Source organism: Nonomuraea mesophila, from assembly GCF_004352805.1.
In the GTDB taxonomy this organism is placed as follows: domain Bacteria; phylum Actinomycetota; class Actinomycetes; order Streptosporangiales; family Streptosporangiaceae; genus Nonomuraea; species Nonomuraea longispora.
In genome coordinates this window covers 1-84616 of sequence record NZ_SMLD01000020.1, presented here as the reverse complement: position 1 = coordinate 84616, position 84616 = coordinate 1, and the positions used below count along the sequence as shown (strand labels likewise).

Genomic DNA, 84616 nt, shown 5'->3' with positions numbered 1-84616 from the left:
GGTGTGCAGGGCCTGGGCGTCGTCGGGTGCGTCGACCTGCCAGGGCTGCGTCTGCGGCCAGTGGTCCTGGCGCCAGGGGTACTCGGGATCGGTGGGGGGTGCTGCGGAAGCAGGGGTCGCCATGAGGCTCACCGGGATCATCACGATGATCGCGGGTAAACCCGTCAGCAGCTTCTTCAGGGCGTTCACGGATTGACGGTATAGAGGGATTTGTCGGAGATCAACGATCAGACGACCCCCGACGTGCCGACTCACCCGAACCGGGCCTCCACCAGGCTCAGCAGTCCTCGCAACTGCTCGCGCTGCTCCTTCGACAACACCGCGAACAACTCCTCGCCCGCCTGCCCGCGCGCCTCGCGCGCGCGCTCGGCGAGGTCACGGCCCTCCTGCGTGATGACGACCAGGGTGGAGCGGCGGTTGGCCGGATCGACCTGCCTGAGCGCCAGGCCCGACTCCTCCAGGGCGTCGACGACGGGCGTGAGCGAACGCGGCACGATCCGCAGCTCGTCGGCGAGGTGCACCATCCGCAGCGGGCGTTCGGCGTCGGCCAGCACCCGCAGCGCCCGCGCCTGGCCGGGGCTGAGCCCGAGCGGCTCCAGCCGTCGCGCGTAGCCGTGGCGGAGCCGTCTGCCGACGAGCTGGAAGAGCTCCGCGAGCTCCGTGTCTGCCATACCGACAAGCTTAGCGGTAACAACTATGAGCTAACCTCTGTTTGAGCTGACATCAGAAAGGAGCCTCCCTTGGCGGACGAACCCCGCGCGCCGCTCGGGCGCATCGCCGCGCTGTTCGGCGCCTATCGCGGCCGCCTCGCCACGGTGGGCCTGTTCATCCTGCTGTCGTCCCTGGTGTCGCTGGCCTCGCCGTTCCTGCTGCGCGAAGTGCTCGACGTGGCCATCCCGTCGAGGGACACCGGGCTGCTCGCGCTGCTGGCGCTCGGCATGATCCTCGTGGCGGTCACGACCAGCGTCTTCGACGTGCTGCAGACGCTGATCTCGACCACGGTCGGCCAGCACGTCATGCACGACCTGCGCATCGCGGTCTACGGGCACCTGCAGCGCATGTCGCCGGCGTTCTTCACGCGTACGAGGACCGGCGAGGTGCAGTCGCGCATCGCCAACGACATCGGCGGCATGCAGGCGGTGGTCACCTCGACCGCCACCTCGATCATCTCCAACCTCACCACCGTGATCGCCACCGTCGCCGCGATGCTCGCGCTCGACTGGCGGCTGACGGCGATCTCGCTCCTGCTGCTGCCGGTGTTCGTGTGGATCAGCCGCAGGGTGGGCGCGGAGCGCAGGCGCATCACCGCCGAGCGGCAGCGCAAGCTGGCCGGCATCGCCTCCATGGTGCAGGAGTCGCTGTCGATCGGCGGCATCATGCTCGGCCGCACCATGGGCCGCTCGGACCAGCTCACCGAACGGTTCCGCAAGGCCTCCGGCGAGCTGGCCGACCTCGGCGTGCGGTCGGGCATGGCCGGGCGCTGGCGGCAGTCGTCGATCCAGATCGTCATGGCCGCCATGCCCGCGATGACCTACTGGGCCGTGGGTCACACCGGCGTCATCTCGGTGGGCACGCTGGTGGCGTTCACGACGTTGCAGACCCGCCTGTTCCGCCCGGCGGTGTCGCTGCTGCGGCTGGGCGTCGAGGTGCAGAGCTCGCTGGCGTTGTTCGGGCGGATCTTCGAGTATCTGGACCTGCCGGTGGACATCCATCCCGGCACGCGCACGCTCACCGGCGTACGCGGGGAGGTCCGCTTCGAGAACGTCGGCTTCTCCTACGGCGACGCGCCCACGCTCACCGACGTGAACATCACCGTCCCGGCCGGCTCGTCGCTGGCGATCGTGGGCGAGACGGGCTCGGGCAAGACCACCCTCAGCTATCTGCTGCCCAGGCTCTACGACGTGACCGGCGGGCGGGTCACGATCGACGGGGTGGACGTACGGGAGCTGACGTTCGAGACGCTGAGCGACGCGGTGGGCGTGGTGTCGCAGGACACGCACCTGTTCCACGCCACGGTCGCCGACAACCTGCGCTTCGCCCGGCCGTCCGCCACGGACGAGGAGCTGGAGGAGGCCGCGCGGGCCGCCCGCATCCACGACCACATCGCCGCGCTGCCCGACAATTACGACACGCTCGTCGGCGAGCGCGGCTACCGCTTCTCCGGCGGCGAGAAGCAGCGCCTGGCCATCGCCCGCACCTTGCTGCGCGACCCGCCGGTGCTCGTCCTCGACGAGGCGACGAGCGCGCTCGACACGCGGACGGAACGGGCCGTACAGGAGGCGCTCGACGCCCTCGCCCGGGGCCGCACCACGATCACGATCGCGCACCGCCTGTCCACCGTCCGTGACGCGGACCAGATCGTGGTGCTCGACCACGGCCGCGTCGTCGAGCGCGGCACCCACGAGGAGCTGGTGGCCCGCGCCGGCCACTACGCCGCCCTCGTCAGCCGGGAGCGCCCACTCGAACTCGCCTGAACGACCATAAACCGTGTCTTGCCTCACATTCCGGTCTGATCGGAATCCGCTTCCCGGAACGCCGTGTTCAATCCCCCGGATCATCGTCAAGGCAAGGATCGTCCGTGTCTCCCTCCTCCCCCACGTTCAGGGCCCTGCGTCACCACAATTACCGGCTCTGGGCGGGAGCCGACATCGTCTCCGTGACCGGCACGTGGATGCAGGTGCTCGGCGTCAACTGGCTCATCCTCACGCTGACGGGCTCGGCGACCAGCGTCGGGCTGAGCCTCGTCATGCAGGCGCTGCCGACCGTACTGCTCGGCATGTGGGGCGGGGCGCTGGCCGACCGCCTGCCGAGCAGGCCCGTGGTGATCGTCGCGCAGCTCGCGCACGCCGCGCTCGCCGCCGCGCTGGCCGTGATCGCCCTGACGGGTTCCGGGTCCGTACTGCCGATCACGGGGTGGCGCTGGCCGGAGGCGTGGTCACCGCGCTGGGCGGGCCCGCGCTGGGCCGGTTCGGCGCCCAGGTGGTGCCGCCCGACGACCTGCCCAACGCGATGGCGCTCGGTTCCATCCTCAGCTCCGCCGGCCGCATCCTGGGCATGAGCCTCGCGGGGGCACTGCTCCCGTTCACCGGCAACGGCGGGCTCTTCATGATCAACGCGGCCAGCTTCTTCGTGGTGATCGCGGCGGTGGCGGCCATGCGCCGCGCCGAGTTCCACCCGCTGGCCACCGCCGAGCGGCAGCCCGGCGCCGTGCGCGACGGCCTGCGGTACGTGCTGCGCACGCCGTGGCTGCTCGTGGTGCTGGCGCTCTGGTTCGTCTCGGGCAGCGTGGGCCGCAACTTCCAGGTCACCATGGCGGCCATGAGCGCCGGCCCTCTGGACGCGGGCGCCGGCGGCTACGGGCTGCTGTCCACCGTGTTCGCCGTCGGCACGGTGCTCGGCGGCTTCGTGGCCGCCTCCCGGCCCCACCTGACGATCCGGCTGCTGCTGGTCACGGCGTTCGTGACGGGGGTCGCACAGGCGGTGAGCGGCCTGATGCCGGAGTTGTGGACGTTCGCGGCCCTGATGTTGCCGATCGCGGCGGGAGCGGTGACCGTCGACACCACCGTCTCGGCGCGGGCGCAGCTCGACAGCCCCGAGCCGATGCGCGGCCGGATCATCGCGGCGCTGTCGATCGTCAGCGCGGGTGCGGGCGCGCTCGGCGGGCCGCTGCTCGGCCGGCTCAGCGACACCCTGGGGCCCAGGGTCGCCCTGGAGATCGGCGGGGTGGCCTGCGTGGTGGCGACGCTGCTCGCGGCCGCGGCGCTGGCCCGGCTGTCGGGCCGGACGATCAGGCAGGCCGCCGGGCTGCGACCGCGGCTGGAGAACGCCTGACCGTCCTGGCAAAATCCGGGTCCCTCCACTTGCCTACATCCTCTGGTGGAGTTAACTTATAACTGAAGTTGGAGGTTAGCTCCATCGAGAGAAGCAGCGAGGGGGTTCAGAACATGCTTTTGACCTCAATCGACCCGTTCTTCCAGGAGTTCGAGCGGCAGTTCAGCCGGCTGGCGCGGCAGACCTTCGACAACGGCAGCGCCGTGATGCCCATGGACGGGCTGCGCCGCGACGACGACGTGCTGCTCCGCTTCGACCTCCCCGGCATCGACCCCGACTCCATCGAGGTCACGGTCGACCGCGGAGTGCTGAGCGTGAGCGCCCGCCGCGAGGACGAGATCGGGGAGAACGAGCGGCAGTTCGTCCGCGAGCGCCCGATGGGCTCCTTCACCCGCCGCGTCTACCTGTCCGAGCACCTCGACAGCGAGAGGATCGACGCGGGCTACGCCAACGGCGTGCTGACCGTCCGCATCCCGGTGCTCGAGCGGGCCAGGCCGCGCAAGGTGGAGATCCAGCGAGGTGAGACGAAGGCCATCAAGGCCTGACACGCGGTCCGGGGCGGGCCCCGGCCCGCTCCCGGACCACGAGGAGGCCATGATGTCCGAATTCCCTTTCGACGACGAACACGCGCCGCTCTACTCCCTCGGGCAGGTGGCGGAGATGCTCCAGGTCCAGCACGCCTTCCTGCGGCGGCTCGACCAGCACGACGTCATCAGCCCGAGCCGTTCGAGCGGCGGGCAGCGGCGCTATTCCCGCCACGACATCATGATCGTCCAACATGTCACCCGCATGACGGAAGAGGGCATGACGCTCATCGCCATCCGCCGCATCCTGGAGCTCGAACGCGAGCTCGCCGACGTGCGCCGGCAGCTCGACGAGACCCGTTCCCGGCTGAACGGCGAACGGCGGTGACCTGACGCCCGCTCTCCCCGGGCGGTCCGGAAAGGAGCATTCCGGACCGCCTGCCGGGTAGGGGGCGGATATGACCGAACAACCTCCGGACCGATACGGCTACGCCGACGAGCAGGAGATCGAGGTCGAGGAGTGGACCGACGACCTCGGCCTGCACCACGAGGTCGTCGAGGACGACCCTCAGCACAGGGACACGCTCGACGAGCGACTGCGGCGGGAGGCGCCGTCACGACTCCACGGGCCCCGGCCCAAACATCGGCTGACCCAGCCGGATGAGGGGCTCGAACCCGACACGGACGACGAGGAACTCGGTGCGGACCGGAGCGGCGACACCGACGACCTCTCGGCGGAGGAACGCGCCGTCCGCATCGACCTCGACGAGGACCTCCCCTGAGGGGTAAGGCCGTGCCTGGGATCAGGCGAGAAGCCTCAGCGCGGGCAGCAGGGCGTGCAGGTCGCCGACGATCACGTCGGCGACGGCGGCCTGCGGGCGCTCGGCGTGCAGGTGGCCCCATGGGCCGCGCCTGAGCAGCGCGGTCCGCATGCCGGCCGCCCTGGCCGGCAGCACGTCGTTGTCGAGCCGGTCGCCGACGTAGAGGATCTCGGCGGGCTCGCGGCCCGCGACCGCGGCGACCTTGGCGAAGAAGCCGGGCTCCGGCTTGGCTACGCCCCACCCGTCGGAGGTGTGCACGGAGTCGGCCGGCAGGTCCATGGCGACGAGCGCGTCGTAGGCCCGCTCCGGCTGGTTGCCCGCGATGACCACCTGGTGTCCGGCCGCCCGGATGGCCGCCAGGGCCCCGCGCACGTCGGGGTAGAGGTCGTCGGCGTCGAAGGTGTTGCGCATGCCATGGGGATCGTCACGCTCCCACGCGGCTTCCTCCCTGGCGGGGTCGAAACCGGGGCGTACGAGCTCGAAGGCGTCACTGTGCGGACGGTCCAGCGCAGCCATCCCCCCGAGCGCGCCCATCAGCGTGAACGGGTCGACGCCCAGCCGCCCGGCCCAGCGCGACCAGATGCGCGCCTCGCTGATCAGCGTCTCGCCGACGTCGAACACCACAGCCTTGATCATCGAACCCCCCGTCGCGCCATGTAGGTCCCGGCGGACCACCTCACAAGGGATTTTTCCATGAGTACGTCGCGTGGCACATCCGTGATCATGGCGTGAGCTTCTCCATCGCCTTGGCGATGCGTTTCTCCGACACCGGGGTCGGCGTGCCCAGCGTCTGGGCGAAGAAGCTCACCCGCAGTTCCTCGATCATCCACCCGATCTCCACCACGTCGGGATCGTCGCTCCGGGCCGGACGGAGCTTCTGGCGCAGGTCGTGATAGTCGTCCTCGACCTTGTGCACGCGGTCCATCCACTCCTGGTCGCGCCACGGGTCCTCGGGGAGCTTCGTCAGCCGGCGGTCGATCGCGCGAAGGTAGCGCAGGACGTCGGACAGCCGCCGGTGACCCGTGGCGGTGACGAACCCCGGGTGCACGAGCCGGGCGAGCTGGTCGCGTACGTCGTCGGTCGCCGCGCTCTCCCGCAGCGAGCCCAGTCGGACGCCCGCCGCGTGCCAGACGCTGAGGATCTGCTCCACTTTCCCCAGCACGTCGGCCGAGGTGTCGTAGAGGTGGGCGCGTACGTGCTGGTAGAGGCGGTCGAAGCCGGCAGGGTCCCAGGCCGGGCCGCCCATGTCGCCCATGAGCTTGTCGACGGCCGCGTGGACCACGTCGTCGAACAACGCCACCGCCCCGCCGTGCGGGCTGCGCGAAAGGGCCAGCTTGGCCTGGTTGGACAGGCCGCCGAGCAGCGACTTGGCCGGGTTGGTGACGTTGAGCAGGAGCAGGCGACGCACGCCGGGCCAGTGGGAGCGGCGCTGCTCCGCCTCCGTGTCGAAGATCTTGATGGACACGGAGTCGCCCGCGTCGACCAGCGCCGGATAGCCCTTCATCCGGCCCTGCTCGAACACCTTGGGCAGCGTGCCGAAACTCCAGGTGTGCAGGCCCGTACGCTCCAGGTCGTCGCCCGCCTCCGACAACGTCCGGCGCAGGCGCGGCGCGAGGCGGCGCTTCAGCGCGTCGAGGTCTTTGTCCTCGGCCACCGTGCGCCTGCGCTCGTCGATCACCCGGTAGGTGATGCGCAGGTGGTCGGGCACCTGGTCGAGCTGCCAGGCGTCGCGCGGCACCCGGATGCCGGTCAGGCGCAGCAGTTCGCGCTCGACGGCCTCCAGCAGCGGCTCGCCACCCGGTGCGGCCCCCTCCAGCACCTGCTTGGCGTAGTTGGGGGCGGGCACGAAGTTGCGGCGCAGGCTTTTCGGCAGCGACCTGATCAGCGCGGTGATCAGGTCTTCGCGCAGGCCGGGGATCTGCCAGTCGAAGCCGTCGGAGCTGACCTGGTTGAGCACCTGGAGCGGCACGTGCACGGTCACGCCGTCGGCATCGGCTCCCGGCTCGAACTGGTAGGTCAGCTTCATGCGCTGGCCGAGCTGGCGCCAGGTGTCGGGATAGTCGCGGGTGCTGACGTCGGCGCCCTCGTTGACCAGCATCTCGGGCGAGAACGTGAGCAGGTCGGGCTGCTCGTGCCTGGCCTTCTTCCACCAGGAGTCGAAGTGGCGGGCCGAGACGACGTCGGCGGGCACCCGCTGGTCGTAGAAGTCGAACAGCGCCTCGTCGTCCACCATGATGTCGCGGCGCCTGGCGCGGTTCTCCAGCTCCTCGACCTCTTCGAGCAGCCGGCGGTTCTCCTTGAGGAACTTGTGGTGGGTGTCCCAGTCGCCCTCGACGAGCGCGTGCCTGATGAACAGCTCGCGCGACAGGTCGGGGTCGATGCGGCCGTAGTTGACCTTGCGCCCGACGACCAGCGGCACGCCGTACAGGGTGACCTTCTCCAGGGCGATGACGGCGCCCTGGTTCTTCTCCCAGTGGGGCTCGGAGTAGGTGCGCTTGACGAGGTGCTGGGCGAGCGGCTCGACCCAGTCCGGCTCGATCTTGGCGTTGACGCGCGCCCACAGGCGGGAGGTCTCGACCAGCTCGGCCGACATGAGCCACTGCGGCTGCTTCCTGGCCAGGGACGAGCCGGGGAAGATCGCGAAACGGGCGTTGCGGGCACCGAGGTATTCCTGGATCGGCCTGCGGCCGTCCTGGTTGCGCTTCTCCATGACGTCCTTGACGCCGATGTGCGACAGCAGCCCGACGAGCAGCGACGTGTGCACCTGCTGGGGGTCGGCCGGCCGGCTGCCGGGCTGGGCGCCCAGCGCCTGGCGGAGCTGGCTGTAGATGTCCTGCCACTCGCGGACCCGCAGGTAGTTGAGGAACTCCGCCTTGCACAACCGGCGGAACGCGCTGGACGACAGCTCCTTCTGCTTGTCGCGCAGGTAGTTCCACAAGTTGAGGTAGGCCATGAAGTCGGACTCGGGGTCGGCGAAGCGGCGGTGCTTCTCGTCGGCCTGCTGCTGCTTGTCGGAGGGCCGCTCGCGCGGGTCCTGGATGGACAGGGCGGCGGCGATCACCATGACCTCGCGCAGGCAGCCGTTCTTCTCCGCCTCCAGCACCATGCGGCCCAGGCGCGGGTCGACGGGCAGGCCGGCCAGCTTGCGGCCGACGGGCGTGAGCTTGCCGTGGGCGTCGAACGCGCCCAGCTCGTGCAGCAGGTTGACGCCGTCCTTCACCTGCCGGCGGTCGGGCGGCTCGACGAACGGGAACGCCTCGATGTCGCCCAGCCCGATGGAGGTCATCTGCAGAATGACCGAGGCGAGGTTGGTGCGCAGGATCTCGGGGTCGGTGAACTCGGGCCGGTTGAGGAAGTCCTCTTCCTCGTACAGGCGGATGCAGATGCCGTCGGAGGTGCGGCCCGAGCGGCCCTTGCGCTGGTTGGCGCTGGCCTGCGAGACGGCCTCGATCGGCAGGCGCTGCACCTTGGTGCGGTGGCTGTAGCGGGAGATGCGGGCGTAGCCGGGATCGACGACGTATTTGATGCCGGGGACCGTGAGCGAGGTCTCGGCCACGTTGGTCGCCAGCACGACACGGCGTCCGGTGTGGCGCTGGAAGACGCGGTGCTGCTCGGCGGCGCTCAGCCGGGCGTAGAGCGGCAGGATCTCGGTGTTACGGAACTCCGCCTTGGTCAGCGCGTCGGCGGCGTCGCGGATCTCCCGCTCGCCCGACAGGAACACCAGGATGTCGCCGGGCCCCTCGCCGATCAGCTCCCTGCAGGCGTCGACGATGCCCTGCGTCTGGTCGTCGTCATCGTCGAGCGGGCGGTAGCGCACCTCGACCGGGTAGGTGCGGCCGGAGACCTCGATGATCGGCGCGTCGTCGAAGTGACGGGAGAACCGCTCGGGGTCGATCGTCGCGCTGGTGATGACGACCTTGAGGTCGGGGCGCTTGGGCAGCAGCTGTTTCAGGTAGCCGAGGATGAAGTCGATGTTGAGGCTGCGCTCGTGGGCCTCGTCGATGATGAGGGTGTCGTACTGGTCGAGCATGCGGTCGTGCTGCAGCTCGGCCAGCAGGATGCCGTCGGTCATCAGCTTGACCAGCGTGCGGTCGCCGGCCTGGTCGGTGAAGCGCACTTTGTAGCCGACGACGCCGCCCACCTGGCCGTCGCCGGCGCCGAGCTCGTCGGCGATGCGCTCGGCGACCGTGCGGGCGGCGATGCGGCGGGGCTGGGTGTGGCCGATCAGCCCGCGCACCCCCCGGCCCAGCTCAAGGCAGATCTTGGGGATCTGGGTGGTCTTGCCGGAGCCCGTCTCGCCGGCGATGATCACGACCTGGTGGTCGCGGATGGCCTCGAGGATGTCGTCCTTGCGCTGCGAGACCGGCAGGTTCTGCGGATAGGTCACCTTCGGTACGGCTTCGCGGCGGCGTACCAGCCGCTGCTCGGCTCGCTCCACCTCGGCGAGGATGTCCGCGACGATCTTGTCGCGCGCGTCGCGTGAACGCACCCGGCGCATGCCGTCGAGCCTGCGCCGCAGCCGCCGCTCGTCGCGGGGCATGAGGCCGGGCAGGCGGGACTGGAGGTCGGCGAACGGAGTGGAGGACAACGAAGACGTTCCCATACTGCTTTCAGGATATTTGAGCCCCGCGTCCCCGGAGCCAACCGCCCATGGTGCCCGACCGCGCCCGCCCGCGCATCCCAATATCCCGGCGCGCCTCAGGACGGGAGGGGTGCGGCGGCGCAGGCCGCGCCGATGATGCCGGCCTCGTTGCGGAGGTCGGCGGGCACCACCGGAGTGTCGAGGGTGATGTGCGGCAGGAACTTGCCGGCCTTCTTGCTCACGCCGCCGCCGATCACGATCAGTGAGGGCGTGAAGAGCATCTCGACGTAGCGCAGATACTCCTCCACCCGCCCGGCCCACTCCTTCCAGCTGAGGTCCCGCTCCTCGCGGACCTGCGCCGACGCCCGGTGCTCGGCGTCCTTGCCGCGCACCTGCAGGTGCCCGAACTCGGTGTTGCGGACGAGCCGCCCGTCGGCGAACAGCGCGCTGCCGATGCCCGTGCCGAAGGTGAGCACGAGCACGGTCCCCTGCCGGCCCCTGCCCTGGCCGAACGTCATCTCCGCCATGCCGGCCGCGTCGGCGTCGTTGAGCACGGTGGCCCCGCCGAAGAGCGCGGCCGCGTCGACGCCCTCCCAGGAACGGTCGACGTTGGCGGCCGTCAGGACGACGCCGTCCACCACCACGCCGGGAAAGGTGATGCCGACGGGGCCGCTCCAGCCGAAGTGTTTGACGATCGACGCGACCACGTCGGCCACCTCGCCGGGGGTGGAGGGCTGGGGCGTCGGAATGCGCAGACGTTCTTCTGTCAGCCTTCCGGCTTCCGTGTCGACGGGCGCGCCCTTGATGCCGGAACCGCCGATATCGATGCCCAACACGTTCATGTTCGTTCTCTCCCCGCGTGTTGCGGGAAAACTCCCGCGTCGCCATTTTCCGGACCTGACTGAACCCGTTTACCGCCCCCCGCGTATCTCGCGTCACAAGCGCTAACTAGGAGGCAACGGATGCGGCCACGCATCATCACACTCTGCGCTGTTGCGGTCGTTCTGGGAGCGACTCTCACCACTCCCGCACACGCCACCACCAGGACGCGTTTCGACGTCATCAACCTTGTGTCGGACGTCAAGGGCAAAGCCCCTGTCACCGACCCCAAGGTCGTCAACCCGTGGGGCCTGGCCATGGGCAAAACTCTGTGGGTGTCCAACACCGGCACCGGTACGGCCACCGTCTACTCCGGCACGGGCAAGAAGGAGAAGACGGAGGTGGCCATCCCGGGCGGAGCCCCGACGGGTCAGGTGTTCAACCCCGGCGACGGCTTCACCGTGAAGGGCAAGCCGGCCACGTTCATCTTCTCCAGCCCGAGCGGCGCCATCACCGGCTGGAACGCGGAGGCCGACCCGGCCAACGCGATCATCGCGGCGTTCACCCGCGGCGCCGACTACAAGGGGCTGGAGCTGGCCGAGACCGACGACGGAGCCTTCCTGCTGGCCGCCGACTTCGCCGGTGGGCGCATCCACGCCTTCGACGAGGACTTCGAGCGCATCCGGCTGTCGCGCTGGCAGTTCAGGGACAAGGCGGTCCCCTCGACCTACAAGCCCTACAACGTCGCCGTCGTCAACGGCAACGTCTGGGTGGCCTACGCCCTGCGCGACAAGGCCACCGGCAAGCCCGTGTTCGGCAAGGGCAAGGGGTTCGTGAGCCGCTTCGACGGCAACGGGCGGCTCACCGGGCGCATCTCCAGAGTCGGGCTCAACGCCCCCTGGGGGCTGACCGCCGCGCCGAAGGGCTGGGGACAGTACGCCGGGGCGCTGCTGGTCGGCAACTTCGGCGACGGGACCGTGCACGCCTACAAGAGCGGCCGTCACCTGGGCGCCCTGCGCCAGTCGAACGGCAGGACGATCGTGCTGCCCGGCCTGTGGGACCTCGAACCCGGCACCGCCGCCACCGGCGGCGAGAAGGCCCTGTGGTTCTCCGCCGGCATCGACGGCGCCAAGCACGGCCTGATCGGCGTGATCGCGCCGCAGGGCACGAAGGTGTCCTCGTCGAACACGTCGAAGGGCTCGTCGGGCACTCCCGCCCCCCGGTCGTCCAAGAGCCCGTACGGAGGGTACTGACCGGGCGCACTCCCCCGCCCCCGCCTGACCGGTCGCGCAGGTCGCCGGCCTGGGCGGGGGCAGCCCCGTCCCAACCGGCCCCGCCTCAACCCAGTACGGCCGCAAGGTCCCGGTGACCGCGGTAGTGCACGGCGGTCATGCCGAGCGCCCTGGCGGCCTCCACGTTCTGCAGCCGGTCGTCGACGAACAGGCAGCGTCCGAGCTCTGCCCCGGCGCGCTCCGCGGCGATCTCGTAGATGCGCCGGTCGGGTTTGGCCACGCCGACCCTGGCGCTGCTGACCACGTCGTCGGCGAAGCCCGTGAGCCCCAGCTGGTCGAGGTGTTGTTCCAGGGTGTCCATCGCGTTGGTCACGATGACGACGGGCACCTGCTGCCGCGCCCTGGACAGCAGCGCCCTGACCTCCTCGTCCACCCAGAAGCGGATGCTCATGAACTCCCCGACGGCCTGGCGGGCCCGCTCGTCCCCGCCGAGCGCCACGGCGATCGACTCCGCCCACTGGGCCTCGGTGACGTGCCCGAGCGTCGGCGGCATGATCAGCTCGGGGTCGAAGGCCGTCTTCATCAGGGGCAGGCCGTAGCGGGCCTCGATGTCGGCCTGCGCGGCGTGGTCGAAGTGGCGCAGCACGCCGTCGAGGTCGGACAGGACAGCGTCAAAGGGGAACACAGTCCCTCATTGTGCCGTGTGCGCCGTCCTCGCCAGTAGCCATGACTTTTCCGGCGCCGCCGAAGGTGCTCGGGTAACGGTCGGCACTACCATCTCCGAGACAGGATTCGGTATCGGAACGGTAGGGCATGGACGATCTCCGGCTGCCACGCGAGCTGTGCGCACTGTTCGCCGACGGTGGCAGGGGGCGCGGGCTGCCCGCCGGGCTCCCGCCTGGCGACGTGGTCTGGCCCGATCCCGCCTACACCCGGCAGGGCGAGGCGGCGCGGCCGGCGTTCTGGATGAGCGACGACCCGGCGACGGGCGAGGACTGGGCGCTGCTGCGGGCCTGGCACGCGCACAGCGGCCTGTGGCCGGTGCTGCTGGACGAGTCGGCGCAGCCGTGGGCGGTGGGGCAGGTCGTGCCGGACGATCCCCGCCAGATCGATCACTTCACCGCCGAGGGGTTCATGACCGAGGTGTGGGAGGAGTGGGTGGCGCAGATGCCGAAGGAGGCGCTGGACGAGCTGGAGCCGTACGGCGCCATCTGCCCGGGCATCGCGGCGCCCGGGGTGCTGAAGGCCGATCCCGGGGCGGTGGCCGACTGGCTGGCGGGCGAGCTGGCGGCCAAGGGGATGCCGCTGGGCCTGGTCGCCGCCGGCCGGGGCGCGGACGCCCTGGCCGTCATGGGCTGGCAGGGCGCGCTGCACCACAACGAGTGGATGGTCCCGCTGGCGGCGGTCGTGCGCAGCTGGGAGGACCGGTTCGGGGCGCGCGTGGTCAGCGTCGGGTTCAACACGCTCGACCTGAGCGTGGCGGCGCCGCCGGACGACCCCGAGCACGCCCTGCACGTGGCGGCGGAGCACTGGGCCTTCTGCCCGGACAACGTCGTCCAGGGGCCGGGCGATCTGCAGGGCTATGCCGAGCAGATCATGGGGCGGCACGCGTGGTCCTTCTGGTGGGACTGAACCGGCGTCACGGTCGTTGCCGCACCGTCGGGTTCACGCGGTGGAGAAGCCGGCGCGGGGCCGGCCCAATCGTGGGTACGGCGGCATCGCCGCGGCACCCGTACCCGGGACGCGGCGGGCCACGGGTCCGGTGAGGCGGCGCGGCCCGTGCCGGCGCCTTCCGTGCCCTCGGCGCCGGGGTCCGGCGCCGCTCCGTCCAAGGGCCCGGCCGGCGGAGAAGCCGGGCCCTGTGTGGCCGCCTCCGTGCCGCCGTCGCCGCTCTCACGGCCGGCCTCACGGGATGCGCGCCACGGCGCCGTAGGTGCCGGACGAACTCGGTTGGTCGACACAGGCGCTCTCGTGGCCGTCGGGCCGCCATTCCGGGACCCACACCAATCCCGGATCCACCAGCACCAGACCTTCGAGCAGCGCCTCAACCTCCTCCCTCGTACGAATCGCGTGCCCGGGCAGCGTCATCGCCAACAGGTCGTGTATGGCGGGCAGCAGCTCCGGGGGGATCGCGTCGAACGTGGTCTGCAGCAGCGACAGGTAGCTCCGTTCGGGAACGGCCTGCCTGATCCGCTTGATCACGTAGTGGAAGAACTCGTCGTCGTTCAGGCTGTGGGTCGACAGCAGCAGCACGGCCATGGGCCGGTCCCAGTCGAGGAACGTCTGCATGACCCTGTCATCGAGGATGTCGTCGATCTCGCGTACGTCGCCCTCTACGACGCGTACGAGGTCGGTGACGGGCTCGATGGTCGCCCTCGCGCCGGCGAGCACCATCGGGTCGTTCTCGACGTACACCACGCGCGGCGCCGAGCCGTCCAGGGCGTCGCGGGCGATGTCGTGCAGTTGCCTGCCGGGCGGCAGGCCGCTGGGGACACCACTTCCGACGATCACGAACTGGTCCACACCCACGCTCGCCAGATGACGGACCACACGGCACAGATAGTGGAGCACGGCCCGTGCGGCCGTCGTCGTGATCGGGGCTGCCTGGTCGTACCGGCGTACCGCGTCACGGTCCGCCACGAAGTTGTTCTTTCCACCTGCGGCGGCGTCGAGAATACGGGTGATCCTTGCTTGGGTCGGCTCCAGCTTCGCCAGGTTTCGGATGGCACGCTGACGCATTGAGTGTTGCCCCTTTCCCCTCGCCCACTATCTCGGGAAAAGCTGTCCTTTCGGACCCCACTCGATGACCCACACCATATGATCCTCGCTACGGAGCAGATGACAACACGAAAAGCCATTAGTTTTCGGTATATATGCGTTACCCTGCCTCGCACATAATGATCATTTACGCGGGAAAGAGATCATTTTCCCAGTGAACGCGAAAGTCGTTCACGATGGGAATTCAGCACCTCGAAGGTCTCCTCGCGGGTGGTCGTCGTCACCGACAGCTTGGTGAAGGCCTGGTGGTACGACTCCACCGCGCCGGCCTCGGTGACCAGCTCGTCGGACTCGATGCCGTGGGCGCACGCGATGTCGGCCTCGAACTCCTCGGCGAAGCGCCAGATGGTGAACGGGCCGGTGCGCGGCACGTACGCGGGGTCCTCCATCGGCACGACGTGCAGCGAGACGTTGGGCCGCTTGGCGTGGTCGAGCAGCAGGTCGAGCTGGTGGAGCTGGACGTGCGGCCCCGCGATGGAGCGGGCCAGCACGCTCTCGTCGACGATCGCCCACACCACGGTGCCGCTCTGGTCGGCCATGGCCTCCTGGCGGGCCAGCACGAGGGCGAGCGCCTCGTCGACCGTCCGCTGCCCGAGGATCGCCGGCCCGGCCGCGGCGATGGAGGCCCGGGCGTAGTCGTCGGCCATCAGCAGCGGCGGGACGAACTGGTTGTGGTAGGTGCGGATCACCGTGGCGCGTTGTTCGAGCGCGTACGCGGCGGCCAGCCAGACGGGCACCGAGTGCGCGTCGTACCAGGCGGTCTCGCGCTCGCCCCTGGCCAGCGCCATCACGTAGTCGCGGACGGGCGGGGCGGTGACGCCGTAGACGGTGAGCAGGCGCTCGGCCGTGATGGGCGCCGGCGCGATGCGGCCCTCCTCGATGGCGGGGATCGCGGCCGCGCCCTTGCCGAGCGCGGTCTCCACCTGCTCGACGGAGAGCCCGGCGGCCCGGCGCAGGGCGTGCAGCCGCTTGCCGAGCGCCCTGCGCTGCGGATCGCTCAGCGGCGCCGCCGCGTCGGGGATGCCGGCGGCGGGCGCGGGCTCGTCGGACAGACCTTCGGCCCTGCGGGCGAGCTCGACCACGCCGTGCAGGACGGCGAGCGAGCCCTCCGACAGGCCGGAGACGGACCGGCCGAGGGTGGCCGCCCGCACCTGGAGCTCCCCCACGGTGCCGGACTCCAGGTAGTCGTCGCCCACCAGCCAGCCGACGCTCACCTGCAGGCAGGACGCCAGCGCCCTGAGCACCTGCAGCGTCGGGTTGGTCTGCTTGCCCGTGCGCAACTGGCTGACATAGGCACGCGTGATCGGAATGCCCGCCTCCGTCAGAGTGGAGGCGACCTGCGCGCCGGTGAAGCCGCGCTTGGTCAGCGCGAGATCGAGCCGTTCGGCGAAGTTCGCCACGGCACACCTCCTACCGCCCGTGAACTTTTCCAGCGTAAGGGACGGGAGCCCCACTGTCCCCTGCCACGCGGGCAAGCTCTGCCCAGCGAGCAGGTATCAACTTATGCGCAAACTGTCAGTTGACACAGCCCCCTCCGTCAGCAGACTATCGGAGCGAATGGAAAGTGAGACTTAACAGCCAGGTGGTTCTGGAAGAGAGTCCTCGACGAGGAGGTGGCCGGACGTGACCATGGATACCTCGGGCAGTTCCTGGTTCCAGGAGGATCCGGCCCCGAGCAGGCAGGAGCAGGTGGTCCAGCGCATCTGTGCACGCCTCGCCGGTTCCGGCGTGCACGTCGCGAGCCTGCCGCTCGGCGGTGTCCAGGTCTGGCTCGAAAGCCCTCGTCACCGCTGGCGCTTCTACCACCGGATGGCCCGCGAGCTGCGGCTGGCCGGCTGGCACACGGAGACGGGACCTGATCGGCTGCTGTTGCTCGGGTGGAGTGCGGTCTGCCTGAGCCACCGGGCCAGGATGCTGCGGGCGGCCCTGGCGGGACGGCTGGCCGACTTCGACAGGACGGCGTTCACCGCCGTCATGATCGCCACCAGGCTGAGCCACAGCGGTTTCCCCGCCAGGGACCTTCCCGGCGAGGTGGAGGCCCGCTGCGGCGACGCCCTGCGCTGGCCCGCCCGGCTGGCCGACCTCGACGGGCTCGAACGCGGGTCGTCGCTGGAGCCGCTGCGGCTCAGGCTGGCCCAGGTGGCCGGGCTGGAGGCCAAGGTGGCCCGGCGCTGCGGCGAACATCTCGCCCTCGCCTCGAAGGTCGCGCGCACGGTGGCCGGCGGTGCGGCGCCGGCCGGGTCGCACCCATGGGAGCCGGCCGACTCCGGCTCCTCCACGGCGGGGCTGACGGAGCGCATGGTCGGCGTCAGCGTCCCCAACAGCGTCCCCGACCGGGCTCTGAGCGCGGGAACGGCCCGATGAGGCGGGCCTTCCCTTCCGGCGGGCCGGGCGTCACGGCGCTCGGTACGCCCCGTCACTGCCAGGACGCGGCGGTGGTCGTCACGACCGCGTCCCGGCAGGCCTCGACCGGTGGGCGGCCGGTCAGAGGCACCTGTGCGCCGGCCCCGGCGCTTCCTCGCCCCTCCGGCATCGTGCGGCACGTGCCCGACCTAGTCGGCGCGGTGCTGTTGACCAGCGCGGTAGCGGCTGGCGTGCTGGTCAAATCGAGGGGTTGCGCCTGGGGTCGGTATACGTCGCGTCCGCCGTACCAGGCGGGCGCATCCGCGGGGCCGCGCGTGAGGTCGTCCACGACCTCACGCCGGCACCGCGCGAACGCGGCAGGCCCTCCGGCGAAGGCGGCGACCCCGGTCGCCCGTCCCCGCCGGCGAGCCACCGCGCTCGCCGCCACCGGCACGGAGGCGGTGCGGGGTGGGGAGATCGGCGTGACGGGCGCCACGGTACTGATCGACCGGCCGTTTCTGAGGCCGGCGCCCAGGCACGCCTCCGTGCGGGTGGCCGTTCCACCGGCCACCGTCCTGCTCGCCGCCACGGCGCTGGTGCGGGTCGCCGTGGCGTCGGGCCATGAGAGCGAACTCGATGTACAAGGTCAACGACCCGCCAACGACAGGAGCGATCATGCTCACCGATGAACTGCGCAGGCCGCAGCCGCACGAAGTGCACGCCCGGGGCGTACGGCCCGGCGCGCCGCCGCCGTCCTGGGGCGAGGACCAGGACGACGTTCCGCCGCCGCCGGAGCCGGCGCGCAGCGTGCACCGGCTGCGCCGCATCCGGCAGGTGTCCGTCCAGGCCATCACGGAGATCGACCAGGCCCTGAGGCACCGCGCCCAGTGACCTTCCCGCCTTCCCCTCGCAGGAGGAACCCCATGCGCACCGTCGTCGCCCCCGGACCCGCACGTCGCGGGGGGGTGCAGTGAGCCGCGGCAGGGTCGGGGTGATCGTGGCACCCGCGAACCCCTCCGCGGAGCCCGAGCTGACCCGTCTGCTCGGGTCGCGTGCCGACATGCACGTCACCCGCTTCCCCGTCCAGAACCCGATCCCGGCGGCCCGGCACCCGCTGTCCAACGGGCGCCCCAAGCCCGCGCTGGCCGAGCGGCTGGAGGGCTACAACAAGGCCCTGCCCGCCATGGTGCACGCGTTCGACGGCCTGCCGCTGAGCGCGATGGTCATGGCCTGCAGCGAGCCGCGGTACCTGCTCGACCCCGACCAGGACCGCGAGCAGTGCGACGAGCTGACGGCCAGGACCGGAGTTCCGTTCGCCTCCGCCACGCTGGCGGCGCGGGAGGCGATGGAGCACCTCATGGTGAGCGACATCGCCCTGGTCTCGCCGTACCAGCCGTGGTTGACGGAGCTGGCCGAGCGGTTCTGGAAGAAGGCCGGGATGACCGTCACCCAGGTGGTGCAGGTCCGCGCGGCGGGCGGCTACTCGCCGTACACGGTGACGCCGGCCGAGCTGATCAGGCAGGTCGAGCTGGCGGACCTGCCGGGCGACGCCGCGCTGCTGTTCACCGGCTCGGGAACGGCCACGCTGCCCGTGCTCGGGCCGCTCAGCACCGGGAACGACCGGGTCCTGCTGACCTCCAACCTCTGCACGGCCTGGTGGGCGCTGTCGCGGGCCATCGGCCGGCCGGTGACGCTCAGCCGCGTCCCCTACCGCCGCCACATGGCCGCCTCGCACGGGGCGCGCGTGGGAGGCGTGGCATGAACGGCGTCATCGTGGTCGGCGCGGGCCCCGCGGGGCTGACCGCGGCGCTCTCCCTGGCCAGGGCGGGCATCCCGGTCACCGTGCTGGAGAGCGGGAAGGAGCTCAACAGGCAACCGCGGGCGTGCACCTTCCATCCGGCCACGCTCGACCTGCTCGAAGGCCTCGGCGTCGCCTCCAGGCTCGTCGCGGAGGGCCGCGTCGTCGACCGCGTGCAGTGGCGCGACCGGTCCGGGATCGTGCTGGCCGAGATGGGCATGAACCGGCTGGACGGCCTGACCAGGCACCCGTTCAGGATCCACGCCGATCAGGCCTCGCTGACGCGGCTGCTGCTGTCCGCCCTCAGCGCCCACCCGGACGTGGACGTGCGGTTCGGCACCCACGTGGACGGTGTGGCGGAGGGCGGGACAGGGATCCGGGTCCGCGTCGGCCACACCTGGACGCGGGCCCGGTACATGATCGCCGCCGACGGCGCGCACAGCACCGTGCGCGGCTCGCTCGGGCTGCCGTTCCCCCGGTCCACCTATCCGACGCAGGCACTGCGGGTGTTCACCGACTCGCCGCTCGACCGGCTGCTGCCGAGCCTGGCGCCGCTGACGTACGTGCGCGATGTGCAGCAGTCGTGCACCCTGCTCGGGCTGCCCGACCACTGGCGGATCATCTTCAAGATCCCCTGTGACACGCACGAGCCGCTGTCGCAGGCCAACCTGTCCCTGCTGGTCCGGCGGGCGCTGCCGGGTGCCAGCGAGCCCATCCGCGTGACGGGTGCCGACCGGTTCGCCCTGTCGAGGGGGGTGCTGACCTCGTACCGGTGCGGGCGGGTGTTGTTCGTGGGCGACGCCGCGCACCTGACCTCGACGGTCGGCGGGCTCAACATGAACGCCGGCATCCACGACGCCGTCGAGCTCGGCCAGGTGGTCGCGGCGGTGATCCGCGGCTTCGCCCAGCCCGCCGCGCTGGAGGCGTGGGCGTGGCGGCGGCGCTCGGTGCTGCTGCAGCGCGTGGTGCCCCGCGGGCAGACGCGGCCGGCGGGCGTGCGGGAACACGACAGCGCCCGGCTGGAGGCGGCCATGGCGGGGCTGCGGGCCATCGCCGGCGACCCGGAGGCCACCCGCGCCTACCTGGCGCAGGCCTCCCTGCTGGACACGGTCCCCAACTCCGCCGGGAGGTCATGAGCGTGCCCCTGTGACCTCGTGCTCCCGCGTACCGACCGAGGAGGTGTGACACCCGATGTGGCGAACCCTGTCAGACGACGCGCGCCAGGCCGTACGCGACCTGTGTGACAAGCACGGAGCCCGTCTCTACGACTACTGCCGCACCGAGCTCGCCGCGGGCGACGCCGAGCAGGCGGTCGCGGGCGCGGCGCTGACGGCGCACCTGTACGCGGACCGGGTGGGGGATCCCGGCCTGCGCCGCCCCTGGTTGTACGCGGTGGCCCGCGCGCACCGCGCGGTGGTCGCCAAGCCGGCCAGCATCGGCTCGTGGTCGCGTCCCGGCCGCATGTCCGAACTGCTGCCCGAGGCGCTGCTGTCCCTGGAGCGGCCGCAGCGCGAGCTGCTCGACCTGTCCGTACGCCACGGCCTGTCGGACACCGAGCTGGCCGTGCTCTTCGAGATGGGCGAGAGCGAGGTCCGCGCCACCGTGGCGGAGGCCGGGGCCGGCCTGGAGGAGTGGTTCGCCGCGATCATCGCCGCGCGGGCTCCCGACGGCTGCCCCGATCTGACCTCGCGGGTGGCGGACTGGGTCAGCGCGCCCGGCCGCCGCGCCAGGGCCAGGATCGGCCGCCACATCCAGTCCTGTGCGACCTGCCGGGCCGCGCCCAGGACCGTGACGGCGGCGGCGCTGTTGCGCCGGCTGCCGATCGCGGCACTGCCCGGCACACTTCCCAGCCGGCTGGCGTCGGCGCAGCCACTGCCTGGCGAGGGGCCAATCTGGCGGGCGGACGGCTTTCCTGTGCAGGCCCGCACACTGGTGGAGTCCGGCTCCTCGCCGCCTCCCCCGGTCGCCGACGCCACGCCATCCGTCCCGGTCGCCGACCCCACGACGGCGACCTCGGGAAAGCCCTGGTCGGCGGCGGGCGCGGCCGCCGCCGACCAGGAGCCTCCCATGGACGGGCTGCCCCCCGCGCCGGCCGTGCGCGGGCGGCACCCGTTCACCCCGCCGAGCCGGACGCGGGCCTTCCGCGGCGGCGCGGGCAACGACAAGCTGGTCTACAGCGCCGTCATCAGGGGTGACGGCAACGGGGCGTCGCACGGTGACGGCGCGATCATCCGGTACGGCGGGATCCCCCTCAACGGCGCCGTGCACGGTCCTGCCAACGGGCGCGCGAACGGCCACACGAACGGTTCCTTGAACGACCCCTTGAACGGCCCCTTGAACGGCACTGTGAGCGGCCCCTTGAACGGCTTCGTGAACGGTTCCGGCGGGGACGGCGGCCAGGAGTTCTGGCGCGACCGGTCCGAGGACGACGATCCCGAGGCGGGAGCGCCGGTCAGGATCGTGGTCAGGCTCGCCCTGATGGCCGGTGTGGGGCTGCTGACGGTGGGGCTGATCTGGGCCCTCATGAACGTGGGCGGGCAGCAGCAGGCCGTGATCACCAAGGCCGCCGCGCAGCCGGACGTGCACCTCGCCGAGCCAGGCCACCCGGCCGCCGGCACGCAGCCGCGACCTTAGCCGGGACGCGGGGCCTCCGGTCGCAGCCGGCGAGCACGCACCGATCGTGGCCGGCGGGCCCCGGGTTCCCTGAGGAACCCGAGGCCGGCCGGAGGGCTAGAAGAAGTGGAAGCCGGGCTCGGGCTCCGGCAGGTCCACCCGCTCGGGGCCGCGGAACCTGGCCGTGTCCTTCGGTACGTCGGTCAGCGGCGTCCCCAGCACGAACGGCACGACGACGCGGCTGCCCGCCAGGTCGACGGTGACGTTGGCGCCGGTGCCGCTCTCGTCGCTGTAGGTCGCGTCGGTCCCGGCGATCACCAGGCCGATCCTGTGGCCCTTCCTGAACGTGTAGTCCTGCGGCAGCGTCAGCCACTTCACCGTGCCGTACGTGCCGACGGGCAGCGGCTTGGCGTGGCTGAGCGAGTGGCGGTTCTGCACGTCGATCCAGCCCCGGGCGACGATCTCGAGTGGCCGGGTGGCCACGTTGGTGACGGTCTTGCGGTAGCAGGCGTCGTCGGCCTCGGTGCTCTCGCCGTGGCAGTCCTCCTCGGTGAGCGTGGTGATGCCCTGGCCGCGCCGCCAGTCGACGCGGGGCTGCTCGCCGAAGTCCACCAGCAGGGCGGTGAGGTTGGAGGTGGGTTCGTCCAGCTTGACCCGCAGGTCGGCGGTGGGCGTACCGGACAGGCGCAGGTCGAGCGGGAGCGGCCCGGTGGTGAACGCGACCCGGCCGGGGTTCGCCGTGCCGATCTCGGCCACCATGTCGTTCTCGCTCATGGCGACGTCGGTGAAGGAGGCCGTGCTCTTCCTGGGGGCGCGCTTGAGCCCGAGCGTCCCGTCGGGGGCGGGCCGCAGCGAGGCGTTGAGCGCGAACGGCGCCGGCCAGTCGCGCTGGGTGATCCACCGCGCCGGGCCGATCTCGACGTCGGCGCGGGGCTCGCGGGTGATTCCGTTGCGCACGCCGTGCAGCCAGTGGTCGAACCAGCGGTGCAGCGTCTCCACCCACAACGTCCTGCGGCCCTCGAAGTCGAACGGGTCCACGTGCTGGGTCTGGCCGACCCAGATCTTGCGGGGCACGTTCCTGTCGGCCAGCGCCTTCCACCAGGTGGAGAAGTTGTCGGGCTTGACGTTGAGGTCGTTGACCGTGTGCACGACGAAGACGCTGGCCCTGACCTTGGACACGTCGCCGAGCAGGCCGTCGATGTAGTCGCGCTCGGCCCAGAACCGGTTGTGGTCGCCGGTGTCGTCGCCGTCCTCGGCGTCCATCCGGTCGCGCACGGCCTGGCACTTGGCGGCGGGGTCGGTGTCGATGTAGCCGGCCAGCCAGGAGGCGTAGTCGTGGTTGTAGATGACGCCGTTGGAGCGCTGGTACTTGTACCAGGAGCTGATCGCCGAGATGGGCACGATGGTCTCCAGGCCCTTCACGCCGGTGGCCGCGACGGCGTTGGCGAGGGTGCCGTCGTACGACTTGCCGATCATGGCGGCCTTGCCCGTCGTCCAGTCGGCCACGGCCGGGGTTCCGTCGGCCCTGAACGCCTTGGCGCGGCCGTTCAGCCAGTCGATGACGGCCTTGCCGCCCAGCACGTCGGCCTTGCCGCCGATGTCGGGGCAGCCCTCGGAGCGGGTGGTGCCCAGCATGTCGACGTTGAGCACGGCGTAGCCGCGGGGGACGAAGTAGTTGTCATAGAAGAGCGGAAATTTAGCGACATTTCCGGCTTCGTCGTATTCCTTGCGCTCCCCTTCGTTGCCACGGCCGGAGTTGTCGTAGTACGGGCTCTCGTCGATGACCACCGGCACCTTGAGCCGGGGGCCGGACTCCTTGGGCCTGATGATGTCCACACGGACCTTGTCGAGGGCGCCGTCCTGGTCACTGTCGACCGGGGACTCGACGTACACGTGCTCGCGGACGGCGTCCGCGTAGGAGAAGACCGGTTGCGTACGGCCGTTCTCGACGGTGATCGCGGGAGTGGCGGCCGCCTGGGCCGGGGTCGCGACCGCCAGGGTGAGGGCGACGGCGACGAGGGCCGGGCGTAATTGTGACACGCGTGACCTCCGGGGGAATTGACCAAATAACCTGCAATCTCGCAGACAGCGGGGAACCTGACAAGATCTCCGAGCATCGGGTGCGGATCCCGCCTGACAGGAGGGGCCGACGGCGGGTCGCCCGGCAGCGATCACATCGTTACCGGCCCGCTGGACGGCACACCGCCAGGCCCGGCGCGGGCAGCGTCTAGGGTGGATGGTCAACAGCCGGTGAGGAGAAGGTGCATGCGAAACGTCGCCCGGACCTCGCTCGTGGACTCCGCCATCGAGGAGCTGCGCCGCGAGATCGCCAGCGGGGTGTGGCCGGTCGGCACCAAGATCCCGTCCGAGAGCCAGCTCGCCCAGAGCCTGGGCATGAGCCGGCTGTCCGTACGCGAGGCGGTGCGCGTGCTGGCGCACGCGGGGCTGCTGCACACCCGGCAGGGTGACGGCACCTACGTGACGGCGACCGACGAGTCCAAGATCGCCCTGCGCCGCCGGCTCGACACCGCGGCCGCCATGGACATCATCGACGTACGCCGCGGGCTGGACCTCGTGGCCGCCAGGCTGGCCGCGGGCCGGCGGACCGAGCAGGACCTCGCCGCGATGCGGGAGGCGCTGGCCCGCAGGGACGCGTCCGGCAGGGAGGGCGACCTCGACGGGTTCGCCGACGCCGACGTCGACTTCCACCTGCGGGTGGCCGACGCCGCGCACAACGCGCTGCTCGGTGACCTCTACCGCAGTATGGGCGACGCGCTGCGCGACAGCGTCAGAGACCAGGAGCAGGCGGCGCTCGACCCCGACAGCTCCCATGCCGACCTGCTCCAGGCGATCGCCGACGGCGACGCGGCGCGCGCGGTCGCCGTCTGCGTCGCCATTCTCGACCGCCAGGAACGCGGCCTGTAGGTCACGGGCGCGGTGGGCGGTTACGGGAAGGTGACCGTGTCGGCCGACGTGCCGCCGGGCGGTGGTGAGGCGGGGTTCCGCCTGCGCCACGGGCCTGCCACGCGCGCGACCACCACCGCGCCCAGCGCCCCCACCGCCGCGGCGATGAGCAGCGTGTACGCCGGCACCCCGCCGCCGTCCTGCCCGGAGGCCGGCTCCCGCACCGCCGCCGCCTTGCCGGTCGGGCCGCCGGCCGGTGTGCCCGCGGCCGCCGCGTCGGACCCGCCGTCGCCGGACTTCGCCGCGTCGGACCCGCCGGGGGTCGCCGCGTCCGAACCGCCGTCACCGGACTTCGCCGGGGTCGTCTTCTCCGGTGTGCCGCCTGCCGGCAGGCCGGGCGGGTGGACGGCGCCCCAGGCGTCGGCCGGCGGGGTGCCCAGGACCAGGTGGGGCGGGACGGGACGTATGTCGAGCGCGCCGGGCACGGTGAGCGTGCCCACCTCGTACGGCGGGAAGAGGCCCTGCACGCCCTCCACCTTCCAGACGCCGTCCGGCAGCACCACCGAGGTCGCGTAGTGTCCGGCCTCCGGCAGGGCCGTGCCGTCGAAGCGCATGCTCGTGCCGTCGTCGCGGGTGAACCGCAGGCCGACGGGCTCCAAGTCGCCCTCGAAGGGGTGGGTGCCGTGCTGCAGCACCCAGAACCCCAGCGCGTACGGTGTGCCGCCGTCGAACCGGGACGGCGGCGGGTCGAGATAGGTCACCGCCCACGCGCCCGTCGCGGACGCCGGCACGCCCCCGGCCACCAGCAGCACCACCACGGCCGACAGCGCGGCCAGAACGGTCCTCATGGAACCACCTCCGCAGTGTCTACACCGCGGGCGCGGGCGAGGTTCCGGCGGCGGGCGTCACTCGTCCGGGTTGCGCGCGCGTCCGAGAATGTGCGGCAGGGCCGGTGTGGACGGCACCGGCCGGTGCGTGAAGCGGGTAAGGTCCTCGATCACCAGGCCGCTCGAGGTGATGGCCCGCGCGGTGTCGCGGTTGGGGCGGCAGCCGCCGGCCGCCAGGCGCCACAGCGGCGTGACGACGTCCTGCAGCACGCCGAGCGCCCGGCCGCTGGAGCGTACGTGTTCGTAGAAGCGCAGTTCCCCGCCCGGCCTGAGCACCCTGCGTACCTCGGCGAGGGCGGCGGCCTGGTCGGGAACCGAGCACAGCACCAGCGACACGACGGCCGCGTCGAACCCGTCGTCCTCGACCGGCAGCGCCCCGTCGTGCCCGGCGACCACGCGCACGGGCACCCTCACCCCACCCGCGGCCCGCTCCGCCGCCGAGCGCAGCAGGTCCTCCGGCTCGACCGCGACCACCTCGCGCACCTCGGGCGGGTAGTGGCGGAAGTTCAGCCCGTTGCCCGCGCCGATCTCCACCACCCGTCCGGACAGCCCGGCCAGGAGCCGCCGCCGGTGCCCGGCCGTGCCCGACTGTTCCGACTCGGCGCTCATCCGCTCGTACGCTCGTGCGAACCGCGGACGCTGGAACCTCGACAGATCCTGCATGCCTCCACGCTAGGTCCCGCATCCGCCGGAAGAGCGTGATCACCGTACGTAATGAACAGTGACCCCGTCACCCGTGGAGGCGGCCCCGCGCGGAGAGGTCGCGGCCAGGGGAAACTTCCTCGGAGAGAAATCGATTGACCACGGACGTCGCCACCCCCGTGCGCTACTCACCGTCACACTTCACTGATACGCATGAGACCGTTCAGAGCTTCGATCGTTGCGGCACCGAGACCAGCGCACGGGGCGGCGCCTATAGCGTCCCTCCAGTGCCGTTAGTTGACGAGAACCCCGAGCCCCTCCCGCAGCGCGAGGACGCGGAGCGCTGCGACCATGTCGAGTCAGGACGGCGTTGCGTGCTCCCGGTGATGCACCGGAGCCCGCACGTCTACGCGCCGGTGGACGCCGGCGTGTAGCCGCCCTGCCGGCGCCGCAGCCCGTACGCGAGCACAGCGGCGCCGAGCAGCACCCCCCACAACGGATACGGCCACAGCAGCAACGCCCACGGCTCCCCCCGTTCGACGGCGTTGACGGTCAGCCCCGGCGAGGCCAGGCAGCAGGCCCCCGCGACCGCTCCCCCGACGACGACGGGCAGCGCCACGGGCACGGGACGCCCGCGCAGCACGGGGACCCAGCGCGGGAACACCTCGCCCCATCTGCTGATGAGGCCCAGCGTGAGCACGGAGGCGGTCACGGCGGCGAAGGCGAGCATCAACCCCTGCAACCTGAGCGGCAGGTCGATCGGCCCGGACATGTCGGTCGGCCACGGCGTCAGCCAGGTCAGCCGGTAGCAGGCGTAGGGCAGCGGGCACAGGGCCGCCCCGACGGTGGCGACCCTGCCCCACCGCCGCGCCTGCTCGGGCCCGGCCCAGCGGGGCAGCGCGCCGCCGAACAGGCGGAAGGTGATCCACGCCCACGCGGCGAACGCCGCCAGGTCGGCGAGCGTCCAGGCCGTGCGCCCGGCGTACGAGCGCAGCCCGGCCGTGACGTTGCCCGCGTACGCCCACAGGGCGCCGCCGAGGAGCACGATTACGACGGCGCACACCACGGCGAGCGCGGCCAGCGCGACGTAGCCCCACACCCTGCCGCGCAGGCAGGCCCGGACCACGGGCACGACGACGACCGCGACGAGCGCCACCGGCAGGGACAACCCCGTCACGTAGCCCAGGACGGACATGACGCCGGCGTCGGACATGACGATGCCGAAGAACAGCAGTTGGACGATCGCGCCCGCCTTGACCAGCGGGCCCGGCCGGCCGTACCTCAGCGCGACGGCCAGCCCGGCCAGACCGGCGGCGACCGTCATCGCGCCTCCCACGTCGTGCTCGAACAGGTGCGAGAGCGAGACCGTGACCCGGTCGCGAGCACCGAAGGGGTACGACGCCGGAGTCGTCCACCACAGTGCGCCGACGGCGGTCACGATCAGTGACAGCAGTACTCCGAGTGGTTTCATGGCAGCTCACGCTAGGAATCCGGGCCGGTCGCCGCCTCCCCCGCGTGAGGGAGGTGCCGGCGCGGCCCGTCGGCTAGCTTCTGAAGCTGTGACCATTCACTGGAGGGCGGTGCTGTACCAGCTGCTCGGGGCGGCGCTGCTGACCCCGGTGGCGGCGGTCCTCGCGCTGCTCGTCGTGACGGAGGTCTCGCTGCCGCGGATGCTGCTGCTGTGGACGTTCTGCCTGCCCGCCTCGGCTCTGGTGGCCTGCCTGCCGCTGGTGGGCCGGCTGGAGGTGGTCGCGCTGCGTGAGCTGCTCGGCGTGGCGGTGCCCGAGCATCCTGACCGCGTCTACCTGCGGGTCCTGACGGCCCTGCACCTGTTCGTGGGGGCCACGCTGAGTGCGGGCGCGCTGGCGTTGTCGCCGGGGGTCCCCGTGCTGCTCTCGCCCGCCCGGTGGCGGGCGGAGCCGGGCCAGCTGGCACAGGTCCTCCTCCTGATCGTGGTGGTGGCGGCGGCGATGGCGGGCGCGGGGCTCGGGCAGCAGCGGGCGGCCCGCAGGCTGCTGCGGGCGGACCCGTCGCGGGTGATCGAGGAGCTCGGCCGGCGTCAGAGCCTGGCGCTGGAGTTGCACGACTCGGTGGGACACGCGCTGAGCGTCATCCTGGTGCAGGCCATGGCGGCGCAGGCGGCGCTGCGGCGGGCGGAGACGGTCCCGGTGGCGGCGCAGTCGCTCGATCACCTGCTGGGCGCCGCCCGCGACGCCCAGCAGGAGCTCGACGTGCTGCTCCGAGTGCTCGACGAGGGCAGCGAGGCGCAGGCGCCCACGCTCGGTTCCCTGGACGCACTCGTCCGCGGGCTGGCCGTCGAGTGCCGGGCCGACCCCGTGGACGATGTGCCGGAGCAGACGTCGCGGGCGGCGTACGCGATCGCCAGGGAGGCTGTCACCAACGCGCTCAGGCACGGGCGCGGCCCGGTCAGGCTGGACCTGGCGGTGGGCACGGACGTCGTCCTCACCGTGGACAACGACGTCGCCGGGCGGCCACCCTCGGGTGAGGGGCGCGGGCTCGTCGGCATGCGGATGCGGGCGCGCCTGGCCGGCGGCACGTTCGAGCAGGAGGAGGTGGACGGCAGGTGGCGGATCACGGCGAAGCTCCCGAGGTGAGCGGGCCTCAGGGGATCAGGGTGGTCCTGGCCGACGACGAGCCGCTCATCCGCTCGGGCTGGGCCACCATGCTCTCCGTGCACGACGACATCGTGGTGGTCGCCGAGGCGGCCGACGGCCACGCCGCCGTCGAGCACGGCCGCTCGGCCGACGTGGTGCTCATGGACATCCGCATGCCCGGCATGGACGGCCTGCGCGCCACCGCCGAACTGGCCCGCAGCGCGCCCGGCACCCGGGTCGTCGTGGTCACCACGTTCGAGAACGACCAGCTCGTCTGGGCCGCCCTGCGCGCGGGCGCGGCCGGCTACGTGCTCAAACGTTCGCCCGCCTCCGACCTGGTCACCGCCATCCGCGTGGTGCACGGCCGCGACGCCGTGCTGTTCCCCGACGCCCTGCGGCGCCTGGCCGCCCCGCGCCGCGCCGCGGCGCACGTGCCCGGCCTCACGCCGAGGGAGCTCGACGTCGTACGCCTGCTGGCCAGAGGGCTGAGCAACGCCGAGATCGCCGCCACCCTGTACGTGACCAGGGAGACGGTCAAGACGCACGTCGGCAACGTGCTGGACAAGCTCGGCGCCAGGGACCGCACGCAGGCCGTCGTCCGCGCCTACGACCTCGGGATCGTCGTCGCGGGTGAGAGCGCTCAGCCCTGGGGCAGGTGACCGGCATGCGAGATCCGGTCACCGTGACGACCTGCGCCGACGGCCCCCTGCTCATCAGGGGCGACTTCGCGCTGCTCACCCAGGACGGCGAGCCCATCGACGCCGGCCGGACGACGGTCGCCCTGTGCCGCTGCGGCCTGTCCTCGGTCAAGCCGTTCTGCGACGGCTCGCACAAGGCCGGCGGCTTCCGTGCCGCGAGCGAGCCCGACCCGCCGCCGTAGCGCGCGCACGGAGTGGGCGGCCCGCCTGATCCGGCCGCCCGCGTACGGCACGCCGCCGGTCAGCGCGGCCCCGAGCGCCAGCCAGCTGCACACGGCCCGCTCCAGCACCCACGCGGGCGCGGCCAGCGACGTCGTCGCGGGGAACACCCGCCGCCCGCCCGCGCGCCGCCGTCCCGCCTCGGCCACGACCACGGTCAGCACGGCCAGCGCCGCGCCCGCCGGCAGCCTGTGGGGGCGCCTGAGCGCGCCCAGCGCCGGCAGGACCGCCAGGAACGCGGCCATCCGTACGGGTTGTGCGAGGTCGTCGTAGGCCTGGCGGACGCGCTGCGACCAGAACCGGCGCGCGTCGCACGGGAGCCGGCGGACGTACAGGCCGGGTGCGCGCACCTCGCGGCCGCCATGGGCGCGCACGGTGCGGATGAGCTCCAGGTTCTCGAACAGGACATCGCCGTCGTAACCGCCCATCCGCATGAAAAGATCGCGCCGTACGCCGAACGTGCCCGGATAGTCGGCGCCGAAGGCGCGGTTGAGCAGCGTGCGGGCGGTGTCCCAGCGGGCGTGCCAGGGCAGCGGGTCGAAGTAGTTCTGCGGCCTCACCAGGTCGGCGCGGCCCAGCAGGTCGTGCACCGCGGCCAGGGCGGGCAGGTCGTAGCGCACGTCGTCGTCGGCGATCACCACGCGCTCCCCCTCGGCCAGCAGCAGCCCCGTCGTGACGCCCGTGACCTTGCCGTTGGCGAAGCGCGGCCCGGCCGCCGGGGGCACGTGCCGGGCCAGGCCGCGCCACCGGGCGGCGTGGCGGGCGAAGAGGTCGCCGGGGCTGCCGTCCACGACGATCACCCGCGCGTGCCGGGAGAGCCGGGCCAGGTAGCCGGTCAGCTCGTCGAGCCCGTCGTCGTCGTTCCAGCGCAGCGGGAGCACGTAGTCGAGGTCGAGATCGGTGCTCACGCCGGGACCCGCTCTCCGATCAGCGAACCCGTCCCGCCCCGCCAGCAGCCGAGGACGTGCTCGGCCCACCGTCGTTCGAGCTCCAGCGCGCACGCGGCGCCGTACAGGATGTCGCACGTCAGCTCCGGGTGGGCGGCCGCGAAGCCGCCGCACATCTCGTTGGCCGCGATCTGCTCGTGGACCGCGTCGGCCTGCACGTGCTCGTCGTAGAAGCGGGCGGTGTCCTCGTCGGCGCCGAGCCGGCGCAGGCCCGTGGAGCAGCGGCGGCTGGGCAGCGACGAGGTCATCTCGATCGCCGCCAGGTGGCCGAGCAGCGCCCCGCGCAGCCGCCTGTGCAGCCCGAACAGCGACATCACGTTGGACAGGGCCAGCGTGATGCCGGGCACGCGGTGCAGGTAGGCCCCGTAGGAGTCGTCCAGGCCGAGGCCGCGCATGGTGGCGCGGAACAGCTCGGCGTGCATGCGCTCGCGCCTGCCGCCGCCGTACTCGTCGGCCTGGATCTCCACCAGGGCCGCCTTGGGCCCGCCGCTGAGCCGCGGGATGGCCCAGGTGTGCGGGTCGGCCTCTTTCAGGTGGTAGATCGACCGGTGCACCACGAACTCCCGGAAGGTCGGCAGGTCCGCCTCACGCTGCAGGTACGCCGCCACGGACGGCCCTTCGGCGGCCGAGGTCAGCGCGAACAACGCCTCCCGCACCTCGCGCGGCGGCATCGGCTCCGGGCGCGGCACGGCGGCCCGCAACGCCTCCTCGAACCACCGTTCCAGCGTGGCCCTGAACCGCAGCAGCGCCGGATCCCACTCCCACCGGTCGTCCACCTCGTCGAACCCCTGGTAGTGCAGTTCGTAGCAGGTGAACAGGGCGAGCTGGAGATCGTCGTCGTCCAGGCCGCCCGCCACGCCCACGGCGGGGAACGGCGCCCCCGGAGCGCCGCAGAGCCGCTCGAACAGCAGCGACGTGACCGGACCACGAGCAGATGGCAGCCGCATCAGGCACCCCCGGAACAGCACTCGCCCAACAAGGAGTCGTCAGCAGTCAACCGGCACCCCCGCGTCCCCCGTGCTCCCCGCGATTCAAGCAGGAGGGCTGCCCGTGGCCGGATGCGCTAAACGCTGACCTCCACGCGGCCCCGGGCCACCCGTACGGGATAGACGGGCACCGTGACCGCGGCCTCCACCGCGCCTACTCCTGGGCTCTCGTCGAGGCACCTCCCGGACACCAGCGAGAACACCTGCTTGTGCAGCGGCGAGGAGACGGTCGGCTCGCCCTTCCTGGTGCCGACGATGCCGCGGGAGAGCACGTACGCCCCGCTGAACGGGTCGCGGTTGGCCAGCGCGTGCAGGGCGCCGTCGTGGGTGCGGAAGACCGCCACCTGCACGTTCCCGACGAGGGCGCAGACGCCGCGTTCCGGCTGCAGGGCGTCGTAGTCGCAGACCGGTGTCCAGCTCATCACGCCATCACCGGCCTGATCTGGCCGCGCTCGCTGTCGAAGACGATCGACGGGTCGGGCACGCCGGGCGCGTTCACGAAGCTGACGAACCTGCTGAGCTTGTCCGGGTCGTCGAGCGTGGCCTGCCATTCGTCGGCGTACGTGGCGATGTGGCGCTCCATCTGGGCGTCGAGGTCGGCGCAGAGGCCGAGCGAGTCTTCCATGATCACCTCGCGTAGGTGGTCGAGACCGCCGTCCAGCGACTCGATCCAGGCCGCGGTGCGCTGCAGCCGGTCGGCGGTGCGGATGTAGAACATGAGGTAACGGTCCACGGTCCTGATCAGCTCGTCCGTGCTCAGGTCCTTGGCGAGCAGGTCGGCGTGGCGGGGCCGGAATCCGCCGTTGCCGCCGACGTAGAGGTTCCAGCCCTGCTCGGTGGCGATGACGCCGAAGTCCTTCGACCTGGCCTCCGCGCACTCGCGGGCGCAGCCGGAGACGGCCGACTTGATCTTGTGCGGGGAGCGCAGCCCCCGGTAGCGCAGCTCCAGGGCGATGGCCATGCCCACGGAGTCCTGCACGCCGTAGCGGCACCAGGTCGAGCCGACGCACGACTTCACCGTGCGCAGCGCCTTGCCGTACGCGTGGCCCGACTCGAACCCGGCGTCGACCAGCCGCCGCCAGATCTCCGGCAGCTGCTCGATCCTGGCTCCGAGCAGGTCGATGCGCTGCCCGCCGGTGATCTTCGTGTAGAGGCCGAAGTCGCGGGCCACCTCGCCGATCACGATCAGCTTGTCCGGCGTGATCTCGCCGCCGGGGATGCGCGGCACGACCGAGTACGTGCCGTTCTTCTGGATGTTGGCGAGGAAGGCGTCGTTGGTGTCCTGCAGCGCGGCCCGCTCGCCCTCCAGCACGTGCCCGTTGTGCAGCGAGGCCAGGATCGAGGCCACGGCCGGCTTGCAGATGTCGCAGCCCCTGCCCTGCCCGTGCTCGGTGATGAGCTGGGAGAACGTGGTGATCCCGCGGACGCGTACGATGTCGAACAGCTCGGCCCGCGAGTACGTGAAGTGCTCGCACAGGCTCTTGCCGACCTCGACGCCCGACCTCTCCAGCAGCTGTTTGAGCATCGGCACGCAGCTGCCGCAGGTCGTGCCCGCCCTGGTGCAGGCCTTGAGGCCGGGCACGTCGGCGGCGTCACCCGAGGCGATGGCGGTGCGGATGTCGCCCGCGCACACGTTGTTGCACGAGCACACCTGCGCGTCGTCGGGCAGGTCGAGGTCCGCCGCCCCCGCCCCGGTGAACAGCAGGTCGGACGGCGGGGCGGGCAGCGGCCTGCCGACGTACGGCCGCAACGTCGTGTACGGCGAGGCGTCGCCCACGCAGATGCCGCCGAGCAGCGTCCGGGCGTCGTCGCTGACGAACAGCTTCTTGTAGACGCCGGCCACCGGGTCCATGTAGGTGACGTCGAGCGCGCCGTCCATCGCCCCGAACTGCGCCACCTCGACGCCCAGCAGCTTGAGCTTCGTCGACAGGTCGGCGCCCTCGAACTGCGCGCTGCCGCCCATGATCTGCTCGGCCGCCACCTCCGCCATCGTGTTGCACGGCCCGGCGAGCCCGTAGACCATGCCGCCGGCCAGCGCGCACTCGCCGACGGCGTAGATCGACGGGTCGGAGGTGCGCATGGAGGAGCCGACCACGATGCCGCCGCGCTCCCCCACCGCCAGCCCGGCCGCCCTGGCCAGTTCGTCGCGCGGCCTGATGCCCGCGGAGAACACCACGACCTGCGCGTCGAGCAGGCCGCCGTCGGGCGTGCGCAGCCCGGTGACCCGGCCCTGGCCGTCGGTGACGATCTCCTGGACGCCCGCGCCCGCGTGCACGCTCAGCCCGAGCCTCTCGATGTGGGACCTCAGCACCGAGCCGCCGCCCTCGTCGACCTGCCGGGGCATCAGCCAGGGGCTCATCTCGACGATGTGCGTCCTCAGCCCGAGCGAGCGCAGCGCGTCGGCGGCCTCGAGCCCGAGCAGGCCACCGCCGACGACGACGCCCTCGGCGGCGTCCTTGGCGGCCACCCTGATGGCGTCGAGGTCCTCGATGGTGCGGTAGACGAAGGCGTGCTCCGCCCCCGGCACCGGCGGCACGAACGGCGCGGAGCCGGTGGCCAGGACGAGCACGTCGTACGGCTCGGCGCCGCCGTCCTCGGTGACGACGTGCCCGGCTCCCCGGTCGATCACGGTGACCCGGGTGTTCAGCCTGGTCACGACCCCGCCGGGCACGGGGTAGGTGAGGTCCTCCGCGGTGGTGCCCGACAGGTACGAGGTCAGCGCCACCCGGTCGTAGGCCGGGCGCGGTTCCTCCCCGATCACGGTGATCCGGCCGTCGAAGCCCCTGGCCGTGAGCGTCTCCACGAACCGGTGCGCGGCCGGCCCGTACCCCACGACGACGATCCTGCTCATACCGAAACCCCTTCCTGCTCGCACAGCCAGCCGACGATGCCCTCCACGGCGTCGCGGCAGGTGCCGCATCCGGTGGTGGCCCGGGTCGCCGCCGTCACCGCGGCCACGTCCCGCGCTCCCGCCTCCCAGCACGCCCTGATCTGGCCCTTGGTCACGTTGTTGCACTGGCAGACCTTGGCCGCGTCCGGCATCAGCGTCGGGCTGTCGGCGACCGGCGCCGCCGACGTTCCCGGGAACAGCAGGCCGGCCCGGTCGCCGGGCACCTGCCCGCCGCGGTCGTAGAGCTGGGTGAGCGTGCCGACGGCGTCGCTCTCGCCCAGCAGGATCGCGCCGACCAGCCGGCCGTCGCGGATGACGAGCTTGCGGTAGGTGCCACGGGCCCGGTGGCTGAACCGCACCACCTCGGCGTGCTCCTCGCCGAGCTGGGTCTCGCCCATCGCCGCCAGCTCGACGCGGCTGGCCTTGAGCCGGGTGACCAGCCGGGAGCCGCGGTAGCGGGCCTTGCCGCCGGTGATGACGTCCGCGGCCACGGCGGCCTGCTCCCAGGCGGGAGCGACCAGGCCGTAGACGGTGCCGTCGTGCTCGGCGCATTCCCCGATCGCGAAGATCGACGGGTCGTCGGTACGCAGCTCGTCGTCCACGACCACTCCGCGCCGAACCCGCAGGCCTGCCTGCTCGGCCGGCCGGGTCACCGGGCGCACGCCGCAGGCCAGCACCACCAGGTCGGCCTCGACCAGCTCGCCGCCGGCCAGCCGGACGCCGTCCTCCAGCACCGCCTCGGCGCTGACCCCCGTGCGGATCTCCACACCCAGCCCGGCCAGCGTCTCGCCGAGCACCTCGCCGGCCTCCACGTCGAGCTGTCGCTCCATGAGGTGACCCGCCAGGTGCAGCAGCGTCACCGGCAGGCCCCGCCCGGCCAGCCCGCGGGCGGCCTCGACGCCGAGCAGGCCGCCGCCGATGACCACGGCCCTGCGGGCGTGCGCGGCGGCGGCCACGATGCGCTCGCAGTCGCCCAGCGTGCGGAACGGGACGGCCCGCTCCACGCCGGGGACCGGCGGCACGATCGCGTCGCTGCCGGTGGCCAGGACCAGCAGGTCGTAGGGCTCGCGCCGCCCGCAGGCGGTCACCACGTGCCCGCTGTGCCTGTCGATCCCGGTGACCGTGGCGCCGAGGACGGCCTCCACGTCGTGCGCCTCGTACCAGGAGGCGTCCACCAGCCGTACCTGTTCCGGCCGCGAGCTGCCGGCCAGCACGTTGGACAGCAGCACCCGGTTGTACGGCCGGCACGGCTCCGCGCCGAACACGGTGATCCTCATGTGGGGATCGCGGGCGCGTACCTCGCTGACCAGCCGCGACCCGGCCATCCCGTTGCCCACGACGACGAGTCTCATGAGTCCCTCTCCACTCTGACCGCGCAGACCTTGAACTCCGGCATCCTGGACACCGGGTCCAGGGCCGGGTTGGTGAGCCGGTTGGCGCCCTCCCAGTGGAAGGGCATGAACACGGTGTCGCGCCTGATGGCGTCGCTGATCCTGGCCACGGCCTTGGTCTCGCCCCGCCGGCTGCTGATCCGCACGACGTCCCCTGGAGCCACGCCGAGCTGTTCGGCCAGGTCGGGATGGAGCTCGGCGTACGGCTCGGGGGCGGCCCGCACGAGCGGCGCGATCCTGCGCGTCTGCGCGCCGCTCTGGTACTGCGCCAGGACCCGGCCGGTCGTCAGGTGCACGGGATAGTCGTCGTCAATCTCCTCGGCCGGCGGCCGGTGCTGGACGGGCACGAACCTGGCCCGGCCGTCCGGCGTGGCGAAGGAGTCGAGGAACGGCCGCGGCGTGCCGGGATGATCGGCCGACGGGCACGGCCAGAACACGCCGCTCTCCTCGGCGATGCGCTCGTACGTGATGCCGGAGTAGTCGGCCGGCCCGCCCGCGCCGGCCCGGCGCAGCTCGTCGAACACGGCGGCCGGCTCGCTGTCGAAGTGGTGGCCGAGCCGCGTGGCGAGCCCGGCGATGACGTCCAGGTCGCTGCGCACGCCCGGGGGCGGGTCGACGGCGCGGCGGCGCAGCAGGACGCGGCCTTCGAGGTTCGTCATGGTGCCGCTCTCCTCGGCCCACTGCGTGACCGGGAACACCACGTCGGCCAGCGCCGCCGTCTCCGACATGACGACATCGCAGGCCACGAGCAGGTCGAGGGCGCCGAGACGCTCGGCCACGTGCTCGGCCGCCGGCGCCGAGATGACCGGGTTGGAGCCGAACAGCAGCAGCGCGCGCGGCCCCCGCGGGGTGCCGAGCGCGTCCAGCAGCTCGTACGCCGACCGCCCCGGCCCCGGCAGGTCACCGGGGCGCACCCCCCACACGGCGGCGACGTGCTCGCGGGCCGCCGGGTCGTCGATCCTGCGGTAGCCGGGCAGCTGGTCGGCCTTCTGCCCGTGCTCGCGCCCGCCCTGCCCGTTGCCCTGCCCGGTCACGCACCCGTACCCGGAGCCGTGCCTGCCGGGCAGGCCCAGCGCCAGGGCCAGGTTGACGAACGCGCTCACCGTGTCGGTGCCCTTGGCGTGCTGCTCGACACCGCGCCCGGTCAGGACGTAGGCGCTGCCGGCGGCCGCCAGCGCCCTGGCCGCCTGCCGCATCTGGTGGACCGGCACGCCGGTGATCCGTTCGACCCGCTCGGGCCACCAGCCGGCCAGCGACGTGCGCAGGTCCTCGAACCCGGTGGTCCGCGCGGCGACGTACTCCTCGTCCACGAGCTCGTCGGCGAGGACGAGGTGCGTCAGCCCGAGGGCGAGCGCCAGGTCGGTGCCGGGCGCGGGCTGCAGGTGCAGCCAGGCTTCCCTGGCCGTCCTCGTGCGCCGCGGGTCGATGACGATCAGCCGTGCCCCTGTCAGGTGCCGCAGGAACGGCGGCATGGTCTCGGCCACGTTCAGCCCGGCGAGCAGCACCACGTCGGCACCGGCCAGGTCGGTGACCGGGAACGGCATCCCCCGGTCCATGCCGAACGCCCTGGTGGAGGCGGCCGCCGCCGACGACATGCAGAAGCGGCCGTTGTAGTCGATCTGGCTCGTCCCGAGCGCGACCCTGGCGAACTTGCCCAGCGCGTACGCCTTCTCGTTGGTCAGCCCTCCGCCGCCGAACACGGCCACGGCGTCGGGGCCGTGCTCGGCGCGCAGGGCGGACAGCCGGCCGGCCACGTGGTCGAGCGCGGTCTCCCACGCGACGGGCTCGCCGTGCAGGAGCGGGGTGGTCAGGCGTTCGCCGTTGGTGAGCAGCTCGGCCGCCGTCCACCCCTTCTGGCACAACGCCCCGGAGGCGTTGGCCGGGATGTCGGTCCTGGGAGTGACGGACAGGTCGCGGCCGAGCTCCATGCCGCACTGCAACGCGCAGTACGGGCAGTGCGTGCTCGTCACGTCAGACCCGGGCATGGGCGAGGCTCCCGATCACGGAGACGCCGACCTTGCGCATGTAGCACCACCAGGTCAACGCGGCGCAGCACACGTAGAAGGCGCCGAAGGCGAGGAACGCGGGGGCGGGGCCGCCGGCCGCGGCGAACGACATCCCGAACGCCCGGTTGATCAGGAACCCGCCGAGCGCGCCGACGGCCGAGATGATGCCGATGGCGGCCGAGGCCTGGCGTTTGCCGTACAGCAGGGCCTCCTCTCCCTCGCCGCGCTCGGCCACCGCCTTGGCCTGGAAGATGGCCGGGATCATGCGGTACGTGGAGCCGTTGCCGATGCCGGAGGTCAGGAACAACGTCTGGAAGGCCAGGAAGAACAGCCAGAAGCCGCCCGACGCGCCGGCCTGCCACACCAGCAGCACCCCGCCGCCCATCGCCGCGAAGTTCCACAACGTGACGGGTGCACCGCCGAACCGGTCGGCCAGCCAGCCGCCGACCGGCCTGACCAGCGAGCCGATCAGCGGCCCTACGAAGGCCACCGCGGCGTACGGGGCGTCGGCGAACAGGCTCGCGCTCAGCAGCGGGAAGGCCGTGGAGTAGCCGATGAACGAGCCGAACGTGCCGACGTACAGGAACGACATGATCCAGGTCTGGGCCCTGCCGGCGACGGCGAGCTGCTCGCGCGGTCTGGCCCTGGCGCTGGTGAGGTTGTCCATGAAGAACCAGGCGCAGGCGGCGGACACGACGATGAGCGGGATCCAGAACCATCCCGCGGCGGCCAGCCCGAACGAGCCGATCACCAGCGGCATGACGAGCTGGACGGAGCTGACGCCGATGTTGCCGCCCGCCGCGTTCAGTCCGAGCGCGACGCCCTGCTTGTCGCGGGGGTAGAAGTAGGTGATGTTGGCCATGCTGGAGGCGAAGTTCCCGCCGCCGACCCCGGCCAGGGCCGCGATGACCAGGAAGAGCCAGTACGGCGTGCCCGGGTCGCTGACCGCCACGCCGAGCAGCGCCGCGGGGATGAGCAGCAGCAGGGCGCTGACCACGGTGAATGTCCGCCCGCCGAACCTCGCGGGGCCGAACGTGTAGGGGACGCGCAACACCGAGCCGATCAGGTTGGGCAGCGCGACCAGCCAGAACAGCTGGTCGGTGGAGAACTCGTACGCGCCCATCCGGGTGGCGACGATGCTCCACAACGTCCACACGGTGAAGCCGAGGTGCTCGGCGACGATCGAGAAGATCAGGTTGCGCCGCGCGACCCGCCTGCCTGATCGCTCCCAGAAGGCTGGGTCATCGGGGTGCCAGTCGGCGATCCAGCGCGCCATCGACCTCTCCTACGCTCGGCGTCCGGGACCACCAAGCTAGGAAGGGCGCGTTACGCACGTTGACGGTCCGTCGCCGTGCGTTCGTTACGGGTGAATCACCGCGGTAACAAGCCACGCACATGTGTCACGGCGGAAACATGCTGGAAATGATCGCTTATCACGTCCCCCTCCGGGTAACAGCACTCCAGCAAGGGGGGAGAAACATGATCAAGAAGCTTCACCATATGGGGATCAGGTCAGGTCACATGTACACCGCGGGGGTGGCGTCGATCGCCATGTCCTTCGCGACCTGGCTCATGTCGAAGAAGATGGAGGCGGCGGGCATCGACCGGGCCGACCGCTGGGGGATCTTCATCGGCGAGTGGGCGCCGTCGTTCTTCGCGCTCGGTGTGGCGCTCCGCATCGAGGAGACGCACCGCGAGCTCGAAGGCCCGGAGTCCGAGATGTACGACCAGGCGGACACGCGCGCGAGGGCGCACGCCGGCGTGTGAGGCGGAGGTCACGCAGGTCACGTCACACTTCGTGACCTGCGTGGCCGCGCCAGGAGGGCCGCTCAGGAGGGCGGGTGCGCCAGGCGCCGCAGCGGGGCGTCGCTCAGGCGGTAGTGCGGCCACTCCTCCTGGCGCATGGCACCGAGGTTCTCGTAGAAGCCGATCGCCGGTTCGTTCCAGTCGAGCACCGCCCATTCGAGCCGCTCGTAGCCGCGCTCGGCACAGATCCTGGCCAGCTCTCCCATCAGTGCCCGGCCGTGGCCGCCGCCGCGGTGCTCGGGGCGTACGAACAGGTCCTCCACGTAGATGCCGTGCACGCCCTTCCACGTCGAGAAGGTCAGGAACCACAGGGCGAACCCGGCGACCTCGCCGTCGTGCTCGGCGATGTGCGCGAACACGGCGGGCGCGTCGCCGAACAGCGCCGTGCGCAGCTGCTCCTCGGTCACCCGGACCTCGTGCTCGGCCTTCTCGTACGTGGCCAGCTCACGGATCAGCGTGGCGATGACGGGCACGTCGGCGGGCGTGGCGGGGCGAATCATGCGGTTCAGCGTAGCGGGGTGTCACCGGTGGCCCATGCTCGCGTTCTGCCACGGAGCGCCGTACGGGACACTGGTTGGCCAGGCACCCGTAAACGGAGGACGGTTCATGGAACACCGCGTGTTGGGACGTACCGGCCGGCAGGTCGGCGTGGTCGGCCTCGGCGCATGGCAGCTCGGCGCCGACTGGGGCGAGGTCAGCGAGGAGGAGGCCCGCGCGACCCTCGAGGCGGCCGTGGACGGTGGTGTCACGTTCATCGACACCGCCGACGTCTACGGCGACGGGCGCAGCGAGCAGATCGTCGGCCGTTTCGTCAAGGATCGCCCCGGGCTGACCGTGGCCACCAAGATGGGGCGGCGGGTGGAGCAGATCCCCGCCAACTACGTGCTGTCCAACTTCCGCGCCTGGAACGACCGCTCCCGCCGCAACCTGGGCGTCGACACGCTCGACCTGGTGCAGCTGCACTGCCCGCCGACGCCCGTCTACTCGGCGGACGCCGTGTTCGACGCCCTCGACACGCTGGTGGCCGAGAAGAGGATCGCCGCGTACGGCGTGAGCGTCGAGACCTGCGAGGAGGCGCTGACCGCGATCGCCAGGCCGGGCGTGGCGACGGTGCAGATCATCCTCAACGCCTTCCGGCTCAAGCCGCTGGAGCGGGTGCTGCCGGCCGCGCGCGCCGCCGGGGTGGGCATCATCGCCCGCGTCCCGCTGGCCAGCGGCCTGCTGTCGGGCCGCTACGACGAGCACACCACCTTCTCCCCCGACGACCACCGCGCGTTCAACCGGCGCGGGGAGGCGTTCGACGTCGGCGAGACCTTCTCGGGCGTCGACTTCGCCACCGGCCTGGAGGCGGTCCGCCGCCTGGCTCCGCTGGTGCCGCCGGGGGCGAGCATGGCCCAGTTCGCGCTGCGCTGGATCCTCGACCAGGAGGGCGTCTCGGTGGTCATCCCCGGCGCCCGCAACCCGGGCCAGGCCACCGCGAACGCCGCCGCCGCGGCCCTGCCCCCGCTGGGCCCCGAGACGCTGGAGGCCGTGCGCGCCGTCTACGACGACCTGATCCGCCCCCAGGTGCACCACCGCTGGTAGGCGCCGTCCAGGACACTTCCAGGTGCACCGCCGCAACGGGCACCTGGAAGGACCCGGCCGGCGTCGTCGGGCACGGGGACACGGCCACGATGGCCGGGTTCGGCGTCGTCTGAGCCCGCGCCCCCGAAACTGTCGGTCGGATCGGACAGAATCGTGGGCATCATGATCTCTCCTTTCAACGCTGTGCGATCGCCCGCGGGCGACATCGTGGTCTTCTATGTCGGCGCCGAGCCGCGCCTGACGGCCGAGCAGGCCCTCGCCTTCGCCGACCAGCTCCGCGCCCTGGCCGCCGAGCCCCAGCCCGCGCCTGCCGGCCTCACCGGCCGGCGACACGCGGCCGCATGACGCCCCGGCGGCACGCGCGACCGTCCGCGACGCCCGGGGCGTCGCGGACGATTCACAGCCCTACGGCGAATGCGTCCGCCTTCTTCGCACGCTCGGTAAGAGTGCTTTCCACATCCGCTTGGGGCTCAGGCGGGCCCACCGGCTAACTTTTGTTCCGCGGGTCCGGGCTTTCCGGCGGTTCGTCGTGGATCTCTTCCAGCCGTTCCGCATTTCGCTCCGGCTCGGGGTCGCTATGAGCGGGCCGCCCGGCCTGCCTGACATGTTCGGCCAGTTCGCGGAACACGTGGCCGTTTTCCTTCCTGACGGCGTCCTGGGCGGCGGCCAGCCGCCTCGCCAGCTCCTCCTGAGCGACGGCCGTCTGCTCCGCCAGCTGTTCGTGCACGTTCTCCATGCGTCTGCCTGCCGCGTCGAGCAGTTCGGCGAAGCGCTCGAAGTCGAAGCCGGGTGTCACCGGTTTCGCCTGCTCCACCAGGGCCGGCAGCGACGACAGGCGCGCACTCCACTGTTCGACGCTGTCGTGATAGCCGTTGACGACGCCGGTCACGCTCTCGTCCCAGTCGCCGTCGATGAAGTGATCCCGCAGTTCTTTCGCCGCCTGCGTGCGAACTTCCAGAGCTTGTATTTCCGAATAAATCCTGTCCTTCAACTCCTCGTCATTGGGCATGGGCTTCCTTCCCCCTGTGTCCAGGAATCTATGACCGGATGCCGACTTCCCCACTATCGACGTGAACCGGTGCTTTCGAAAGCCTCCCCCTCGATGTTTTTCCGGCGGCTGCCCGGCTGGTTCACCAGTGGCCACACACGGCCTCAGGGTCCACATGCGCCGAGATAACGGGCCGCGTACATCCCGCCTTTCTGCGGCGGTCGCCTGAATTGGTGAGTGCCCTTTCCGGAGATAATGCTCAGCCGAGGGCGAGGGCGCGGCCGGTGGGGGTGGTCCGGTCGGTGTGGTCGGCGACGTGGCCTTCGAACAGGACGGTCCCGCCGTGCCTGCCGGGTCCCGGGCCGAGGTCGATGAGCCAGTCGGCCTGGCGGATGACGTCGAGGTTGTGCTCGATGACGACGACGGTGTGGGCGTGGTCGACGAGGTCGCCGAGAACGTGCAGGAGCGTGTCGATGTCGTCCATGTGCAACCCGGTGGTGGGCTCGTCGAGCACGTAGAGGGCGGGCTGCCCGGCCTCGCGCAGCTCCTTCGCGATCTTGACGCGCTGGCATTCCCCTCCCGACAGCGTGCTCAGCGACTGTCCCAGGCGCAGATACCCCAGGCCGACGACGGAGAGTTGCCGCAGGGCGCGGACGATGCCCGGATCGGGCAGCCGGGCGACGGCCTGGTCGACGGTGAGGTCGTCGACGTCGGCGATCGACAGTCCGTCCACCGTGTGGGCGAGGACCTCCGGGGTGAAGCGGCGGCCGCGGCAGGTCTCGCAGGAGACCTCCTGCCCGTCCATGAAGGCGAGGTCGGTGTAGATGACGCCGAGCCCGCCGCAGTCGGGGCAGGCCCCCTCGGAGTTGGCGCTGAACAGGGCGGCGGGAACGCCGTTGTGCCGGGCGAACAGCTTGCGGATGGCGGGCGCGACGCCGGTGTAGGTGATCGGGGTGGAGCGGCGGTTGGTGCTGACCGGCTTCTGGTCGATCACGGTCGCGTCATGCTGGGCCACCAGTTCCCCGGCGAGGCTCGACTTGCCGGATCCCGCGACGCCGGTGAGGACGGTCAGCACGCCCGTGGGGAAGCGCACGGTGAGGTCGCGCAGGTTGTTGCGGGTGGCGTCCGCGACGGTGACGTGGCCCGTGGCGGGCCGGGGCGTGCGCTTGAGCGGCCGGCGCGTGGCGAGGGCCCGGCCTGTCGGCGAGTCCGCGTTCCCGAGTTGCGCGAAGGTGCCCTGGAACACGAGCCGCCCGCCTCCTTCGCCGGCGCCGGGTCCCAGTTCGACGACCTGGTCCGCGTGGGCCATGACGACGGGGTCATGCTCGACGACGAGGACGGTGTTGCCGCTGTCGCGCAGCCGTACCAGGATTTTGATCATCGACTCCACGTCGGTGGGGTGCAGTCCCACGCTCGGTTCGTCGACGACGTAGGTCATCTCGGTGAGGCTGGAGCCGAGGTGCCTGACCATCTTGACGCGCTGCGACTCCCCGCCGGACAACGTCGTGGTCGCCCGGGAGAGGGTGAGATATCCCAGCCCGATCTTGTTCATGCCGTCCAGCCGGGCGGTCAGCGCCGCCACGGCGGGCGCGACGCGGGCGGAGTCGATCGTACGGATGAGCCCGGCCAGTGCGGTGATCTCCATGCGGGCCATCTCACCGATCGTGTGACCCAGCACGGTGGCCGTGCGCGCGGCCTTGTTCAGCCGGTCGCCGGCGCACTCCTGGCAGGTCTCGGCGCGGGTGAAGCGGCGGATGGTCTCCTGCTTGCGCTCCGACAGGTTGTCGGAGGTGTGCAGGTAGATCCGCTCGAACCGCTCGACGACGCCCTCGTAGCTTTTGGGGGGCTTACGTCCTAGTTGCGCCGCCGCCTGACCGCCGTACAGCAGCGCCTCGCGTTCGGCCGGGGTCCACTGCCGGAGGGGGGTCTCGGGGTCGAAGGTCCCGATGTCGGCGTACTGGGCGTACCAGTAGCCGCCGTCACCGAAGCCGGGCAGCAGGATCGCGCCCCCGGCGAGCGACTTGTCCAGGTCCAGGAACCGTTCGACGGCGGTGACCATGACCTCCCCGAGGCCGGAGCAGGCCGGGCACATGCCGGCGGGGTCGTTGAAGGAGAAGTGGTTCGACTCGCCCACGTAGGGACGGCTCAGGCGGGAGAACAGCAGCCGCAGGTAGGTCCAGGCGTCCGTGATCGTGCCGAGCGTCGAGCGCGCGTTGCCGCCGATCCGGCGCTGATCGACGACGATCACGGAGGTCAGCCCCTCGATGTGCTCGACGTCGGGGCGGGTCCACTTCGGCAACCGGTTACGCGCGAACGGCGGGAACGTCTCGTTGATCTGGTATCCCGCCTCGGCGGCGATCGTGTCGAACACCAGCGACGACTTTCCCGAACCTGACACGCCCGCGAAGACGACCAGCCGGTTACGCGGAATCTCGACGTCCACGTCGGCCAGGTTGTTGGTCCTGGCCCGGCGGATGATGATGCTGCGCTCACTCATGGGTGCGACGCTACGAGCAGATGTGGCCACATTCTGACCGCGACCGGTGGGAGGATGAGGGCATGGCGGACGTCACCCAGCGCATGCTGGACCTGCTGTCGACGTTGCAGACGGGCCGGGCGTTCACCGGCGACGAACTGGCCCGGCGGCTCGGCGTCAGCCCGCGCACCCTGCGGCGCGACATCGACCGGCTGCGCGGCTACGGCTACCCCGTCGACACCCAGCCCGGCCCCGGCGGCTACTACCGGCTCGCCTCCGGCCGTACGATGCCGCCGCTCGTCCTCGACGACGACGAGGCGGTGGCCACGCTGCTGGCCCTGGCCTCCCTGTCCGCCGCCGAACCACCCGCCGAGCCGTCAACCGGGCCATCCAGCAGGCCGTCCACCGCGCCATCCACCGCGCCATCCACTGCGCCATCCACTGCGCCATCCAACGGGGGAAGCATCGACGCGGCCGCGACCCGCGCGTACGGCAAGCTCGACCAGTTCCTCCCCGCCCGGCTCCGCCCGCAGGTCGCCTCCATCCGCGCCAGCCTGGAGACGAGCCCCCAACGCGCGCCGAGCGTCGCCGCCCGGCAACTGGGCATGGTCGGCGAAGCCATCGCGCACCGCGAGACGATGACGTTCTCCTACACCGACGCCCGCGGCGAACGCACGGAACGGCGCGTCGAGCCCTACCGGCAGGTTCACCACCTGCTGCGCTGGTATCTGCTGGCCTGGGACATCGACCGTGCCGACTGGCGCGTCTTCCGCCTCGACCGGGTCACCGGCCCCGCCAGGACCGGCCGCCGATACACGCCGCGCCCGCTGCCGGCCGACTCGGCCTCGGACCATCTGCGGCAGGGACTCAACAGGAACAAGGAACCCGTCACCGTCCTGGTCGGGGCCCCGGCCGCCGATGTCGTCGACGCCCTCAAGTTCCAGGACGCCGAGATCGACTCCGTGGACGACACGCACACCCGGATCACCCTCGCCCTGGACTCCTGGCAGTGGCTGATGCTCAACCTCGCGTTCCTGGACGCCGACTTCGAGATCGACGCGGCGCCGCACCTCCTGGCCGCCTGCCGCGCCTTCGGCGAACGGCTCCTGGCGTCCGTGCCCGGCCGCGGCGGGGAGACGGAACGGCTGTGACGGCTCGTCACACCGTCGCCCAGGTACCGTACAGGCAGCGGCCGACCACTACTCCGTGCTCGGCGTGGACCTCGTCCATGCTCATCTCCGGCTCGGGCAGTTCCGCGGCGTGGAACGTGGCGAACAACGACGGGCCCATCCGCAGGTCCGTACCGATGCGTACGAACGTGTCGAAGATCCAGGACCGCAGTTGCCGCCACGGCCCGCTGGTATTCCGTGAAGTACGCGCGCGGGGGGCTCGTGGGGTTCGACTCGCCTCGCCCGTTCAGGGTGGAGGTCAAGGCCGTCGAACGCCATTCCGCCCTCACCGCGCTGAAGCTGGTGATCACCACCACCGCGGACGAGCCGGTCTCCGGCGACTTCAGGTACGACGGCCTGCGCGGGCAGAGCGTGAGCTTCGGCAGGTTACGGCTGCTGGACCCGGTGGGCGGGAAGGTGTCCTTCGCCCTGCGGGAGAAGGACGCGGAAGGGCCGGCGTTCGGCACCCGTCACCCCATGGCCGGGGCGCGCCTGCCCGACGACTTCCGGCCAGGGGTGCGCTATCCGGTGGAGGTCTACTTCCCGTCTCTCCCCGCCGAGGTCAAGAGCGTGTCGCTGGTGCCCGACCTGCCCGTGGCGGCGATGACGGGCCTCCCGGTCACCGAGGGCTCCGCCGCGCCCGTCGCCAAGGAGCGCCAGGACGGCGACCCCGCACCGGGCGCGGAGTTCCAATGGGCCGTGGTGCCGCCGTCGGGCGAGATCTGGTCCGGGGTCTCCGGTGTGAACGAGCTGGTGGAGGCGCCTCAGAAGACGACGCTGAAGGAGGGCGGCAAGGAGACGGTGGGGCTCCGTACCGACGTGTTGTTCGCCTTCGACAAGGCCACGCTGTCGGACGACGCCGCCACCATCCTCGACGAAGCCGTACGGGAGACCCGCGAGCGGGCGGACCCGGCCAAACCGCCGATCACCATCGAGGGGCACACCGACAGCAAGGGTGACGACCCCTACAACCAGGACCTGTCGGTCAAGCGCGCAGAGGTGGTACGCGACTACCTCGCCGGCAAGCTGGGCACCGGCTACACGTACGAGGCCACCGGCAAGGGCGAGAGTGAGCCGATCGCCAAGAACGACAAGCCGGACGGAAGCGACAACCCCGAGGGCCGCGCACGGAACCGGCGAGTGGAGATCTCCTACCATATCAAGGAGGAGAAGCCGGACGTCACGGTCACCACAGGCCCGTCGGACGTCCTAGGCTCCATCCGCCCGCCGGCGCCGTTCCAGGCCGAGCCGGAGCCGGTGGCGGGCTCGCTCACCTGGCGCAGCGGCGATCAGCGGTTGCGGGTGGACTTCCACCCCTTCCACCGCGACGGCGCCTATCTGGTCGCCACGTTCGACGTGGTCATGGAAGGCGGCTCGGCGCTCACCGCCATCCCCGCCCCGTTCGACGGCTGGCCAGGTCGCCCGAGGTTATGTGTACTATCCGGCACCCGCCGACAACGTCACATCGGTCACGCTGGAGGCGGAGCGCCTCGGCCAGGTCGCCGGCATCCCCGTCCCCTGAGCGACGCCCGCTCCAAGATGGAGCGTCCACCGTCATGGGGCCGCCAGCCGAATCTCCCCCTCGCGAGTACTGTCGGCGACCGGCGATGCGCATAACGTGCGGGCAGAGGGGGTGCCGCGCGTTGTGGCGTCTCACCCGATGTCCGGCACCCCCTCGCGGCGCCGCCGGTTTCAGGATGGGGACGGCTGCTTGCGCACCTTGTAGCGCATTCTCCATCGATCACCGGGCAGGACGATGACCGCCAGGTCCACGACCTGGCCACGGTCGTTCTCCGCCACCCGGTACACGACGAAGACCGGCGTGTGCACCCCGATCCCCAGCTCGCGTGCTTCCTCCGGCGTGGGCATGCGGCAGTCGACGTATTCGTCGGCGTCGGTCACCTCGTGGCCGGCCTCGGCCAGCCTGGCCCAGATCCCGCCGGGCCCGGAGTCCTGTCGCTGGACCGCCTCGCCGCCGTCCGCGAACAGGTAGAGCGGCATGTAGTTGGTCGCCAGCGAGACCGGGCGAGGCGGGTCGGATGGTTCGGGGCCGACGACTTCGTACACGCGGCGCCGGTAGAGCAGGCGCATGTGGCTGCCGAAGCACTTGACCATCTCCTCCTCGTGCACCTGCGCCGTGCAGGTGCCCGCCGTGAAATGACGGACGCGCAGCTCACGGGTGTCGATGTCGGCGAGCATGAACCGATGCCCCGGGTCGCCCTCGAGGCGCTTGATGCCGTCGCGGAGGAACTTCTTCCGTACCTTGATGACCCGGCTTCCCCGCTTGGGGGTGCGATCGATAAGCCCTTCGTGTTTCAACAGATTCAGGGCATTCTGCGCCGTTCCCAAGGACACCCCGTACTGCTCGGCGAGAGCCACCTCTCCCGGCAGGCGATCAGTAGGTTGATTGGATTCGTCCCGAAGCGCATTGTTTCGAATCGCATCGCGCAGGTCGTCCGCGATGCGCTCATAAATTGCGCGTTTTGGGACAGGTGCACGGCTTGCCGTCACGGGTAGAGGCTCCATTTGCTGTACAGAAGTGGTGTGCTCCGATGGTAGACCTCTTGGCCGATTTCTCCAGTCGCTTGGACGACACCATCATGACCTGCTGGATATAGACCTTTGTGCGGTGGATGTGGTGCTCTGGACGTGCATCATTCCAACTTCTATATAGGAATAGCGGCGAACACGATGAGTAACCCGGCGCCTATCTCTCCCCTTCCGCCCGAACCGCCACAAGAGCGCAACAGCGTTTCCCAAATGGCGTTCACATTCGTGGTGATCGTCATTGTCGTGATCCGGCCGGACCTCATCCCCGTGGTGACCGTGATTCTCGCCGTGCTGAGCCTGCACCAGTCCACGAAATGACCACGACCTCTCCGCGAGGCCCCGTCGAATCCCGCCCAGACCTCGATGACCGTACGCCTGCTCAGCGCCACCGCGGCGGACTGCATCCATCTCCGCCGGTCGATGAGCGCCCCGTCCACCGATCGACGCCGAACCACATGGTCGGACGCCTGCGCACGGCCTCGTCCCAGCTCACCCCAGTGAGGTCCGCCGCGGAATAGGAGCGCCGTTCCGCCGTGCCCCGACCGCAGCAGGGCTCGAAGCGGTGCAAACGGTTGCCGCCCTCATCCTGGCCTGATGTGGCACACACCCCTGGATCACTGCAACGGGTTGGCCTAGCATCCGGGGTGTCCCGAGCAGGCAGGGAGCCGCCCCATGTTGAGCCGCCGCAACGCCATGCGCGCCATGGCCATGTCCGCCCTCGCCGTCCCGGTCCTCGACGCGCGTGGCGTCTTGGCCGCGTCCGATCCGTGGGCGCGGGCGAACCACATCGCGGCCAGGGTGCGCGGGCCGAAGTTCCCGCGACGCCGCTTCGACATCAGAGGTTTCGGCGCGGTCGGGGACGGGGTGACGGACTGCACGAAGGCCATCCGTGCCGCGATCAGGGCCTGCCACGCGGCCGGAGGCGGGCACGTGGACGTACCGGAGGGCCGGTTCCTCACCGGCGCCGTCCACCTGCTGAGCAACGTCGACCTGCACCTGGCCGCGGGCGCCAGGCTGCTGTTCAGCACCGAGCCGAAAGCGTACCTGCCGCTGGTGCTGACCAGGTTCGAGGGCGTCGAGCTCTACAACTACTCCCCTCTGATCTACGCGTACGGCCAGCGGAACATCGCCGTGACCGGGTCAGGCGTGCTCGACGGGCAGGCGGACCGGGATCACTGGTGGCCGTGGAAGGGCTCGGGCGACGACGGCTGGGAGCCGGGCGAGCCCCACCAGGCCGAGGCCAGGGCCGCGCTGTTCGCCCAGGCGGAGCAGGGCGTACCGGTCAGGCGGCGGCGATACGGCGAGGGCGGCTACCTGCGCCCGTCCTTCGTTCAGCCCTACCGGTGCGACAACGTCCTCATCGAGGGCGTCACCATCGTCAACTCACCGATGTGGGAGATCCATCCCACGCTGTCGCGGAACGTGCTCGTGCAGAACGTCACGGTCGAGTCGCACGGCCCCAACAACGACGGCTGCAACCCCGAGTCGAGCCGGATGGTGGTGATCCGCGGCTGCACGTTCGACACCGGCGACGACTGCATCGCGATCAAGTCGGGACGCAACGCCGACGGCCGCCGCGTGAACGTCCCCAGCGAGTCCATCGTCGTCGAGAACTGCACCTTCCGCGACGGGCACGGCGGCATGACGATCGGCAGCGAGATGTCGGGCGGCGTACGCGAGGTGTTCATCAGGGACTGCGCGATGTCCAGCCCCAACCTCGACATCGCGCTGCGCTTCAAGACCAACTCCGTGCGCGGCGGGTTCATCGAGGGGTTCCACGCCAGGGACCTTGAGATCGGCCAGGTGGGCGGCTCCGTCATCGACGTCAACTTCCACTACGAGGAGGGACCCGGCCACGGCTTCAACCCGCGGGTGGGCGGGATCGACGTGCGGGACGTGACCGTACGGACCGCCAACCGGGCGCTCAACCTGCGCGGTTACGCCGACGCCCCGATCCGCGGGGTCACGCTGACCGACGTGGACTTCGGCGCCACCGCGACGCCGGTCGTGGTCGAGCACGTCGAGGACCTCGTGCTCAAGAACGTCACCGCCAACGGCGAACCACTGGTCGTACCCTGACCACGGGCTGTGTCACCGGAACCCGCCCCGTACCGATGAGTTTTGCCCACGGAAACGGTCCACCTCCCGAGACGACCGAAAGGGGAGGTCCTCGTGGACCTGTACAGCGTCATACCGGTGAGTGACCTCACGAAGGCACTGGAGTGGTTCGGGGTGTTCTTCGGACGCCCGGCGGACGAGGTCATCGGCGAGGAGCACCTGTGGCAGGTGGGTGAGAACGCGTATGTCGTCGTCGACGACCAGGACGTACGGGCCGGGCGCGTGGGCGGCGCCATGATCACGCTCGGGGTGACCGACCTCGACGACGTCCTGGCCCGCCTGGCCGCCCGCGGCATCACCCACGAACCGGTGGAAACCTACAGCAACGGCGTACGCCATGTGGTCGTCCTGGACCCGGACGGGAACAGCCTCTCACTCGCCGAGGCACCCGCCCAGTAAGCGCGCCTCAGGCGTGAGCAGGCACGAAGAGGGCCGGCCGTGGCCCCCGCTCGAAGCGTTCGATGCGTGCGGAGGATGCGTACGGTGGCCTTCGACGCCGTTCTGCCGACACGGGAGCGTCCGCCGCCACCCGTACCATGGAGCGGCGCCCCACGGGACCGCGAGCCGTCCGAACCCGGAGCTGCCGTGCCTGACGACACCCTGAGCAACGAGACGCCGTACCTGCGGCTTCAGGCCGACTACGTCGGCCGGCTGGGGGTCGAGGTCGGCATCTTCGTCGCCGTCGACCACCTGCGACGCAAGCACCTGCTCACGCCGGAGGAGGAAGGCCGCTACTTCGACATCGACGACTGGTTCCGCGAGCACCTCCCCGAGCCGCCGTTCTATGCGGACGGAAACACCATCGGCGCGATCACCTGGTTCAAACACGCCACAACGGGTGCGATGCTCTCCCGTCTCAGGCCACTGCGGGACCTGCTGTCAGCGCATGATGTGCGGTGCGACCTCGTACGGGCGAGCGATCCGGGGACGCTCGTCTACGAGGACGACTACCAGGTCGGCGTGATCCCCAGGATCCGGAAGCGTCCCTCACCGCTGCCGCCTGGTGTGACGCTCGGACCGACCACCTCGGGTTCCAAGCGGCACCTCGCCCGCCGGCGATCGGAACCCGGATGACGTGACCCGCTCGCAGGTGTGGTGGCCGGCGTGGATGCCCGGTGGTCGCGTCAGGTGGACGGGGTTACGGGTGGGTGCTGGCCGGTGTACCGGAAACGCCCGCGAGCATGCCCTCTGACGACGCCGGCACCAAGGCCGAGGCCGTCGGAGAGGACATGCTCGTCGCCGCAGGCGAATGAGGGCTCAGCGCACGCGGAAGGCTCGCTCCACGGTCTGCTCGACCGTGTTACCCGCCGTGTCGCGCGCCGTGAGGCGGAGCGACGCGAACTCTCCCTTACGCGGGAGGACCGGAACGATCGCCTTCCAGGTGTCCTTGCCGGAGGGCACGACGACGGCCTTGACCCACCGGGAGCCGTCGCGCGACACCTCGACACCGATGCGGGACAGTTGCCGGGTCGCCCCCGTCATGCGCTCCAGCCGCAGGGGCAGCACGAGAACCCCGGGCCTGGACGCGTTGTCCAGGTCGAGCTGGGGATTGGCGCGTAGCACGAACAGCGGCACCGAACCGGCACCCGACGAGGTGAAGGACCACTCCGTCCTGACCTTGGTGGACAGCTCGCTGGCCTTGGGGTTGACCGTGCCGTCCAGGACGAGCTGGAAACGCCCGCGACCTGGCTCGACGGGGAAGGTCACCGTGCCGGGCAGCTTGTCGGCCGTACCCACGACCTTGCCGTCACGCAGGAGCGTCGTGGTGCCGCCGCCGTAGTCGCTGCTCATGAGGGAGCGGCCGGGACGAGACGGGTACCACAGCGGTGTGCGCGCGATGGTGAAGGCCTTGTCGTTCCTGGTCACGGCGGCGTTGTCCGGCAGGGCCGGGCCGACGACGCCCGTGTTCCACCATTCCTTCTCGGTACGACCGGCTCGGTAGGAGTCGGCCTCGGCGTGTTCGTCGGTCTGGTGAAGCCGCCCGGACGGCATGGTCTCGATCGAGCGCCGCCACGGCACGCCAGGCGTGAAGTACCAGGTCGGCGTGGCCGGCAACGACACGACCGCCTGGCTCCACGAGGTGTAGGACCCGCCGGGGCCGTCGGTGACGGGTCCCGCGCCGAACGCGCCCGTGGCGTCGGCCCGGAGGGTGGCCAGGTGCGCTCGTACGGTGCCCAGCTCGCGATCACGCACCCGCAACGAGCCCGGCACGGAGCCCTCTCTGCGCAGCAGCAGGTTGTACTGGTAGGGCGTGTCGGTGAACGTACCGTCGGCACGTAGGGCCGCCAGCTGGGTGAACGTCTCGAAGCGGAACCCGCGCGTCTTCCCCTCAGTGGGCGACACACGGAAACGCAGCGGATCGGGCGAGACGTTCCGCGGCAGCGAGAAGCGGTCGAGGGAGAACCGCGCCCCCCACTGCCGGCCGTCCTCGCGGTCCTGGATGAAGGTGAAGGTCTCTCCGGCCGTCCTGGCGTCGGCGTGGTCGGTCGCCACGTTCAGCAGCCGCGCGTCCCGGGCGTCGAAGACGAGCTCCCGGTCCTCCTTGACCTCCAGGCCGGGCACCGGCACCACGCTCAGCTCATCGCGACGGTCGGGGAACGCGGTCCGGAGCACGGCATAGGCCAGATAGCGGCCCGCGGGCACGCGGACGGGTCCCTCGCTGTCGCCGTGGTTGATGCCGATCTTGATGAGCGGGCCGCCGTCCTCCGGCATGAGCGTCATCGGCATGTAGTCGTCCGGGCGGTCGGGGACCGTACCCAGCTGGTCGATCATCTTCACGTGCAGGTCGTAGCTCTCCACCTCGGTGGAGAGGTTGACCAGCGTGGAGACGGTGACGCCGCCGCCCGTCGCGGTGATGCGCCCCGGGAATGCGCCGGGGCGGGACGACTTCACCTGCGCGGTGACGGTGACCGCCGCGGTGCCGTTCGCGGGGACCGTCACCTGCGTGGCGCCCAGCGTGTACACGCCCTCGGGCGCGTCCAGAGCGAGGTCGAGCGTGACCGGCTCGGCGCCGGAGTTGCGGTAGGTGAGGGTCCGCTCGATCGGTTCGTCCTCGTACGGCCAGCGCAGGTGCCCGAAGGACAGCGTGCCCGCATCGGCGGCGACGGTCTGCTTGACGGCCTTGGCGACGTCCACGCGCCCGGCGCCGTTGTCGGTGAGTGACCCACCCGGCTTGACCGAGCCGACCAGGGCCGCCTTGAGCTGCTGCCACGTCCAGTCGGGGTGCTGCTGGGCCAGGACGGCGGCGGCGCCGGCGACGTGCGGGGCGGCCATCGACGTGCCGGAGTACGCGACGTGGCCGGTCGTACCGGCCTGGGCGGCGGTGATGTCCACGCCGGGTGCGGTCAGGTCGGGCTTGATCGCGAAGTCCGCCACGCGGGGGCCTCTGCTGGAGAAGCTCGCGAGCTCGTCCTCCGAGTCGACCGCACCCACCGTGAGCGCCGAGTCGGCGCTGCCCGGGCTGCCGAGCGTGCTCGCGCCCGGCCCGTCGTTGCCCGCGGCGATCACGAAGAGCACGCCGCTGTCGGCGGAGATGTGCTCGACGGCCTGCTCCAGCGGGTCGAGTCCGGGCTCGTCCGGGTGGCCGAGGCTCAGGTTGACGATCTTGGCGCCCTGCTGGGCGGCCCACTCCATGCCGGCGATGATGCCGGAGGCGTTGCCGCTGCCGCGGTCGTTCAGCACCTTGCCGCTGAGCAGCCGGGCTCCGGGCGCGACGCCCTTGCGCGCGGGCGTCCCCGCGGCCCCCTGACCGGCGATCGTGGCGGCGACATGAGTGCCGTGGCCGTTCCGGTCGACGGCGTCCTCGCTGTCGGTGAAGTTCTGGGCGGCCTCCACCCGGCCGACGAGGTCGGGGTGCTTGTCATCGACGCCGGTGTCCAGAACGGCCACCTTGACACCCTCACCGGTGAACCCGGTCTGCCAGGCCTCGGGCGCGCCGATCTGCGGAACGCTGCGGTCGAGCGAGGCCTTGACGGGCGCGTCCAGCCACACCTTCGCCACCGCACTGTCCTGGCCGAGCTGCCCCCACACCGCCCGCTCGCGCGGAGCGGTGGCCGCCACGGCGTTGATCGAGGTCAGCGTACGGGCGCCGGCCAAGGACGTCTTGGGCGCGGCCCCGTCCCGGTACTGCACGATCAGCGGCAGTCCCTTGACCGAGGCGTCATCCAGCCCGGCCGCGATCAGCCGGGGCACCTGGAAGAGGCTGCGATCCAGCACACCCCTGGCCACGTCGCCGGCGACGTCCAGCGGGATGAGCGACCAGTCGTCCTCGGTGCCCTCCGTGACGTACCGGACGTCCTTCCTGCCGGGACCCGCCTCGAAGCCGACCCGATCACCGTCCACGGTCACGCGGTCCCCGGTGATCAGCGTCACGCTCTTGGCGGCGACCGAGCCGGGCTGTGGGGTGTCCGCAACGGCCGGGGGGACGACGGCCAAGGGGATCGCCAGCGCGACCACCGCTACGAGCGTTCTGCCTAACATAGTCGTTTCCTCCTCATAGGACATGAGGAGTCAAGCAGGGGAGGATTTAAGCGATCAAGCAACCTGGGTGGCGTCATCGGTCATGACGCATGTACGACACGCCACTCAAGCCTCCGCAACCGACGACCGGCCGATGGGGGACCACACCACGCGAACCTCCGCAACCAACGACCGGCCGATGGGAGACCACACCACGAGCAGGTCGCGACCGTCGGGGAACGGTCGGGCACGGCAGGCCTGACGCAGGAACGATCAGCGCTGACTTGACGTACGCGGCCGCCGTCGGGCGATCATGACGCATGACCCGTGTCCTGTCGACACCGCCCACCATTCCCCCGGGCTCCCTCGCCGACTCACCCCAACCCGTGGTACCCGCCTCCGGGGGCCTGCTGCTCCGTCCCTGGGAGCGGGCCGACGCACCGGCGTTCCTCTCCGCCTACCAGGACGACGAGATCAAGCGCTGGCACACACGCCGCCCCTCGACCGAGCCCCAGGTCCTGGAGTGGTTCGACACCTATCGGCAGGACTGGGAACGGGAGAAGGGCGGTCACTGGGCGGTCACGCGCGACGGCGGCGAGGTGCTCGGCCGGATCGCCCTACGCGGTCTCGACTTCGACGACGGCATAGCGGACGTCGCATACTGGGTGCTCCCGGCGGCCCGCGGTGCCGGCGCGGCCTCCCGCGCCCTCACAGCGCTCACGACCTGGGCCATGGACGAGATCGGCTTCCACCGCCTGGAACTGGACCACTCCACGCGCAACCCGGCTTCCTGCAGGGTGGCCACAAAGTCCGGCTACCTCCTGGAAGGCACCAAGCGGAGCGCCGCCGTACATGACGACGGCAGACACGACATGCACCTGCACGCCCGCATCCGAGACATCTGAGCCCGTTCCGCCGACCACGTGCAGGCTCGGCATCCGACGCGGGACGGCGGACCGGCGCGAAGCAGCGTCGCCTTGGACCTGTGAAGAGACGCTGGGCCGGCCTGCCATCGCCATCGTTTCTGTCACCAGTCCCTGCCATGATCGCTGCTTATGGACACCGATGAATTCTGGCGTCTGATAGAGCAATCCGGGCATGCAGCGGGCGGGAAACGAGCGCGCGCGGCATGGCTTCAGGAAGCGCTGAAAACACGCTCAGCCGAGGACATCCTCGATTTCGAGTCGTACCTACTCTCGGCCAGGCGCCGCGTGGACACGTGGTTGATGTGGGGTGCCATGCGCGCCCTGTTCGGATTCGGCTCCGGCGACGACTTCTGGTACTTCCAGATGTGGCTCGTGGGTCTGGGGCGGGAGGTCTTCGAACAGGTCGCCCATGACCCAGACGCCCTGGTGGATGTGCGGGAGGTGCAGCGCCTGGTGGCCATGGAGCATCATGGGCCCCCGTGGAAGAATGACGACTGGCCAACGTTCGAAATCTTGGACTACGTAGCGGGTGAAGCTTGGGAACACGTAACCGGCGATGACAGGGACGGTTTCTACGACGCTCTGAGGGCACGCGGCCATGAGATTTCCGCACTCCCTTGTCCCAGCGACGAAGACTGGGAATTGGACGACGAGGAGGAGTCGGCTCGAAGGCTGCCACGGATCAACCGTTACATGCGCGAACTGTACGGCTGCGCCTGAATCACCAGGTCTTCCCCCACTTAGTCCCTCAAACATCGTTTTCACGACCGGAGAACGAGTGTACGGACAGCAGTCGCCTGGCACCTCGCACGCCCGCCCTGCTGATCTGCTTTTCGGCCCTCGGCAGGCATCTGGTATTCGCGGGTGCGCGACCTACCGTTGCATAGCTCTGTAACGCTTGAGCAGGGCCGTGATTTCGTCGTAGTCGCGCGCGCCGTTCAGCTCGTCGAGCAGGTCGTCAGGGCACAACTCGTAGAGGTCGCCCCACCAGCGACGCGCCTTGTTGTCCCAGATCCGGTAACCGCCGGGAACGCCTCTGGCGACGTAGCGTCTCCTGCCCATGGTTCGTCAGCCTGCGATCCGCCAGTCCACGGGTCAAGCGCGGTGATCAGCCCAATACTCGGTGAGCCAGGGTGAGGAACGACCTTTGGATCGTCGACCGCCCCCGAGCACGTACGGTCCAGCAATGTGGTGGCGATCGTAAGGGCTGCAACTGTGCGGCGGCATGGCAACCCCGGGTCGGAGCGTTCGGTTGGTACGGCGGGAGCAGCGTCCGGTGCCCGGCCCGATGTCCCGCCGCCGTCCGGGACCGGCCCCCGTGCCGCCTACGTTTCCGAGGCCGACATTCGCGACGTGGTCACCCTCGTCAAGCAGTGGCAGGAGGCTGCATGTCCACGATGGCTCTAGGCGACCGCCACGAGGCGGTAGCAACGAAAACACGTGTGTTCGTCTGGCCTGATCTCGCCACAATCCACCCGATACCGGCCCGGCACGATCTCCACGCTGATCGCTTCCGCGTCCATGTCGCCTCGTACCTCGTCGATCTGGATCTCCGGCCCCGGTACCGCAGCATCAAGAAGCACCATCGACCCACCGAAGTCCATGGCCGGCCCCTGCTCCCACGTGACATCGCCCAGTTCGGACACCGCCTGCTCCACGTCACAACCGGGATCGCCATAGACCCACTGCACGAACATCCTCAACCGCTGGAAGTACGTGACACTCGCAGGCTCGTCCCAGAACACCAAAGCCGGCTCACCCGCACCGAACCGGATCACTCCGAGATCGTCGACCGCACATGCCAACTCGTAGTCGTCGCCCTTAGCGCCGGTCCACTCCTTCAGCGCCTTCTCCGCCACGAGCACCAGCGGCCCACCCGAGGACTCCGCCCAGATCTGCACAACCCTCCTCTTGCCCGCATGACTACGGCGATGAGATCACACACCACCACCGCCCTCAAACTGACGCAAGGAGCACACCGCTGACCGAGCGACCCACCTCGTCGACGGCGATCGCCAAATGACTGAGGAGACACGCCGGCGCCGGCGTTTCCAGAATCGGAAACGAGGCTTGTTTCACAGGTGGCCGGTACTGGGTTCGAACCAGTGACCCCTCGCTTGTAAGGAGCCATAATCGCTGAATCGTGCGCCTTGACCTGCACCACCCCACCCTGTGGAGTGCTCGGTACGCTATGATCGATTTCGTCTAATGGCACGCTAATGGCACGGCGATCATGCCTTTGACGTGGGGTTCGCCAGCGAGATCTGGCACGGTACGGCACGGCCCTGTGGCACGCACGCGGCACCCGCCGCGCACACCGCTCCTCCTGATCATCCCGTCTGCCGTCGACCCCGCCCGAAGGGTAAGCGGGCCAGGGCTACGGGTACCAGATGGAGCGCCCCGCCGGACGAACGATCTGGTACCCGTAGCCCTGGTCTGCTCGGCTTGTCCCGGGGTCGATAGCGGGCGGGATGATCAGGCTAACGACCCCAGCCCGATGAGGCCCTGGCAGTCTTTCCGCACATCCCGGAGTCGGAGTGCCCCACGAATTTCAAGTGACCCACAATTGGGTCACTTAAGGGTGAAATCGCGTCTCATACTCGTGCCATGACTGCCGTCGTTCTCGTCTACATGCTCTCCTTTGTCGCCCTCGCCCTGGTGGGCAGCATCATCCTGCCTGCGGTCTGGTCCAGCAAGCCATCTCGCCGGCGAGTCGCGCTTACGGTTCTAGATCGCCTGCTCAAGTTCCTGGTAGATGTCGCGCGTATCCGCGCAGGGCGGTCCGAGCACGGCCGAACGCGAGAACGGCCCTCAGGCCGCACGCGCAGCGTGCGGCCGAGCGCAGGGCTGCGCGGCGGCGCGGAGCGCCGCCCTTGACTCGGGTGAACTCCTGGTCGGGCCGCCCAAGTCGAGAGCAGGCGTCCGTACGGTGGCCATCCCCGATGCGATCGTCCCGGCGCTCCGTGAGCACCTGGAGACCTTCACCGGTCCCGAACCGGAAGCCCTGATCTTCACCGGTCTGCGGGGCGGCATCCTGCGGCGGAGCAACTTCCGACGCGCGGCCAAGTGGGACGAGAACACGAAGAAGATCGGCTTCCCTGGCCTGCACTTCCACGATCTCCGGCACACCGGAAACACGATCGCCGCTGCCTCTGGCGCGAGCCTCAAAGATCTCATGCAGCGAATGGGACATGACTCCGTGCGCGCCGCGATGATCTACCAGCACAGTACGGCAGAAGCCGATCGGAAGATCGCAGACGCCATGAACGCCAAGATCGCCGAGAGCAACCCGGACCATGACGATGGATCTTCGGGAGTGCTCGTCCGCGTCAGCTAATGGCACGTTAATGGCACAAAGCCCCGTAGCATGATCGCTGCGGGGCTTCTTTGTGCTGGTGGGCGGTACTGGGTTCGAACCAGTGACCCCTCGCTTGTAAGGCGAGTGCTCTACCGCTGAGCTAACCGCCCCTGATCGGCACTACACCTTACGACACCATCGGCTTCGATCGCACATCCACCGTCCACTCCGGACCCAGCTCAGGACGCCCGGCCGCGCGCCACCCGAGAAGGGCGGCCCCCAGCATGCCCGCGTCCACCCCGAGCGCCGCCGGCACCAGGGGCGGGGCGTCGCGGAAGGCCAGGCGCTTGACCAGGCGCGTACGTACCGGGTCGAAGAGGGCAGGGCCCGCTTCGGCCAGGCCGCCGCCGAGGACGATCAGGGAGGGGTCCAGCAGCAGTGTGTACGTGGCCAGCGCCAGCGACAGGGCCTCCACGGCCTCGTCCCATACCTCGATGGCGATCGGGTCGTCGGAGGAGACCACCTGTTCGGCCTTGACGCCTTCCACGCCCGCCCGCTCGCTGTAGCGGCGCCCCACCGAGGCGGCCGAGGCGTACGTCTCCAGGCAGCCGAGCTGGCCGCACGCGCACTCTTCGCCGTCCGGGAAGACGGGGGTGTGGCCGATCTCGCCGGCCCAGCCCGCCGAGCCGCCGTACGGTTCGCCGTGGATGATCGAAGCGCCGGCGATGCCCGTGCCGATGGGCAGGAAGAGGAAGTCGGAGACGCCGCGGCCCGCCCCGAGGATGCTCTCCGCGAGGCCGCCCGTGCGTACGTCGTGCCCGAGCCTGACCGGGATGTCCAGGGTGGTGAAATCTGTGGCGGGGACGTCGCGCCAGCCCAGGTTGGCGGCGTAGACGGCGGAATTGTCGGACACCAGCCCGGGTACGGCCAGGCCGACGCCCGCCGGGACGCCGTCGCCCGAGCCGGCCAGATGGGTGATGAAGCCCGAGATCGCAGCCACGACCGCGTCCGGGCCCTCCGCCCGCGGGGTCGGGCGCCGCTCGCTCAGCAGCACCGCGCCGGACTCGCTGACCAGGCCGCCCTTCATGGACGTGCCACCGACGTCGAGCGCTACAACGAACGAACTCTTTGCGGACACGGAAGGAGACGATAGCGCAGCTCAGCAAATGTCCGGAAAGTTCCCATCGAAGCGCTGACCGCGGCATGCGCACCGAAGCGCCCCAACCCCGCGTACGGGCCCGCGAACCCGCAGCCGTCGCCCAAGACGCGGCGCCTCGCCACCGGCCGCTCAGGCATGGCTCAGGCGCGCCCCAGAGGCAATCCTGGGGCACCTCAGGGACAACGCACGGGACGGCCCACGGACAACACGGGGACGGCCAAGGGCCACCCCAAAGGCGACCCGGACCCGGCCCGGAAAGCAACACCCACAGGCACCCCAGGGACAGCCCGCAAACGGCCCGCTCACGGCCCGGCAACGACCCACACAGGCCGCACACGGCCTGACAACGACCCACAAGCGGCCCGACAACGACCCACGAACGGCCGACAGCGACCCCGAAACGGCCCAGAAGCGGCTCAGGCCCACTTCGGCCGCATCTCAGGCGCGCCCGAGCACCCTGTTGAGCGCGGCCTCCACTTCCGCGGAGAGCCCGGGCGGAGGCGGCACCGAGACGGTGAGCGTGTCGGTGCGGGCCATCCGCACGGCTCCGCAGGACCGGCACTCCACTTCGCCGAGCCGGCGGATCAGCGTCGTGGACCCGCAGGTGGAGCACGAGTCCAGGTCGTGGTCGTGCAGCCGTTGACAGTCCGGGCAGATCAGCACCTGGGACTCGTCGCGCACCCCGCGCTGCCACGGGCTGGCGCCGCGCACCGGGTCGGTCTGCCGGGCCCCGCAGCGGTAGCAGGGCATGGTTGCCTCCGAGGTTAAGAAATGTCGGCGAGTGCCTTCACGTAGTCGGCGACGTCACGTGCGGTGGAGGTCGGATTGACCACCTTCCACCGGATCACGCCCTCGCCGTCGATGATGAAGGTCCCCCGTAGCGCAAGCCCCTTCGCCTCATCGAAGACACCGTACGCCCGCGCGACCTGTCCGTGTGGCCAGAAATCGGAGAGGAGCGCGAAGGTGTAACCCTCGCGATCCGCCCACGCACGCTGCGCGAACATGGAGTCGACCGAGACGGTCAGCAGGTGTGCCCCGTCGAGCGGGTTGTCGCGCAGCGCGGACAGCTCGCCGTGGCAGATCCCGCTGAAGGCCAGCGGGTAGAAGACCAGCACGACATTGGCGCCCCGGAACTGGGACAGGCGCACCGGCGTGCCGTGCTGGTCCTGCAGCTCGAAATCAGGAGCCTGAGCGCCGACCTCGGCAGGATGTGCGTTCACGTGACCCATCCTGCCGTACGGCGGGCGCTCGAGCTCCTACCGTCCTTTGGGCGTCACGAGCCTCGTGCCTGACCAGTCGGGGGCGGCGGAGATGCTGCTGGTCTGCGAGAGACCCGCGGTCGTGGCGTCCTCCCCGATGTCGCTCGGCTCCACGTGGCCATCGCGCCCGGCCTTGGGAGTCAGCAGCCAGATCTGGCCGCCCTTGGCGAGTGATCGCATGGCGTTGGTCAGTGCGTCGAAGAGGTCTCCGTCGCCGTCGCGCCACCACAGCAGCGCCACATCGACGACGTCATCACTCTCCTCGTCCAGCAGCTCGTTGCCGGTCAGGTCTTCGATGGAGTCACGAAGCTCGTTGTCGACGTCCTCGTCCCAACCGATCTCCTGCACCACCTGACCCGGCTTGAGGCCGAGTCGTTCGGCCAGGCCGCGCTCGCCCTGCGCCTGACCCGCGGTCGCGCTCACGTTTATCCCTCCTGCTTGAGTGGCCCCGCTTATGCGGTTTATCGCTTCGGCACAGTCCACACGCTGTGACCCTCGGTCGTCAACGGTCGCCACGGGTACGGCCGTAGTCGGCCAGAATCAATCAGACAAAAACGACAGGCGAACCTGGCGTTGCGGGTTGTCGATGTTCAGGTCGACCAGTGCCACCGACTGCCAGGTGCCCAGCGCCAAACTCCCGCCCAGCACGGGGATCGTGGCATAGGGCGGGATCAGCGCCGGCATGACATGTGACCTTCCGTGCCCGGCCGAACCGTGGGCGTGACGCCAGCGGTCGTCGGGCGGCAGCAGGTCGCGCAGCGCGGCGAGCAGATCGTCGTCGCTGCCCGAGCCCAGCTCGAGCAGCGCGATCCCGGCGGTGGCGTGCGGCACGAAAACGTGCAGCAAACCGTCTCCGCCCTGCCCGCGCACGAAGTCGGCGCATTCGGCCGTGATGTCGTGCACCGTCTCTCGTGAACCGGTGGTCACAGAGATGATTTCAGATCTCACAGGCAAATCTTACTTAGGGACAACGACCGCATCAGGACCGGGAAACACCAGCCCCGTGTGGCCGTCGTCGAACCGCACCCTGTAGGGAGGCCCGCCGTCCGGACCTTGGACCTCCACGATTACTCCGATCCGGTCCCTTTCGCCAACGGTATTCCCGTGCACCAGGAGCCGGTCGCCTACCGTCGCATTCATACCTCCAGACTGATACTCCGAAGGCCGCAGGAAAAGACCGTATCCGGAGACAAGGGATATTTTGCCCGCCTGGCTCCGACAAGAAGAATGATGACCAAAACGTTACGCGGAACTGACCGTGGCGGCCGGCGAGCCGGCTCCCCGGACCCGATTTCCCTCTGGGCGAACAAGAAGCGCCGCCACGCGACGCCGTCCGCCGCACACGACGATGACACACGTCTCTATACGCGCGCGCGAGACCCTCTCCATGGATACGACACCCGCCCCCCGTCCGGGGTCACAGAGCAAGGGAGCTAGACTCGCGCGGCACGGCGCCAGGACGTGTACCCCCGCCCCGCCAGGGCAGGTTCCCGTACGACGCCGACCGACCAGGACCACCTCAAGACATCGAGCGAAATTTCGTCAGTTTTCCTGTCTTGTTAATTTGCTCCTGGGATGTAACCTGTGGCGAGATTCGTCCTACCATCGGTGGTCTAGGCCATCGGCACCCCTCCTGCCAGCAGGGACACCCTGGTTACCGGCGAGTAGAGATGCGTTTTCTCCGACTAGCGACCAGGATGGAAGGCGACCCAGACCAGTCATCAGTCCACCTCGGAAGGCGAGACCCAGTGGCTTCCGGACGCCAGCGTTTCTCGATCATCAGCGACGGCCTACCCAGCCAGCTGCCTGATGTCGATCCCAGTGAGACCAACGAGTGGCTCGAGTCTCTCGACAACGTCGTCAAGACCGAAGGCCGCACCAGAGCCCGCTACCTCATGCTCCGCATGCTCGAGCGGGCCCGCGAGCACCAGGTCGGCGTGCCGGGCCTGCGCAGCACCGACTACATCAACACGATCCCGCCGGAGCGCGAGCCGTGGTTCCCCGGTGACGAGCACGTCGAACGCCGCATCCGCGCCTACATCCGCTGGAACGCGGCCATCATGGTGTCCAGGGCCAACGCCCGCACCAACGTGGGCGGCCACATCGCCACCTACGCCTCGGCCGCCTCGCTCTACGAGGTGGGCTTCAACCACTTCTTCCGCGGCAAGGACCACGGCGAGTCGGGCGACCAGGTCTTCTTCCAGGGGCACGCCGCACCGGGCATCTACGCCCGCGCCTTCCTCGAAGGCCGGCTCAACGAGGCCCAGCTCGACGCGTTCAGGCAGGAGCTGTCGCACGGCTTCCACGGGCTGCCCTCCTATCCCCATCCGCGGCTGATGCCGGACTTCTGGGAGTTCCCGACGGTCTCCATGGGCCTCGGCCCGATCGGCGCGATCTACCAGGCGCGCTTCAACCGCTACCTGCTCAACCGGCAGCTCAAGGACACCAGCCGCAGCCACGTGTGGGCGTTCCTCGGCGACGGCGAGATGGACGAGCCCGAGTCGCTCGGCGCCATCGGCCTGGCGGCGCGCGAGGAGCTCGACAACCTCACGTTCGTGATCAACTGCAACCTGCAGCGGCTCGACGGCCCGGTACGCGGCAACGGCAAGATCATCCAGGAGCTGGAGTCCTACTTCCGCGGCGCCGGCTGGAACGTCATCAAGGTCGTGTGGGGCCGCGACTGGGACCCGCTGCTGGCGGCCGACGTCGACGGCGTGCTGGTCAACCAGATGAACACGACGCCCGACGGCCAGTTCCAGACCTACTCGGTCGAGTCGGGCGCCTACATCCGCGAGCACTTCTTCGGCTCCGACCCGCGCCTGCGCAAGATGGCCGAGCACCTGACCGACGACGACATCCGCAAGCTGTCGCGCGGCGGCCACGACTACCGCAAGGTCTACGCCGCGTTCAAGGCGGCCCGCGAGCACGTCGGCCAGCCGACCGTGATCCTCGCCCAGACCATCAAGGGCTGGACGCTGGGCAAGGACTTCGAGGCGCGCAACGCCACCCACCAGATGAAGAAGCTCACCAAGGCCGAGCTCAAGGAGTTCCGCGACCGGCTCTACCTGCCGATCCCCGACTCCGCGCTCGAGGGCGAGCTGCCTCCCTACTTCCACCCGGGCGAGAACGACCCCGAGATCCAGTACATGATGGAGCGCCGCGCCGCGCTCGGCGGCGTGCTGCCCAAACGGGTCGTCCGCGCCAAACCGGTCAAACTGCCCGGCGACGAGGTCTACTCCACCTTCCAGAAGGGGTCGGGCAAGCAGCAGGTCGCCACCACGATGGCGTTCGTGCGGCTGCTGAAGGACCTCATGCGCGACAAGGAGATCGGCCACAGGTTCGTGCCGATCATCCCCGACGAGGCCCGTACGTTCGGCCTCGACGCCATGTTCCCGACGGCGAAGATCTACTCGCCGCACGGCCAGACCTACGAGGCCGTCGACAGGGAACTGCTGCTGTCGTACAAGGAGGCGGTGCAGGGGCAGATCCTGCACGAGGGCATCAGCGAGTCGGGGTCGATGGCCTCGACCATCGCCGCCGGCACGTCGTACGCCACCCACGGCGAGCACATGATCCCGATCTACATCTTCTACTCGATGTTCGGGTTCCAGCGCACCGGCGACCAGATGTGGGCCATGGGCGACCAGATGGGCCGTGGTTTCCTGCTCGGCGCCACCGCCGGCCGCACCACGCTCAACGGCGAGGGCCTGCAGCACGAGGACGGCCACACGCCGCTCATCGGCTCGACCAATCCGTCCGCGGTCATCTACGACCCTTCCTGGGCGTTCGAGGTGGCCCACATCGTCCAGGACGGCCTCAGGAGGATGTACGGCGACCAGCCGGAGGACATCTTCTACTACCTGACCGTCTACAACGAGCCCTACCTGCAGCCGGCGCAGCCCGCGCACATCGACGTGCAGGGCCTGCTCAAGGGCCTGTACAAGTTCGCCGAGGGGCCGCAGACGCAGGGCCCGAAGGCCAACATCCTGTCCTCGGGCGTCGCCGGGCCGTGGGCCATGGAGGCGCAGCGGCTGCTGGCCGAGGACTGGGGCGTGTCGGCCGACGTGTGGTCGGCGACGTCGTGGACCGAGCTGCGCCGCGAGGCCCTGGCCTGTGAGGAGCACAACCTTCTCAACCCCGACGCCGAGCGGCGCGTGCCCTACGTGACGCAAGTGCTGTCGCAGGCGCGCGGCCCGTTCGTGGGCGTCAGCGACTACATGAAGGCCGTCCAGGACCAGATCGCGCAGTGGGTGCCGGGTGACTGGTCCTCGCTGGGCACCGACGGGTACGGCCTGTCCGACACCCGCTCGGCGCTGCGCCGCCACTTCCACGTGGACGCCGCGTCCATCACGCTGGCCGTGCTGTCCAGCCTGGTCAGGCAGGGCGAGCTCGGCGGCGAGGTGCTGCGCGAGGCCATCGCCCGCTATCACCTGAAAAACGGCGTCACCGAGGCCGGCGGCGCCGAGAGCAACGACACCCAGTCGATGGGCGTCTGAACCGTCCGATCACGGCGCTCCCGCGAGGTCCTCGCGGGAGCGCTGTCGTCGCGGCGCGACCAGGGTGGATACGCGCCGCCTCACCCGGGTTTGGTGCACCGTCACGTATTGTGGGCACTACTTCCCCCTGAGAGACGAGGGGAAGATCCATCGATATGCGACGTGTCCTAGCCGCCGCCCTGCTCGTGACCGCCACAGGCTGCTCCACCGCGCCCGCCGAGCCCGCCACGGACGCTCCCGGCGAAACCGCGACGATCGACTGGGGGGCCTGCACCGACCTCGAGCGCCCCGACGGTGAACCTCCCGCCCGCCAGGACGCCTCGGTGCGGTGCGGCACGCTCGCGGTGCCGCTCGACTACTCCGAGCCCGACGGCGAGCAGCTGAACCTGGCGCTGATCAAGCTGCCGGCCACCGGCAAGGGCAAGCGGCTCGGATCCGTGGTGTTCAACTTCGGCGGCCCGGGCGCGTCCGGCGTCGACACGCTCGACCAGGCGGCCAAGGCGCTCACCACGCTGCGTTCCCGCTACGACCTGGTCAGCTTCGACCCGCGCGGCGTCGACCGCAGCTCGGGGGTACGCTGCGGCGACGCCTCCGAACTGGAGACGTTCACCTCGCTCAACACGCTGCCGCCCGGCGAGGAGACGCGCAAGCGCACCACGGCGGCCAACAAGAGGTTCGCCGAGCTCTGCGAGCGCGACTCCGGCAAGGTCCTCCCCCACGTCGGCACCGTGAACGCCGCCCGCGACATGGACCGCATCCGCGCCGCCGTGGGCGACTCCAAGCTCAACTACGTCGGCATGTCGTACGGCACCCAGCTCGGCGCCGTCTACGCCACCGAGTTCCCCCACAACGTGGGCCGGATGGTGCTCGACGCGCCGCTCGACCCGACCGTCTCGTTCGAGCAGCGCACGCTGGCGCAGACGCGCGGCTTCCAGCAGGCGTACGAGAGTTTCCTGCGGTCGTGCGTGAAGTCCACGTGCGCGCTCGGCAAGGACGAGGCGACCGCCGACAGCAACGTCGAGAACCTGCTGACGCGGCTGACCACCAAGCCGCTGAACGTCCACGGCCGCACGCTGACGCAGGGGCTGGCCTCGACCGCCGTGGCCGCCGCGCTCTACTCCGAGCTGACCTGGCCGTTCCTGGAGCAGGCGCTCAGCGAGGGGCTCAAGGGCAACGGTGAGGCGCTGCTCTACCTCGCCGACAACTACACCGGGCGCAGGGAGGACGGCACCTACTCCACGCAGATGACCAGCTTCCCCGCCATCACCTGCGTCGACACCGCGGAACGGCCCAGCGAGGCCGAGCTGCGGCGCACCGAGGCGGCCGCGCTGAAGATCTCGCCGCTGTTCGGCAGCGAGGGCTCGGGCGGGCTGTGCCGGGTCTGGCCGGTCAAGGGCAGCGACCAGGCGCGGCGCGTGGACGCCACCGGCTCCGCGCCGATCGTGGTGGTGGGCGGCAAGGGCGACCCGGCCACGCCGTACCAGTGGGCGCCCAAGCTGACATCGCAGCTCAGGACGGCCACGCTGGTGACGTACGAGGGCGAGGGGCACGGGGCGTACCTGTCGGGCAGCAAGTGCGTGCACGAGCTCGTGGACGCGTACCTGATCGACGGAAAGGTTCCGCAGAAGGGTGCCACGTGCCCGGCGGCCTAGGCTGGTCGAGTGACGGAGAACAACGCGCGGAGCGCGGACCAGGCGACGGAGAACGATGCAGGAAGTGAGCGGATCGCTCACATCGAGACCGAGGCCGCGCGCCTGGCGGCCTTGGCCGGTGACCTGTCCGTCCCGGTGCCGACGTGCCCGGGATGGACGATCGCCGACCTGGTCACGCACGTCGGCCGGACCCACCGCTGGGCGGCCCATGTGCTGCGTGAGCAGGTGCGGGAGAAGATCTGGTCGCGGCAGGTGCCGAGCGGACTGGCCGAGGGGCAGAGCGGCGACGCCGCCTGGCTGATGGAGGGAGCCGCCGAACTGCTGGACACGCTGCGCACCACCGATCCCGAACTGGAGGTGTGGACGTGGGGCCCGGACCGGCGGGCCGCGTGGTGGCCGCGCCGGATGCACTTCGAACTGGTGGTGCACCGGGCCGACGCCGAGCTCGCACTCGGCCTCGACCCGGTCGTCCCGGCGGAGACCGCCGCCGACGGCGTCGAGGAGTTCCTGCACAACCTGCCGCACGCCGTCTGGGTCACCCGGTCACTGGCCGGGCTCGGCATGGAGGGGGCCACGATCCACCTGCACGCGAGCGACGGCGAGGGCGAGTGGACCATCACGCAGGGCTCCGGCGGGAAGATCACCTGGGCGCGCGGCCACGCGAAGGGCGACGCCGCGGTCCAGGGCCCGGTGTCGGATCTGCTGCTCATGATCTACGGCAGGCGCTCACCCGGTGATCTGACCGTGCACGGCGACCGCGAGCTTCTCGGCCGCTGGCTGGCCGCCGTCGACTTCTGACGAGCGCCCTGGACGCGCCGCCGCTCGGCGATCGGCGGCGTGTCCAGGGCGTCATGGTGATCGGCTCCGCATCGGCTTCGCGCGGAGCGGCCCGGGCGGGACCGGCGGTCGCGGGGAAGGCGCTCCCCCGGCCCGTGCCCGGATGATCACTTGCGGTGGAAGACTCCGAAGGTGTTGCCTGACACGTCGCTCACGTAGGCGAAGTCGATGGCGGCGCCGTCGTCGATCACCTTCATCAGCACCTTGCCGCCGAGCGACTCGCTCTGGGCGCACGTCGCCTCGACGTCGGCCACCTGAACGTGGAAGATCGCATGGTCGGGGAACTCTCCCTTGGTGTTGAACAGCCCGCCCATCGGCCCGTCGCCGCCCGGCCTGCTGATCGTGCGGTAGTCCACCGGGCCGTCCCCACCGGTGAACCGCCAGCCGAACAGACCGCCGTAGAAACACTCGGCGCCCTCGGGGTCGTCGGTCGCGACCTCGAACCACGTCACCGTGTGGTCCATCATCGTCTCCTCATCTGTCGAACAAGACAACGATCCAACGGTCAGGCGACACCCTTATGTCGGTGTTTCCCCTTGATTTTCGAGCAAAGGTTCAGTCGAGCGCGGTGCCGTGGACGACCATCTCGGGCACGTCGGTGGCGAAACCTTCGAGCGGGCGATCCGGACAGCGCTCGGCGGTGACGGTGGCGGAGGCGATGCGGTCGAGGCGGAAGACGCGTACGTCGTCACGGAGCCGGCACCACGCCACGAGATACCAGAAACCGCCGCGCCCGCCCAGGAACACGCCCGGTTCGACGTCGCGCGTGGTCAGCGCGCCCTTGGCGTCGGCGTAGTCGAGCCGGAGCACGCGGCGGCGCAGCAGCGCCTCCTCGATGGCGCGGGAGATGCCCTCGCCGCCGAGGGGCTGGACGCCGGCGGCGGGCTCGTCGGGCGGCTGGACGAGCTGCACCCTCCGGGCCAGCTCACGGGCGAGCTCGCCCTCGGGCCCCGGCATCGCCGCCACCACCTTGCGTAACGCGCTGCGGGCCTGGCGGCCGAAGGGCTGGTCGCCGGCCCGGCTGAGGGCGAGCGCGATCGCCACCGCCTCGGCGGGGCTGAAGTTGAGCGGAGGAAGGGACATCGTCTTGTCGATCGCGTAACCGCCCCTGCGGCCCGGCTGGGCGTAGATCGGGACGCCGGACTCCTGCAGCGCGGTGATGTCGCGCTCGATCGTGCGCACGCTCACCTCGAACCGCTCGGCGAGCTCGCGGGCGGAGCGGCAGCGTGGCGCGATGGCGCGCAGGTCTTCGACGAGCGCGTAGAGCCGGTCGGTACGGTTCACAGCCGCGACGCTACGCCGGGCCACCGACAATCGCGTGCCCCGGCGGCGCCCGGGAACCCCTGCCTCACCGTACGACTACAAGGATCTGACGGCCGGGGGGAGGGCGCTCGGGGAGCCGTCAGGCCCGGGTCCAGTCGAGGAGCCTGTCCGGGGGCCAGGTGTTGACGATCCGCTCCGCCTCGATGCCGCACAGAGCCGCCCGCTCGCAGCCGTACCGCTGCCAGTCGAGCTGCCCGGGGGCGTGCGCGTCGGAGTCGATCGCGAACACGCACCCCATCTCGTACGCCAGCCGCATCAGCCGCTTGGGCGGGTCGAGCCGGTCGGGCCGCGAGTTGATCTCGACCGCCACCCCGAACCGCCGGCACGCCTCGAAGACCAGCTCCGCCTCGAACTCCGACTCGGGCCTGCGCTCCCCGCGCCGCCCGCCGGCCCGCACCACCCGGCCGGTGCAGTGCCCCAGCACGTCCACCAGGGGGTCGGCGACGGCGGTGACCATCCTGCGGGTCATGGCGCCGGAGTCCATGCGGAGTTTGGAGTGCACGCTCGCCACCACCACGTCGAGGCGTTCGAGCAGTCTCCTGTCCTGGTCGAGCGAGCCGTCCGGGTTGATGTCGACCTCGATGCCGGTCAGGATCCTGAACGGGGCCATGCGCTCGTTCAGCTCGGCCACCACGGCGAGCTGGTGTTCCAGGCGCTCGGCCGAGAGTCCCTTGGCCACCGTCAGGCGGGGTGAGTGGTCGGTCAGCGCCAGATATCCGTGGCCGAGCCGGGCGGCGGTCTCGGCCATCTCCTCGATCGGCGACCCGCCGTCCGACCAGTCGGAGTGGCTGTGCAGATCACCTCGCAGCGCGCCGCGCAGCGCGGCGGTCTCGGCGTCGAGCTCGACGCCCTCCGTGGCCCGCAACCGCCGCAGATAGGTCGGAACCTGACCTTCGAGACTTTCGTTGACCACAAGAGCGGTGACCTTGCCGATGCCCGGCAGGTCGCCGAGGCCACCCGTGCGGGCCAACCGGGCGAGTTCGTCCGCGGGGAGGCCGGCGACCACCGCGGCGGCGCGGCGGAACGCCCGTACACGGTAGGTCGGCTCGCCTGCGCGCTCCAGCAGGAAGGCGATCTCGCGCAGGGCCAGGACCGGATCCATACACCCTCCATAGCCGAAATAAATCGAGATGCACTAATCACTCATTGAACACGGACGGTCGCCGCCGCTAGAGTAATCGGCCCATGAAAGCAGGAGCTTGATGGCACCACCGCCGCCCACCCACCACTCCCCTCCGAAGCCTCCCCCGCGCAAATCGTCGAAGGCCGTACCGCTCACGATCCTGGGCGTCCTGTCCGTGATGCTGGTCGGCTACTGCGCCGCCGTGCAGGACGACGAGGAGGTCACCGCCGACTGCGTCATGCGGCTCGACGACGGCACCTACGAGGTCGTCGACGACGACTACTGCGACGATGACGACGGCACGCACTACTACGGCGGGTCCCGCGGGGCCTACCTCTGGTACTACGGCGGCACGCGGGTCGGCAACCGCGTGCGCGGCGGCACCACCTACCGCCCGTCCAACGTCGACATCAACACCCGCAGCGGCAAGTCGATCCAGCGGGGCGGCTTCGGCAGCAAGTGGGGCGGCGGGGGCTGAAGGTGCGTCGCGAGCACGGCACTCCCAGGCCAGGCTGGGAGAAGACGATCGAGGGCCAGGGCCTGGCCTACCACAAGGCCGCACACCCGTCGGGGCTGAGCCGCCCCTACTGGGACGAGTCCGTCCACTACGTCCTGTCGATGGACGAGGTCGAGGCGCTGGAGGAGCAGGTCGAGGAGCTGCACGCGATGTGCCTCCGCACGGTCGAGCACGTGGTCTCGGCCGGCCGCTTCGCCGACTTCGCCATACCCGAATGGGCGTGGGAGGACGTCGCGCGCTCCTGGGAACGCCGCGACCCCCACCTGTACGCCCGCTTCGACCTGCGCTACGACGGCACGGGCCCGGCCAGGCTGCTGGAGTACAACGCCGACACGCCCACCTCGCTGGTGGAGTCGTCGGTGATCCAGTGGTTCTGGCTGCAGGACGTGCATCCCGGCGACGACCAGTGGAACTCCGTGCACGAACGGCTCATCGACCGCTGGCCCCGGTTGGGGCTGCCGCCGGGGCCCACGCACTTCGCGTTCACCAACATGGACGAGACAGGCGAGGAGGCCATGACCGTGGCCTACCTCCAGGAGACCGCAGAGCAGGCCGGCCTGCAGACCGTCTCCGTGGCCATGGAGGACATCGGCTGGGACTCACTCAACCGCCGCTTCGTCGACGTCGAGGAGCGGATGATCCGCTCGGCGTTCAAGCTCTACCCCTGGGAGTGGATGCTGGCCGAGGACTTCGGACGGCACGCCGTACGGCACACCACCTGGATCGAGCCGCTGTGGAAGTCCCTGCTGTCCAACAAGGCGCTGCTGGCCCTGCTGTGGGAGCTCTATCCCGGCCACCCCAACCTGATGCCCGCCTACCTCGACGGCCCCAGAGACCTCACCTCCTACATCGCCAAGCCGCTGCTCGGCAGGGAGGGGGCCTCCATGCGCATCGTCACCCCCGACGTCACCCAGGAGACGCCCGGCACCTACGGCCGGGAGGGGTACGTGTTCCAGGGCTTCGAGGCGCTGCCCGTCTTCGAGGGGCAGCGGCCGGTGCTCGGCGCGTGGGTGGTCGCCGACGAGGCCGCCGGGCTCGGCATCAGGGAGACCACCGGCCTCATCACCGACGACACCTCGTCGTTCGTCCCGCACCGCATCGCTGACTGACGTGCTCCCCGACCGACACCTGCCCGCCCCAGCTCCGGGCGGACCCGCACACCCCTGATTGGAACTGACGTGACTCTTCTCGAACTCCTCGCCCGCGGCTCGGGCGCCATCGCCGCTTACGCAGCCGTCGGCGTGATCCTGATGATCGTCGGGTTCTTCGTGATCGACTGGGCGACGCCGGGCAAGCTGAGCGAGGTCATCCGCAGCGAGCGCAACCCCAACGCCACCCTGCTGGCCAGCGCGGCCATGGCCGCCATCGGGCTGATCGTGGCCGCCTCGATCTGGTCGTCCGGCGGCCGGCTCGCGGAGGGCCTGGCGGGCACGGCGGTGTTCGGGCTGGTCGGCATCGTGGTGCAGACCGTGGCCATGCTCATCTTCGACCGGGTGGTCGGCGTCTCCGTACGCGACCTGGTCAAGGAGCCCGATCTGCAGCCGGGCGCGCGGCTGCTCGCGGTCACCCACGTCGCGATCGGGCTCATCACGGCCGTCGCCGTCATCTGAGAGGGCGAACCACCGTTCCGGTCAGCCGAGCGGACCTGGCACTCTAGGAGGCGTGACAGAGCGGACCCGGGAGGACACCACACGCAGGCTCGAGCGGGCCATGGGCTCACTCGGCACGGCGGCGATGGCGCGCATGGACGAGCAGTTGCCGTGGTTCCGGGCCCTCAGCGCCGAGGACCGGTCGTGGGTGGGGCTCGTGGCCCAGGCCGGCATCGCCGCGTTCGTCGAGTGGTTCTCGACCGCGGGTGAGGGGCGGCGCACGCCCAGCATCGAGTTCTTCGGCACGGCGCCACGCGAGCTCAAGCGGTCGATCTCGCTCCAGCAGACCGTCGACATCGTCAGGGTCGTGGTCGAGGTGGTCGAGGCGCAGACCCACGAGCTGGCCGCGCCGGGCGGCGAGGACGAACTCCAGCAGGCCATGCTGCGCTACACCCGCGACGTCGCCTTCGCCGCCGCCCACGTCTACGCCCGCGAGGCGGAGGCGAGGGGCTCGTGGGACGCCAGGCTCGAAGCCCTGATCGTCGACGCCCTGGTACGCGGCGAGGTGGACGACGGCCTGCACTCCTGGGCCGCCGCCCTGGGCTGGACCTCCTCGCCCGTCGTCGTCATCGCCGGGCACGCCCCCGAGGGCGACCCGCGCGCGGTCATCGACGGCCTGCGGGAGAAGGGCCGCCGCATCGGCATGGACCTGCTGGCGGGGGTCCAGGCCGACCGGCTGATCGTGATCGTGGGCGGGGCGGGCAGCGTCAACGACGCGGCCAGGCAGGTGGTGGCCCGCTTCGGCGTCGGCCCCATCGTCATCGGGCCCGAGGTGCCCGACCTGCACGCCGCCGCCAATTCGGCCAGGGCGGCGCTGGCGGGGCTGAAGGCGTCGTCGGGCTGGCCCGACGCGCCCCGGCCCGTGCACGCCGAGGACCTGCTGGCCGAGCGGGCGCTCGACGGCGACCTCGACGCCAGGCGGCAGCTCATTGACAGCGTCTACCTGCCGCTCGCGGGCACCCCGCTGCTCGACACGCTGGCCACCTACCTGGAGCAGGGCACGTCGCTGGAGGCGACGGCCAGGTTGTTGTTCGTCCATCCCAACACCGTGCGCTACCGCCTGAAGAAGATCACCGAACTGACCGGTTACCAGCCCACCGAGGGCAGGTCCGCCTTCACGCTCCAGGTGGGGCTCATCCTCGGGAGGCTGGCGGAGAGTGCGGTGAGCTGGCGCGCTCTAACGTAACCGTGCCGTCATCCCCACTGTAGGGTTCCTACAAATCACCCTGGACAAAGTTCGTACGGATCTCCATCCGCGTGTCGAAGTTCTACAGGGCATGGTGGATTTTGTGCTTGTACTCGTCGCTCCGGGCCAAGGTGCCCAAACGCCAGGCTTCCTGACTCCATGGCTTGAGTTGCCCGGTCTGGCCGACAGGCTGGGCTCGTGGTCGGAGGTCGTCGGGGTCGATCTGATCGCCCAGGGCACGACCGCCGGTGCCGACGAGATCCGCGACACCGCCGTCGCCCAGCCGCTGCTCGTGGCCGCCGCGCTGGCCTCCGCCGAGGCGCTCGGCGCGGCCCCCGACATCGTCGCCGGGCACAGCGTCGGCGAGTTCGCCGCCGCCGCGCTCGCCGGGGTACTCACCCCGGAGCAGGCGCTGTCCCTGATCCGCGACCGCGCCCAGGCCATGGCCAAGGCCGCCGCCATCACCGAGACGGGCATGACGGCCGTGCTCGGCGGCGTCGAGGAAGAGGTTCTCGCCGCGATCGACAGGCACGGGCTCACCGCCGCCAACATCAACGGCGCCGGGCAGATCGTGGCGGGCGGCACCCTCGAGCAGCTGGCCGCGTTCAAGGCCGACCCGCCGGCGCGCGCCCGGCTCATCTCGCTCTCGGTGGCGGGCGCCTTCCACACCGCCCACATGGCCACGGCGGTCGAGAGCCTGCGCGAGGCCGCGACGAACGTCACGCCCGCCGACCCGAAGGTCACGCTGCTGTCCAACTTCGACGGCGGGCCGGTCGCCACCGGCGCCGAGTTCGTCGAGCGGCTGGTCCGGCAGGTCAGCAGCCCCGTCCGATGGGGTGCCTGCATGGAGACCATGGCCGGTCTCGGCATCACCGGGATGATCGAGCTGCTGCCCGGCGGCACGCTGACCGGCCTGGCCAAGCGCGCCCTGCGCGGCGTGCCGGCCGTCGCGCTGAAGACCCCCGACGACCTCGACACGGCCAGGGAGCTGATCGCGTGATAATTCCCGGCGTCGCCCCTGGCGGCAGAGTGCTCGCCTTCGGCCACTACCAGCCGGCCCACGTGGTCACCAACGACGACCTGGCCAAGACCATGGCGACCGACGACGAGTGGATCCGCTCCAGGGTCGGCATCAAGGAGCGCAGGGTCGCGCCCGACGGTGAGTCCCTGGAGGACATGGCCACCATCGCCGGCGGCAAGGCGCTGGCCGCGAGCGGGCTGTCGCCGGAGGACGTCGACCTCGTCATCGTCGCCACGTGCACGCTGGAGACCCAGATCCCCAACGCCTCCGCCATCGTGGCCCACCGGCTGGGCATCGAGTCACCCGGCGCGTTCGACGTCAACGCCGCCTGCGCCGGCTTCTGCTACGCCCTCGGCACCGCCAGCGCCGCGGTGCGCGCGGGCTCGGCCAGGAACGTGCTGGTCATCGGCGCGGAGAAGTTGTCACAGTGGATCGACTGGACCGACAGGTCCACCGCCGTGATCTTCGCCGACGGCGCGGGGGCCGCGGTGGTGGCCCCGTCGGAGACTCCCGGCATCGGCCCTGTGGTGTGGGGCAGTGCCGGCGACAAATCCGAGGCCATCAGCATCAAGGACCGCACCGACTACCTCCGCCAGGAGGGCCAGACGGTGTTCCGCTGGGCCACCACCGCGCTGCATCCGGTGGCGCTCGAAGCCTGCTCGCGGGCGGGTGTCGACCCGTCCGAACTGGCGGCATTCGTGCCTCACCAGGCCAACCTGCGCATCATCGAGGCCATCGCCCGTAAGCTGGGCGCCGACCAGGCCGTCATCGCTCGCGACATCGTCACGTCGGGCAACACCTCGGCCGCCTCCATCCCTCTCGCGCTCTCGCGCATGGTGGAACGCGGCGAGATCCGCACGGGCGATCTCGCGCTGGTGCTCGGCTTCGGCGCCGGCCTGACCTACGCGGGCCAAGTGATCGAGATTCCGTAGGATCGGGCACGGTCTGCGCCGTGCCACCCAGAGAAAGACTTGTGCGGCGCGGCCGTACAGATTCCAGGAAACCAAAGGAGAAACAGCGACATGGCTGCCACCGAGCAGGACATCCTCCAGGGCCTCGGCAAGATCATCAACGAGATCACCGGCATCCCGGCGTCCGAGGTGACCCCTGAGAAGAGCTTCGTGGACGACCTCGACATCGACTCCCTGTCCATGGTCGAGATCGCCGTGGCCGCCCAGGACGAGTTCGGCGTCGAGATCCCCGACGACCAGCTCAAGAACCTGAAGACGGTCAAGGACGTCCTCACCTTCATCCAGAACTGAGCCCCGACACCCGATCCGACCAGTACTGATCAGCAAGGGAGCGCGAAACGTGAGTGCGAACCGGGTACGTGTCGTCGTCACCGGGCTTGGCGCGACGACGCCCGTCGGTGGGGACGTCACCTCGACCTGGACGGCGCTCCTCGCCGGTCAGTCGGGTGTCAAGGCTCTCACCACGGACTGGATCGACACCGTCCCCGTGAAGTTCGCGGGGACGGCCGCGGTCGACCCCACCGACGTACTGCCGCGGCCCGAGGCCCGCCGCCTCGACCGCAGCGAGCAGTTCGCGATGGTCGCCGCGCGGGAGGCCTGGCAGGACGCCGGCTCTCCCGAGGTGCCGCCGGAGCGGCTAGGCGTCGTGGTCTCCAGCGGCATCGGAGGCATCAACACCACGCTGTCCGCCTACGACACCTATCGTGAGCGCGGCTGGAACCGGCTGTCGCCCTTCACCGTGCCGATGCTCATGCCCAACGGCCCGGCCGCCTGGATCGGGCTCGACCTGGGCGCCCAGGCGGGTGTGCACGCCACGGTGTCGGCGTGCGCGTCCGGCGCCGAGGCCATCGGCCACGCGATGGACATGATCAGGGTGGGCCGCGCCGACGTCGTGGTCGCCGGAGGCACCGAGGCCGCCATCCACGGCCTCAACATCGCCGCCTTCGCGGCCGCACGGGCCATGTCCACCCGCAACGACGACCCGGCGGGCGCCTCACGGCCGTGGGACCGCGGCCGCGACGGGTTCGTGCTCGGCGAAGGCGCCGGCATCGTCGTGCTGGAGTCGGAGGAGCACGCCAGGGCGCGGGGCGCGCACATCTACGCCTACTGCGCCGGCGTCGGCTACTCCGCCGACGCGCACCACATCACGCAGCCCGAGCCCGACGGCCGGGGCATCATCATGGCGATGACGCAGGCGCTCACCGACGCCGGCGTCACCGGTTCCGACGTCAAGCACGTCAACGCCCACGCCACCTCGACGCCCGCGGGCGACGTCGGTGAGGTGCAGGCCGTGGCCAAGGCCATCGGCACCCACCCGCTGGTGTCCTCGACCAAGTCCATGACCGGGCACCTGCTCGGCGGCGCGGGCGGCATCGAGTCGGTCTTCACGATCAAGGCACTGCAGGAGCGGGTCGTTCCCGCCACGATCAACATCGACGACCTCGACGACGGCATCGAGGTCGACATCGTCCACGGCAAGAACCGCACGCTGCCCGATGGCGACGTGGCCGCGGTCAACAACTCGTTCGGATTCGGCGGGCACAACGTGACCGTCGTCTTTAAGGGGGCATAAAGTGACCGTCCTCGACAACCGGGTGGTGACGTCCGGCTCCGATCAGGAGCCTGCCGATCCCCGCGATCCCGTCGCCCGCCTCGCCGCGCTGCTCGACGAGGGCTCGCTCCGGCTCATCACCCCGCAGGACAACAGCGGCATGCTCGCCGCCATGGGGCGCGTCGAAGGTGTTCCCGTCGTCGCCTTCTGCAGCGACGCCCGCTTCCAGGGCGGCGCCATGGGCAGCGAAGGCTGCGAGCACATCGTGCACGCCTACGACGTGGCCGTGCGCGAGCGCGTGCCCGTCATCGGCATCTGGCACTGCGGCGGCGCCCGCATCCCCGACGGCGTCGAGTCGCTGCACGCCGTCGGCCGGGTCTTCGCCGCCATGACGAAGGCATCCGGCGTCGTGCCGCAGATCTCCGTGGTCGTCGGCCCCGCCGCCGGCGGCGCCGCCTACGGCCCCGCGCTCACCGACCTGGTCATCCTGGCCGACTCCGGCCGCATCTTCGTCACCGGCCCCGACGTGGTCCGCAGCGTCACCGGCGAAGACGTCGACAGCGCCGCCCTGGGCGGCCCCGCCCCCCACAGCAAGCGCAGCGGCGTGGCGCACATCGTCACCAAGACCGAGACCGACGCCTACCTCAAGGCGCGTCAGCTCGCCACGCTGCTCGGACACCAGGGCCGGGTGCGCACGGGAGAAATCGAGGAAGTGGACTTCTCCACGCTGCTGCCCGACTCCGCGCGCCGCGCCTACGACGTCAAGCCGCTGGTCAACGACCTGCTCGACGAGCCTGGCCTGGAGCTGCACCCCAAGTGGGCGCCCAACATCGTCACCTCGCTCGGCCGGCTCGGTGGCCGGACGGTCGGGGTCATCGCCAACAACCCGATGCGGCTCGGTGGCTGCCTCGACGCCACGTCCGCCGAGAAAGCCGCCCGCTTCGTACGCATGTGTGACGCCTTCGGCGTGCCGTTGGTTGTCCTGGTGGACGTACCCGGTTACCTGCCGGGCGTCGGCCAGGAACACGACGGGGTCGTACGCCGGGGGGCCAAGCTGCTGCACGCCTTCGCCGAGGCGTCGGTGCCCCGGGTCACGCTGATCACGCGCAAGGCCTACGGCGGGGCGTACATCGCGATGAACTCCCGCGCCCTGGGCGCCACCAAGGTCTTCGCCTGGCCCACCACCGAGGTCGCCGTGATGGGGGCCGTCGCGGCGGTGCGCGTCATCAAGCGGCGCGAGCTGGCCGCCGTGCCCGAGCACGAGCGGCCCGCGCTGGAAGAGCGGCTGGCCGCCGAGCACGAGAAGCTCGCCGGCGGTCTGACCCGGGCCCAAGAGCTCGGCGTCATCGACGAAGTGATCAAGCCCGAGGAGACCCGCGGCGCGATCGCCAAACTCCTCGCCCAGGCCACCCCGGCCCGCGGCGCCCACGGCAACATCCCGCTGTAAGCGCCGGCCACCGCCTCACCCAAGCGCCGCGGCATCACGCACAAGGCCCCGCACCGGTCCCGGTGCGGGGCCTTCGCGTTGCCGGGCAGCGGGGCCCGGCCGCGGGGCGCTGCTCGTGCCGAGCGGAGGTGTCAGACGGCGGCGTGCAGCCAGCGGACGGGAGCGCCGTCCCCGGCGTAGCGGAACGGCTCCAGTTCCTCGTCCCACGGCCTGCCCAGCATCTTGTCGAGCTCGTCCTCCAGCACGCACCGCCCTTCGGCGGCCATCATCATCGCGGCGCGCAGCCGGTCTTCGGGGATCATGATGTCGCCGGAGGCGCCGATCACCGCCGTGAAGGCGCCGAGCGTCGGCGTGTAGGCGTGCCGGGACCCGTCGACACCCGGCGAGGCGTCCTCGGTGATCTCGAATCTGAGCCGCTGCCAGCCCATGAGCGAAGAGGCTATGGCCGCGGCGACGCCGGGCCTGCCCTCCCATTCCGCCTGCGCACGCACGACGTTCGGCGCGGCGGGTTGAGGAGTCCACGTCAGGTCTACGGGCACGCCAAGGACACCCGCGACTGCCCATTCGATGTGCGGGCACAGCGCGGGCTGAGCCGAGTGGACGTAAAGGACGCCACGAGCAGACACCGGACCTCCCATTCGGTACGAGGTGCGCCTTCCCCAACGGCCTCGTCCCGGGATGATCACAAGTGACTAGGGAGAGACTACCGTCGGTCGCCATCACGCACCAGTGGGGGGCCATACCAACTTGGTGGGCGAGTCGCATGTGACAGCGGGCCGGCCGAGGAAAGATACGGGCTCATGGACATGCAATCTGTCGGCGACGCCTTCATCCGGCCAGGTCAGGTACTGACCGACCGGTCGGCGCTGTCCGCCGCGTCGCGCTGGACCCAGGCAGTCTCGGAGGCGGACGGTGTCTGCGTCATCCACCTGTCTCCCGGTGCCGACCCCTGCGAGGTCACCGCCGAACTCCGCGAGGAGGGCATGCAGGCCTCGCCGAACCACGTGTTCCGCGGCCAGCCGCTGTTCTTCGGCGGCCCCGCGTCGCGGCCCTTCCCCTGCCCGCCCATCCCGTACAAACCGGGCCGCACTCGCTCCGACGTGGTCATCGGCCTGCTCGACACCGGGGTCGCCAAGCACCCGTGGTGGTCGCGCAGCGACTGGTACGAGCGCCTCGGCCCCGACGACGCCGACGCGACGGAGGGCGCCCAGGCGGGCCACGGCACCTTCATCGCGGGCCTGCTGGCGCGTCTGGCGCCGGGCGCGGCGCTGCGGGTGGACCGGGTGCTCGACGGCGACGGCTTCACCGACGAGGCCACCGTGGTACGCGCGCTGCACCGCATGCGCGACCAGCCTCCCGACGTGCTCAACCTGTCCTTCGGCGGCCACACCTTCGACGACCGGCCGCCGCCCCTGCTGTCCGACGCCGTCGCCGCGCTGAGCGGCACGGTGACCGTGGCCTGCGCCGGCAACACCGCCTCCGACCGGCCGTTCTGGCCCGCCGCGCTGGCGTGCGCCGTGGGCGTGGCGGCCCTCGACGACTCACAGGAGCGCCGGGCGCCCTATTCGGGGCACGGCACCTGGGTGGACGCCTGCGCCCGCGGCGAATGGCTGGCCAGCAGCTACCTGGAGTGCGGCGAGTTCGAGGGCTTCGCGACCTGGAGCGGCACGTCGTTCGCCACCGCGCTGGTGGCGGGCGCCATCGCCGGCGCGGCCGGGGACGAGCCGCCGAAGGAGGTGGTGGCGCGGCTCCTCGACGCCGAGGGAGCCCGGCAAATTCCGGATCTGGGAGTTGTCGTACCGGCGAGTCTGTAGAGTCTACGCTCAGTCCTCACGCAATCACGAAGAGGCATGACCGCCTCGGCGTGCCGCACGGAAGGAGGCCGCATGCCCGATCCACGCGAGCCGGCGGAGCTGGTCACGGCGGCGGCCGAAGGCGACCGGGCGGCGTGGGACGAGCTGGAGGCCAGATACGGGCCGCGGATGTGGGCGGTGGCCCGCGCGTCCGGGCTCAGCCCTGCCGACGCGGCGGACGCCGTCCAGGGAGCCTGGCTGCGGCTGCTCCAGCACCTCCACACCCTCAGGGATCCGGCCAAGGTCGGCGGCTGGCTCATGACGACCGTGCGCCGCGAGGCTCACGCGTTCCTCCGCAAACGTCATGACGTCTCCCCCTTCGACCATGACCTGCACTCCCTCGAGGCCGTGGACGAGCCCGACCCCGCCTCCGCCGTGCTGGAGGCAGACAGCAGGCGCCTGCTCTGGAAGCAGGTCTCCGCCCTGCATGAGCCCTGCCGCACGATCATCCAGCTCGTCGCCATCGACCTGGGAAACCGGCAGATGGCGGCGCGGCTGGGCATGCCCGTGGGCAGTGTGGGCCCGACCAAGGCCCGCTGCCTGGAGAAACTGCGCACCCTGATCTCATCACAGGAGAGCGCGCAATGATCAACGACGAGTATTTCCTGGCGGCACTCCGGCTGGCCGCGGGAAACGACCCCATCCCGAGCCACGTGTCCGCCACCGCACGTGACGTCTACGGGCTGCGGGTCCCCCGTGCGGTGACCGCCACGCCCGCGGCGCGCACCGCCGCGGGCCCCGACGTGCGCGACCCGGACGGCTGCCACCTGGTGCGCTTCGTCTCCGACGGCCTCACCTTCGACCTGGAGGTGACCGTGGGCGACGGGCTCATCGACGTCGCGGGCCAGGTGTGGCCCCACCCGGGGGAAGACGCCGTCATCGACGTGAAGACCCCGCACCTCACGTTGACCCGGAACCTCGCCCGCAATGGCGACTTCGCCGCGACGGGCCTGCCTCCGGGCTGGCTCAGCGTGGTGTGCCACCGGCCCGGACGCGCCCCCGTACAAACCCGATGGGTGCGCATCCGGCCCTGACCCCAGCCACCAGCCGGAAAAAGGGAACCGCGCCCCCCGCCCCGGCCGTCAGACCAAGGCCTGCCATGAGCGCATACCCGGACTCATCAGGCGACCTCGATCCGCTCCTCAGGGCGGCCGAGGCCGCGATGCTGCGTTCCCTGGTGGATCCCGGCCACGCCATGCGCGCCGGCCGTCTCGTGCTGGAATCCGCCCGCCGCGTCGGCTCCGCCGAGGCCGCGGTCATGTCGCTCAGGGCGATGGCGCTGGCCGCCCGCGAGCTGGGCGACCTGGAGGAGGCCGAGCGGCATCTGCGCGAGGCCCTCGGCACACCCGGCGCGCCGCAGGAGCGGCTCGCGCAGGCGCGGCTCTCCCTCGTCACCGTACGCACCGAACGCGGCCACCCCCTGCAGGCGCTGCGCGTGGCCGCGCTGGCCTGGGCCTACCTGCGCCCGCTCGACCGCGCCAAGCTCGACACCCAGCGCGCGGTCGCCCTGGCCCACCTCGGCCGCCACCAGGAGGCCATCGCCTCCTGCGACCGCGCGCTGCGCGCCCTGGTGAACGCGCCCGGCACCATCGACGACCGCAGGTTCCTGGCGGGCGGCCTGCTCAACCGAGGGCTCATCCACTCCTACCGCGGCGACTGGGACGCCGCCATGCGCGACCTGACCGCCTGCCTGGAGATCTCCCGGCACGCGGGGCTGCTGCACCTGTCCCGGCTGTCCGCCGCGAACCTGCCCTTCCTCGCCGTACGCCGGGGCGACATCGCCGGGGCGTTCAAGCACTACCGGGAGGCCGAGGACACCCTGTTCGGCTTCCCCGAGCGGCTGGCCACGATGCGGGCCGACTTCGCCGGCGCCCTGCTGGCCGCCCACCTGCCCGGCGAGGCCCGCGCGATGCTGAGCCTGGCCGTACCCGACCTGGAGGCCGCCGGTGCCCAGGTGGCGCTGGCCGAGGCGCGGCTGAAGCTCGCCCAGGTGGAGCTGCTCACCGGCGACCCGCGCCAGGCCAGGCAGGTGGCCGAGCAGGCCGCCGCCGACCTGGCCGCGCAGGAGCGGACCCGCTGGCTGCCGCTGGCGCAGGAGGTCGTGCTGCGTTCGCGGCTCGCGCTCGAACCCGTCACCCCCGCCCTGGTCGGGGAGCTGATCGCGTGCGCCGACGAACTGGAGGACGGCTTCGCCCCGCAGGCGGGGGCGGCGCTGCGGCTGGTCGCGGCCGAGGCGGCGCTCGACGTCGACGACCACCCGACCGCCTCCGCGCAGCTCGCCCGGCTCACCCGCCACGCCGGACGCGCGGAACATTGGGTCCCGGCCGGCACCCGGCTCACCCCGCTGGGCTCCGAACCGCAGGCCAGGCAGCTCGCCTCCCAGATCCCAGGACCGGTACGCCAGCACGCGCTCGCGCTCGAAGCCGCGCTGCAGGAGGACACCACCGGCGCCTTCCGCGCCGTCCAGGACGGCCTGTCGGAGGTCAGCGAGCAGGTCGAGACGTTCGACGATCCGTCGCTGCGGGCCCACGCGGCCAGGGCCGGGGAACGGCTCGCCGCCTTCGGGCTGGGGCTGGCGGTGCGCGACGGAAGCGTCGAGGAGGTGTTCGAGTGGAGCGAACGGTGGCGGGCCGTGACCGCCCCCGCGCACGCCGGCTCGCCCGCCGGCACCGAGCGGGTGCGCGCCGAACTGGGGGCCGGGAGCCTGGTGGAGTTCGTGACCCACGAGGAGTCGCTGCTGGCCGTCCTCATCTCCGAGCGGCGGGTGCTGCTGCGGCGGCTGGCCGACGTCCGCGAGGTCAAGGAGTCGATCGTCCGGCTGCGCTACTCGCTGCGCCGCCATGCCCGCCCCGGCGACGTCGAAGCCGCGGCGCTCGACGTCGAACGGCTGGTGCTGCGGCCGCTCCTCACCGAACTCGGCAACGGGCCGCTCGTCGCGGTGCCCGTGGGCGCGCTGCACACGCTGCCGTGGGGCGCGCTCCCCTGCCTGCGCGAACGTCCCGTGAGCGTGGCCGCCAGCGCGTCCGCCTGGATGCGCGCCAGAAACCTCGAACGCGCACACCGCGACGGGCCTCCGGTCGTCGTGGCCGCGGCCGGGCCCTCGCTGGCGCACGCGCACGCCGAAGTGGCGCACGTCCTGACCTCCCACCCGGGAGGACGCGAGGTGCCCGCGCGCACGGCCGACGTCCTGCGGGCGCTCCGGACCGCCGACGTCCTGCACCTCGCGGCGCACGGGGTGTTCCACGCGCGCAGCCCGCTGGTGTCCGGGATCACGCTGGAGGACGGGCCGCTGATGGCGTACGACCTGCTGGAGGCGCCCCGGTCGCCGGAGCTCGTGGTGCTGTCCGCGTGCAACTCGGGGATGTCGCGCGCGCCCGTGGACGGGGCGCCGCTCGGTCTGCCGGGCGCGTTCCTCGCCAAGGGGGCGTCGTGCGTGGTGGCGGGGCTCGTACCGGTGCGGGACGAGGCGGCGCGGGCCATGATGGGGCTGTTCCACGAGCTCGTGGTCGCCGGCCGGTCACCTGACGCGGCGCTGGCCTGCGCCGCGGCCAAGACGGGCGAGCACGGGTTCGTCTGCTTCGGCGCAGGCGACCGGGCGCTGTACTAGGAGCTGCGATGGTCCCCAGGTCAGGTGCTGTGCCGGTCCCCGGGGCGGGGGCTGCGATGGTCCCC

80 protein-coding genes, 1 tRNA gene and 1 pseudogene are annotated in these 84616 nt (G+C 70.9%); 45 read left to right on the top strand and 37 right to left on the bottom strand.

Translation table 11 applies throughout. The features are described 5' to 3' along the window. A partial coding sequence (locus E1295_RS10960) for a hypothetical protein (protein ID WP_132630135.1) occupies positions 1 to 189 on the bottom strand: 189 nt, incomplete at its 3' end. Positions 190 to 251: 62 nt separating this feature from the next. Beyond that, positions 252 to 671, bottom strand: a complete 420-nt coding sequence (locus tag E1295_RS10955; RefSeq protein WP_132630134.1) for a MarR family winged helix-turn-helix transcriptional regulator — start codon at positions 669 to 671, stop codon at positions 252 to 254. A gap of 69 nt (positions 672 to 740) precedes the next feature. Here E1295_RS10955 and E1295_RS10950 point away from each other — a divergent pair, with 69 nt between their 5' ends. From E1295_RS10950 to E1295_RS10930, 5 genes and pseudogenes are all read left to right on the top strand, one after another. Next, a complete protein-coding gene (locus E1295_RS10950; RefSeq protein ID WP_281284730.1) occupies positions 741 to 2474 on the top strand; it encodes an ABC transporter ATP-binding protein in 1734 nt (577 codons plus the stop codon). Positions 2475 to 2578: 104 nt separating this feature from the next. Further along, positions 2579 to 3831, top strand: a pseudogene (locus E1295_RS10945) (MFS transporter). Positions 3832 to 3944: 113 nt separating this feature from the next. Next, positions 3945 to 4376, top strand: a complete 432-nt coding sequence (locus tag E1295_RS10940) for an Hsp20/alpha crystallin family protein (RefSeq protein WP_132630132.1) — start codon at positions 3945 to 3947, stop codon at positions 4374 to 4376. A 52-nt stretch (positions 4377 to 4428) separates the two neighbouring features. Next, positions 4429 to 4743, top strand: a complete 315-nt coding sequence (locus tag E1295_RS10935) for a MerR family transcriptional regulator (RefSeq protein ID WP_246079967.1) — start codon at positions 4429 to 4431, stop codon at positions 4741 to 4743. A gap of 70 nt (positions 4744 to 4813) precedes the next feature. Next, complete coding sequence (locus E1295_RS10930) at positions 4814 to 5137, top strand: DUF5709 domain-containing protein (RefSeq protein WP_132630130.1); 324 nt, start codon at positions 4814 to 4816, stop codon at positions 5135 to 5137. A gap of 21 nt (positions 5138 to 5158) precedes the next feature. Here E1295_RS10930 and E1295_RS10925 read toward each other — a convergent pair whose 3' ends face one another. The 3 genes from E1295_RS10925 to ppgK all read right to left on the bottom strand — a co-directional run bounded on the left by E1295_RS10925 (position 5159) and on the right by ppgK (position 10600). Continuing rightward, positions 5159 to 5812: an HAD family hydrolase gene (locus E1295_RS10925; RefSeq protein WP_132630129.1), complete on the bottom strand. Its 654-nt coding sequence runs from the start codon at positions 5810 to 5812 to the stop codon at positions 5159 to 5161. An 85-nt stretch (positions 5813 to 5897) separates the two neighbouring features. Beyond that, a complete protein-coding gene (gene hrpA / locus E1295_RS10920) occupies positions 5898 to 9779 on the bottom strand; it encodes an ATP-dependent RNA helicase HrpA (RefSeq protein WP_132630128.1) in 3882 nt (1293 codons plus the stop codon). A 95-nt stretch (positions 9780 to 9874) separates the two neighbouring features. Next, positions 9875 to 10600, bottom strand: coding sequence for a polyphosphate--glucose phosphotransferase (gene ppgK / locus E1295_RS10915; protein ID WP_132630127.1), 726 nt, complete (start codon positions 10598 to 10600; stop codon positions 9875 to 9877). A gap of 120 nt (positions 10601 to 10720) precedes the next feature. On the opposite strand from ppgK, the gene E1295_RS10910 reads away from it, so the two are divergent. Then, on the top strand, positions 10721 to 11830 hold the full coding sequence (locus E1295_RS10910) for a TIGR03118 family protein (protein WP_132630126.1): 1110 nt from the start codon (positions 10721 to 10723) through the stop codon (positions 11828 to 11830). Positions 11831 to 11915: 85 nt separating this feature from the next. Here E1295_RS10910 and E1295_RS10905 read toward each other — a convergent pair whose 3' ends face one another. After that, on the bottom strand, positions 11916 to 12494 hold the full coding sequence (locus E1295_RS10905; protein ID WP_132630125.1) for an HAD family hydrolase: 579 nt from the start codon (positions 12492 to 12494) through the stop codon (positions 11916 to 11918). A gap of 128 nt (positions 12495 to 12622) precedes the next feature. Here E1295_RS10905 and E1295_RS10900 point away from each other — a divergent pair, with 128 nt between their 5' ends. After that, positions 12623 to 13441, top strand: coding sequence for a DUF4253 domain-containing protein (locus tag E1295_RS10900; protein ID WP_132630124.1), 819 nt, complete (start codon positions 12623 to 12625; stop codon positions 13439 to 13441). A 273-nt stretch (positions 13442 to 13714) separates the two neighbouring features. Here the strand turns inward: E1295_RS10900 and E1295_RS10895 are convergent, their stop codons facing one another. Together E1295_RS10895 and E1295_RS10890 are read right to left on the bottom strand one after the other, a co-directional pair. Then, positions 13715 to 14548 (bottom strand): SAM-dependent methyltransferase, encoded by an 834-nt coding sequence (locus E1295_RS10895; RefSeq protein WP_132630123.1) that lies wholly within the window; start codon positions 14546 to 14548, stop codon positions 13715 to 13717. Positions 14549 to 14730: 182 nt separating this feature from the next. Beyond that, complete coding sequence (locus E1295_RS10890) at positions 14731 to 15987, bottom strand: helix-turn-helix domain-containing protein (protein WP_132630122.1); 1257 nt, start codon at positions 15985 to 15987, stop codon at positions 14731 to 14733. A 223-nt stretch (positions 15988 to 16210) separates the two neighbouring features. On the opposite strand from E1295_RS10890, the gene E1295_RS10885 reads away from it, so the two are divergent. The 6 genes from E1295_RS10885 (at position 16211) to E1295_RS10860 (ending at position 21362) form a co-directional block, all read left to right on the top strand. Beyond that, positions 16211 to 16951: a hypothetical protein gene (locus tag E1295_RS10885; RefSeq protein WP_132630121.1), complete on the top strand. Its 741-nt coding sequence runs from the start codon at positions 16211 to 16213 to the stop codon at positions 16949 to 16951. A 314-nt stretch (positions 16952 to 17265) separates the two neighbouring features. Then, positions 17266 to 17619 carry a hypothetical protein gene (locus tag E1295_RS10880; RefSeq protein ID WP_132630120.1) on the top strand — a complete coding sequence of 118 codons (354 nt, stop codon included), beginning with the start codon at positions 17266 to 17268 and terminating at the stop codon, positions 17617 to 17619. Beyond that, complete coding sequence (locus E1295_RS10875; protein WP_132630119.1) at positions 17606 to 17821, top strand: hypothetical protein; 216 nt, start codon at positions 17606 to 17608, stop codon at positions 17819 to 17821. The genes E1295_RS10880 and E1295_RS10875 overlap by 14 nt, the downstream gene beginning before the upstream one ends. A 79-nt stretch (positions 17822 to 17900) precedes the next feature. Next, complete coding sequence (locus E1295_RS10870) at positions 17901 to 18692, top strand: maleate cis-trans isomerase family protein (protein WP_132630118.1); 792 nt, start codon at positions 17901 to 17903, stop codon at positions 18690 to 18692. Further along, positions 18689 to 19864 carry an FAD-dependent oxidoreductase gene (locus E1295_RS10865; protein WP_132630117.1) on the top strand — a complete coding sequence of 392 codons (1176 nt, stop codon included), beginning with the start codon at positions 18689 to 18691 and terminating at the stop codon, positions 19862 to 19864. Before E1295_RS10870 ends, E1295_RS10865 begins: the two co-directional genes overlap by 4 nt. Positions 19865 to 19919: 55 nt before the next feature. Beyond that, positions 19920 to 21362: an RNA polymerase sigma factor gene (locus E1295_RS10860; RefSeq protein ID WP_132630116.1), complete on the top strand. Its 1443-nt coding sequence runs from the start codon at positions 19920 to 19922 to the stop codon at positions 21360 to 21362. A gap of 96 nt (positions 21363 to 21458) precedes the next feature. Here the strand turns inward: E1295_RS10860 and E1295_RS10855 are convergent, their stop codons facing one another. Beyond that, complete coding sequence (locus E1295_RS10855) at positions 21459 to 23381, bottom strand: Xaa-Pro dipeptidyl-peptidase (protein WP_132630115.1); 1923 nt, start codon at positions 23379 to 23381, stop codon at positions 21459 to 21461. A 225-nt stretch (positions 23382 to 23606) separates the two neighbouring features. On the opposite strand from E1295_RS10855, the gene E1295_RS10850 reads away from it, so the two are divergent. Next, entirely contained in the window at positions 23607 to 24266 is a 660-nt protein-coding gene (locus tag E1295_RS10850; RefSeq protein WP_132630114.1) for a FadR/GntR family transcriptional regulator, read from the top strand. A 20-nt stretch (positions 24267 to 24286) separates the two neighbouring features. On the opposite strand, the gene E1295_RS10845 is transcribed toward E1295_RS10850, so the two are convergent. The 3 genes from E1295_RS10845 to E1295_RS10835 all read right to left on the bottom strand — a co-directional run bounded on the left by E1295_RS10845 (position 24287) and on the right by E1295_RS10835 (position 27245). After that, positions 24287 to 25093: a hypothetical protein gene (locus E1295_RS10845; protein ID WP_132630113.1), complete on the bottom strand. Its 807-nt coding sequence runs from the start codon at positions 25091 to 25093 to the stop codon at positions 24287 to 24289. Positions 25094 to 25150: 57 nt separating this feature from the next. Beyond that, complete coding sequence (locus E1295_RS10840) at positions 25151 to 25795, bottom strand: class I SAM-dependent methyltransferase (protein WP_132630112.1); 645 nt, start codon at positions 25793 to 25795, stop codon at positions 25151 to 25153. A gap of 385 nt (positions 25796 to 26180) precedes the next feature. After that, a complete protein-coding gene (locus E1295_RS10835; protein ID WP_166427170.1) occupies positions 26181 to 27245 on the bottom strand; it encodes a hypothetical protein in 1065 nt (354 codons plus the stop codon). An 88-nt stretch (positions 27246 to 27333) separates the two neighbouring features. Between E1295_RS10835 and E1295_RS10830 the strand changes: the two genes are divergently transcribed. From E1295_RS10830 to E1295_RS52395, 3 genes are read left to right on the top strand one after another with little or no spacing between them, the layout of a single operon-like run. Continuing rightward, entirely contained in the window at positions 27334 to 28389 is a 1056-nt protein-coding gene (locus tag E1295_RS10830; protein WP_166427169.1) for a sensor histidine kinase, read from the top strand. Further along, complete coding sequence (locus tag E1295_RS10825) at positions 28386 to 29048, top strand: response regulator transcription factor (protein ID WP_246079966.1); 663 nt, start codon at positions 28386 to 28388, stop codon at positions 29046 to 29048. Before E1295_RS10830 ends, E1295_RS10825 begins: the two co-directional genes overlap by 4 nt. A gap of 5 nt (positions 29049 to 29053) precedes the next feature. Beyond that, positions 29054 to 29269: a CDGSH iron-sulfur domain-containing protein gene (locus tag E1295_RS52395; RefSeq protein ID WP_132630139.1), complete on the top strand. Its 216-nt coding sequence runs from the start codon at positions 29054 to 29056 to the stop codon at positions 29267 to 29269. 941 nt (positions 29270 to 30210) lie between these two features. Here the strand turns inward: E1295_RS52395 and E1295_RS10810 are convergent. The 6 genes from E1295_RS10810 to E1295_RS10785 form a co-directional block, all read right to left on the bottom strand. Further along, positions 30211 to 31200, bottom strand: a complete 990-nt coding sequence (locus E1295_RS10810) for an iron-containing redox enzyme family protein (RefSeq protein ID WP_132630109.1) — start codon at positions 31198 to 31200, stop codon at positions 30211 to 30213. 116 nt (positions 31201 to 31316) lie between these two features. Then, a complete protein-coding gene (nirD, locus tag E1295_RS10805) occupies positions 31317 to 31661 on the bottom strand; it encodes a nitrite reductase small subunit NirD (protein ID WP_132630108.1) in 345 nt (114 codons plus the stop codon). Beyond that, positions 31661 to 34090 carry a nitrite reductase large subunit NirB gene (gene nirB / locus E1295_RS10800; RefSeq protein ID WP_132630107.1) on the bottom strand — a complete coding sequence of 810 codons (2430 nt, stop codon included), beginning with the start codon at positions 34088 to 34090 and terminating at the stop codon, positions 31661 to 31663. The genes nirD and nirB overlap by 1 nt, the downstream gene beginning before the upstream one ends. Further along, positions 34087 to 35481 (bottom strand): FAD-dependent oxidoreductase, encoded by a 1395-nt coding sequence (locus tag E1295_RS10795; protein WP_132630106.1) that lies wholly within the window; start codon positions 35479 to 35481, stop codon positions 34087 to 34089. The genes nirB and E1295_RS10795 overlap by 4 nt, the downstream gene beginning before the upstream one ends. Beyond that, positions 35478 to 37505, bottom strand: a complete 2028-nt coding sequence (locus tag E1295_RS10790; protein WP_132630105.1) for a molybdopterin oxidoreductase family protein — start codon at positions 37503 to 37505, stop codon at positions 35478 to 35480. Before E1295_RS10790 ends, E1295_RS10795 begins: the two co-directional genes overlap by 4 nt. After that, on the bottom strand, positions 37492 to 38802 hold the full coding sequence (locus E1295_RS10785) for an MFS transporter (RefSeq protein ID WP_132630104.1): 1311 nt from the start codon (positions 38800 to 38802) through the stop codon (positions 37492 to 37494). The genes E1295_RS10790 and E1295_RS10785 overlap by 14 nt, the downstream gene beginning before the upstream one ends. Positions 38803 to 39005: 203 nt before the next feature. Here E1295_RS10785 and E1295_RS10780 point away from each other — a divergent pair, with 203 nt between their 5' ends. Further along, the gene (locus tag E1295_RS10780) at positions 39006 to 39293 is read left to right on the top strand and encodes a hypothetical protein (protein ID WP_132630103.1); all 288 of its coding nucleotides are present in this window, start codon (positions 39006 to 39008) and stop codon (positions 39291 to 39293) included. A gap of 62 nt (positions 39294 to 39355) precedes the next feature. Here E1295_RS10780 and E1295_RS10775 read toward each other — a convergent pair whose 3' ends face one another. Beyond that, positions 39356 to 39832 carry a GNAT family N-acetyltransferase gene (locus tag E1295_RS10775; RefSeq protein WP_132630102.1) on the bottom strand — a complete coding sequence of 159 codons (477 nt, stop codon included), beginning with the start codon at positions 39830 to 39832 and terminating at the stop codon, positions 39356 to 39358. Positions 39833 to 39938: 106 nt separating this feature from the next. Between E1295_RS10775 and E1295_RS10770 the strand changes: the two genes are divergently transcribed. Next, positions 39939 to 40916: an aldo/keto reductase gene (locus E1295_RS10770; RefSeq protein ID WP_132630101.1), complete on the top strand. Its 978-nt coding sequence runs from the start codon at positions 39939 to 39941 to the stop codon at positions 40914 to 40916. Positions 40917 to 41078: 162 nt separating this feature from the next. After that, entirely contained in the window at positions 41079 to 41261 is a 183-nt protein-coding gene (locus tag E1295_RS10765; protein WP_132630100.1) for a hypothetical protein, read from the top strand. A gap of 142 nt (positions 41262 to 41403) precedes the next feature. Here the strand turns inward: E1295_RS10765 and E1295_RS10760 are convergent, their stop codons facing one another. Together E1295_RS10760 and E1295_RS10755 are read right to left on the bottom strand one after the other, a co-directional pair. Then, complete coding sequence (locus tag E1295_RS10760; RefSeq protein ID WP_132630099.1) at positions 41404 to 41925, bottom strand: hypothetical protein; 522 nt, start codon at positions 41923 to 41925, stop codon at positions 41404 to 41406. Between the two features lie 238 nt (positions 41926 to 42163). Further along, entirely contained in the window at positions 42164 to 44401 is a 2238-nt protein-coding gene (locus tag E1295_RS10755; protein ID WP_132630098.1) for an ATP-binding cassette domain-containing protein, read from the bottom strand. A 62-nt stretch (positions 44402 to 44463) separates the two neighbouring features. On the opposite strand from E1295_RS10755, the gene E1295_RS10750 reads away from it, so the two are divergent. Next, entirely contained in the window at positions 44464 to 45531 is a 1068-nt protein-coding gene (locus tag E1295_RS10750; protein WP_132630097.1) for a helix-turn-helix transcriptional regulator, read from the top strand. Positions 45532 to 45538: 7 nt separating this feature from the next. On the opposite strand, the gene E1295_RS51795 is transcribed toward E1295_RS10750, so the two are convergent. After that, positions 45539 to 45670: a hypothetical protein gene (locus tag E1295_RS51795; RefSeq protein ID WP_281284729.1), complete on the bottom strand. Its 132-nt coding sequence runs from the start codon at positions 45668 to 45670 to the stop codon at positions 45539 to 45541. Positions 45671 to 45747: 77 nt separating this feature from the next. On the opposite strand from E1295_RS51795, the gene E1295_RS10745 reads away from it, so the two are divergent. Next, positions 45748 to 47166, top strand: a complete 1419-nt coding sequence (locus tag E1295_RS10745; protein WP_132630096.1) for an OmpA family protein — start codon at positions 45748 to 45750, stop codon at positions 47164 to 47166. 75 nt (positions 47167 to 47241) lie between these two features. Here the strand turns inward: E1295_RS10745 and E1295_RS10740 are convergent, their stop codons facing one another. Next, positions 47242 to 48075: a GntR family transcriptional regulator gene (locus tag E1295_RS10740; protein ID WP_132630095.1), complete on the bottom strand. Its 834-nt coding sequence runs from the start codon at positions 48073 to 48075 to the stop codon at positions 47242 to 47244. A 696-nt stretch (positions 48076 to 48771) separates the two neighbouring features. Between E1295_RS10740 and E1295_RS10735 the strand changes: the two genes are divergently transcribed. The 3 genes from E1295_RS10735 (at position 48772) to E1295_RS10725 (ending at position 51291) form a co-directional block, all read left to right on the top strand. Continuing rightward, positions 48772 to 50178 carry a glycoside hydrolase family 28 protein gene (locus tag E1295_RS10735; RefSeq protein WP_132630094.1) on the top strand — a complete coding sequence of 469 codons (1407 nt, stop codon included), beginning with the start codon at positions 48772 to 48774 and terminating at the stop codon, positions 50176 to 50178. Between the two features lie 117 nt (positions 50179 to 50295). After that, positions 50296 to 50616, top strand: a complete 321-nt coding sequence (locus E1295_RS10730; RefSeq protein WP_220448646.1) for a VOC family protein — start codon at positions 50296 to 50298, stop codon at positions 50614 to 50616. A 186-nt stretch (positions 50617 to 50802) separates the two neighbouring features. Then, a complete protein-coding gene (locus E1295_RS10725) occupies positions 50803 to 51291 on the top strand; it encodes a hypothetical protein (RefSeq protein ID WP_132630092.1) in 489 nt (162 codons plus the stop codon). A gap of 183 nt (positions 51292 to 51474) precedes the next feature. On the opposite strand, the gene E1295_RS10720 is transcribed toward E1295_RS10725, so the two are convergent. Continuing rightward, on the bottom strand, positions 51475 to 54696 hold the full coding sequence (locus tag E1295_RS10720) for a S8 family peptidase (RefSeq protein ID WP_132630091.1): 3222 nt from the start codon (positions 54694 to 54696) through the stop codon (positions 51475 to 51477). 299 nt (positions 54697 to 54995) lie between these two features. Between E1295_RS10720 and E1295_RS10715 the strand changes: the two genes are divergently transcribed. Together E1295_RS10715 and E1295_RS10710 are read left to right on the top strand one after the other, a co-directional pair. Next, positions 54996 to 55580, top strand: coding sequence for a GNAT family N-acetyltransferase (locus E1295_RS10715; RefSeq protein ID WP_132630090.1), 585 nt, complete (start codon positions 54996 to 54998; stop codon positions 55578 to 55580). Between the two features lie 150 nt (positions 55581 to 55730). Then, complete coding sequence (locus E1295_RS10710; RefSeq protein WP_132630089.1) at positions 55731 to 56321, top strand: DUF4240 domain-containing protein; 591 nt, start codon at positions 55731 to 55733, stop codon at positions 56319 to 56321. Between the two features lie 153 nt (positions 56322 to 56474). On the opposite strand, the gene E1295_RS10705 is transcribed toward E1295_RS10710, so the two are convergent. Both E1295_RS10705 and E1295_RS10700 read right to left on the bottom strand, forming a co-directional pair. After that, a complete protein-coding gene (locus E1295_RS10705) occupies positions 56475 to 56663 on the bottom strand; it encodes a hypothetical protein (RefSeq protein ID WP_132630088.1) in 189 nt (62 codons plus the stop codon). A gap of 341 nt (positions 56664 to 57004) precedes the next feature. Continuing rightward, on the bottom strand, positions 57005 to 57502 hold the full coding sequence (locus E1295_RS10700; RefSeq protein ID WP_132630087.1) for an Imm21 family immunity protein: 498 nt from the start codon (positions 57500 to 57502) through the stop codon (positions 57005 to 57007). A 706-nt stretch (positions 57503 to 58208) separates the two neighbouring features. On the opposite strand from E1295_RS10700, the gene E1295_RS50800 reads away from it, so the two are divergent. After that, a complete protein-coding gene (locus E1295_RS50800; RefSeq protein ID WP_246079963.1) occupies positions 58209 to 58478 on the top strand; it encodes a hypothetical protein in 270 nt (89 codons plus the stop codon). Positions 58479 to 58491: 13 nt separating this feature from the next. After that, a complete protein-coding gene (locus E1295_RS10695) occupies positions 58492 to 58938 on the top strand; it encodes a tyrosine-type recombinase/integrase (RefSeq protein ID WP_281284731.1) in 447 nt (148 codons plus the stop codon). Between the two features lie 56 nt (positions 58939 to 58994). Here E1295_RS10695 and E1295_RS10690 read toward each other — a convergent pair. The 7 genes from E1295_RS10690 to E1295_RS10660 form a co-directional block, all read right to left on the bottom strand. Next, positions 58995 to 59069 (bottom strand) — tRNA-Val (locus E1295_RS10690). A gap of 17 nt (positions 59070 to 59086) precedes the next feature. Continuing rightward, positions 59087 to 60037 (bottom strand): ROK family protein, encoded by a 951-nt coding sequence (locus tag E1295_RS10685; protein WP_246079961.1) that lies wholly within the window; start codon positions 60035 to 60037, stop codon positions 59087 to 59089. A gap of 459 nt (positions 60038 to 60496) precedes the next feature. Continuing rightward, positions 60497 to 60808 (bottom strand): hypothetical protein, encoded by a 312-nt coding sequence (locus E1295_RS10680; protein WP_132630085.1) that lies wholly within the window; start codon positions 60806 to 60808, stop codon positions 60497 to 60499. A gap of 14 nt (positions 60809 to 60822) precedes the next feature. Further along, positions 60823 to 61287: a peroxiredoxin gene (locus tag E1295_RS10675; protein ID WP_132630084.1), complete on the bottom strand. Its 465-nt coding sequence runs from the start codon at positions 61285 to 61287 to the stop codon at positions 60823 to 60825. 27 nt (positions 61288 to 61314) lie between these two features. Continuing rightward, complete coding sequence (locus E1295_RS10670) at positions 61315 to 61740, bottom strand: DUF3052 domain-containing protein (RefSeq protein ID WP_132630083.1); 426 nt, start codon at positions 61738 to 61740, stop codon at positions 61315 to 61317. Positions 61741 to 61857: 117 nt separating this feature from the next. Continuing rightward, a complete protein-coding gene (locus tag E1295_RS10665) occupies positions 61858 to 62265 on the bottom strand; it encodes a secondary thiamine-phosphate synthase enzyme YjbQ (RefSeq protein ID WP_132630082.1) in 408 nt (135 codons plus the stop codon). A 9-nt stretch (positions 62266 to 62274) separates the two neighbouring features. Further along, positions 62275 to 62457 carry a DUF1918 domain-containing protein gene (locus E1295_RS10660; protein WP_132630081.1) on the bottom strand — a complete coding sequence of 61 codons (183 nt, stop codon included), beginning with the start codon at positions 62455 to 62457 and terminating at the stop codon, positions 62275 to 62277. A gap of 608 nt (positions 62458 to 63065) precedes the next feature. Here E1295_RS10660 and aceE point away from each other — a divergent pair. From aceE to E1295_RS10645, 3 genes are all read left to right on the top strand, one after another. Beyond that, on the top strand, positions 63066 to 65813 hold the full coding sequence (gene aceE / locus E1295_RS10655; RefSeq protein ID WP_132630080.1) for a pyruvate dehydrogenase (acetyl-transferring), homodimeric type: 2748 nt from the start codon (positions 63066 to 63068) through the stop codon (positions 65811 to 65813). A 155-nt stretch (positions 65814 to 65968) separates the two neighbouring features. Further along, a complete protein-coding gene (locus E1295_RS10650; protein ID WP_132630079.1) occupies positions 65969 to 67465 on the top strand; it encodes an alpha/beta hydrolase in 1497 nt (498 codons plus the stop codon). Between the two features lie 9 nt (positions 67466 to 67474). Beyond that, positions 67475 to 68263 (top strand): maleylpyruvate isomerase family mycothiol-dependent enzyme, encoded by a 789-nt coding sequence (locus tag E1295_RS10645; RefSeq protein ID WP_132630078.1) that lies wholly within the window; start codon positions 67475 to 67477, stop codon positions 68261 to 68263. 146 nt (positions 68264 to 68409) lie between these two features. Here E1295_RS10645 and E1295_RS10640 read toward each other — a convergent pair whose 3' ends face one another. The 3 genes from E1295_RS10640 to E1295_RS10630 form a co-directional block, all read right to left on the bottom strand. Next, positions 68410 to 68769: a VOC family protein gene (locus E1295_RS10640; protein ID WP_220448645.1), complete on the bottom strand. Its 360-nt coding sequence runs from the start codon at positions 68767 to 68769 to the stop codon at positions 68410 to 68412. An 88-nt stretch (positions 68770 to 68857) separates the two neighbouring features. Beyond that, on the bottom strand, positions 68858 to 69586 hold the full coding sequence (locus tag E1295_RS10635; RefSeq protein ID WP_132630077.1) for a helix-turn-helix transcriptional regulator: 729 nt from the start codon (positions 69584 to 69586) through the stop codon (positions 68858 to 68860). Between the two features lie 118 nt (positions 69587 to 69704). Continuing rightward, entirely contained in the window at positions 69705 to 70727 is a 1023-nt protein-coding gene (locus E1295_RS10630; RefSeq protein ID WP_132630076.1) for a PHP domain-containing protein, read from the bottom strand. Positions 70728 to 70827: 100 nt separating this feature from the next. Here E1295_RS10630 and E1295_RS10625 point away from each other — a divergent pair, with 100 nt between their 5' ends. The 9 genes from E1295_RS10625 (at position 70828) to E1295_RS10585 (ending at position 79091) form a co-directional block, all read left to right on the top strand. After that, positions 70828 to 71226, top strand: a complete 399-nt coding sequence (locus E1295_RS10625) for a hypothetical protein (protein WP_132630075.1) — start codon at positions 70828 to 70830, stop codon at positions 71224 to 71226. 2 nt (positions 71227 to 71228) lie between these two features. Continuing rightward, positions 71229 to 72374: a glutathionylspermidine synthase family protein gene (locus tag E1295_RS10620; RefSeq protein WP_132630074.1), complete on the top strand. Its 1146-nt coding sequence runs from the start codon at positions 71229 to 71231 to the stop codon at positions 72372 to 72374. A 69-nt stretch (positions 72375 to 72443) separates the two neighbouring features. Continuing rightward, a complete protein-coding gene (locus E1295_RS10615) occupies positions 72444 to 72875 on the top strand; it encodes a DUF350 domain-containing protein (protein WP_132630073.1) in 432 nt (143 codons plus the stop codon). Between the two features lie 100 nt (positions 72876 to 72975). Beyond that, the gene (locus tag E1295_RS10610) at positions 72976 to 74100 is read left to right on the top strand and encodes a PucR family transcriptional regulator (RefSeq protein WP_132630136.1); all 1125 of its coding nucleotides are present in this window, start codon (positions 72976 to 72978) and stop codon (positions 74098 to 74100) included. A gap of 103 nt (positions 74101 to 74203) precedes the next feature. Then, positions 74204 to 75100: an ACP S-malonyltransferase gene (locus E1295_RS10605; protein ID WP_132630072.1), complete on the top strand. Its 897-nt coding sequence runs from the start codon at positions 74204 to 74206 to the stop codon at positions 75098 to 75100. Beyond that, positions 75097 to 76053, top strand: coding sequence for a beta-ketoacyl-ACP synthase III (locus E1295_RS10600; RefSeq protein ID WP_132630071.1), 957 nt, complete (start codon positions 75097 to 75099; stop codon positions 76051 to 76053). The genes E1295_RS10605 and E1295_RS10600 overlap by 4 nt, the downstream gene beginning before the upstream one ends. A 90-nt stretch (positions 76054 to 76143) precedes the next feature. Continuing rightward, positions 76144 to 76383 carry an acyl carrier protein gene (locus tag E1295_RS10595; protein WP_132341752.1) on the top strand — a complete coding sequence of 80 codons (240 nt, stop codon included), beginning with the start codon at positions 76144 to 76146 and terminating at the stop codon, positions 76381 to 76383. A 49-nt stretch (positions 76384 to 76432) separates the two neighbouring features. Then, positions 76433 to 77665 (top strand): beta-ketoacyl-ACP synthase II, encoded by a 1233-nt coding sequence (gene fabF / locus E1295_RS10590; protein ID WP_132630070.1) that lies wholly within the window; start codon positions 76433 to 76435, stop codon positions 77663 to 77665. Position 77666: 1 nt separating this feature from the next. Continuing rightward, entirely contained in the window at positions 77667 to 79091 is a 1425-nt protein-coding gene (locus E1295_RS10585; RefSeq protein ID WP_132630069.1) for an acyl-CoA carboxylase subunit beta, read from the top strand. Between the two features lie 131 nt (positions 79092 to 79222). On the opposite strand, the gene E1295_RS10580 is transcribed toward E1295_RS10585, so the two are convergent. Next, positions 79223 to 79717 carry a DUF3145 domain-containing protein gene (locus tag E1295_RS10580; protein ID WP_220448644.1) on the bottom strand — a complete coding sequence of 165 codons (495 nt, stop codon included), beginning with the start codon at positions 79715 to 79717 and terminating at the stop codon, positions 79223 to 79225. A 174-nt stretch (positions 79718 to 79891) separates the two neighbouring features. On the opposite strand from E1295_RS10580, the gene E1295_RS10575 reads away from it, so the two are divergent. The 4 genes from E1295_RS10575 to E1295_RS10560 all read left to right on the top strand — a co-directional run bounded on the left by E1295_RS10575 (position 79892) and on the right by E1295_RS10560 (position 84551). Beyond that, a complete protein-coding gene (locus tag E1295_RS10575) occupies positions 79892 to 80905 on the top strand; it encodes a S8 family peptidase (RefSeq protein ID WP_132630067.1) in 1014 nt (337 codons plus the stop codon). A 72-nt stretch (positions 80906 to 80977) separates the two neighbouring features. Beyond that, positions 80978 to 81532 carry an RNA polymerase sigma factor gene (locus E1295_RS10570; RefSeq protein ID WP_132630066.1) on the top strand — a complete coding sequence of 185 codons (555 nt, stop codon included), beginning with the start codon at positions 80978 to 80980 and terminating at the stop codon, positions 81530 to 81532. Beyond that, positions 81529 to 81978 (top strand): hypothetical protein, encoded by a 450-nt coding sequence (locus tag E1295_RS10565; RefSeq protein ID WP_132630065.1) that lies wholly within the window; start codon positions 81529 to 81531, stop codon positions 81976 to 81978. Before E1295_RS10570 ends, E1295_RS10565 begins: the two co-directional genes overlap by 4 nt. Before the next feature lie 65 nt (positions 81979 to 82043). Further along, positions 82044 to 84551, top strand: coding sequence for a CHAT domain-containing protein (locus E1295_RS10560; RefSeq protein WP_132630064.1), 2508 nt, complete (start codon positions 82044 to 82046; stop codon positions 84549 to 84551). Positions 84552 to 84616: the final 65 nt, after the last annotated feature.

Bases quoted from the DNA above. Each gene is read 5' to 3' on its own strand.
- E1295_RS10810 (WP_132630109.1), bottom strand. From the start codon at position 31,200: ATGCGGCTGCCATCTGCTCGTGGTCCGGTCACGTCGCTGCTGTTCGAG.
- E1295_RS10850 (WP_132630114.1), top strand. From the start codon at position 23,607: ATGCGAAACGTCGCCCGGACCTCGCTCGTGGACTCCGCCATCGAGGAG.
- E1295_RS52395 (WP_132630139.1), top strand. From the start codon at position 29,054: ATGCGAGATCCGGTCACCGTGACGACCTGCGCCGACGGCCCCCTGCTC.
- E1295_RS10845 (WP_132630113.1), bottom strand. From the start codon at position 25,093: ATGAGGACCGTTCTGGCCGCGCTGTCGGCCGTGGTGGTGCTGCTGGTG.
- E1295_RS10625 (WP_132630075.1), top strand. From the start codon at position 70,828: ATGGCACCACCGCCGCCCACCCACCACTCCCCTCCGAAGCCTCCCCCG.
- E1295_RS10790 (WP_132630105.1), bottom strand. From the start codon at position 37,505: ATGCCCGGGTCTGACGTGACGAGCACGCACTGCCCGTACTGCGCGTTG.
- E1295_RS50800 (WP_246079963.1), top strand. From the start codon at position 58,209: ATGACTGCCGTCGTTCTCGTCTACATGCTCTCCTTTGTCGCCCTCGCC.
- E1295_RS10865 (WP_132630117.1), top strand. From the start codon at position 18,689: ATGAACGGCGTCATCGTGGTCGGCGCGGGCCCCGCGGGGCTGACCGCG.
- E1295_RS10570 (WP_132630066.1), top strand. From the start codon at position 80,978: ATGCCCGATCCACGCGAGCCGGCGGAGCTGGTCACGGCGGCGGCCGAA.
- hrpA (WP_132630128.1), bottom strand. From the start codon at position 9,779: ATGGGAACGTCTTCGTTGTCCTCCACTCCGTTCGCCGACCTCCAGTCC.
- nirB (WP_132630107.1), bottom strand. From the start codon at position 34,090: ATGAGCAGGATCGTCGTCGTGGGGTACGGGCCGGCCGCGCACCGGTTC.
- E1295_RS10770 (WP_132630101.1), top strand. From the start codon at position 39,939: ATGGAACACCGCGTGTTGGGACGTACCGGCCGGCAGGTCGGCGTGGTC.
- E1295_RS10860 (WP_132630116.1), top strand. From the start codon at position 19,920: ATGTGGCGAACCCTGTCAGACGACGCGCGCCAGGCCGTACGCGACCTG.
- E1295_RS10925 (WP_132630129.1), bottom strand. From the start codon at position 5,812: ATGATCAAGGCTGTGGTGTTCGACGTCGGCGAGACGCTGATCAGCGAG.
- E1295_RS10740 (WP_132630095.1), bottom strand. From the start codon at position 48,075: ATGGAGCCTCTACCCGTGACGGCAAGCCGTGCACCTGTCCCAAAACGC.
- E1295_RS10650 (WP_132630079.1), top strand. From the start codon at position 65,969: ATGCGACGTGTCCTAGCCGCCGCCCTGCTCGTGACCGCCACAGGCTGC.
- E1295_RS10775 (WP_132630102.1), bottom strand. From the start codon at position 39,832: ATGATTCGCCCCGCCACGCCCGCCGACGTGCCCGTCATCGCCACGCTG.
- E1295_RS10795 (WP_132630106.1), bottom strand. From the start codon at position 35,481: ATGAGACTCGTCGTCGTGGGCAACGGGATGGCCGGGTCGCGGCTGGTC.
- E1295_RS10720 (WP_132630091.1), bottom strand. From the start codon at position 54,696: ATGTTAGGCAGAACGCTCGTAGCGGTGGTCGCGCTGGCGATCCCCTTG.
- E1295_RS10750 (WP_132630097.1), top strand. From the start codon at position 44,464: ATGGCGGACGTCACCCAGCGCATGCTGGACCTGCTGTCGACGTTGCAG.
- E1295_RS10765 (WP_132630100.1), top strand. From the start codon at position 41,079: ATGATCTCTCCTTTCAACGCTGTGCGATCGCCCGCGGGCGACATCGTG.
- E1295_RS10840 (WP_132630112.1), bottom strand. From the start codon at position 25,795: ATGCAGGATCTGTCGAGGTTCCAGCGTCCGCGGTTCGCACGAGCGTAC.
- E1295_RS10595 (WP_132341752.1), top strand. From the start codon at position 76,144: ATGGCTGCCACCGAGCAGGACATCCTCCAGGGCCTCGGCAAGATCATC.
- E1295_RS10955 (WP_132630134.1), bottom strand. From the start codon at position 671: ATGGCAGACACGGAGCTCGCGGAGCTCTTCCAGCTCGTCGGCAGACGG.
- E1295_RS10680 (WP_132630085.1), bottom strand. From the start codon at position 60,808: ATGCCCTGCTACCGCTGCGGGGCCCGGCAGACCGACCCGGTGCGCGGC.
- E1295_RS10910 (WP_132630126.1), top strand. From the start codon at position 10,721: ATGCGGCCACGCATCATCACACTCTGCGCTGTTGCGGTCGTTCTGGGA.
- E1295_RS10900 (WP_132630124.1), top strand. From the start codon at position 12,623: ATGGACGATCTCCGGCTGCCACGCGAGCTGTGCGCACTGTTCGCCGAC.
- E1295_RS10715 (WP_132630090.1), top strand. From the start codon at position 54,996: ATGACCCGTGTCCTGTCGACACCGCCCACCATTCCCCCGGGCTCCCTC.
- E1295_RS10675 (WP_132630084.1), bottom strand. From the start codon at position 61,287: ATGGGTCACGTGAACGCACATCCTGCCGAGGTCGGCGCTCAGGCTCCT.
- E1295_RS10785 (WP_132630104.1), bottom strand. From the start codon at position 38,802: ATGGCGCGCTGGATCGCCGACTGGCACCCCGATGACCCAGCCTTCTGG.
- E1295_RS10710 (WP_132630089.1), top strand. From the start codon at position 55,731: ATGGACACCGATGAATTCTGGCGTCTGATAGAGCAATCCGGGCATGCA.
- E1295_RS10760 (WP_132630099.1), bottom strand. From the start codon at position 41,925: ATGCCCAATGACGAGGAGTTGAAGGACAGGATTTATTCGGAAATACAA.
- E1295_RS10630 (WP_132630076.1), bottom strand. From the start codon at position 70,727: ATGGATCCGGTCCTGGCCCTGCGCGAGATCGCCTTCCTGCTGGAGCGC.
- E1295_RS10575 (WP_132630067.1), top strand. From the start codon at position 79,892: ATGGACATGCAATCTGTCGGCGACGCCTTCATCCGGCCAGGTCAGGTA.
- E1295_RS10565 (WP_132630065.1), top strand. From the start codon at position 81,529: ATGATCAACGACGAGTATTTCCTGGCGGCACTCCGGCTGGCCGCGGGA.
- E1295_RS10930 (WP_132630130.1), top strand. From the start codon at position 4,814: ATGACCGAACAACCTCCGGACCGATACGGCTACGCCGACGAGCAGGAG.
- E1295_RS10835 (WP_166427170.1), bottom strand. From the start codon at position 27,245: ATGAAACCACTCGGAGTACTGCTGTCACTGATCGTGACCGCCGTCGGC.
- E1295_RS10780 (WP_132630103.1), top strand. From the start codon at position 39,006: ATGATCAAGAAGCTTCACCATATGGGGATCAGGTCAGGTCACATGTAC.
- E1295_RS10660 (WP_132630081.1), bottom strand. From the start codon at position 62,457: ATGAATGCGACGGTAGGCGACCGGCTCCTGGTGCACGGGAATACCGTT.
- ppgK (WP_132630127.1), bottom strand. From the start codon at position 10,600: ATGAACGTGTTGGGCATCGATATCGGCGGTTCCGGCATCAAGGGCGCG.
- nirD (WP_132630108.1), bottom strand. From the start codon at position 31,661: ATGAGCTGGACACCGGTCTGCGACTACGACGCCCTGCAGCCGGAACGC.
- E1295_RS51795 (WP_281284729.1), bottom strand. From the start codon at position 45,670: ATGGGCCCGTCGTTGTTCGCCACGTTCCACGCCGCGGAACTGCCCGAG.
- E1295_RS10940 (WP_132630132.1), top strand. From the start codon at position 3,945: ATGCTTTTGACCTCAATCGACCCGTTCTTCCAGGAGTTCGAGCGGCAG.
- E1295_RS10935 (WP_246079967.1), top strand. From the start codon at position 4,429: ATGTCCGAATTCCCTTTCGACGACGAACACGCGCCGCTCTACTCCCTC.
- E1295_RS10735 (WP_132630094.1), top strand. From the start codon at position 48,772: ATGTTGAGCCGCCGCAACGCCATGCGCGCCATGGCCATGTCCGCCCTC.
- E1295_RS10640 (WP_220448645.1), bottom strand. From the start codon at position 68,769: ATGATGGACCACACGGTGACGTGGTTCGAGGTCGCGACCGACGACCCC.
- E1295_RS10875 (WP_132630119.1), top strand. From the start codon at position 17,606: ATGCTCACCGATGAACTGCGCAGGCCGCAGCCGCACGAAGTGCACGCC.
- E1295_RS10895 (WP_132630123.1), bottom strand. From the start codon at position 14,548: ATGCGTCAGCGTGCCATCCGAAACCTGGCGAAGCTGGAGCCGACCCAA.
- E1295_RS10705 (WP_132630088.1), bottom strand. From the start codon at position 56,663: ATGGGCAGGAGACGCTACGTCGCCAGAGGCGTTCCCGGCGGTTACCGG.
- E1295_RS10560 (WP_132630064.1), top strand. From the start codon at position 82,044: ATGAGCGCATACCCGGACTCATCAGGCGACCTCGATCCGCTCCTCAGG.
- E1295_RS10755 (WP_132630098.1), bottom strand. From the start codon at position 44,401: ATGAGTGAGCGCAGCATCATCATCCGCCGGGCCAGGACCAACAACCTG.
- E1295_RS10610 (WP_132630136.1), top strand. From the start codon at position 72,976: ATGGGCTCACTCGGCACGGCGGCGATGGCGCGCATGGACGAGCAGTTG.